This is a genomic window from Colwellia sp. 12G3 (genome assembly GCF_002836775.1).
Taxonomy (GTDB): Bacteria; Pseudomonadota; Gammaproteobacteria; order Enterobacterales; family Alteromonadaceae; genus Colwellia.
The window spans coordinates 1-115,343 of record NZ_PJAQ01000017.1; the positions used below are offsets into that span (position 1 = coordinate 1).

A 115,343-nucleotide genomic window follows, 5' to 3' on the forward strand; every position below is an offset into this window, starting at 1 on the left:
TCCTTGTTATTGAACATCGAGCAGAACTCTGAGTTGGGAAGAAATTTAATCAAATTGGTATAAAGGTAATTTTAACACGGTAGGTAGAAAGCTAATTACCGTGTTAAGTTATTTAACACTTGAGGAACCGACTTAAAGAATGAATAGGAAACACTCTTTTAAAGAGCAATACTTTACTACTGCTCTTTAAAAAATCTATCTCTTATAAGCCGTATATTTTAAGAGAATAAAGTATTATGCAATTTTTCAACAACAAAATTAGCGTCACGTTCATCAACTAAAAAACATAAGTTATTGGCACTAGCACCATGACAAATCATACGAATATTAATATCATTAATCGTTTCAAAAATACTTTGTCCAATACCTTTTGCACTCGTTAAGCCATTGCCAATAACCGCAACTAACGATAATCCATTCTCAACAGTCACTTCACAAAGCTGCTCTAATTCAGCAACAACGGTGTTAGTAATTAATGATTGTGTTGTGCCACTTGGGTTATCAAAAGTTAGGGCAACACTTATTTCACTCGTAGTGATCAAATCAACACTTAATTCATGTTTAGCTAACACGCCAAAAACTTTTGCTAAAAAGCCACTAGCATGCAGCATGGCAGGACTTTTTACCGTGACTAACGTTTGCTCTCGCCTTAAAGCAATTGAGCGATAGGTTGGGTTAGACTCAACTTCTTTCTTAATTTGTGTGCCGCCTTTTTCTGGCTCTTTACTTGAACCAACAAAAACAGGGATATTACATCGCATAGCTGGAATTAGAGTCGCAGGGTGTAATATTTTAGCGCCAAATGTAGCCATTTCAGCCGCTTCGCCAAAACTAATTTCTTTAATCGCTCGTGCTTGATCAGTAATACGTGGGTCGGTAGTAAAAATACCTACAACATCAGTCCAAATAGATAAATTCTGACCATTTAACGCTTCAGCCAGTAACGCTGCCGAATAATCAGAGCCACCTCGCCCGAGCGTCGTGGTATGACCGAGACTATCTTGGCCAATAAATCCCTGAGTAACCACTACTTTATCAACAAGTTTAGGTGCAAGAAGCAGTGTGCTTTGCTTACTTAGTTCATTGATGTCCACTACCGCTTTACCATGTAAACTGTTGGTTTTCATCACTTGTTGTACATTGAAATACTCACCAGGCACATCAATAGATTGTAAAACTTGTGCAAAAATACGTGAGCTAAATTGCTCACCAAAGGCAAGGATAGCATCGGTGGTTTTAGTCGAGTATTGCAGTGATTGCGTTAACGCATGCTGCGTTAATTCATCAAGTAAGCTATTTATTTCTTGATTTAGCTCAGCTTCAATGTAGCTGGATAAATGCTGAGTAATATTGACTTGAATTGCACGGATATTTTCAACAATATCCTTTTGCTCATTGACGGGAATATTTTTCTGACTTAAACGCACTAAATAATTGGTCACACCGGCACTTGCTGAAACAACAATTAAGCGGTTATTTGTATCGTTTTTTATAATGTGCGCGCATCGTAACATTGCTTGAAAATCGGCAACACTGGTGCCGCCAAACTTGGCTACGGTTAATGATGATGTTGATTGTACTGAATTCACAAATTTCTCCCATAAAAAAACTAGTCATTTACTGGGTTTTATACCGAGTAAAATAACTATTGGAAGAGCATGACTGAGTAGTTAACGAATGATATATTTTGCATGTTTAGGGAAATCATTAAACAGCAAATAAACGAAAATTTTTCAGCCAGAAGCTCTCCACCTTTTGTTTGATACCTAATTAAGCAGGCATAATTAACAAATACGTCAGGTGACAGCCATAAGGATTCAACCTTAGTGACCGAATACATAAGTCCACACTTAAATACTCTCGGCGATAACTTCCCTCAAAAACGGTCATTGGAAATGTGGTTCCTCACGTTTTCTACCTTAGCTTCGCACCTCTTCTGGTGTATTGAGTTTTAGAGTATTGACCCTAAACCACAATGCGAAATCATTAGACCCGATTTTGCATAATATTGCAACAGACTTTAAACGACAATTTAAAACATTGTTTGAGCAAGCACTTTAGCAAAATAATTGTTATAGTTAATAAATATCAATGTTGTGGGTAACTTAGCTTAATCATATGGATTTATTTCTCCTTAAAAAAATCATCACTGTCTTGATCATGCCTATTAATATAGTGCTGCTGCTGCTTATTTTTTCGCTTATTGTCCATAATAAAAAGCCAAAACAAAGCATTAAAGGTATATCGCTAGCCCTAATTATTCTCCTTATCAGTGCCTTTCCGCCTTTTTCAGATACGGTGATGACCGCCATTGAAAATGATTACCCTCCTTATGTTAAAACCAATGTGCCAGTCGATTATATTGTTGTACTTGGTTGTGGTCATAATACCAATGCCGAATTACCGGTAACTAGCCAACTAAAAACATGTTCATTACAACGCATGGTTGAAGCTTTACGTATTTATCAATTACACCCGGAAGCAAGAATAATCACCTCAGGTTATGGTGGACATAATTTGGTATCTAATGCTGATACCGTAAAACAGTCATTGGTACTTTTAGGCGTTCCTGAACAAAAGATTATTACCGAAAATTTCCCCAAAGATACTGAAGAAGAAGCAGAGCTAATTGCTCCACGAGTACAAGGCACTCAAGTGATACTAGTAACTAATGCTGACCATATGCCTCGCTCTATGAATTACTTTCACGAAGAAGGAATATTCCCTATTGCAGCACCAACAGGTTACTGGGTCAAAAATCCAGAGAGTAGTAAGAGTTGGCCTTACTATGTACCCAGCAGTAAAAAATTGGATCAAAGCACTATTGCCTGGTATGAGAGTTTAGGCATGATAGTGCAATGGTTTAAATCACTCCTTAACTAAGTTTATTGTAAGCAATGTTTAGGTTCAGGTTCAGGGCGCTACTTAAGCCTTAAACTGGATTATCAATATCCACAAAAACAACTTCAAGCCCATGTTTTTCGGCTAAATGTTCACCTAAGGCTTTTATACCATAACGCTCAGTCGCATGGTGACCCGCAGCAAAAAAATGAATATCCATTTCATGAGCAATATGAGTGGTTTGCTCTGACACTTCTCCTGTTAAAAAGGCATCTATGCCCTGCTCTGCCGCCAATTCAATGTAACCTTGACCACCGCCAGAGCACCAAGCGATTGTTTTTATTGGCTTATCACTAGGGGCCGCTATATGTAAACATTCTCGTTCAAGGGTGTTATTAATTAACTGCGAGAATTCTTCCCCACTACACGCTTGCTTAAAACACCCTTGCATAGCAACACTTAACGGATTACCAAGCTCTAGCGGTTCAACGGCTTCAATATTAAATAATTTAGCCAATTGGGCGTTGTTACCTAACGTTGGGTGTATATCTAATGGTAAATGATACGCAAATAAATTGATGTCATTGACCAATAGCGCCTTGATGCGATCATGTTTCATGCCACGAATAGCATAAGATTCATTTTTCCAGAAATAGCCATGGTGTACCAATATAGCATCAGCTTTTTCACTTATCGCCCGTTCAATAAGTGCTTTAGACGCAGTAACCCCAGTGACGACTTTATTAATCGTTTCACATCCTTGAACTTGCAGGCCATTAGTAGTGAAATCTTTTATTTGTTGTGGCTTTAACAGCTCCGTTAAATAATGCTCTAGTTCATTTGTACGCATAGGTATTGAGTTCGAAAATAAATTTTAATTATCATACGACATCCCCTCTTTTTTTGACACCGTAACACATACTTCACTTCACTTTAAATTTTGATCTACCGTACTTATTTACAATCATATTTATTGAATGCTTAATATACAATATACAAATAAACCATTGAAAATGTGTCAAAATATTTTTGTTCCAAGTCGTGAAAGTTTTTGCTATAACTTTCACATCAGCTGTTACTCCTATTCACAACCTGTTATCAATTTGTTGTGTTTGGTAAGTATTGATATTTAAAAATAATAATTATATAAATCAAAAGGAACAGGTTATGAGATCTACAATGAGGAAGAAGCATTTACTTGCGCTAAGTATTTCAACAGCATTATTGGCATCACAAAGCTTTAACGTATTTGCCGCGGAAGAAGAGGAAGTTGAACGAATAGAAATAACCGGTTCGCATATAAAGCGTACCAATATGGAGGGTCCTTCTCCTGTTACAAGCCTATCACAAGAAGACATTCAAAAATCAGGGGTTACTGACCTTATTAGTCTTTTTACTAAATTACCTATTTCTGGGCAAGGCACCTTTTCAACACAAGCTAACAGTAGTGATGATACCGCCAATGGTGGTTCTTCAGTTTCTCTACGTGGCTTAGGTGCTGATTCAACCCTCATTTTAATCAATGGACGTCGCGTTTCTGTATCGCCTTTTGCTAAAGGGATAGATACCGCTTTTGTTGATATTAATAACATTCCCCTTTCGGCCATTAAACGTGTCGACATTTTAAAAGATGGAGCTTCGGCTACTTACGGTTCTGATGCCGTAGCTGGTGTAATTAATATTGTATTAAGAGACGATGTTGAAGGCGCTGAAATAACAGCAAAAATCGGTGCAACAGCAGATGGTGGTGGTGAAGAGCAAAGCGTTAACTTGGTTTTTGGTAATAGTACCGAAAATTCTAGCCACACCTTTATTTTAGAATACATGAACCGCGAAGAAGTCCTTTATGCTGACAGAAGTTATTCTGCCACATCAAACCAAGCAGCTCGTACTGGCGATCCTGATGCCACTGACTTTAGAAGTTCTGCTGGTATTCCTGGTACCATCGCTTTAAAAGACGATCCTTCAAATAGACTTATCGATCTATACGGTAATGATAAATGTGCTGCTGAAGATATCGATTTAGCCAACAACTTATGTCGTTATGATTACGCCCCACCAATGAGTATGATTCCTGCTGCAGAGCGTTTTAGCTGGAATTATATGGGTAAGTATGAAATTAATGACAACATCAGAGGTTTTGCTGAATTAAATGGCCAGAATTCTAAATCAACAGTACGCGGTGCAGGTAGCCCAAGCTTTAACGAATTATTCATGGATGGTGATAATGTTAACCATCCATTCGCAGAAATGCCAACTCATGAATTTTATCAACAAGACTTAACCATGCGCCGCCGTACAGTAGATATTGGTAATCGTGAAAAGCGTGTCGACTCTACTTATTATCGTGCCATTTTAGGTTTACAAGGTGACATTGAAGAATGGAGCTGGGAAACAGCATATAGCTACATTAAAAGTGCTTCGACAGAACGTGGCGTAAATGGTTTTCCAAACTCTCGTCGTACTCAAGAAGCAATTGATAGTGGTTTATGGAACCCATTTGAGCCATCAAGTAATTCTCAAGAATCTTTAGATTACATAGAAACAACAACCACGCGATTTGGTAAATCTACGATGGAGTCGCTAGATTTTAAAATTTCTGGCCCCTTATTAGATATGCCAAGTGGTGAGTTAATGATGGCTGTTGGCGCTGAGTATCGTGAAGAGACAATCAGCGATAATCCTGATGACCAATTTTTACGCGGTGAAGTCTTTGGTACTGAAGCGACGCAAGCAAATGGCTCTCGCGATAACTTAGCCTTTTTCGGTGAGTTGGCTATTCCAGTAATAGATAACCTAGAAATACAATTAGCTGTTCGTTATGAAGACTATAGTGATTTTGGTACGACTACCGATCCTAAAATTTCATTTTTATGGTCACCTTTAGATGATTTTAGCCTGCGTGGTTCATATGGTACTGCTTTTAGAGCACCGTCACTTCACCAACTAGGTTTGGGCCGAACGGATGAATCTCCAAACCTTGTAGATACCTTACGTTGTGATGCAATAGGTAACCAAGACAGAGCCTGTGAGCCACAAGAATACACTGCTGTCTTTGAAGGTAACCCTAACTTAGGTCCTGAAGAGTCTGAAAGCTATAACCTCGGCATAATCTACAATATTACCGAAGATTTAAACTTCAGTGTTGATTATTACAATTATGACATTAGCAATATTATCGATTCTGATACCCAGCTTGTTATGGACCTTTATGGTTTAGATAACACTATTGTCGAGCGTCGTCCAACCTCAATACCTAATGATCCGGGTGAAGTTATCCAAGTAAATGATAGCTTTCAAAATATTGGTGATTTGCAAACGTCAGGTATTGATTTAGATGTTAGATATAATCTAGACACAGATGCAGGTACCTTTAAATTTGGCTACGTAATGAATTACGTGCTCAGTTTTGAAGATTATAAAAACACCAAAGAAGGCGGGTTTGAACAGCCTCAAATGCGCTGGACAACTTCTATTGATTGGGTATTAGATGATGTTAGCGCTAGAGCCGCCATTAACTATATTGATTCTTTTGAGCAAGAAGCTTCATTAAAACTGAGTCAGAAAGTTGATGCTATGGTTACCCTTGATGCATCGATCAATTACTTTGGCTTTGAAGACGTAGTACTAACGGTTGGAGCAACTAACTTAACAAATGAAGAGCCTCCATTCGCTTACCATGATTTTATGGGCTTTGCTGTAAACGTGCATAGTGGTCAAGGTCGATTTGCCTACGCACAGGCGACTTATAAGTTCTAAAATAACGCTTCAGCCAAAGGACCAGTTGCAAAATAGCTGTTGTTCCTTACTGTTGTCATAAAAAAGGCAAAATCGATTTTCACGGTTTTGCCTTTTTTTATGAGCTTTTACTCATTAGGTAAAAGCTACTCACCCGTTTTAGATTGATGAGACCGTAAACTCGTTGCTTTTACTGGTTGAAAACCGTGTCTTATTTGCCATTTAGGTTTAATCGGTGTTAATGGCAGTACCCGTTTTTTTGCAACAATCACATAAACAGAGCCTAAAGCAGGTAAGTAGCTTTTAGCAAAATGATGCCACGTGTTATGTAAGTCATCTTCGCTCATTTTCCCCGTTAAACTGGTATATAAACAACGTTGGTCGGCTAATATTTCAAACCCCATTAAATGTAACCAATCTTTGACTCGCATTGGTGAGAAAAAATGTTCATTCCAAGGTGTTTTAGTGCGTCTATAAGGTAACAAACGATTCAGACCGACAAGGCTTAGTGGGTTAAAACCTGTTAAAACTAAATAACCATTTGGGATCAACACCCTATTTGCTTCACGGACCACATGGTGTGGGTCAAGAGAGAATTCTAGTGCATGACTTAACAAACAAACATCAACACTATGCTCTTGCAAAGGCAAATCATCTATATCACCCACCACATTAGCTAAGCTATATTGACTACTGATATTTATTTGATGGTTTATAGTGCAATCGGGTATTTCAATTTCACTACTTAATGCGCCAACTTTAATTAAATGGTAACCAAAAAATTTTTGCCACCAAGGTGCAAGCTCTTGCTCTATTGCCTTTTTGATGATCTCACCATTAGGTAATGCATGCCATGAATTAGGGTAATAAGGTTGTCGAAAAGCTAACGCTGGTTTCATAGAGGCTTCTTTTAGGCGTATAATAAAAATGATTATTAGGTCGATAGCGCATACATTACTCATGCTAAACGTCAGCGACAAACAAAATACATCACTAATTTAATCTATAATTAACTAAGTATGTATTTTATTCAGTATATAACGAACTACAGGTAAAATCTTATATGGCTAACTCACAACATAGTGTTACTGCAATTAAGGCATTTAGCGATAATTACATTTGGGCAATTTCCGGTCCAGACAATGATAAAATTGCACTTGTCGACCCCGGTGATGCTGTTGTGTGTATAGATTACTTACAAAATAACAATCTAGTCTTAGCTGCCATATTGATTACCCATCATCACAGCGATCATGTTGGCGGTATTAAAAAACTACTTGAATACGCTAAAGCTAAAGCATGGTCTGTAACCGTTTACGGGCCTGCTAGCGAAAACATTGCTCAACTTGACGTAACACTCAAAGAACACGATACCGTCAACCTAACTGAGCTTGATTGTCACTTTAATATCCTCGATTTACCTGGCCATACTAAAGGTCACATTGCTTATCATAATGACAAAATTCTTTTTTGTGGCGACACTTTATTTTCGGGTGGCTGTGGTCGATTATTTGAAGGTACGCCACAGCAGATGCATCACTCGCTAACTAAGTTGGCTAATTTACCCGAAGAGACCTTAATCTACTGCGCACATGAATATACTCAGGCAAATTTAGCCTTTGCCTTAGCTGTTGAGCCAAATAATAGTGTCTTGCATAACTATGTTATGCAAGTAAATGAAAAGCGCCAACAAAACCAAGCAACTATTCCAAGTAATATAGCGCTAGAACGACAAATAAACCCCTTTTTACGTTGTCATGAACAGTCGATTAAACTAGCAGCACAAGCCTATAGTAATCAAAATCAAAGCAGTAATAGTGATGTTTTTTCGGTGATTAGGTCATGGAAAGATAACTTTTAGTACCTGCGTTTTCAAACCATTAATAGCGGGAACTATTTTTAACTAGTGATTAAATATGCTAATCTGCTTAATCATTTTTAATTCCCGCTGATGTTACTGGTTATTCATGAAGTATTTATTATTACCTGTTGTAGTTCTTTTAGCTGGCTGTCAAAGCCTATCCCAAAGTGATGGTGATATCGTAACTGATAATCACATTGCTGATCCTATTGAAATAAATCAAGCACTGTTAGCTGATGAAAGCATTGATGTTATCCACCCTGTTGCCGATATTGACTTTTCTGTAAATAACACGTTAAAAGATCAAAAATCCATTGATGATAATAATATTTGGCCACGTATTCGTAGCCAATTAAGCTTTGATATTCCAGAACAGAAACGTCTTGTCTCACAGCGTAACTGGTACGTACAGCACCCAAGTTACCTTAAACGTGTAGCAAAACGGGCGGAGCCATTTCTTCACTATATTGTTGAAGAGTTAGAAAAAAATGATATGCCTATCGAGTTAGCCCTTTTACCTATTGTAGAAAGTGCTTTTGACCCTTTTGCTTATTCGCACGGTCGCGCTTCAGGCATGTGGCAATTTGTACCAGGTACGGGTGAACGCTTTGGTATGAAACAGAACTGGTGGTATGACGGCAGACGCGATGTCGTAGCTTCAACCGAAGGTGCTATTCAATACCTTAAATATTTAAATAAGTTTTTTGATGGCGATTGGATGCTAGCATTAGCGGCATATAACTCCGGCGAAGGTCGCGTTAGAAATGCGGTAAGGAAGAATAAACGCTTAGGTAAACCTATCGATTTCTGGTCGCTTGATTTACCAAAAGAAACACGTGCCTATGTACCAAAATTATTAGCATTAGCTGATATTATAAAACGTCCTGAAGATTTTAATTTATCACTTTACTCAATAGACAATAAAAGTGTATTAAGCCAAGTTGATATTAAGTCACAACTCGATTTAGCCAAGGCCGCCACGCTTGCTGGTTTATCTCTAGCTGAATTACAACGTCTAAATCCTGGATTTAATCGTTGGGCAACAGATCCTGATGGCCCTCATCGGTTATTATTACCTTCTCATACCGTCGAAAAATTTGAGCTAGGCCTAAATAAGCTAAGTAAAAAAGATCGACTAGCTTGGCAGCGTTATAAAATTAAAAGCGGTGACAACTTAGGGCTTATTGCTAATAAATTTAATACGCGCGTAGATTTGATACAACAAGTCAATAACATCAAGGGTAATCAAATCCGTGCTGGCAAACATTTGCTTATTCCTGTTGCCGCTAAATCACTAGATAGTTATGTTTTTTCTCAAGGACAGCGCATAGCCAAAAAGCAAAGTAAACCTCAAAAAGGTCGTAAGATTGTTCACACCGTTAAATCTGGTGATAATTTATGGGATATTGGTCGTAAATATAAAGTAGATGGCAAAAGTATTGCAAAATGGAACGGTTTTGCTCCTAGAGATACCTTAAAACTAGGGCAAAAGTTAGTGGTTTGGCAAAAAGAGTCAAGTAACGCGAATTATGCCAACAGTAAAGCCGGGAACAATGTCGAAAATGCCATTATGCGAAATATAACGTATAAAGTACGCCGAGGGGATTCTTTCGCGCGCATAGCCGATAAATTTAATGTTCGAATTAGCGATATTGAGCGCTGGAACAATATAGATAGAAATAAATATTTGCAACCGGGCCAGCGAATAAAGCTTGCTGTTGATGTAACGAATAACATTTAACCGATAATTTATTAAAAATATCAAATAAAAAAACGAGCAGCATTGCTCGTTTTTTTTGCCATTTCATATTTATTGAAACTACACATCTATACCCAAACGACTTGAAGATGCAGGATTCAGCTGGAATTATAAATCTCTTTAGGCAAGGCATTTATTGAAGATAATGGTTATTCCTTTATCGAAATCAATAACGCAGTATAAAGTTTTTATAAACCAGCCCTACGGGGACGTCTGAGCAAAACATGTTCTTCGTTGCCTCATTTTTTAAGGGAATAACCCTTAATAAAAGGAGTCGACTTGAGCATGCATCGCTCAGTCGTCCTGAAACGAGCATCTTCAAGTCGCTTGGGTATAGTTATAAACGCTGACTGTTGAAATCGACAAAAAATGTTTGTGTCTGTTCACCCACTTCCGCTGTTACCCACAAACGCCAAATCATCTGCTCTTCACTACAGCTTGCTAATAAGCTTTGCGCTAAATAAATGTTATTTTTACCTGTTTGTTGAAAAAATACGGGTACCTTGCCCATGAACATATCTTTACCTTCGAGATAGGCCGATATTTTAGTCGTATTTTCTTCAGTACTTTGCTGAGAGTTTTCTTGCACATTATCTTGAGTCTTTATTTGGGGAAGTTTAATTAACTCAATAGTAAAAGGTAGCTCGGTTTTAACGTTATCCGCTAATTGATATTGAGAGAACTTGATACTGAAACTAGCTAGTTCAGTACTCACTTCACATTGACTCTGACTATCAATACATTGTGGTACTAATGCAATAGCAATGCTTGCAGAGCCTTTTTCACTTACTGGCTTACAGGCACTAATGAATAATAACAAACTGATAACGAATAGCTGTTTGAACACGTTATAAAACCTTTTATGACACACAGCAAAACCTAGCATTCACTGCAAAGTTGTTATTATCCACTAACGCCAGTAAACTAGCTAGCTTAAGTCTTAACGCCCTAAAATACTTGTTGTAAGTAAATGACCCTAACCAGTAAAGCGCAAAACCACGCTTATTCAGAACATAAAACGTCACGTTACGTTGACTGCGAAAACTGCTCAATGCAACCCGTTTGCCTGCCCATAGGCTCTGAAAATCAAGCCATTGATTTAACCAGTAACTATCTAACTAGGCGTGTTGAAGTTAGCGCTGAAAAAAATTCATCAAGCCTGCTCAGTCAAGCAACTGGCGTAAAATTGTTCGATCAAGCAAAACCGCTAACAGCAATATTCGCGGTATGCTCAGGCACGTTTAAATTATCTCAGCAAAACGAAGAAGGTATCGAAACTATAGTAGGTTTTCGCTTTCCCGGTGAGGTAATGGGGGAAGACGCTTTATTTTTAAACGTTTATAACTATAGCGCAATTGCCTTAGGCGATAACTCAGTTTGTCAGGTTTTTGTCGCGCCACTTTCTGCTTGTTCAAAAGTAGCACCTGAGTTACAACAAAATTTAATTCAATTACTGACCAAACAGAGCTACGAGCAACAACTTAATAATCAAGCCCTTATTGGTAAAAAGTCTGCTGATTGTTTGCTGGCCGCATTTTTACTCAACATTTGTCAACGTAATGCTAAACATTCAGGCAATGCCACTGAGATTGAGTTATCAATTAGTCGTCATGACATGGCTAACTTCCTAGGTATACGGCGAGAAACATTAAGTCGATTACTATCAAAATTCCAACAAGAACAATTAATTAGCTTCAAAGAAAAACAACTATCATTGTTGTCTTTAGAACATTTAAAACGGCTTGCTAACAACTAGCTAGACCCTGACTAAAAAATAAAGCAATCGACCCTTTTATTTTGCTAAAAAACGTCTATAAATAAGGTTACTTCTATGTTTCGTGGATTTATGGTGGTTAAGAAGTGAACGGTGATATGTATTTGCTAATTTTTTGACCTTTTTATTGCCTTTTTAATATTCCGTAAATATCCATGTTAAAACTAGGGGTAATTATCTTTTGTTGATCTACATCAAATATAAACACGCATAGTTGTTGATTTATATCCTCCCCAAAGGGTAAAATTGCTTGGATTTTGAAACATTTACTTACACGGATGTGACATATCTCACAGCTCAATGAGCAAACACATAGAGTTAGTATAAATTTTGTCCTATATCTAAGGCTACGTTACGTTTAGGTATTACATCAACAGATACTTTCTGATTAATAATAACACTGCGGAATCTTTAACATGACCACAAGTAATACGTCAGCAGTAGACTACAACTTTGATGTTGTACGTCAGTTTACTGTAATGACTGTAATCTGGGGAATCGTTGGTACACTTGTAGGTGTACTTATCGCGGCACAATTAATTTGGCCTGCGTTAAACTTCGATACACCTTGGTTAACCTACTCCCGTCTTCGTCCACTTCATACTAATGCTGTAATTTTTGCTTTTGGTACAAGTGCTCTATTTGCCACGTCTTATTACGTTGTGCAACGTACCTGTCAAACGCGACTATTTGGTGGCAAGTTAGCATCGTTTACCTTTTGGGGTTGGCAAGCTGTTATTGTTGCAGCGGCTATCTCTTTACCGTTAGGTTACACCTCTTCAAAAGAATACGCAGAGCTAGAATGGCCAATCGACATTCTGATTGCTGTAGTCTGGGTTTCGTACGCTATCGTCTTTTTTGGTACCTTAGTTAAACGTAAAACATCGCATATTTACGTTGCTAACTGGTTCTTTGGTGGTTTTATTATTACCGTTGCGGTATTACACATTGGTAACTCAATGGTGATTCCTGTATCAGCTATGAAGTCATACTCAATCTACTCTGGTGCTATCGATGCCATGATGCAGTGGTGGTATGGACATAATGCCGTTGGTTTCTTATTAACTGCTGGTTTCTTAGGTATGATGTATTACTTCGTACCGAAACAAGCTGAACGTCCAGTTTATTCTTACCGTTTATCTATTGTTCATTTTTGGGCATTAGTCTCTTTATATATTTGGGCTGGCCCTCATCACTTACATTACACTGCACTTCCTGATTGGGCTCAGTCAGTAGGTATGGTTATGTCTATCGTTTTATTCCTTCCTTCATGGGGTGGTATGATTAACGGTATTATGACGCTTTCTGGCGCATGGCATAAACTTCGTCATGATCCTATTTTACGTTTCTTAATTGTTTCATTATCTTTCTACGGTATGTCTACCTTTGAAGGCCCAATGATGGCAATTAAATCAGTTAATGCATTATCTCATTATACTGATTGGACTGTTGGTCACGTACATTCTGGTGCGCTAGGTTGGGTTGCTATGGTATCAATTGGTGCTATGTATCACTTAATCCCTATCTTGTTTAACCAAGGTCGTATGTACAGTATCCGTTTAATTAACGTTCACTTCTGGTTACACACTGCCGGTATCGTGCTTTATATCGTAGCTATGTGGATTTCTGGTGTTATGCAAGGGTTAATGTGGAGAGCTGTAAACAGTGACGGTACGTTAACTTATAGTTTTGTTGAGAGCTTAACTGCTTCTTACCCATTCTATTTCATCCGCTTTGTCGGTGGTGTTCTCGTTGTCATTGGTTTCTTATTAATGGCTTACAACATGTTCAAAACTATCGGTGCTAAAGACAATAGTCTTAAGCCTGTAGAAATAGCTTAAGGAGAGCCCTATGAAAAATTCACATGAAAAAGTTGAAAAGAACGTTGGCTTGTTCTTCTTATTTACTGTTTTTGCTATCAGCATTGGTGGTTTAGTTGAAATCACGCCGTTGTTCTTTCAAAAAGAATTAGCGACGCCGGTTGATAACTTAAAGCCATATACGGCATTACAAATGGAAGGTCGTGATATTTACATCCGTGAAGGTTGTAGTAACTGTCATAGCCAGATGATTCGTCCATTTCGTGCTGAAACAGAGCGTTACGGTCACTACAGTGTTGCTGGTGAGCACGTTTGGGAACATCCATTTTTATGGGGTTCTAAACGTACTGGTCCTGATTTAGCACGTGTTGGCGGTCGTTATAGTGATGATTGGCATATTGCTCATTTAACGGATCCTCGTTCAGTGGTGCCAGAGTCAAACATGCCTGCTTATAATTGGTTAAACACCAATACCCTTGATGGGGAAATAACAGGTAAGAAGCTAGAAACATTCAACTTCTTAACTCGTAACCGTAGCCATAAAGATGAAAATGGCAAGGCAATTCCGCTTTATACACAAGCAGAAATTGACGGCGCTAAAGATGCGGTAAAAGGTAAAACTGAAATGAGTGCCTTGATTGCATACTTGCAATCACTTGGCCACGCGTTGAAGTAGCCCTGATGGATTACGGTACTCTCAGAGGGTTTGTAGCCCTCCTTATATTGGCTTTATTTATAATTATTGTTGTTTGGTCTTATTCAAAAAAACGTAAGTCATCTTTTGATGATATTGCAAATTCAATTTTTGAAGAAGATAAAATAGCCGCTAAAAATAAACAAGGCCATCTCGATAAAGATAGCAAACAGGAGACGAATAATAATGTCTAGCTTCTGGAATATATGGGTTTGGGTTCTTACCCTTGGCTCGCTAGTAGGTTGTTTTTTAATACTACGTATGTGCTTAAAGAACTTTGCTGGCGTTGAAGAAGGCGAATCAATGGGTCATACATTTGACGGCATTGAAGAGTTAAATAACCCTTTACCTAAATGGTGGAGCACGTTTTTCTTATTAACTATTGTTTGGGCATTTGGTTATATTGCACTTTATGGTTTAGGTAACTGGACTGGTCTTTTAGGCTGGAAAAGCTCTAACCAAGGCATTTTAAACCTTGCGGAATCAAAAGCTAAAACGTTAGAGTATTTAAGTAAAGACTCTGGTGTATTAGTTCAATATGACCGTGAAGTTGCCGCTGCTGATGCTAAATTTGGTCCAATCTTTGAAGCTTACGCTGCGCGTAGTATTGAAGACTTGGCTACTGATGGCGAAGCATTAAAAGTGGGTCAACGCTTGTTCATTCAAAACTGTTCACAATGTCATGGCTCTGATGCTCATGGTACTACTGGCTTCCCTAACCTAGCTGATAAAGACTGGTTATATGGCGGTACACCTGAAGTAATTAAAGAGACGATAATGAATGGTCGTATTGCTGCTGGCATGATGGCTTGGGAAGGCGCTTTAGGCGGCGACCAAGGTGTTAAAGAAGTTGCGGCTTACGTAATTAGCTTAAGTGGTCGCTCTGTTGACCCTGATTTAGCCAAAGCGGGTAAAGCTAAGTTTGCCTTATGTGCTGGTTGTCATGGTCCAGACGGTCAAGGCAGTTTAGCCTTGGGTCTGCCTATGGGCGCACCAAACCTTACGGATAACATTTGGTTATACGGTGGTTCAAAACGTGTCATTGAAGAGTCAATTCGTAATGGTCGTGCTGGTGTTATGCCACCATGGAAAGACATTCTAGGTGAAGAGAAAGTTCACCTAATTAGTGCTTATGTTTATAGTCTTTCTCAAGATTAACTTATAGTACTGCGCGGTTGAAAACACGCCTACTAAAAAACCCTTGTTACACTTTGTAACCAAGGGTTTTTTTATATCTTTTAAAGTGTACAAAACTAGATGCTACTTGATAAAAAATGTATAATCCTGCCCATATTCTACTGTCAACGTAAGTACTTTTTTATGAAAGATTCTTGGTACCGTGAGCCTTGGGCTTGGTTAGTTTTTATTCTTCCTTTTACCGCTGTTGTAGCTGGTATTTCTACGTATATCATTGCTAATACTAATCCTGATACGTTAGTCGTTGGTGATTATTATAAAAAAGGTAAGTCTATCAATTTAGAAGTGGGTAAAGTAAAAATGGCCCAGAAATTAGGCATGCGTTTTGCGCTTCAATTAAAGGATAATGAGTTAATCATTAAACCAACGGGTATTGAAAAAGTTTTCCCATTACTTAATGTCAGCTTTTTTCACCCTACCCTTGAAGAAAGAGACTTTTATTTAGCGTTAACTCAGGATGGTAATGGCTATTTCAGACATCACTTTGACCAAAGTATAAGTGGCAAATGGAAGCTTACCTTGACCTCTTTTGAAAACACTTGGAAAATCCAAGATACCATTAGCTTACCGCAAAGTAATTTTATCGATTTAATACCTGATCCGATAAAAGCTCAATAAGTTAATTAGCTCTGCATGAGTCAAGTTAATACTGTTTTAATCACTGTGCTGAGATCCATAAATCTCATCATAGTGTCTTCCATTTCCTAAGAAAGTAAGCCATGAACAGCAAATGTTTTCACTGTAATGAAGCGGTTCCTACTGGAATTAACCTGTCGGTTGAAATCAACCAAATTCAGCAACCTATGTGCTGCATTGGTTGCCAAGCGATAGCACAAACAATCGTTGATAATGGACTTACTCAATATTATTCAGTAAGAACAGAGCCGGCTCATAAAGGCCAAACTCTTGTACCAGAGCAATTACAAAAAAATAAATTACTGGATGAAGCGGTCTTACAGAGCGAATTTGTTTTTCAAGGTGATGCTCAAGACGATGATTGTAAAGAAGCAATATTAACCATTGACGGTATAAGTTGTGCAGCCTGTGCTTGGCTGATCGAAATGCAGTTAGATAAGCTGGCCGGGTTACTTAGTATAAACGTGAATTCGACTAGCCAAAGAGCGACTGTTAAATGGCAAGATGATGCGTTAAAGCTAAGTGATATATTGCTTGCCATTGAAAATATTGGTTATCAAGCAATGCCCTTTAAAGCCAATGACGCAGAAATAAGAAATAAAAAACAAAGTAAAGAATTTATCAAACGCTTAGGTATTAGTGGCATCTTAATGATGCAAGTCATGATGATTGCCGTTGGTCTTTATTTTGGTGCTTTCGCTGATATGTCTGAGCACAATAAAGTATATCTGCGCTGGGTGAGTTTTATTCTAACAATCCCGATAATATTCTATGGCGCCCTGCCGTTTTATACAGGCGCCATAACGGCGATTAAAGCAAAACGTTTATCCATGGATGTTCCCGTCTCAATTGCTATTCTTTTAGCCTTTTGCGCGAGTGCTTGGGCAACAATGACCCAACAAGGTGAAGTCTATTTTGAATCAGTCTCCATGTTCACCTTTTTACTACTTATTGGTAAGTTCCTAGAATTTAGAGCCCGTTCACACGCAGCACAAGTCTCTGCTAACTTATTAAAGTTAATGCCAATGACAGCGACTAAAGTGATTACCTCTAACAATGCCGTTGGTACTCAAGAAAAACACAAAGAAGTATTGGTTGCGGCTAAGCAACTCATTCAAGGTGATGTCGTTATTATCAAACCTGGCGAAGTTGTTCCTGCTGATGGCATCATTACTTCCGGACTAAGCCAATTAAATGAAGCGATGCTTTCAGGTGAGCAATTACCTATTAGTAAAACAGTCAATGATAAGGTTTTCGCTGGGACTATTAATGGTGATGGTAATATTACTGTACTGGTCAAACAGGCATCAAATCAATCCTTTCTAAGCCAACTTATTCGTTTAAGCGAACAATCCCAAGCGCACAAGCCAAAAATAGCAAAGTTGTCGGATAAAATTGCGCAATACTTTGTCGCCCTGATATTGTTAACCTCTATTGGGACAGCAATATATTGGCAGCAACACCTGCCAGAAGAAGCGTTTTGGATCACCCTTTCTGTCCTAGTAGCCACCTGCCCTTGCGCACTTTCATTAGCAACGCCTACCGGCTTGACCTGTGCAACCACACGTTTAAATCGAGCTGGTATTATGATCAAAGGTGGTCATGTAATGGAAACCATGCCGCAAATAAATTGTTTCGCTTTTGACAAAACAGGTACGTTAACGACGGGTGAATTTACCATTAGCAAGGTTGAGTTACTCGATAAAAACTCACACTATAGTCAAGAGCAGATACTCGCTATTGCCGCTTCATTAGAGGCTCATTCTGAACACCCTATCGCCAAACCATTTACCGAACATCGAGATTACAACTTAACGGCTAATCACGTTAAAGTTCATTCTGGTCAAGGTGTCAGTGGCACTATAAATAATATTGATTATGCCATTGGTAAACACTCTTGGTTAGAAAAAGACCTTGCTATTGATAATATGACTACACTGCCACTTAAGGTTGATGTAAACGCAGCTAGCTGTATTTTAATGGCAGATAATAAACTTATTGCCGCTTTTTATTTAGTTGATAAAATTCGTGATGACGCCTTGGAAACCTTATCTATCCTCAATAAACAAAACATGACGCTATTGTTATCTGGAGATAGCCAAGTAGCGTGTAGCACACTTGCACAAACACTCCCTGTGAATACTGTATTTGGTGGTCTCAGTGCCCAAGATAAAATGCAGCATATTAAAGACGCCCAAGCGCAAGGTTATAAAGTGGCAATGACAGGTGATGGTGTTAACGATTCTCCGGTATTTGGCGCTGCCCATATATCTATTGCGATGGGTTGTGGTGCAGATATTACTAAAAGTGGCGCCGATGTTATTTTGCTCAATAATAAACTGAGCAGCATCAATACCTTGATAACGGTATCTCACCGAACTCGTCGGATAATTTTACAAAATTACTTATGGGCCTTTGGTTATAATGCTATTGTATTACCGTTAGCCGTAGCCGGTTACATCACGCCTTACATGGCTGTTATTGGCATGTCAGCTAGCTCCATTTTAGTGATAACCAATTCATTACGCTTACTTAAAAAATAAGCTAAAGAGTAAAATATGAGTATTATTTATATATTAATCCCTATCGCCATCTTACTAACCTCTTTGGGTATTTACCTATTTTTTTGGGCTGTTAAAACAGAGCAATTTGAAGACTTAGAAAAACAAGGTATGAGCATTCTTTTTGATGATGATCAAAAAATTAATACTACCGAGGATATAACAGAGCAAGAAATAGATAGCGTTAAAAAAAGCTCTGATAATCAATGACCATAGATGTATTTTCTGCCTTTATCATTGGATTACTTGGCTCTGGCCATTGTTTAGCTATGTGTGGAGGCATAACAACTATGCTTACCTCAGCTATTGATAAACCCTCCAATCAGTCAATAACTAACGACAGCTCGCAAGGCGGCATACCTATAAAGGTAATCTCAGAACAGTCAATCTGCTCACCGCCATCAGCTTTTAATTTAGTCTTTTTTTATCATCTTGGACGGATTGCCAGTTATTCTTTAATTGGAGCAATTGTTGGTTTCACTGGTTCAATTGCCGCTAAGAATATCGGCTTACCTATTGCTGGATTGCGTATTTTTGCTGCATTTTTCCTTATTCTATTGGGTTTATATATCGGCCAGTGGCTTTTCTGGTTAAATCGAATCGAGTCTTTAGGTAAAGGTCTTTGGCGCTATTTATCGCCTATGGCTAAACACGTAATCCCCGTGAATAACCGTAAGAAAGCGCTTGGTTTAGGTGCTTTGTGGGGTTGGTTACCTTGTGGTTTAGTTTATTCAACCCTAACTTGGGCACTCGCCAGTGGCAGTAGCTTAACAGGGGCAACCATCATGCTCTTCTTTGGCTTAGGTACCTTACCAGCACTTCTGACATTATCTTTAGGCATCGATAGCATAAAAAAACTACTCGTCAATCACACTTTTCGAAAAACTATGGCAATTACATTGATTTGCTATGGTATCTATAGTTTTATTGTTGCATATCAACTACTGTTCTAATACCATACACTAGTCTTAAAGTTAGAGTAAATACTTATCATGTCAAATAAAAGCTGTCCTACTTCTCAACATATTAACTGTCAAAACTGTAGTATCAGTGAGTTATGTTTGCCTTTTTCTTTAAATGATAAAGAGCTCGACAGTCTCGATAATATTATTGACCGTAAGCGTCCTATTCATAAAGGCGACAAGATATTTTCTGACGGTCAAGCACTCAATGCTTTATTTGCTATTCGTTCAGGCACCTTTAAGACCTTTACTGTGAATGAACAAGGTGAAGAGCAAATAACCGGTTTTCATTTAGCAGGTGATTTACTTGGTTTTGATGCCATTGCTGAAAGTGAACACCCTAGCTTTGCACAGGCGCTTGAAACATCAATGGTTTGTGAAATTCCCTATGATAATCTAGATCAATTATCTAATACTATGCCTAAGCTTAAAAAGCAGGTATTACGTTTAATGAGTCACGAAATAAAAACTGACCAAGAAATGTTAACATTACTTAATAGAAAGAATGCCGAACAGCGTGTCGCAACTTTCATCGTAAGTTTGAGTGAACGTTACCATGCCCGTGGATTATCAGCTTCTGAGTTTCGTCTTACGATGACACGTAGCGATATAGGCAACTATATTGGTTTAACTGTTGAAACGATTAGTCGTTTATTAAATCGTTTTCATAAAAGTGGCTTAATTAAAGTTGATGGAAAATTAATTTCAATTATTGATATCGATAGCCTTTGCGATACAGCTGCGCTATAACTCCCGCCTATATTCTTGTTATAAATTTATTACCTCCCAAAATAATAAATTTATAACAAAACAAACTTGATTTAAAACAAGCATTAATTTGTCAACTTTGCTATAAATAATATAACGTTATTATTTAGTTTGCCAGAGGTTGCCATGGACATGTATCAAAATATCCTCGTTGTTATTGACCCTACAACAGATGAACAAAAAGCACTTAACAGGGCTATTGATCTCGCTACGAGAATTAATATTGCCGCCCCAGATCAGCAAATTAATATTACTGCTTTTTTTAGCATCTTTGATTTTTCTTATGAGATGACCACTATTTTATCGAGTGGCGAACGCGACTCCATGCGCCAGATGGTCATTAATGAAAAACAACAATGGCTAGATGACATTATTTCTGTCACTAATTCCCCGATAAATATTACCAGTAAAGTTGTTTGGCATAACCGCCCTTTTGAAGCGATTATTCAGCAGGTCATAGAGCATAACTTTGATCTAGTAGTCAAAGGCACCCACCAACATGATAAATTTAAATCGGTCGTGTTTACGCCAACCGATTGGCATATTTTAAGAAAGTGCCCTTGCCCTGTCTTACTTGTTAAAGAACATGAATGGCCTCTACAGGGCAACATACTAGCAGCACTTAATGTCGGCAGTGATGAAGTTGAGCACCTCTCTTTAAATAAGAGGATCACTCAGCAAGCAAAAAATATTGCCCAGTTAATAACGGCTAATGTGCATTTAGTAAATTCTTACCCGGGTACACCGGTAAATATTGCCATTGAAATCCCTGAGTTTGACGCCAGCGAATATAACAGTGCGATGCAAACTCATCATAAAGAAGCAATGAGCAAGCATGCTAATAGCTTTGATATTCCGTTAACTAACACTTATGTTGAAGAAGGCTTACCCGAAACGGTTATTGAACATGCCGCCCGAAAAATTGATGCCGAGTTGGTTATCCTAGGCACGGTTGGTCGTACCGGCATTTCTGCAGCACTTATTGGAAACACCGCAGAGCACGTCATTGACCAATTAAATTGTGATGTATTAGCGTTGAAACCTGAGGGCTATATATCTCCTATGGCTGAGTAGTTTCCAATCTAGCTTAGAGATACATGCTTGTGTAAAACAGAGTGCTCTGACACGTTAAGAACCTGTTTTACTGTGATATAAAGAAAAGGCAACTTCATAAAGGGTTGCCTTTTTTGTGACTGCTGCTTAATTCAATACGGCTTAAGTAGCATTGAGTTTAACTAACCTGAACTAGGGATAATGGGTGCTTGATGCTTTAGTAAAATCAATTACGTTTATGAATAGCGGGCTATTTATCGACGTTTTAACGATGAGAACCACAAAAATGGGAATGTTGAGTAGGTAGTGCTGATCCAGAGTTCAGATTAACTACAAACAGTAATACCAATTTGATTAAATTTCTTCCCAACTCAGAGCTCTGCTCGATGTTCAATAACAAGGAAAATTTGTTTCGGTTTAGTCATTCTAAATAAAATAAACTTAACGATGTTAGTGAACATCGAGAAAGCTCCCAGAGGGCGAGTTTAAAAGGTTTACATGCTGCGTTATTGATTTTGATAAGGACGCTGCATGGATGCAGCTTATTTGAGAATGCAGGAGCTTATTCTCCTGAATAACCATTCTCTTCAATCAATGCCTTGCCTCTAAGCCTTTTAATTCTCGCTGAGTGGGAAAGAACTTAATCAACTTGGTATAAGCTGGGTTTGATTAAAACGACTTAAATTGAGGTGAAATAAGTTATCCGCTTGTGACATAGAAATTGGCTCAAAATGTACTTTATCTCCTTGACGCAATTGTGATAGCTTCGCACAATCTTGCGAAATAACCGCACCGATTTTGGGATAACCACCAATAGTTTGTCTGTCATTAAGTAAAACGATAGGCTGCCCGTCTGCTGGTATTTGTACTGCGCCATAACAAATTCCCTCCGATAGAATACCAGTAACATCAGCCTTTATTTCACGACCTTGTAGACGATATCCCATACGATCCCAATGCTTACTCACCTGATATTCACTTGAGAAAAATAGCCTTTTATCAATCTGGGAAAAATGTTGGTGTTGATAACTCAATACAGTGCGTAAAAGCACTTCTTTCGAATATTTTGGCTGTTCATGCTCAGGTAACATAAGTTGCTTTAGTTCATTAGCCGATTTAGACACTGCTTGGCAAGGTAATACATCATCAGCGACGAGCTTACCGCCAGTGATGCCACCTATCGACTCTCGACATACTGTTGCAGTGCTACCGAAAATTGGCTTTATATCAAAGCCACCAGCTACAGCTAAATAACAACGAACGCCAAACGGCGTAAAACCTAAATGAATTGTATCTCCTGCTTTAACTAAAAAACTTCGCCAAAGTGCTTTGGCCTGACCGTTAACTGTCAGCGGCATAGGTGCGCCTGTAATTGCAATAACACAATCGACTTGTGCTGTTAGCTGCAAGCCACCCAAATTAATTTCAATAGCTGTCGAATTAAGCTCATTACCACATAATCTGTTTGCCCAATAAAAAGCCAGAGAATCTGCTGGGCCGCCATTGGTCAGTCCTAAATTAAATGCGCCATAACGCCCGGCATCCTGGATTAAACTTAATACACCACCATTAGTAACGTTCAAGCCTAAGCCCTTCTTATTTATAGTCATTTAAACTCACTTTATTGGAAAAATGACCATCTAATTCAAGGTACTGCTGTTTATCTATCGGGACAAATTTAACTCGATCACCGACTTCAATAGGCATCGTTGGCTCTGCGAGTGGATTAAACATATCAATAGGACATAAACCTATGATATGCCAACCACCAGGTGACTCTGCTGGGTAAACGGCAGTTTGTCTATCAGCAATAGCGATAGCTCCTTTAGGGACTTTTAGCCTAGGTGTCGTTAACCTTGGCATAGCAATACGCTCATCAACTTCACCTAGATAAGCAAAACCCGGTGCAAACCCTATGGCATAAACACGATATTCTTGTGCTTGATGTAAGTTAATGACTTGCTTAATACTCAATTTTGCATGTTTGGCAATACGTGATAAATCCATTCCTGATTCGAGCGAGTAATATGCCGGTAACTCAATTAGTCGACCCTCTTTGCTACTTTCGCGACTACCTTGCTGCAAAAGTTTTTTAAGTTTATTTCGTAGATGATGGTGGTCTATTTCAAGTAAATTAAATACTACTAAAATAGAGGCGTATGAAGGTATAAGATCAATAATTTCAACGCTGAAGTGCCTACGTATAAGCTGAACCGCTTGGTGAACATCATGACTAATAACAGGAGAAAAATCGGGTGTAATTGCCGAAGCTTTTTGCTCATTTGAAAGGCTCTTTTTTGAAGAAAAATAAAGCATCAAGGCGTTTTCACCGGCAACTTCAAGACGTATACAGTCATTTATTTGTGTTGACATTAGCTCAGTAAATCTTTGATTTCACGAATAGCCTGCACACCAGAAATATTATCACCATGAACGCATATACTATCTACGTTAAGCGTAAGTATCTTACCTGAGAGGGTAGTGACAGTGCCTTGCGCTGATAATTGCTTAACTTGGGCAAGCATAGCTTCTTTACTTAAAACAGCCCCCATTTGGTTACGTGGTAGTAATCTGCCATCATCGTCATAACAACGATCCGCAAAAGCTTCACTATAAATAACCAGCCCTACTTTACTCGCTTGCTTTTTATAGCCAGCAATATCTGGAGTTGCTTGTAACATCAAGGCTAGTTTTTTAGGATATTGAGCCAGAGCAGTTAAAATAGCTGTAAATACCTCAGGTTTACGCATCATGTCGTTATAAAGTGCACCGTGGGGTTTTACATAATCGATTGAGATCCCTTGAGCATTTGCCATACCGTCTAGCGCAGCGACTTGATAATGTATCAGCGCTATTATTTCTTCTGATGAGCAAACCAATGAACGACGACCAAAGCCAACTAAATCGGGGTAACTTGGATGCGCACCAACGCTCACTTGAAATTTCTTTGCTAACGCCAACGTTTGTTGCATCACTAAAGGGTCGCCCGCATGAAAACCACAGGCAATATTTGCTTGATCAATATGAGGCATAACCTCATTATCGAGTCCCATGGTCCAAGCTCCAAAACTCTCACCTAAATCACAGTTTAACTTCATTGCCATTATTACTCACCAGTGTCTTATTTAATGAATTTTTTAATCTGTCGAACATATTGTTATAAAAGATTATATACCCAAAGTTAGTGGTTAAAATAGTAACTTATTAAACCGACTATTTTTAAACTAAAAAAGCCGACAAGTGCTTCACACAAGTCGGCTTAATTAATTATTTCAATAAATTAACTCTTTAGGCTAAACCTTAACGCCTAGCTCACGTAAACGTTCGAGTAAATAACTCGCTTGGGTGTGTTTATCTGATAGCACCACTTCACTGCGTGGATGTAAAAATAAAGGTAGAGAAATACGAGACTTATCACTTCCCTTACCTGTAGGGTTGATAACTCGATGACTTGTCGATGGAAAATAGCCATCTGACGCTTCTTGCAACATATCGCCAATATTAATAATTAGATTGCCAAAATCTGAAGGTACATCAATCCATTCGCCATCTTGGCGTTGAACTTGTAAACCAGGTTCATTGGCTGCAGGCAAGATAGTCAATAAATTAATATCTTCATGCGCAGCTGCTCTTACAGCGCCAGCTTCTTCATCACCCGTAAGCGGAGGGTAATGTAAGATGCGTAATAAGGTATTTGGCGTATCTTTAATCATATTAGATAACGCTTCAGAGTACTTATCCGCAACGTCAACTGGGCTGTGTACTTCTACCCAATCAAGTAACTCCGCCGCAAGCTTAGAGGTTTGCTGGTAATACTCAAGAATTTCATCTTTAAGCTGTAAAGGAATACGGCCCCAAGGGTAAACATGATAATACTCTTTAATATCTTTTTTACTATGCCCCTTCGCAGTTTCAGATATCTCAGGAGAGAAATAACCATCTTGCTTTGCTGGATCAAAAGCGAATGCATGTTTCTCGTCGCTTAAAAAAAATGCCTGCCAATTTTTGTAAATAGATTCAACCAAACTTTGTTTTATTGGGTGATTGATAAGCACGCCAAAACCTGTTTTATGTAAACTTTGAACAAATTTTTCTGCCGCGTCTTTTGCAGTGTAATCGACAACTTGTACTTGCATAATTTAAATTCTCTTTAAAGATAATGATGATATTTTACTCTTTTCGCTGTTTTGTTCAAGAGTAAGCGACAATAACCTGACCAAATGGTTTGTTTATATTATAAAACTAACTTGCATAAAATAGCATCCTTCGTTAGGTTAGCTTTTATTTTATCTCTATTTAAAGGGCGACTGATGACTCTTGGTATTTATTCATGGCAAAAACGTTGTTTACAACTAACGTTTTTATTATTCACCACCACTAGCTCAATACTTTGTGCGCAAACAGTAGTTGTATTGGCCGATACACCATACAGCGATAAAGAGAAACATATGCTGCAAGGGCCTAATGGCATACTCTACCGCCTCATCAATGAAGCTAAACCTACTGTAGTTATGCACCTTGGCGATTTTAAAAGTGGCGTTAAGTCATGTACTGATGAGCTATTAAAGGAGCATAAAGCACTATTAGCTCAAACCTATCCAGGGAAAATCATCTACACTCCTGGGGACAATGATTGGACTGATTGTGACAGAATTTCATTACTGCCCAGTTTTGATGAATTAGAGCGACACGATTTTTTAATTAAATTAATGTTTGAGACTTCACCATTATTAACCCAAAATTTACCTTCAATTATTACCCAAGAAAAACAAATCGAAAATAAATTATGGATTAACGACCGCTTAGCAATAAGTACTCTACATATAGTAGGCACCAGTAATGGTCGAGTTAATATTGGTAAGTCAAACCAAGTAGACGCCATTAAAAAAGTTAATAAACGAGACGAAGCAAACCTTGCTTGGTTAAAGAATATTGAAGATAAAGCCAAGAACTTTGATGCTTTAATTATCGGTTTTCAAGCGGATATGTATCAAAAATCGGTATTAGAAAGTGGCGTTTGTGACGATACATCATTAAATAAATGCGATGTATTTTCTTTTTATCGTCAAGCGTTTTCAGACCTAGCGAAACGAATCAATAAACCAGTATTAATTAGTCATGGTGATACCGGAGCGTTTTGCTTTGAGCGCTTAGACAATAATCTATGGCACTTAAATGCTGCTGGTGATTTTCAATATCTTGATGCAACAAAAGTAATATTTAATAAACAATCAACAGAAAACCCCTTTATTGTAAGCGGTCTGATTAATCCAGACTTACCAAATATTGGTTGTGAAAACTAATATTTATCCGCTAGATTTTTACTTAAATAATGAAGCCCTGCCCTGCAATACTTTTTTATTTATACGGGTTGTTTCTTACTGTAGAAATAGTGTAATGTTGCGAAACAATAATTTTCTTGACTGAATGGTTAAGTAAAGACAAAAAACGATACCTTTTCTTCCTTAAATCCGTTGCAGATATCAGTAGGCACTGTTGATGCATTAGAAAGTTAGGTGAAAAATATAAATAGGCTAATAAACATTTAACAGCATGTTTATATTAAGCGCAAAATTCAAAAGAGACGTCTTGATGAAAAATACTATGTTAACAATATTAGGTCTGCTATTTATTCTATTTAGCAGTTTTATAACGCAGGCAGATGAGATTAAACTTGCCTCATGGAATATAGCTTGGCTCGGTTCCCATGAGTATAATCAACGTACTGACGCTGATTATAAACAACTAGCGCTTTATGCTAAACAATTGGATGCTGATGTTATCGCTTTGCAAGAAGTTGAAAGTGAATATTGGGCACGTAAAGTTTTTGGCAATGATTATGATTATTATTTTTCTACCAAAGATTGGGTACAACGTGTTGGCGTAGCGGTTAAGAAGTCTCGAGGTTTTACCGTTGAAGCTGAAGAATATAAAGCTTTAGATGTTGGTAAAGTTCGCCATGGCATGGATATTACTCTCACTAAAAATGATAAAACGCTACACTTGTTAGCCGTGCATTTAAAATCTGGCTGCTTTACTGCACCATTAGATAATAAGAGTGTTACGGCAATGCCGAGCACATCGGTTAAGGAAGAAAAACAAAAAGAAGCCTGTACCAAACTTAGTAAACAAATAAAGCCGTTAGAGCAATGGATTGATTTACATGCCGAGCAAGATGCTGCCTATATTGTGCTGGGTGACTTTAATCGTCGTTTTTCTCAAGACATTGCCTTAAAATATTCTGAAGATAAAGGTTTATGGCAAGCATTAAATGATGAAGGGCAAGAAGCACTGTGGACGCCAACAGCTACAGCAAATTCAGACTGCTGGGGCGGTTATTATAAAGACTATATAGATCATGTTATTTTTAGCCCTAAAGCTAAAGCAAACTATGTTGACGCTTCGTTTGAACAACTCATATTCAAACCTAAATATACTAAAGAACTATCTCGAAGCTTAAGTGACCATTGCCCAATATCAGTAAAGCTTAAGCTTTAACAACAGGCTAATGAAGCCTATAATTAATAATAATGCATAAAGGGTAATCTTCAGGATTTATAAATGAATTTTACCTGCTATATTCTCACTGCTAGGACAACCTTTTATCATGTTTAATGACCAACTTCCCCTTGTTGATTTACATCGTCATCTAGATGGCAATATTCGCCCAAAAACCATCTGGCAGCTCGCCCAACAAAACAATATTAAATTGCCCGAAGATAATTTCGAAGCATTTTTGCCTCACGTGCAAATTACCGACAGTGAAGCAGATTTAATGGCTTTTTTGAAAAAGCTTGATTGGGGGGTTGGCGTCATTAAAACCCTTGATGACGTAGTGCGAATAGGTTTTGAGAATGTCGAAGATGCCAGTATCGCTAACATTGATTATGCTGAGTTACGTTTTTCTCCTTATTACATTGCCATGAGTCACAACTTGCCTATTGAAGGTGTCGTTGAAGCCATTATTGAAGGTGTTAATTTGGGACGAGAAAAATTCGCTACCAAGATTAATTTAATGGGTATTTTAAGTCGTACTTTTGGTGTTGATCATTGTCAAAGTGAACTCAATGCCCTACTCGCTTTTAAAAATGATTTAGTTGCGATAGACCTCGCTGGTGATGAATACAATTTCCCAGGTAGCCTTTTTGAAAGCCACTTTAAGCAAGTTAATGATGCTGGGCTTAATGTCAGCGTACATGCCGGTGAAGCCGCTGGTCCTGAAAGTGTTTGGCATGCCATTAAGACATTAGGCGCTACGCGCATTGGTCACGGTGTGGCTTGTGCAAGCGATCAAGGGTTAATGGATTACATGCGAGAGAATGAGATAAGCATAGAGTCTTGCCTTACATCAAACTACCAAACAGGTACGATTAAAGACCTAGCTTTACACCCTCTGAAAACATTTTTGGCAAATGGACTTACGGTTTGTTTAAACACTGATGATCCTGCCGTTGAAAATATTGAGCTCGCTGGTGAATTTAAGGTAGCAAGAGAAGTACTTGGTCTGAATTCAGATCACATCACTCAATTGCAACGTAATGCAGTGAAAATGAGCTTTTTATCTGAACAAGAAAAAACAGCACTTATCAATATTAAGCAAAATACGCCAAAGTAAGCATAAAATAATAGTGTCTACTTGAACGATACTTAACTGTGCATTATTATTAACCGTACATTATTCATTGTGTATTGTTTATTTTTAAATAAACAATACACGGTACAGAAATCTAGTAAATAAAGTACGCATTAAGGTACTTAATAAAACACATATCAACGTAAAATTAACATCAACTTTTCAGTAAAAAATCCTTGATAGCCGCATGAATGATTCTGTTCTGGCTAGAAACTTACTGAGTTACACTTAACGTAAAAAGGATAACTCTTATGCCTACACCACATATTGAAGCACAAGCCGGCGAATTTGCAGAAACAGTCTTAATGCCAGGCGATCCCCTTAGAGCAAAATTTATTGCCGACAACTTCTTAGATGATGCTAAGTGCATCACCCAAGTACGTAACATGCTCGGATACACTGGCACTTATAAAGGTAAACGTGTCTCTGTTATGGGCTCAGGTATGGGTATACCAAGCATATCAATTTATGCTACTGAACTATATAAAGATTATGGCGTTGAAAAAATCATTCGTATTGGCTCTTGTGGCGCGGTACGTGATGATATAAAGATCCGTGATATTGTTATTGGTATGGCTGCTAGTACAGACTCAAACGTTAACAGACAACGTTTTCATAGTGTAGATTTTGCTGCGTGTGCCGACTTCTCTTTATTGAAAAGTGTTGTTGATACCGCTGAAAAATTGGGTAAACCTGTACATGTAGGTAATATTTTTACTGCTGACTTGTTTTATACGCCGCAACCTGAAATGTTTGCGACTATGGAGAAATATGGTATTTTAGCCGTAGAAATGGAAGCTGCTGGCCTTTATGGTGTTGCTGCTGAATACGGTAAAAAAGCATTGACCGTATTAACGGTTAGTGACCATATTAAAACGGGTGAGAAAACCACCTCAGAAGAACGAGAAACAACGTTCAAAGATATGATGGAACTTACACTAGAAAGCCTACTATAAGCTTTTAAATAACGTTTTATAGAACATAAAGAAAAGGGTTAGCACATTGTGCTAACCCTTTTTTATTTGTACCGTTAATTTTTTTCTATTTAGAAGAAATTAACTTTAAATTCAACGCCATAAAAACGCTCTTCATTGACGATCGCGGTATTGTTAGTAAAATCAACTGCACCAATGGCTTGTTGTTCATCGGTAATATTTCGGACAAATAAAGCGACTTCAAAGTCCTTGTCATCACCATCCCACAGATAACCAGTACGAACACCACCTTCTAATAATGATTCGCCAGTAAACTCGACAGAATTATATAAGAAGAAACTAATTTCATCACGATACGACCAATCAGTGTAAGCATAGAACTCACCATGACCTACTTCTACTGCATAACGAGCAGTAAAGTTGTAAATCCATTCAGGCGCATGAGGTAAGCTATTGCCGTCAATAATCGCTCGGCCATCAGTATTTAATGGATCGGTTACTGTACAAGATGCACAAATAGGTACAGTCAACGTACTATCATTCATCTGAGTATTGTTATAACTCACATTGGCAGTAACGAGTAAATTATCAGTAACAACAAATTGTGAATCGATTTCAAAACCATAACCAACAGTTTCATCAGCATTAAGTAGTTGTGCAGTATTGCTACCATCACCGCCAACAGAAGTGACCTGTTGATCATTCATGGTGTAATAAAAAACTGAGGCGTTTATACGACCCATATTATCCATAATGTCAGACTTGATACCTGCTTCATATGAAATAATAGTTTCTGCATCTGCAACCGAAATACCATCTCCAGGAGAAAATAATGAACGCCCCTGAATACTTGGTGCTCTAAAGGTATCAGCTACACGCGCGTATAAATTAATATCGTCAGTATATTTATGTGAAAGACTAACATCCCAACTAACATGGCTTTCACTTGTCTTTATGGCACCTTCTACATGATCAGGAAACCCTAAAAAGGCAAGAGGAGATTGTGTTCTTTCGTTACTATAATCTTTGTCGTCGTCTGAATAACGTAAACCTACAGTGATAGATGTTTTATCGGTTAAATCATAATCAACTGAGCCAAAAACTGCTAACGCGGTAGTTTCTTGATTTTGAACAACATAACCATTTTCAAGACCTTTTGGCCCGCCAAAAGCGGCTAATGCATCATATGAAAAACTTTCAATGGTCAAATCTTCATTAAAATAGAAAAGACCTATTTGATAATTTAAATTCCCATCAAAGTTACTGGTTAATCTTAACTCTTGCGTAATTTGTGAATGGTCTGGAATAGCATCTGCCGTTTCAGAGCTAACATTGATAACGCCAGGACCACTTATGAGTGGAACGGGTGGACAACCAAAACCATTACAGCCATAGCCACCATCAACATCAGCACGAGAGAATAACTCGGCGCTTTCATAACCCGTTATTGAAGTTACTGTGTGTTGGTCTAATTCAAACTCTAATTTTAAACTAGCACCTTCAGTTTCAACCTGTTGAGTAGCACGAGACGCTGAGTCATGATAAACAGTATCACGACTGAAATTATCAACTAATTTATTACTACCTGTCTTAATTCCATTGGCATAAAATGCCACGGGCTTGCCATCAAGATCACGCATGTGATAATTAAATAATGCATTAAAGCCATTATCTTCATACAAAAATTGTAGTCGAAGGGCTTGATCGGTATAACCACCTAAAACATCATCTTGCTCAAAGTCCGGTGCCATATTGTCAATATAATTATCACGGTCTTGGCGTAGAACAGAAACACGAGCAGAGAGTTTATCTGTTAAACCACCACCAACAGCCACCCTAAGATCAGATGTATTTTTACTACCATAGGATAATGATGCGAAACCATCAAAATCTTGAGAAGGTTTTGCTGAATCAATTTTTACTAAGCCAGCAGGGGTATTTCTGCCGAACAAGGTACCTTGTGGACCAGCTAGTACTTCAATTCTTTCCAAATCGAAAACAGGAAAGCCTTTTAAAATAGGGTTTTCTTGTACGACATTATCGACAACTAAAGAAACAGGTTGAGAAGCATTTAAATCGAAATCAGAGTTACCTAAACCACGCATGTAAAAGCGAGGAAAAGTTCGTCCAAAAGAAGACTCAACTGACAGGCTAGGGATTTTTGCATTTAAAAAGCGTATATCCATTGCCGCTGAACTATAGGCATCAAGGTTATCCCCTTGTAATGCCGTAACAGCAATTGGCACTTCTTGCGCATTTTCAACACGTTTACGAGCAGTTACATTGATAACCTCAATGCCGACGATTTTTTCTTTTACTACGACTTCATCTGCAGCTAAGGCACTGGTAGAAATACCAGCAACACTCGCAATTAATGACGCTTGTACACAGAGTGATAGTGCGTTTTTTTTAAACATTTTCATTCGTTTACTCCCAAGGACTGTTTTTATTTTATATTCAGTTTAATGCTTTTATTTTATCGTTATGTTTTTGTTATGATTTGTTGTTTTTATAGTGTAGTAGAAATTATTCGTATCACTGTAATTTTTACTACACTACTTACTGTATAAGTCAGACAAAAAGCTCGTGCCATAATCCATCGCTTCGACTTTAAAAAGTTCTGCAATAGTTTGTCCTAAATCAGCAAAGGTTTTACGGTTACCTATATTAACAGATCCGATCAGTTCGTGGTAAGCAATAATGGGTACATATTCCCTTGTATGCTCACTACCTGGCCAAGTAGGATCACAACCGTGATCTGCGGTAAAGAATAGTAAATCATCTGTAGACATCGCTTGGAAAAGCTCAGGAATGCGAACATCAAGTGCTTCAAGCTCTCTTGCATAACCAACAGCATCACGTCGATGGCCAAAGTCCTGGTCAAAATTAACTAAGTTAGTGAAAATGAGTGAATTGTCTTGCGCTGTATTGATATGGTCTAAGGTTGCATCAAAAAGTGCATCAAGCCCAGTCGCTTTTGTTTTTTCATCAATGCCTTGATGAGCAAAAATATCAGCAATTTTACCAACACTGATAACATGCGTACCTGCCTGTGATACTTTATCAAGTACCGTAGGTGCTGGTGGTAAGACTGAATAATCTCTCCGATTACCTGTTCTAGCAAAGTTATCGGCACTATCACCTACAAATGGTCTCGCAATAACACGTCCTATATTTAAATCACCGAGTAACTCTCGAACCGTCTCACAGTATTTATAGAGGTTATCTAAACCAAAGTGTTCTTCATGTGCAGCAATTTGAAAAACGCTATCAGCCGAGGTATAACAAATAGGTAAACCTGTTTTAATATGCTCTTGCCCTAAACGTTTCAGGATTTCAGTACCCGAGGCATGACAATTACCTAACATACCTTCAAAGCCCGTTGCACGATTAATATCCTCAATTAACGAGGTTGGAAAGCTATTCTTTTTGTCGGTGAAATATCCCCAATCAAATAGCACGGGCACGCCTGCCATTTCCCAATGACCGCTAGGCGTATCTTTACCTGTACTGATTTCTTGGGCAAAACCATAAGCACCTTTGCTTGGCTCTTGGCCCTGATAAGGAAATGTTTGATTAGATGCCTGCTCACAGGCTTTTATGAGTCCCAGTGCAGATAAATTTGGCAAGGCAATTTTTTTACCTGTTTCTTCATAAAAAGCACGAGATAAGTTAGCAAAAGTATTCGCACCAACATCGCCGAAATCAATAGCATCAGGAGAATAACCGATACCAAAACTATCAATAACCATAATTATTGCACGCGCCATGATCTTTCCTTTTTTACTTTTCTAATTACAAATATCAACAAAGGTTAAAATAATTTGTCAAAAATTATGACCAAGTGGTCAAGTTGTGTTAATTTACCACCTTTACAATTAAGGGTAAATAAAGCTTTTTCAACTTGCTGCTTATTTATCTAAAGTATAGAGAACATCTTGCGACTATCATTAACAAAGCTCAAGATAGAAACTCTTATTTAATTATTGATATTTGCTTTGACTACAGGCTAAACATTGAAACCTATTAAACCAACCATTATTGTTATCGCTGGCCCATCAGCATCCGGTAAAACACTTTTTGCCAAAACTATTCATGATGAACTTATTGAAGAGCTTGGTGAAAATGGTATTTCTATTATATATGAAGATGCTTATTACCGTGATCAATCGCATTTATCTATGCAAGAACGTGAGCAAACAAATTATGACCACCCCAATGCATTTGAGCATGAGCTGCTTTCAAAGCACTTAAAAGAACTCACTAGCAACCAGATCATTCATAGCCCTGTTTATTGCTATAAAACACATACCCGTATCAATGAAACAAAAAAATTTTTACCCACTAAAATAATTCTAGTAGAAGGTATATTACTGCTATCTAATAAAGAACTAAGAGAGTGTTTTGATATTAAAGTCTATATGGATACGCCATTAGATATTTGCCTAATAAGAAGAATTAAACGAGATTTAATTGAGCGTAGCCGTAGTATTGAATCTGTTACTAACCAGTATTTAGCAACGGTTAGACCTATGTATCATCAATATATTGAACCATCCAAAGCTTGGGCTGATATAGTTATCACCCGAGGTGGAAAAAATAGAATGGCAATTGAGGTGATCAAAGCAAAAATCCGTCAACTTTCACAATTCCCCCCACAACAATAATAATTAAATAAAAAGAGGTATTCATGGAATTAGGTGCTCTAAGAGGTGTGCTAGGCATTGTCGTTTTATTAGGTATCGCCTACGCCTTATCAAGCGGGAAAAAATCTATAAACATTCGCACAGTCGGTTTAGCTTTTGCACTGCAAATTTTGCTTGGCGCTTTTGTATTATATGTTCCCTTTGGCAAAGATGTTTTGTTGTCTATGACCAATGGCGTGCAAAGTGTTATTGATAGCGCAAAAGTAGGCATCAATTTTCTTTTTGGTGGCTTAGGTACTGATGCCATGTTTGAAAATGGTGTGGGCTTTGTTTTTGCTATCAGAGTTTTACCTAACATTATTTTCTTTTCATCTTTAATTGCGGTGCTTTATTACCTTGGCATAATGCAATGGGTGATTAAAATTATTGGCGGCGCATTACAAAAACTTTTAAAAACAAGTAAACCAGAATCACTTTCAGCAACGGCTAATATTTTTGTTGGTCAAACTGAAGCACCGCTTATTATCCGCCCTTATATTGCAAAGATGACTCAATCAGAGCTTTTTGCCATCATGGTGGGTGGATTGGCCTCTGTAGCGGGTTCAATTTTAGCAGGTTATGCTGGTCTTGGTATTGAACTAAAATATCTGATTGCCGCATCATTTATGGCTGCCCCTGGTGGTTTGTTAATGGCAAAAATCATTTGCCCTGAAACTGAACATGATAAAATAGTTACCGAAGCTGTCGATTATGATGACGAAAACGATAGACCAACCAATGTTATTGATGCTGCTGCTTCTGGTGCGGCTTCAGGCCTTAAATTGGCGGTTAATGTTGGCGCTATGTTACTTGCGTTCATTGCCCTAATAGCATTGCTAAATACCATAGTCGGAGGTCTATTTGGCTTATTGGGTTATGAAGATATCACCATAGAATTTTTCTTAGGCTATGTATTCGCACCTTTTGCTTATGTTATAGGTGTACCTGCCAATGAGATGTTGCAAGCAGGTAGTTTTATTGGTCAAAAAATTATCGTTAATGAATTCTTTGCCTATGTTAATTTTGTTGAGATTAAAGACTCCTTAAGCCCTGCGACGCAAGCTATTGTTACCTTTGCATTATGTGGATTTGCCAATTTATCATCAATCGCCATTTTACTTGGTGGCATTGGGTCTATGGCACCAAGTCGCCGTCATGATATTGCCAGATTAGGTTTGCGAGCCATGCTTGCTGCTACGTTAGCCAATCTCATGAGCGCGGCAATTGCCGGCATATTCATTTCTTTATAGAAATAATCAATAAGTATAAAAATAGGAGCATATAATTATGTCTGATATTAAAGCAATCGCTCAACGAGCATTGTCATTGATGGATTTAACTAGCCTGACCAACACAGAGACTGACCAAGATATTATTGACCTGTGTAGTCAAGCCAAATCACCTGCAGGTGAAACAGCCGCTATATGTATTTTTCCGCGCTTTATCCCTGTCGCCAAAAAAGCACTGAAAGCGCAACAAACCCCGCACGTAAAAATTGCCACTGTCACTAACTTTCCCCATGGAAATGACGATATTGATATTGCCTTAGCCGAAACAAAAGCGGCTGTTGCTTATGGTGCTGATGAAGTCGATTTAGTGTTCCCTTACCGCGCGTTAATGCAAGGTAACGAGACCATAGGTTTTGACATGGTTAAGGTTTGTAAAAAAGCCTGTGCTAATTCAGCAAAGCTGAAAGTCATTATTGAAACCGGCGAGCTTAAATCAGAAGAATTAATACGAAAAGCCAGTGAAATTGCTATCAACGCGGGTGCCGATTTTATTAAAACATCAACCGGTAAAGTAGCTGTTAATGCGACGCCAACTGCTGCACAAATCATGTTAGAAGTGATAAAGCAAAAAAACACATCAGTAGGTTTTAAACCTGCGGGTGGCGTAAGAAATGCAGAAGATGCGGCTATTTATCTTGATTTAGCCGATAGTATTTTAGGCAATGACTGGGCAGATGCTAATCACTTTAGATTTGGTGCCAGCAGCTTACTTATCAGCTTATTAGATACCCTAGGACATAAAAGTAATATTAAACCATCAAGTAATTACTAAGTCACACCTAAATCCCATTACAACAATACCTGAACGTTGAAACATTAACTTTCAATGCTCAGGTATTTATTACCTAAAAAGAAATAAGTAAACAATGGCACAACTTTATTTTTATTACTCATCGATGAACGCAGGAAAATCTACTCACCTGTTACAATCTTCTTATAACTATCAAGAGCGTGGTTTAGCAACCGCGATTTATACCGCACAAATTGATGATAGATTTGCCAAAGGTAAAGTTGCTTCACGTTTAGGCATTGATGCCGATGCCTTTTTATTTGATGAAAAAATCAACCTATTTAAAGACGTAGATCAGAAACATCAAGCTGAAAAAATTGATTGCGTACTTATCGACGAAGCACAGTTTTTGTCAACACAGCAAGTTAAACAGCTTACTGATATTGTCGATCTATTGCATATTCCTGTGCTGGCTTATGGTATACGCACTGACTTTTTAGGACAAACCTTCTCAGGTAGTGCAGCACTGCTCGCTTGGGCTGACAAATTGGTTGAATTAAAAACGATATGTCACTGTGGGCGAAAAGCTAATTTTGTCATCAGACAAGATGCTAACGGTAAAGCAGTAAAAGATGGTGAGCAAGTTGAAGTAGGTGGTAATGAACGATATGAGCCGCTTTGTCGTGCTCACTTTAAAAAGCTTGTCTGGCAATAAATAAGATTTTCTTAACCATAGAGAAACAAACAGACGCATTGATGACAATTTAACGAGTATCGTGAATAACCTTAGTAAACAATTATTGCCTACTAAGGGTATTCTGTCAGGGTTCGCTAGTATATTACTGGCGGCAACTCAGGGCTCTCTTCAGAGTAGCTAAGGGCATTATTAAACTGCTCAATAGCCCTATTTGCAGAGTCTGCATCTTTAGCATGAACTCGCGCAATCACTTCGCCACGATTTACTTGTACACCCAGTGGTAATATCCGATCAAAACCAACACTGTGATCAACCTGTTGTGTCGGTGCAGTCCTACCGCCACCTAAGCCCACTACTGACATGCCAACAGCGCGGGTGTCCATTTGTGCGATATAACCATGCTGTGATGCTCTCACCTCAGTGATAACGTTTGCCTTGTGCATAGAATCCCAAGGCTTTTCTATAAAGTTTTTAGGACCACCTAACGCTGATACCATACGGTCAAAGATTTCAGCCGCTAAGCCTGAGCTCAACACTTTATCAATTTTTTGATGTGCATCTTTTTCACTACTAGCCAGGTTGGTATTAATAAGCATTGCACTGGCAAGGGCTTGTACAATTTTATGTAAACGTGGCTCTCGTTGTTTACCTGTTAAGTATTTAACTGTTTCATACATTTCTATGGCGTTACCGGCACTGGTACCTAACACTTGATTCATATCAGTAATAATTGCCTGTGTTTTAACGCCTGCTCCGTTAGCAACACTGGTAATGCTCTGTGCAAGAGCTTTAGCATCATCTAAATTAGTCATCATGGCACCATTGCCCACTTTGACATCCATCACTAAGACATCAAGCCCTGCGGCCAGTTTTTTCGATAAGATAGAAGCTGTGATCAACGGAATAGATTCTACCGTTGCGGTAACATCGCGAATAGAATACAAACGTTTATCCGCTGGTGCCAAATTATCGGTTTGCGAAATAATAGCAACACCAACCTCCTTAACAATACGTTTAAATTCGCTAATACTCGGTTGTACATTAAAACCGGCTATGCTTTCAAGTTTATCAGCGGTACCACCAGTATGGCCCAAACCACGCCCTGAAATCATAGGAACATAACCACCACAGGCAGCAACAATAGCAGCCAGCATAAAGCTTACTTTATCACCAACACCACCCGTAGAATGTTTATCAACAATCGGCCCATCAAAGCCTTCCCAACTAAGTACTTCACCGGAGTTCATCATAGCCTTGGTAAAGTTGACCCTTTCATCAATCGTCATACCCTGTTGAAAAATAGCCATCGCCATAGCGCCAACTTGGCTATCTGAAAAATTGCCATCAACAAGACCGGAAACAAAACCATTTATCGCTTGTTCATCTAATATTTTACCATCACGTTTCAATCGAATAATTTCTTGCGGGATAATTTTAGCGGTTACAGACATGAGTTAAATCCTTATAAGTCTAATAAATCTTTTGGAGTAAATGCATCTGGTAGTAATTCCTGTACTGTCCAGACTTGTTGCTCATTTTTATGGTTAACTGCAATCACAGGTGCTGATTGCTCAAAAAACTCAGCTATTACCTGTCTACAAGCCCCACAAGGCGGCGTTAATTTATCTTGCTCGGTATAAATAACAATCACCTCAAATTGCTGTTCGCCATTAACAACAGCATGACTAATGCAGTTACGCTCTGCACAAATAGTCAAACCATAAGAGGCATTTTCCACATTGCAGCCGTTAACGACATTACCATTCGTTGTTAATGCTGCCGCGCCGACATGAAATTTACTATAGGGTGCATAAGCCAATTGGTAAGCAGCATTAGCCGCTGCGATTACTTCATCGAGTAATTCTTTTTTTATTTCGTTCATAGTGTTCCATAGTTTCGAGCGTTGTTTATAGATCCAGCATACCATTGCTGACCATGCGGTCAAGTTATTTAGCTTGGTAATAATACAAATATATCTACTAAAAAATGTCTACAAATCCATTTAAAGGAAAGTTAAAAAAGGTCAAAAAAAAGGCTGCAAAAATGCAACCTTTTTTTGTCAAATAAACTACTTATAGCAAGTAGTTTTAGTGTTTACTTAGAAAGTATAACGAACACCAATTTTAACACCCCATGCAGAGCTCTTAGCATCAACGGTATCAGCTGTTGCTGCGTCGAAACCACCAAACGGTTCTGAGTAAACATATTGACCTTGATCATTAATTCCGTAATCAGCAATAATTTTATTACCGAATTGGCTACGTTTTTTCTGACCTTTAGCATCGTTTACAAGGTTAAGTAAGTTACGGACGTTTAAGAATAACTCACCTTTATGACCATCCATAAAGCCAGGTATTTCTTGAGCAATACGTAAATCTAATGTGGTTTGCCAAGGTTGATTACTCGAGCCTTTTTCTGCATAACCACCGGCATATTTACTTAAACCCGCTTGGTCTAAATAACCTTTAAACTCTTCATAGTTCAAACCATTATCGTAAGCTACGTTTGGATCATCAGCACCCGATGGAATGTAAGGCAAATAAGCATCTGAATCATCAAAAGCGTATTGGTCACCTAAATCACCATTACGGAATGAGCCCATAACCCAGCTAAGTGGCTGGCCAGAGCGGCGTTCAAAGAATAAATTAAATTTAGTCGCATAGTTAGAAACAAACTCTGCACGGTAATCTACATTAATTTTTAAACTATGCTCAACTTCAAAAGCAGCACGACCCACTTCAGCACGACCACGATCTAAAGTAATTGGATACTGGAAATTTGAAGTAGCTGTTGAAGAGGTACCAGGTGTACCTTCCGTAATGTCTTGATTAGTGTAAGACATATTAAAAGAAAGACCCATATCAAAAGACTTGCTTAAGCTGGTAGTAAAAATATTACTTTCACCATTATCATCCGCATTAGTAAGCATTAAGTCATAACGACGCTTATCATCAGCTTCATAAATTGGACGACCGCCCGCAGTTGTTTCGCCAGTATTACTACGGCTAACATCTTGCCAAAATGGGTCATTTTCTTTCTCAATATGGATGAATTCTGCTGACCACATCCAGTCATTACCCATTGAAGGAATATCGAAACGGTAATCTACCGCAATATTTGTGCGCCAATCTGAAGGTGTTTTGAAATTAGGGTCGGTGAAGTTTACGCTACCATCACCCGCAGCCATTCCATTAAGCACACCTTGTGGAATTTGAGTAATATCCACATCAGTTAAATAATCACCAGCGTTATTAGAATTTACAAAGGTCACACCATCATTACTGTATGAATTTGACAACCATACATTAGGTCGACCACCACTAAAGCGACCAATACCACCACTTACAACGATATCATCCGTTGCATCCCAAGTAATACCAAGGCGTGGAAGGAAGATACTTTCGCCATCCATGTTAGATGAATTTGAGTAACCGTATCTTTCTTGGAAGTTGGCATTATGAGTCGGTTCATCTGATGAACCAGTCATTTCATAACGAACACCTGCTGTTAACAAAACTGACTCAGTAATGTTGAATGCATCTTCGATAAAGAATGTTGTTGTCGAAAATTTAAAGCTCGCGGCGGCATCATCAACATTGTTGGTATATGCATTAGAATATTCAAAATCACCAGCAAGGCGGTTTTCAAAATCCGTAATACTATCAAATTCCCATACACCTAGAGAGTTAGGTGCATATAAATTGGTTACATCTATTGTTTCATATTCAGCACCAAAAGTAATTTCATGGTCGTTATATAAATATTCACCGAGGAAACGTAAAGACAATGTTTGGTTTTCTAACGAATTACCATGACGAGACTTATCTGGGCCAAAAGCGATGCTACCATCTTCACCACGTACAGTGATATCACCCATCATTTTATTTTGAGGAACTTGAGATGTTTCAACGTCTTTATAGGCAACTTTAATTTCAGTCGAAAAATCCGCATTCCAATCTGAATATAAGTGACCTGATAATGCCGTTAAGTTTTCATTTTTATCATACCAGTGCGTAGACGTTTTCAGCTCGTAGGAAGCAGAAGTCATGTTGCGAGTTGAGTTACCTTCCGTATTTTGGTAAGTAAAAGCAGCGCGATGATCTTCATTAATGTTCCAATCAAGTTTAACTAATATTTTTTCGTCTTTTTCTTCAGGTGATGCATTGTATGTACCAATATCTACACCGTATATACGATCAGCAATTTCTTTAACTTGGTTATATTCTACTTCAGTAAACCTTGTATCATTACCTTGACCAGCACCTGCAGGTCCCCACTCAACACTCGTTGGTTGATCATATTTCTCATATGAAGCAAAGAAAAATAATTTATCTTTGATAATTGGACCACCAAGTGTACCCGCAAAGGTAGTTGATTCGAATTCTAAAGCGATGTCTTCACCGTCTAAATTCTTAGGCGTACCGGCCCAATCATCAGATTCTTTTTCATAGAAAAAACTTCCACTAAAATCATTTGTACCTGATTTAGTTACAACGTTAATTTGACCACCAGAAAAACCGCCATTTTTAACAGAGTAAGGGGTTGTTTCTACACTCACTTGCTCGACAGCATCAATCGAAATTGGCGAACGTTGTGTTGGGTAACCATTACCATTCAAACCAAAGTCATCATTTTGACGAACACCATCAACAGAAAAACTATTGAAACGAGGATTCGAACCCGCGATTGACATAGGTGAACCTTCACCACTACCAATAGAAACTAATGGGTTAAAACGTAACACCCCTTTAAGATCACGTTCACCACCAGCAGAATCAGCGATTTCATTGGCACCAAAAGAACTTGAAGAACCGCTATTGACATAGCCAATTACACGACTTCCTACAACAGAAATAACTTCTCTATCTTCATCTTCTAATTCAATCGATAAACGTTGAAGCTTACCAGCTTGTAAGTAAAAATCTGAAAACTCCTGATCTTTATAGACTTCAGAATCAATTACTATTTTATAAGGACCACCGACACGAAGCCCTTTCAGACTGTAATTACCTGTGCTATTGGCCTGAATTGTTTTAACGCTACCTGTTGGGATATGAGTGACAATAATCGTTGTATTAGCTGCCGCTTCACCTTTAGGGGTTAGAATCTGTCCAGTTATACCCGAAGAAGTCTCGTTTGCTAATGCTGAAGTTGATAATCCAAGCGCAAGGACTAAAGCACTCGTTATATGTGATAGACGATAATTTTGCATCTGCTATTCCTATATTTTGTTTTGTTGTGTTTTTGTTTTTGTTTGAAATCGTATTTATTCTTATTATGGATAAGCAACTGATACAAAAGTTAACCATTTGCTCTGTTTTTTATTTCGATCGAAATTAAAGCAGAATTTTATGACAGTTTCATTACATATTTTTACATATTCATCAAAGTACTAAAAGAATAGATGTCAGACCAGTAACCATTAGAGCAAACAAATACAAACAACATACATAAATATCAAGTAGATACAGCATTATTTACATTGAATAATTCACATGTAAAATTTAAAAATTTATCTATATAAGATATTGTTATGATAAGAGGTGGTTTTAACTACATTTGATTATAAAAACTTTCCATATGGTCAGCAAAACAACAAAAAATACACCTATTACCCCAAAAATAGGGGCTTAAGAGCAATCAAAAGATTGTCCTCACGGATAAGATTTAAAATAATATATTATATATTGTTAATACCTTTACAAAACATTGAGTTTTAGCGACTTCGTAATAAAAATTTAATCAAACAACGATATGATGTACTTTTTCAGTTTAATAAATTACATTTACAGGAGATATAATGAATAAATATAAAATTATTTTCTAACCAAGCTGAAAATTAACCTAATAACGATTTAAAAAAATAGTGTGACTTCTACCGATTCGACTGGTAAAAAGTCGCATAAAAACAATCATGACTATGAGAATAATCATGAAAATAGTAACGAACCCCGAGCCTAAAGAATGACTAGTGCTAATCTAATAAAAAAAACAGGTAATATTCGAGCTAAGAGCCGAGTTAAAATTCTCGCGGCCGCCAGAACAGAGTTTGTACTGCAAGGTTATAAAGGAGCTACAGTGCAGTCTATTGCGGATAGGGCTGAACTCCCCAAAGCTAATGTCCTTTATTATTTCAAAAACAAAGAAAACATTTATCATGCCGTGCTTGAAGACACACTTGAAATGTGGGACCAAGGCATCGGAGATATTGAGCCGAATGAAGGTCCTAAAATTGCAATAGAAAAGTTTATTGCTGCCAAAGTAAGAATGTCATTCAATCAGCCTGAAGCGTCAAAAATATACGCCATGGAGATAATTCAAGGCGCGCAACATTTAAAAGATTATGCACGAACTTATCAACGCCAATGGGTAAGAGAAAAAGCTAAGCTATTTCAACAATGGATAGACAACGGCGAAATGGCCAATGTTGATCCCGTTCACCTCATTTTTCTTATTTGGTCTGCTACCCAACATTATGCTGATTTTGATACGCAAATATTAACCATAATGAATCAAGCTGATTTCGAAGATAATGATGTTGAACAAGTTATCGCATTTCTAACTGACATGATTTTACGAGGCTGCGGCTTAATTTAACTCATTTACGCAAAGAAAAAATACATTATGAACAAATATTCAATCATTGCCTTACTTGCCTGGATGTTCTCTACTATGACTATTGCACAAGACACGACATTAAAAGTTGCGACCTTTAATGTCAGTATGGAGGCGCTAAACTACGTTGAGCATAAGCGTGGTGAGTCGCCCAACGTCTCAGGAAAAACACTTAGTCAGGCTTTAGCGAGTGATCATCAACAGATAAAAAACATTGCCGAGATAATTCAAAAGGTTAACCCTGATATTATTTTACTCAATGAATTTGATAATCAAAACAATGATAGTCAACAAGGTAAAAATCAAGCCTTAAAAACGTTTATTAACCACTATTTAAATAAGAGTCAAAATGGTCAACGTGCCATTGATTTTCCTTACTTTTACCAAGGTCCCGTTAATACCGGTGTAAACTCGGGTCTGGACATCGACGGTAACGGTAAAAAAGGGGTGTTACCTGGCGATGGTTATGGTTTTGGTTATTTTCCGGGCCATTTTGGTATGGCGCTGTTATCAAAATATCCCATCAATGTTGAGAAAATTAGAAGCTTCCAACACTTTAAATGGCATGACATGCCAAATGCTTTAAAGCCAAAAGATCCTGAAACAAATAAACCATGGTACAGCCAAGACGTTTGGCAAGAATTGAGACTTTCATCAAAGTCTCATTGGGACGTACCTGTAGAGGTTAATGGTAAAACACTCCATATACTAGCAAGCCATCCAACACCACCGGTGTTTGATGGTCCTGAAGATAGAAACGGTAAACGTAACCATGATGAAATCCGTTTTTGGCACGATTATATATCGCCAGATAAAGCGAGCTATATCTATGATGACAAGGGCAATAAAGGTGGCATTAAAGCCAAACAAGCATTTGTTATTTTGGGTGATTTAAACGCTTCAACTGTCGATGGTGATGCCGTTAAAGCAGGGATATCTTCCTTAATCCATAATAAACAAATTCAAGATGCTATGCCGCAAAGTCAAGGCGGAAAAACACATACACCAGACAATAGTAACGCTAAACATCACACGGCATTTTGGCGTATGAGAGCTGACTATGTATTACCTTCTGTTACAGGATTAACCCTTAATGATTCTGGAATATTTTGGCCCTCTGAAACCGACGACAGCTATCGATTAATAAAAGATAGAAAGGCGTCATCGGATCACCGTTTGGTCTGGCTTGAATTAACAACAAAAAATTAATCATTTTTATATTTAAAAATTAACCACCAAGAATTAACCACAAAGAACCAATATCATGAAAAAATTACTTTCTGCCGTTTTTGTCACTCTTGCATTGAGTGCTTGTACAACTCCTGAACATTCATCAAATACCTCTGTCGGCTCAAATTCACTGAACAGTCCTAAAAATATAATCATGATTGTTGGCGATGGTATGGGACCCGCTTATACCACGGCTTATCGTTATTTTAATGATGACCCGACAACAGTTGAAATTGAGCAAAGTGTCTTTGATAAACATTATGTAGGTTCGAGTAGTACTTACCCAGCAAAAGTGTCTGGATACATCACAGATTCAGCTGCAGCTGCCACAGCACTAGCTACAGGGGTAAAAACTTATAATGATGCAATATCTGTTGATACTAATAAAAAGCCACTTTTGACTGTTTTAGAATGGGCCAAACAACAAGGTAAAAAAACCGGTGTGGTTGTTACTTCTCAGATCAACCATGCAACCCCAGCTTCTTATCTTTCTCATAATGAAAACAGAAATAATTATAATGCTATTGCTGATAGTTATATCGATAATGGCATAAAAGCCGATGTTTATTTTGGTGGTGGCTGGAACTACTTTATCCGAGAAGACCGAAATTTAGTCAATGAATTTAAAGCTGCTGGTTTTCAATATATAGATGATTATAACCAATTATCAACACTAGTTTTAAATAAACCCGTACTCGGTCTTTTTGGCGATAAAGGTTTACCTTGGGCCTTAGACGATAAGGAAAAGCATCGTTTGTCGTTAATGACAAAGGCGGCCACAAAACAGCTTGAAAACCCCAATGGCTATTTTATGTTAGTTGAAGCCAGTCAAATTGATTGGGGTGGACATGGACGAGATATTGGCGCAGCAATGGCTGAAATGGATGATCTAGCAAAAACAATAGTGTTTCTAGAAGAGTATGTCGCTAAAAACCCAGACACCTTAGTTATACTTACGGCAGACCACAGTACTGGTGGCCTCAGTATAGGAAGAAAAACAGCTAAATCTAACAAAGACATACACAGTAAATACTTATGGCAACCTGAGATATTAAGAACACTATCGATTTCTCCTGAAGAGTTTGCCAAGACCTTTGCTAACAACAACCTTACTCTGCAACAAGTCAATGAAACATTAAATTTTGAGGTGTCTTCTGATGATATGGCTTTGTTATTAGAGTCAAAACATGAAGGCATTAAAATATTTGAAATATACCAACAGTTATCAGAAGAACAAAGACAAACGAAAAAAAAATGGATACCTAAAGTTGAGGGACCTATTTTGATAGCAATTAAAAAAATTATAGACATAAAGACAAACACTGGCTGGGGTTCAATTAGTCATTCAGGTACACATACCGCAGTAGATGTACCGGTATATGCCTTTGGTAAAGGTAGTGAGCAATTTAAGGGGCAAATAGATAATACCGATATTGCCAAAAACATATTTACCTTATTGGGTAAAAAGTAGGACATAAAAATAGGGTGTAAAAAAGCCGACAAGTGGCCACACGAGTCGGCTGAGCTTACATTAGTAAGCAAAACTAGTTAATACGTTTATAAATATTATCCCTCTAAAAATTTAGCTATTGTCCTAAGTATTAATTTACTTAGTATTTTAGCTCTTTATCCTGTGATTAATTGACCTTGGCAATAACCTCTCCTTTTTTATCATCAATGAATCGGACTTTCTCACCACTTTGTAAGCGCTCACCACCTCGAACGACCACACTATCATTTATCGATAAATCGCCCGTTACCGAAACCCAACGATTAACGCCCTGACCAATAAGTACAGAAACTTTTTGTGCTTGCTGATCATCATCAATGGTTAACACATAAGTTTCATTTTCTCGTAACATCAATGCATCACGTGGTACTAATATGGCTTCTTTGGGGGCTTGTTTAGGTAAAGAAACAGTCACAGCACTCCCTGCTAACATCGCTATGCCATCAGCAGAAATCCTTACATCGAAAGTACGTGAAGCTTGATCGCCCGCCTGACTCCAAGTACGTACAGGTAGCTCAAGTAAGGTTTGATTCCACTTAACCATCACCTTACTGCCCTGTTTTAAAAAGGGTGCGATTGAAATAGGCGCGGCAATTTTAATATCAAGATTTTTAGTATCAATGAGTTGCACTAACGGGCGACCAATAGAGATCAGCTCACCAACATGAGCAAATCGTTGGCTGATGTTTCCAGAAAAAGGCGCTTTAATGGACGTTTTCTCTAAAGCAAGTAAGGTTTGTTCAACTGCAATATTCAAAGTAACAACTTCGTTAACAGCAATGGTTAAGTCTTTATTAACACGTTCAAATTCACTTAATGCTGAGTTGTTTTTTTCTCTTAATTTTAGAAAGCGTGCTTTTTGTCCAGTGAGGTAATCCACATCCGCTTGGTGTTGCTTCACTTGTGCTTGTTGACCCGTTAATTGCAACGTTAAATGACGGTCATCTATTTTCGCTAATAACTGTCCTTTTTCAACTTGGCTACCTACATCTTCAATCCACAGTAATTGACCTGTTTGTTCGGCTGAAATTGGCGAATTTTTTCTGCTAATAACATTAGCAGGTAGCCAAATACTTGGTTTTACCTGCTCTTTTTTAACGGCCTCAACACTAACCAAGTGTGCCGGCTTTTCAGGTTTAGCCGCAGTCGCATTTTCACTAAAACTCAGTAAGCCAATAACTGAGATGAAAGAAAAAATGATTAGCGCAGAGCTGTAAAGTTCACTTTTATTTGACTTTTTCTTTACCTTTCTATTTGAAAAGGTAATTTTTGGTGGAGTAACATTTGTTAGCATTAAGTTATTCATGATTTGTTCCTTAATTTCTAGAATTGTCATTACGCTTTAACGCGAGCGACTGGTAACTGTTGTACTGCATCTTGTTTACTACTATTTGGTAAAAAATCGTACTTAGATAGCCTTAACAAACACGGCAGTAGCACTATGGTAAATAGGGTACTAAAGGCTAAGCCACCGACAATTACTGCCGCTAAACCGCGATAGATAACACTGCCCGCCCCAGGCATGAGTAATAACGGTAACATGCCAAAAAAGCTTGTTGCTGTACTCATAAAGATAGGACGTAAGCGTAAGCTTAAAGCCTGCTCAATGGCTTCTGAACGCGCAAGACCATCTTGTTGTCCTATTCGGGTTTGATGAACTAACAAAATCGCGTTATTAACCACTAAGCCCAGTAAAATAATAAAGCCAATCATGGTCAGTAAATCAAGCGGCTGAAAAACACTCAGGTTAAGTAATTGCAAAGCTAATATCCCCCCAACCGTTGCTAATGGAATGGTAATAACGACCAATAAACTGTCTTTAATTGATTTAAATAATGCCGCCATCAGTAGGAATAAAATCACTAAAGCAAAGGCAAAGTTTTCTGCCATCACTGTAATCGCTTTTTCTAGCTGATCGGCACTGCCACCATATTGAATATTGCCACCTGCAGGCATGATATCGCGTAGTTTTGGCTCCACCTCTGCCTTTAATACCGAGATAGTTTCTTCTAATGACCAGCCTTTTGGAGGGTTAACATTCAAACTAATGGTACGCTGACCATCAATACGTGTTAATCGGCTCGGACCAACAGTACGCTGTATATTGACTAGGTTAGATAATTGTGTGACGTTACCATTACCGGTAACAACCGGAACATCACCTAAGTTATCGGGATCATCCCAACCATCAGCACGCAAAATCATATTCAAGCGCTTGCTACCGTTAAAATACTCACCAACATACAGCCCATCACCTAACGTTCTAACGACACGACCCACATCGCGACGATTCCAACCTTGCTCTAAAATACTACGGTCATTAGGGCTTAAATTAATTTCAGGCTCTGACATCGCAAGACCAGGGTTAGCATTTACGTTAGCCCCTTCAATGGCTTCTTTTATCCAATCCATGCCTTGACGTGCCACTTCTTGCAAAGCTTGGGTGTCTTTAGATTGCAAATGCACTTGTACGCTTCTACCACCACCGAAACCACCGAACAAATTACCTTGTCTGGCAAATACCTGGGTATCGGGTAGATCTATCAATATTTCATTACGAACGATTTCAAGTAGTTCATCAACTCGGTCTTGATCTTTAACTCGCACGCCCAAGCTACCGCCAAACGAGCCACCAAAAATATAATAGTTTTTCAATGCTGGCTCTTTAGTGCCGTCCATATAAGGTTTCAATCGTTCGACAATAGGTTGAATAACTTCTTTTTCAATGGTTTTAACGTTTGCACCGGGAGGAAACTGTAAATTTGCGTCTATTGCATCGCGTTTTACCGGAGGTAAATAGTCAAGCTTTGGCATGGCAATAATCGTGATGACAACCGGTAATATTAAAAGCGTGGTCGCAAGTGATAATCGCTTAGTACGACTACCGGTAATTTTCATCACAAAGTGGGTAATTCTCTGCCAAAGTTTTTTATTGGGATCGTTTACCTCTTGCTGTTTTAGAAAGTATTTTGATAAAACAGGTAACAACACCACAGCAACGATAAGTGATACAGAGACCGCAATAGCGATAGTTAACGCTAAATCACCAAAGAGTTGTCCTTCGATATCCTTTAAGAAAAATACTGGCAGGAATATAGCAACAGTTGTTGCTGTTGAGGCAAGTAAAGCACCCCATACCTGCTCTGCCCCTTGCTCAGCGCTATCATGTTCATTTAGCCCTTTATCGCGCATACGTAAAATATTTTCTAACACCACAATGGCTGCATCAAGCACCATGCCCACGGCAAAAGCTAAACCGGCTAATGAGATAACATTAAGTGAACGACCGGTGATCTCTAAGACAATAAACGTACTTAACAAGCTCACCGGAATGGCCGTTGCAATGATCAACGTAGCGCGTACTCGGCGAATAAAGAACCATAAAACCGATAACGACAAAATAATTCCAGCAAATAAATTACTAGTGACAAGGTTAATAGCACGATAAATAAATACTGATGCATCAAAAGACTGCACCATGACTAATTTCTTCTCCGCCAATAGCTCTGTATTAAGTAAATCTACTTCAGTCTTTACCCTATTTAACGTTTCTAAAACATTAGCGCCATTGGCTCTATTAATGCGCATTGAAAAAGCAGGGTTACCATTTTGAACAGCTAGGCCTTGTCTATCGTTGCGGCGCACTTCAACAGTGGCAATATCACTTAAGCGAATATTGCGACCACCGCGAGATTCAAGCATTAGCTGTGATAACTCATCAACACTATACTTACCGCTATAACGCAAAGTATATTGACGTCTGCCAACATCAACAAAGCCGCCAGAGATATCGTCACTGCCCGAAACTAAGGAGATTAATCTCGGTATTTCAATACCATATTCAGCCGCTTTAATGGGATCATAGCGAATTTGTAACTCTTCTCGGTTTTGCTCAGAAAACGTTTCGACACTCGCAACGCCTTCAATAGCTTCAAGGCGCGGTCTGATAACATCATTGGTAAAATCGATATATTGGCTAATATCTTGGCCGTTACCGGGTAGTGCTTGTAGAAAGAAAAAAGTCAGTGCTGGAGTATTACCTCGCCCCCCACCTAACATGACTCGTGGCGGTCTTGCATCTTGTGGTAAATTAGCGACACGTGTCATGCGGCTAATCACTTCAATTAACGTTTGATCCATATTAGTGCCAACACCAAAAGACAAATTAATATAAGCGCCGCCTCTATTAGCAAACGCATTCATCGACTCTAACCCCGGAATCCCACGCAGAACTTGCTCTTGTGGTTCAACAATCTCAGATTCAATCTCTTTAGGTGATGCCGCTCGCCAAGTCGTTTGTATTCCAATTTGCGGGCGTTCAATATCCGGAAACAACTGTACTGGTAATTTAAATAAACTGAGCATGCCGACAAGTAGAGTTAAGGCAACAACGACAGCAACGGCTGCTGGACTAGTTAAAGCGCTCTTGGTGAGTTTCATTGTGATTCCAATGGTGGGTTACATTATTTAACAATTAAGATACAAGCCCTCGATAATAAAGATAGCGAACTTGCGGTTAATCGAGACAAAAACAAGACCAACGACCAAAGGGAAATGCTTTGAAATGCGCAGACATAATTAGACATATGTTAGCAATGGATTTACATACTTTTTATAAAAAACGTACCAGATAATTTTAGTTAAATAACACGCTATATTTGTCACTATAGTTCTATAACGCTATGCGTTATAATCGCCAAAAACTTTAGCGATAAAAACAGAATAACCATGACTAAAACATTTCCTAAAGGGCTCTTTTCCTTTTTACTTTTCCTGTATTTTTCCTCGCAAGTAAGCGCAAATGACACTGAAATAACAGTGAATCCTTCACAGCATGCTATTTTTGAACAATGTTTATTCAAAGCAATCAAAAGCGCAGATAAACAAACAACCCTAGCGCAAATAGAAACAGCTTGTGAAAACAATATTGCCAGAGAAATTTTAAACAACAATAGTGGTCAAAGTATTGAGTTAGGTGCCATGGCGAATCGAATGATTAGAGAAAAAAGAACTGCCGCCGACCCTTATGTGCTTACGCCACACAAAATGAATTACATTTTACCTTTTTCCATCGTTGATGATATCAATCGTGCTGCCTATCAAGGATTTTCTACTTGGGCTGAGGATTTAAAAGATGCAGAGGCAAAGTTTCAAGTTAGCTTAAAGATTCCGCTACTAACAGGGCATTGGTTGAATGAAGGTGACCAATTATTTTTTGGTTTTACCTTGAAGTCATGGTGGCAGATTTACGCAGATGAGATTTCAAAACCTTTTAGAGAAACCAACTATCAGCCTGAATTCTTTTATTTTACGCCAATAAATTACCACCCTTGGGGCGGTAATTCAGCCTTCGTAGTAGGATTCGAACATCAATCAAATGGCCAATCACAACTACTATCAAGAGGCTGGAACCGTGTTTATGTAAACTACCTTTATGAAAAGCGAAATTTTGCCTTTTCATTACGTCCTTGGTATCGCGTTCCTGAAGGTGAGAAGTCTTCCCCGACAAGTGGTCAAGGTGATGACAATCCCGATATTTTAGATTATATGGGTCACTTTGAATTAGCCATGGCGTACAAACACAGTACCGATTTTGAACTTTCATTTAAGGGACGTGATAATTTTTCCACCCACAAAGGCTTTGTTGAGTTTGGTATAACCTTTCCTTTATGGGGAAAGCTAAAAGGCTACGCACAAGTTAGCAGTGGTTATGGCGAAAGTTTAATAGACTACAACGTTAACCAGAAACGTTTTGGTATTGGTATCGCGCTAACGAACTTACTCTAAGATAGCAAAGCCAACATCATATATGCCCGTTACCCATTGAATGATTATTTGATTGGTAAAGGGCATAAAGACCGTCAATAAAACACAACAAATATACTGTTATAGACATAGTAAAGCTATGCTATATACATAGGCCTCTAATTTGATTTTTTCATCTTAGAATTGTAGAGTAACAATTACTTTACCATTGTCAGCTATCGAGATTTTGTAATTATTAACATACACCGTTGTACGATGGTTAATGTCTAAGTTTCACCAACGTTATAAACTTGAGAGGACGAAGCATGTTTTTTTGGAAGTCTCAAACTAAACAACTACTTTTTCTAACAAAGTCGGTAACCTTATACTTCTATTTGTTAACTTCCAGCTACGCTAATGCAACGACTTATGATGAATTAGTCAAAATTGAACGTATTTGTGAAAGTTCATCTAATCAATGTTTATTAGTACTCGATGATGCGCTAGCGTCTTCAACATCAAAAAGCAGACAATGGTACCGTATTAAACTTCTTCAATTAGATGCATTATTTACCCTGCAACACTTTGAAAAGCTTTCCTCAGAAATCGAGACTTTACTTAGCTATAGCGCCTTGCCGATGAATTTTTCAGTGTACGTTTATATTTATCATGCAAAACTAAGTTACTCAAACAAAGATATAAAGCCTGCAAAATATTACCTAGATAAAGCCTTAAATTTACTAACACAAATTAATGATAAATATCCCGATCCCATCAGGTTAATTGAAGTCGCCAATCTGCAAATAGCGATGAAAGAGCATGAAAAAGCAAAAATAACCTTATTACAATTGGAGCAAAAATTTAAAGATAGATATCACCCTGTTTTCAAACGTGAACTTTATGCTAATTTAGGACATATCGCTTCCTTTCAAGACGATAAACTACTGCATATAGAATATCGAATAAGCTCATTAAAGTGGGCTAAGGCTGCCAAGAACCAACAACAAATTGGCATTGCTTATAATAATCTTGCTTTTGCCTATCTAAAAGCGGGGGAATATGAAAATGCTGAGACAAACTATACTCAAGCCATTAATATTGCCCAAGAAGAGCAAGATATTATTAATGGCTCTATTAGCCAGATAAGATTAATCAAAGTAATATTTCTTCAAGGGAAAGTAGACAACGCATTGATTCTTTTCAATGAATTACCAACTAATATTGGGGGAGACAAGGAATCTGCGTATTATAATAAACTCTACAGTGCTTTAAAGTTAACGCTAAAACAGTAACTTATTAGCAAGATTTTTTATGACTCTGTCCTTCCCCACCTCCTCCAAGTATCAGGATTCTTATCTTCTATTTATTTTATATATCAGCTATCAGTGTTAAGCCACGAAAGTCATTTAACAACAAGATTAGTACTGTTCTAAATAATTAAGCGTTAACGTTAACAGTCGCTGTTTTTCCTGTTCTGAAATAAAGCTGGCTTTAATGGCATTGAGGGTGAATTGCGCTATTTCAGCTTTCTCCATTGGGTGAACGTCAGCGACCGCATTAAAGTTATCGGTCATGTAACCACCAAAATAGGCGGGGTCATCAGAGTTTATCGTCACGCAAACCCCCTGACGTAATAGCTCAACAATATTGTGCTGAGCCATTTGTTCAAACACTTTTAATTTAGTGTTCGATAAAGGGCAAACAGTAAGCGGAGTTCCCTGTTCTATCAGTTGTGCTAACAAAACCTTGTCTTCGGTGCAACGCACACCATGATCTACTCGATCAACTAGAAGTAACTCTAGGGCATCACGAATATTACTTGCTGGGCCCTCCTCCCCGGCATGAGCGACAGATTTAAAGCCATGTTTGATTGCCTTTTTAAAAACCCGTTCAAACTTACCTACCGGATTACCCAACTCTGATGAGTCTAATCCTACTGCGATAATTTTATCTTGGTGAGCTAGCGCCTGATTGAGCGTTACAAAAGCATCCTCTTCATCTAAGTGCCGTAAGAAACACATGATCAACTGGCTACTGATACCTAACTCTTCTTTTCCTTTAGTCAAGGCCTTGTGAATGCCATTCGTTACCGTTTCAAACGCAATACCTCTTACCGTGTGTGTTTGAGGGTCGAAGAATATCTCAGTGTGTAATACATTATCAGCTTTACAGCGTAATAAGTAAGCCCAAGTTAAGTCATAGAAGTCTTGTTCATGAATAAGAACATTCGCCCCTTGGTAGTAAATATCTAAAAATGATTGCAAGTTATGAAAGTCATAAGCCGCGCTAACTTCTTCATAAGAGTTAAAAGGTATGTCAATATTATTTCTTTTAGCTAATTCGAACATGAGCTCAGGCTCAAGTGTGCCTTCAATATGTAGGTGAAGTTCAACTTTGGGTAAATACTGAATGAATTTTTTCATAATTTATCTCTTAAGCGGAGTTCTAGATAAATAAACAAAATAGTTAAATGCTACTTTGAATACTGAGGAAAATGAAAAACCAAAACATTAAGTGCTAAAGCACAAAACGTTTCGTTAACAAAGGAGAATAACCAAGCAGGTATTGAAAAATCTAGACAATGATAGATAACCTTCAGCGATTAAACCCTATAAATTATCTAATACCTACCCTACTACAAAATTCAAGAGTTTAACGTTTCATGAAATAAAAATTAAGCCATTATGACTAAATAAACGCTACTGTTTAATAATAGAGTATAATTGAATGTTTTATTTTACTTATACCAGTTCCATCAAGTTTATGATCTTGTTGTGCGAAGGAAAAATAACTTAAGGGTAGGCACTTGGTTGACCAATAGCGAGCAATTGGGATTGGGCGCAACGCCGCATTGGAGTATTTTACCTGCACAAATGGGCAATAATTAAATGGCATTGGTATTACACTACCGTATATTGACAACTCCTCTTAAAATGATTATTTCTCTGACTTAAAGCCTCCCCAAGAAAGCTAAACATAAAATAGCTCCTTTAAAACTAAACTATATTAATGTAGAAACTGAACATCATTATTGAAACTATGCTACCTCTGCAGGTAGGCAATTAAATCAAGTCAATTCAAAGCCAACTGTTTTATTAAAACGGAAACATCTATCGGTTTCTTCAAACACGTCTCGGCACCAACTGCTTGAATTTTATCAATCTTGCTTGAGGTGACATCTCCAGAAATAGCAATCACGCGAATATGATTTTGAAGGGGGTTATTCTTTACACGTTGACATATTTGAAAGCCATCTAGCCCCGGCATTTTAAGATCTAACAACATAATACTCGGTGTAAAATCATATAACTTATTCGCCGCATCAAACCCATCTAAACTTATTTCAACGTCAACGTTGCTTATTTCTATTTTTAGAAGAGTCTTGAGGTATTCAGCAAAATCAATATCATCATCAACAATCAATATTTTAGGATTATCACTCGTTTTTGTATTCAGTTGAATATTTTTATTGGCAGCGAATGTTTTTATATCATCAAGTTTAAAACGACGATGCCCACCAGCAGTGACTCTTGCTTTTAAGTGACCACTTTCTGCCCACAAACGAACAGCAGCGGTAGAAACCATAAGCAATTCTGCAACCTCTTTAGGTGTTAAATAGCTTTTCACTGACTTTTTCGCTGACATTTAGAACCCATCGTTGTTAATTTAGCGCCCGAATTATCCGATAACATATAAGAAGCGCTGTAAATTTCAAATAACTTTGCATTATTTAATTGATTAGAAACGATCCAGATCAAACGACTTTGATGTTTGTTGCGAATTTTGCGAATTTCATTGTATTCATATTTTTATTCAGTAAAATTCACCTTCATAAATAACTTAATTATTTCATGGAAGAACCCAATGCGACTTATCGACATCTCTTTTAATAAGAAAATATTTGTTTTATTACTTTTCCCTCTATTGGGTTTTTTAGGCATTGGAATAAATGCCATTATGTCTTCCATCTCTACCAACAATGAAATGGAAAGGCTTGGCAAGTACGCTAAACTGTCATCAGTTTATAGTGAACTCGTGCATGAGTTACAAAAAGAGCGAGGAATGACCGCGGGTTACCTTGGTTCAAAAGGGGATAAATTTTCCGATGAATTACCAAGACAAAGAAATAAAACAGCGAGCAAAATGGATAAAAAATCAACTTATTGGCATAAAAATCAATTTAATAATAAGCAAATTCAACAATTAAATGAAAAGATTAATCAGCGCATAAATATGCTAACTCAAATTAGAAGTAATGTTGATACCTTTTCCATCCCTTTATCTGATGCACTCGCCTTCTACACTACAACCAACGAATTATTGTTAAGTGTTTCAACTATCCTTGCTAAAATCTCTACTAATGCAGAAATAACTAAAGAGGCGGTTGCCTATTATAACTTTCTTCAAGGTAAAGAAAGAGCCGGTATTGAGAGAGCAGTATTAACGGGTACCTTTGCATCTGATAAATTTAATCCTGGCATGTATCAAAAGTTCATTCGATTACTTTCAGAGCAAAACACCTATTTTTATAGTTTTAATGCTATCGCAAATGATGAAAATAAAAGTTACTTCACACAAAAACAAAATGATCCATCAATCAAAGAAGTGACAAAATTACGAAAAATAGCGATAGATAATGCTACCTCTGGCAGTTTTAATGTCGATGCTACTTATTGGTTTGAGCAATCAACCAATAGAATTGGCGTATTAAAAAATATTGAAGATAACTTAAGTCAATCATTATTAACACTGACCAAAGAAACTCAAGAAAAAGCATTTAATACATTACTGTATCTCGTCATATCTTCACTGGTTATTCTGTTATTAGTTGGAGTTATTAGTTTTTATATTATTAAAGAACTACACAGCCAAGTGTCAGATCTGACGTCTGTAATGTCACAAGTCAGTAATGAAAATAACCTAACAGTCAGAGCAAAATTTACCGGCAATAGCGAGTTAGGCCAAATTTCTACTGCGTTAAATTTAACACTTGAAAAATTTTCGGGTGCTATGGACGAAATTTCAACTTCAAGTATAGCGCTGGCAACAGCAGCAGAAGAAACCTCTCAAACGTGTGAACATAACTCACGCTCTTTAGTTGAACAGCAAGACGAAATTACCCTTATTGCCGCAGCAATAGAGGAGTTATCAGCTACAGTGAAGGAAGTTGCTGGCAATACTCAATTAGCCGCTGATTCAGCAAAAGAAGCTGATGAGCAAGCACAAAAAGGCACGGGGGTTGTACAAGAGTCTTACCATTCAATTGAAAGCCTTGCGGCAGAAATAAATAATTTAGCACAAAGGATAACAAGTTTGCATGAGAGTAGTAACAATATCACTAAGGTGGTTGATGTTATTAAATCAGTGGCTGAGCAAACAAATTTACTTGCCTTAAATGCAGCTATTGAAGCGGCAAGAGCTGGTGAACAAGGTCGTGGATTTGCGGTTGTTGCTGATGAAGTGAGAACCTTAGCTCAAAGAACTCAACAATCGACCAGTGAGATTGAAAGCTTTATTTCAGCCCTTCAGTCAGATGCTAACTCAGCATTTAGTGTCATAGAAAACAGTAAAAAGATGGCAGATAAAGCTGTAGAAAACTCAAAAAATGTTGAGAAAACGTTAGGGGATATCACCCATTCCGTCAGTAATATTTTTGCTATGACCGAACAGGTTGCCGTTGCTGTAGAAGAGCAAGCAATGGTTACCCTAGATGTTGCTAAAAATGTGGTTAATATTGAACATAAGTCAATGGAATCGACCACAGGTTCAACACAAATAACGGCGACCGCAAAAGAACAAGCGATGCTTGCGGTAACATTGCAAGATATAACGACGATGTTCAAAATATCCTAGAGACAGTTAAACAGATAGGATATAGCATAGCTATGGATGAACTAGATCAATTAGCTATCATACAGAAAAGGTGAAAGTGTGAGAAGGTATTGATTGTCATCACCAAGGCCACTCAAAAGATATTGATTAGCCTTGGTTTAAAGAAGTGTCGGATAACGGGGATGTTATTAGCCGCAACACTTTTTATATTTTTTGCCACTGTTGCATGAACAAGGATCATTACGGTTCGGCGTTTTGTCGAACGTTGTAGTGGTTATCTTGTTTAGGATCGCGGTAAGTTCAATGATATTTTCATCGATAGCACTATCTACTGTAATGTCAGCAAATAGTTCATTATCAGCAACTAACTTTTCTACTTCTACTTTTCTTTCATCGCTGGTAACTGATAGCGTTAATGGATATTTTTCAGTGCCTAGCTTAGCGGAACGCTTAGTATTATAACCTGTTGTTACATGGTTTTTTCTAGTGTGGATACGCCCTTTGTAATACAGATCGTGCATAATATAACTCCGCTAATTAAATACTTGGTTTGAGCGCGGCAGTATACCGTAAAACGGTAAATAGTCGACGGTTGAATTAAGTAAATTGCCCTTGTTTAGCTTTTATTTTGTTTTTTGCCAACAAACACCTCGTTATCGACAACAACACTGCTTTTTCCTTCTGTTTTTAATAATTAGTGCGTTGTTGTTAAAAACAGAGCTGATATAAAAAGTATCAATGCTCTTTACCCATAAATTCCTCCCATGATAAAAGCACCACCTTCCGTTTAACCTTTAGCAATATCCTGCGATAGTCAGTTTAGGTAAATACCAAGACAATAATGGCATAGTATTAATCGGTTAACTGATGCTCTGAGATAAAATAATACACGCGACATTCATCTTCTATTCATCTTACTACGCGCAGGCCCAAAAGATTACCATGTACTTCTGTTACCACTGTATGTTGTCCTTCTTGATGATTTTTGTCATAGAAAAAATAATCATCCAATCGTAAACTCGATTAAATTTATAAGCGCATTCTGTATTTGAACTCACCCACCAAAGTGAACAATAGAGAGACCTTTTATGTTTAGCTGAATAAACCGATAACCTGGGGAGTGCAGACCAAATTGAACGATAAGTCACTCGGTCATAAAACAGTTCATGCTAACTTTATGGTAGAAATTACCGCTTCAAGATTAATTGTCAACAGCAGCAATGAGCTTGCAGCACTCATAAATATTGTTCTCATTCTATAATTGTATTTTCACTTGTTATCATGAAATTAGTCTCAAAATCGATGTTGTGAACGTCTGCTATCGACTGCTCAAGTCAACTAACCAGCGTACTTTTGACCTCGATAAATACTACAATGTAAAAATAATACTGATTCTCTCTGCTCTAGGGTATTATTTATATTGCTCAATCCACTAATATTTCTTAGTATGTCTGTGATAACAATAATTAAGGAAGAATAATAATGAACAAAAGTGAATTGATAGCAAAAATCGCTGAAGGCGCAGACCTTACAAAAGCGTCTGCTGGTCGTGCGTTAGATAGTTTAATTGCCTCTGTAACAACTGAACTAGCTAGTGGTGGTGATGTAGCATTAGTGGGTTTTGGTACTTACAAAGTAAATGATCGTGCTGCGCGCACTGGTCGTAATCCTCAAACCGGCGCAGAAATTCAAATATCTGCAGCAAAAGTACCAGCTTTTAAAGCGGGCAAAGCATTAAAAGACGCTGTTAACGGTTAATTTTGCTATATTGTTTCAGACACAAAAAAGCCCAACTTTAATTAAGCTGGGCTTTTTTATATTCACTAATCCATCATTAAGGTTAACTTAAACCAAGCAAAGTAAAACAAAGTAAAAGCAATATTAATCTTCTACTCTACTCACAAAAACATCACGTTCAATGGTATGAATTATTTCCAGCCAAATTTTGACATCTGGCTTGGCATATAAATTAACAGGTTAGATTTAAAACTTTAAGCTTTTATTCATAAAAGACGTACTAAAAATATAAACGTAATACGGTTTCAGCCACACAAGCTAAACGCTTACTGTTTTCAACTTCAATACTTACTTCATTAACAACTTCGATACTACGCTTCATAGGAACTAAGTTGACTAATTTAATACTGGCCCTAACTCGCGTACCCGCTTTAACCGGATAAGGAAAGCGTACCTGATTCAAACCAAAGTTAATAACCATCTTGGCTTCTGGATATGGATTATTATCCAAATCAACAGAATTAGTTAATTTGGGAATTAAGGATAAAGTTAAAAAACCGTGAGCTATTGTTGCTTTAAAGGGCGACTCTTTCGCTGCACGAATAGGGTCGGTATGAATCCACTGTTTATCACCGGTGACTTCTGCAAATTGATCAATACACTCTTGCTCTACCGAGTGCCATTCGCCAACAAAGGTTACCGTGTCTATTTTTTCAAGCAGGCTCTTATAGGTTTTTTCTGCTTCTGGTATTTGTTTCAATACCTCCTCTGGTTTGCTTTCTTCTGCATCAACAGGGCTAAATTGAGAGAACCAAGGGTTATTCAGCGTATTTCTAAAAGGCATGGTAATTTTGTTATTGAATAAATCTGATAAGTTCTTAAATTTAGGCTCTAATTTGGCGATAAACTGATCATTTTGGTGTTGTAAATTTCTTCTTTTTTCTCTAATAAACGCTATAACTTTCATATAGTAGCCTTATCAATGCATTGATATCTAAATTTATGTTCTGTTAGTGATTTAAAGTAACTATACCACTACAACATCAGTAAATTATTTAAATGAAGGTTTGTATCAATACCAAATCAGGCTATAGAGTATTTCAACAAGCAAAAGCGGGTAATAATAGTTAGGCTTAATCTGAATCGTTAAGCCTAACTTAAAACTATTAATCCTCTACGCGAACGCCCCAAACATCATGTTCATCGGCATGAATAATTTGCACCCAAATCAGATCGCCAGGCTCAGCATCAAAATCGTCTGACAAATACACTTTGCCATCAACTTCTGGTGCATCCATGTAAGAACGCCCAACAATACCTAGCCCATTAATTTCATCAACAAGAATAAGGTATTCTTGACCAATACGCGCTTGTAATTTATCCGCACTGATTTTCGCTTGTACTGCCATAAAACGTTGTAAGCGTTCTTCCATTACTTCATCTGAAACATGGTCAGGTAACGCATTAGCGGTAGCGCCTTCAACTGGTGAGTATTTAAAACAACCCACACGGTCTAATTGCGCTTCTTCTAAAAATTCTAATAACTCTTCAAACTCTGCTTCAGTTTCACCAGGGAAACCAACAATAAACGTAGAACGAATCACTAATTCTGGACAAATTTCACGCCATTTAGCAATGCGCTCTAATACACGGTCTGAGCTACCAGGACGTTTCATTAATTTTAAAATACGTTTATTGGCATGCTGAAAAGGAATATCTAAATACGGTAATATTTTACCTTCCGCCATAAGAGGAATTATTTTATCAACATGCGGATACGGGTAAACATAATGAAGACGGATCCAAACGCCCTGCTTCGCTAATTCTTCACATAACTGCTGCATATGTGTTTTAACCGGCATGCCATCCCAAAAATCTGTTTTGTGCTTAACATCAACACCGTAAGCAGAAGTATCTTGAGAGATTACCAATAACTCTTTCACCCCAGCTTTTACTAAACGTTGTGCTTCACCTAATACATCACCCACTGGACGTGAGTCTAAATCACCACGCATTGATGGGATAATGCAGAAAGTACAACGGTGATTACAGCCTTCAGATATTTTTAAATAAGCATAATGCTTAGGCGTTAGCTTAACGCCTTGTGGTGGTACTAAATCAATAAAAGGATTATGTTGGGGTTTAGCAACATGCTTATGCACTTGGCTTAAAACTTCATCGTATGCATGAGGCCCAGTAACCCCTAATACATTAGGGTGAAGTTCAATTATTTCGTCTTTCTTAACACCTAAACAACCAGTAACCAACACTTTACCATTGGCGGCTAATGCTTCACCGATAGTATCTAAAGATTCTTGCACTGCCGAATCAATAAAACCACAAGTATTTACAATCACTAATTCAGCATCATCATAGCTATTAGTTACATCGTAACCTTCGGTGCGCAGCTGGGTAAGAATACGCTCAGAATCAACTAAATTTTTTGGACAGCCGAGACTTACGAAGCCTACCTTGGGAGCGCGATTTGACTCTAGATGCGATTTAACAACTTCTTGATGTTGTGCTTCAATCATTTTAGAGGGAATGTCTAACGTCGTTGTTTGGCTTTCGGCAGAGTTACTGCTTTTCTTTGGTGTTTGCGGGTCGAATTGTTCTACGGTCATATGTGTCTCAACTTACTCTTATCGTGTAACTGGTGCTTTTACTAATGAAGAGCAGCGTCATAAATGGTGGTTTAACTGCCTTTATCGCAAATTCAATATTACTAGGAATTAGCGCTTAGGTAGTTGTTTAATGCGTGGGATTATACAGGAATGTTGAGACAGGATGAATAAATGTTTTACTCATCATTTTGTTAGCCAAACATAGACTTTAACTCTTGTGAATAATTAAACATAGTCAGCTTATTAATAGTATCTGTTATAGAGACTATTAATATTTATTGATTAAAGGGTAATCCTTCCAAGCAATCTTAATTGCAACAATAGGTTCAAGACCGTTCGTCACACAACAAGCGACCTTTAAAGCTCTGTGGATTGTTCTTTCATTTTGCTCATGGAATTCTACCCCGTCACAATGTTCAACAAAAGCACTTAATGTCAATGGATTATTTGTATACTGACGAGAACTAAAATGATGAATTTCAACAAACCAGTTATCGATTCCTAATTTAGTCCACTTTTTATGCATTACTTGTAATAACACTGGCTTAATCCAACTTTATTTAACCTATCGTCATGCGACCACGAAAGTTTAAAATATTGATACCTAACAGTGTCTCTTTGTGATTTTTTACTTAGTAACATTAAAAATTTCTTCCAGCTTATCGATGTAAACCTTAGGTACTGTTTTTTTTGACTCTAAATTTTGTTGAATCTTGGTAAGTTCAATTTTAGTTTGAAATGCAAAAACTGATGTTTGAATATGATTTGCTCTTAATAGGCGCTTAAATGCTGGACCCGTAATACTATGTGTATGTTTAATCATTGAATTAAGATCCCCTTATTTTACAACCACATCTAACAGCTAATATTAAATATTGCCGTATGAAGCGCTTGCTACTATCGCAGTTAAAGCACAATCGTTTGAATTGTTTAAGACTTTATGGACGGTGATTTTTCGCTTATTAACTTTCGTTAATGTTTACCATCCGAAATATGCGGCGCATTGTAATCAAGTGTAACCAAGAAGTCTGTTACCTTTTTGTAACGGCGCCATGTTGACTACTCATTCGGCAGCTTCTAATACTAGGTGTTTTTGGATTTTGCATTGCGAAATGACTTAGCGTTTAACTTGGATGAATTAAGGACTATTAAAGCGTCATAAGTGGTGGTTTAACTGTCTTAAATGCAAAATCAGGGGCTTTGCTAAGGCAGTTGTTAATGCGTGGGATTATTCGGGAATGCCTGTTAGTGTGGAATAACTAACGGTATTGAATAAAAATCAACGATTCTATGACCGTTTAATGGGTTATCTTAAAATGGAATAATTAAAAAAACAGTACGAAATGTTTCAAAACACTTAGCATTTTTTATAATACAGTCTCAGCGGGCCTGATTTATACTTAACTCTGATTAGCTTTGCCACTCTGGATGTTAGCAACAACTCTATAGTCTATAGTCTATAGCTTGACTTACTGCTTTTTGATTAGATCTAACCTTCATTATATCTCTTATAGAAACCATCCTAGGTTGGGTTAATATCATAATATCTATAGAGATTAGTTTTAGGTTACGTCTCCATCACGCTTACATTTACGCTTACATTTACATTTACGTTTACGTTTACGTTTATAACATTGGGGACATCCAATTTCACCAACAGACCTACTAAACGGAATAGCTTGCCATTCGTGATTCTTATAGGGCTTCCACCAATATTTTTTCCGTGAACCATGTGTAACATCAAACACACTGATGTTATTTTTTTAATATGCCACTTACTTACTAACTCAGGATTTTTTACTCCTAAGTTATATTCATTAGAAACTTTTTTCTGCGAGCAATAAGGGGATTCTATGGTTATATTACAAACATTATGAACTCCTCTCTGCCAAGAGTGCCCTTGAGGGCATAACCACCATTGCTGCAAGTCACTTTTGAATTATTAACGATCACTTTATACCATTGATGAGCCGACGGGTTACTTGTCATGATAATGCGGTAGTAGAAAATTTTCGCCACCATTAAAAAGGGAGATATACTCGACCCGCAATGAAGCGTATGGTGAGACATTTAATTTTATAGAAATGTTCTACACTCTAAAAAATCGTCACTGACATATAGACGGTGTTTCACCTATTTAAGTTCGGCATCTCAATTCCACACTATTACCTTCAGGGTCTTGTATATAAATTGAATTTCCTTCTCCTTGTGCCCCATACCGACTTTCAAATTCACCCACGTCTATCCCACTTTTTTGAAGGAAATTAATAATATCTTGTTCTGGAACTGACCTAATTTGTAAGCAAAAATGATCGACATTTCTTTCTGTTTTGCTTGGCGGACCGCCACCAACAGCGCCAAGCCGGCTATTAACGACAACTAAATCGATAAGTGCGCTACCCGCTCGAAGTTGAGTAAGGCCGGTCTCTACGGGTGTCTCTCGCTCAATGGTACAGCTTAATACGTTTGTATAGAAATCTATCATTTCCTTCAGTTTGGTTGTTCTTAATACGATGTGGTCTATTGCTAGGACTTCCAACATTACTATCTCCTTTAAATACTTACTAACAGAGTCAACCATTATATAACGCTTTACTCTCGAGTTATGTTTAATGTACGTTATTAAAGTTCGTCAACATCCCACAAAGGCGTACTTAAATAACGTTCTCCGCCAGATGGAAACAAGGTAATAATATTTTTACCTTCATTTTCAGGTCGCTTGGCTAGCTCAATGGCACCGTAAAGTGATGCGCCTGTTGAAATTCCACCAAAAACGCCTTCTTCACGAAGTAAAAAACGTGACATGGTAAACGCATCTTGGTCTTGAATAATAATGGCTTCATCAATTAACGAAACGTCAGTCGTTTTAGCAATAAAGCCAGCATTTAACCCTTGAATTTTATGAAGGCCAGGTTCGCCACCTGATAATAAAGCACAATTTTCAGGCTCTACAGCGACAATTTTGATAAGAGGATTTTGTTCTTTTAGATATCGCCCTACGCCAGAAATGGTACCACCTGTTCCCAGCCCGGTAACAAACATATCTACATCACCTTCCATATCTCGCCAAATTTCCATACCTGTCGTTTCATAATGAGCTTGAGGATTAGCCATATTATCAAATTGCATTGGAGACCAAGCATTCGGTATTATTTCTAGTAATTCTTTTACTTTTGCTATAACCGCGGCGAAGCCTTCAGTTCCTGGCGTTCTAACTACTTCAACGCCCTGAGCTTTGAGCACTTTAACGCGTTCAATGCTCATCGTATCAGCGAGCACTACTATGGTTCGGTACCCCATTTGCTTCGCAACGAGACCTAAGCCAATACCCGTATTACCAGAGGTAGCTTCTATAATTACCGATTTACCTGGTTCAATGAGCCCATCTCTTTCTGCATTTTCTATCATTGATAATGCAACACGATCTTTAACGCTAGACATCGGGTTATACATTTCTAATTTGGCGTAAATATTTCCAGGTAAATGATTAGAAATTTTATTCAATTTAATCATTGGTGTATTACCAATTAACTCGATAATATTATTATAAATTTTTGTCATTTTTTTCTCTTAATCACTGCCAAAGTTGCTTGGCTAATAGTTAATTTTATAAGCGCTAACTATGAACTAACTATACGCTTCTAAGTTGAATCCAACTGCGCTATTATTTCATTTTATAAATGATATATGTAACGTTACTATTTAATACAATAGCTTACACTCTAATAATTACTAATATTTTAGCTAAGGGCAAAACTCAATGAATGATTACCTGTTAAAAGAAACTATCTTAGATAGCCAAACAGTCATACAATTACGCTCTTCGGTTGGTTGGGATAGCTTAAGCGAGCCAACGTTAACCAAAGCGCTTTCTAATTCAATTTTCTTTGCCAGTATTTGGCATCAAGGCCAAGCTGTTGCTATGGGTCGCATTGTTGGTGATGGCCATCAATATTTTTATCTCCAAGATATGATTGTTGACCCTGCCCATCAAAAAATGGGATTGTGTCAACGTATCACAGAACATTTAGTCTACAAGGTAAAAAGCATTGCGGAACCTGGCGCCTTTTTTGGTTTAATGGCTGCTGCAAATGTTGCAGGTGTTTATCAAAAATATGGTTTTGTTGAACGCCCTGCCAATATGCCTGGCATGGTGATGCCCATCAATTAATTTTTGCGACAGCTTAAACACTTGATTAATAATCAGGTTTTTTAATTAAGGTATCTTTTCGCCCGACAATTTCTGGAATGTACACTTGCTCATTCCACATATCTGGTTCTACTGGCTCTACTGCAATTGAGATGACACTTTCATCACAACCAACGACTTTAGTGACAGCTTCTGTGATACTTTTAGCCAAAGCAATATGTTGTTCTTCAGTGAGTGAAGGGAAATGTTTAATATTTATATGTGGCATTATTATTCCTTTAAATCAAAATGATTAACTATAAAACAGCGACAAGTTGGTCAATATTTGTTTTAAGCATGGTGTAATGGTTTGCTTCAATTTGTTCTATAACTGGCTCAATAGTAGAAAACACATCATTATTTTCAATAAATGAATAGTCGTCTCCCGTCGCTTTTATGATTTTAATAGGCGCCTTCAATTGTCGCTGCTTAAGTTCGTTAAACGAGTAGGTAAATTCGAAAGTCATCGTAACTATATCGATAATCCGCATAACTAAACCTGTGTCTAATTGGTTATTCAACCCACAAATAAAGTGAATAAACTTTTCTTTAGTATCAACAACCGCTAAACACTCGACTAATGAATTACCCTTTATTGTCCCCATAAATACCGAATACAATATAGTTAGAAATTTTTTGTTCGTAAAGGTTGCTTCGTTATCTTTAATTGAGTGTTGTTCGTCTGCTACTGTGGGTGATCCTGGAGCAATTAAGTATAAGTTTTCAACGATATCACCGGCTTGCTCTAATTGATAACAAGCCTCAAAAGCAACACGCGCACCAAATGAATACCCCCATAAGGTATAAGGACCATCCCCCTGATGTTGCTTTATCATAGCAACATCTTTGGCAGCCATTTCACTTATCGTTTTATAAGGGGTTTCTCCGGTATTAATACCGTATGCTTGCACACCAAAAAAATCTCGCTCGGTACCCAATTTTTCAGATAATAAGCGTAAATTCATACAATAACCTCCTAATCCTGGCCAGCAGTATATGGGGTTGCGCTTTCCTTGATTCTGAAAAGGGATTAAACGCGATGTTAAATTATTATCTTCTTTACTAATAACTTGTGCTAATTTTTGAATGGTAGGGGACGAAAAAACTATTTGTAACGGTAAGTCGCAATATAACGTTGTATTAATTTTATTGATAACACTAACAGCGATGAGTGAATTTCCACCAAGCTCAAAGAAGTCAGCATTCACTGAAATTGAGTCTCTTTTCAGTCCTTTTTTCCAAATGTCTAACACTGCACGCTCAACCTCATTAGAAGGTTCTATATGTTCCTCACGGATACAATCCATCTCCAACATAAGCAACGCATTTATATCTATTTTTCCATTAACCGTTAAGGGCATTTTATCGATAACTTTAATGCTATTTGGCATCATATAGCTGGGTAGAAACTTGACCAAATCATCTTGAATTATTTCTGATGGTCCTTTCATATGCACTAAATCTTCATTCATTCCATCACTTTGTATTTGTATATCGCTAATACGACCGCCAATGAAGAAATATGACGGTCCTACATCTTTATTGAGAATATACTTAATTCGCGTAGCTGATGGTAAGTTATTACCCGTTTTTGAGCTGTAGCCAGAAGACATGAAACCAATATTTAAATCGTTCATTTGCAGTGACTGTAACTTACGACCTAAGTTGATGTATCCCAACCAGTCTTCATCCGATGTACTTATAACGGAAATACCAAATGAAGCTCTTTCATAAACAGATTGATTTATAGCAATCACATGCTTTTTTAAAATTATCTCACTCGAGATGAAGGATAACTGACCCTTTTCATACAAATACTTACCCGCTTTAAGATCAGATACTTGTCCTGGATGTGCTTGTAAATACAAACTGACATCATCATTCATAACGTCTTTTGTACCAGATACAATAGTAAAGCTTCCAAGGTAATAATCGTGCTGATCAACGTCAAAAAACTGCATTGTTTCAGGCAAATAATCACTCGATTTAATACTTAAACCATAAGTTGGTAAGATATTTTCGAAATAACCAACCATATGGCCAGCTTCCATTTCTAATACTTCTACAATGTTATGTTTATAAATAGGTTCAATGGCCGATTTTTTACCGACAAAATGTATTTTACATTGTATTGTGCCACTGTCTTCTTTCTCAGCAACCAATACCAGTTGGTGATGTACTGGATGGTAATAGTAATAACCAGGGGCAAGATTACCAATACCATTTATTTCAAAATACATTTGAGTTGCATACAAGGCACCTGGTGACGCATAACCATATTTAGGTAATAACCTTTTCTCTGAAAGGTACTGTCCAAAATATCGTAGAATTTCACCAAAATCAGCATAAGTAATGTCAGATAACTGACTATAATATTCGTAGTTTATTTTACGATTAAGAGCGTTAAGGATATCTTGCTTAGTGATCTTTCCACCATCAAAAAAACGATAACTCTTACGTGAAAAAACTAGCTTACGCTGTTTTTCTAAAGGTATTTTACCTGGTAAATTAATTGTCGATTTATTTAGATTTTCAGTATCTTGGCGACAACCTATATTGGTTAGCTGCATTTTCACTTGGCTACGACTTTGCTTAGATTGATGATGGGAATCATGGTTGCCTTGATCCATCAACGCCGCTTCTCTCGGATTTAATTCAATCATAGAGATAAGGTTTTGGTAACCGGTATACTGGTCTTTCTTTAGAAATACCGCCGCGTTATTTACCCAATTGTGCGTTTCTATTATGGATTTAATTTCGTCTAGTTCAACACGATATCCTCGAAGCTTGACCTGATTATCAACTCGTCCTGAATATTGCACTGTTCCATTTACATTCCAATACGCTAGATCACCTGTTTTGTATAGGGTTTGGGCTATTTCTTCGCCATCAAAAAAATGCGTAATAAAACGTTCAGCAGTTAAATCTTCACGATGCAAGTAACCTCTAGCTAAGCCTACACCGGCAATATAAAGCTCACCTATATCTCCAACAGCTACCGATTTCTTGTCTTTATCAAGAATATAATACTGTGTATTTTGTATCGGTGTACCAATAGAAATAGTATCTGCGCTATTTTTAATGTCTTTACTATCAAAAATATGAGCCGAACTGTTGATAGTACACTCAGTAGGTCCATATAAATTAATAATACGACAATTAGGTAATTGCTCTGATAGTTCAATGGCAAGGTGTTTTGACAACGCTTCACCACCACTAAATATTTGATTGAGGGTAAAACATTGCGTAAACTTTTCAACGTCAAGTAATGCCAGCAGCAAAGTAGGCACGCCTTGCAACATTGATACGCCATGACGGATCATAGTATCTACCAGTTTCTCTGGATTCTTATAGATACCAGGGTCACCCATTACAACAAGTGCTCCACAACATGAAGCTAAAATCTCCCACTGAGCGGCATCAAAACTCATTGGTGTTTTCTGTAAAATGACACTTTTATAATCTAATGAAAATTTAGTCGATAACCAATCCATTTGGTTGGCAATACTTCTATGCTCAATCATAACCCCTTTGGGTTGACCAGTACTGCCCGAAGTATAAATTACATACGCTAAGTTATGAGATGAAGCATGCTGTGTCAGCATATAATATTGAGGTTTTTGATTCGTTCTATAAAAGTAATTGATCTGTGAAAATGATATTAAGACTACGTCATCTAAAAAATCATCTGAAACCAAGCTAGCCAAGCGTTCAATCAACCCATCTTGCACGACAATAATTTTACACTGACTGTTTTCAAGCATGTACCTTAATCGGTCATCAGGATATTCTGGTGACAAAGGTAAATAGGCCGCGCCTGATTCTAAAATCCCCCATACTCCAACCATTAGTTCAATAGAGGGCTCTACAAATAAACCAACGCATTCATCTAGCCGCACGCCCTGCTGCTGTAAATATAATGCAAGCGTTAAACTTTTTTCACCAAGCTGTTGATAAGTGATGTCGCTACCTTGGAAGGAAACCGCGGTATTTGGTCCGTGTTGCTCTATTTGGCGGCGAAATAAGTCAACAATATTATCGTTATTGTGGAAAATAGGTTTTAACTGCGTCACGTATTTTATATCCTAATTTTGTATTGATAAGCCCACTAATCTCATTCGTAGTGTCAGAGAGTATTCCTTTTGGTGTGTCCAAATATTGACTAATACCATCAATATTAAGTTGTTATCCGTACTATTTAAACAAGCAAGCGAGATAAATAAACTATTTATCTATTCAAATGCCTTTAGTTAACATAAACACTATTTATAGCTCAAATGGCTTATTAAAAGCTATATATAGTAATCTAATACGTTACTTTTAAAAAAATGGATCACAATTTATAGGTATAAAAAAACGAAACTTGATGGGTGATGTGATTATATTTGAAAGACTTTTCTTGCTGATATTGTAAGGTTTTAAGACTTGATTTTTCCTCGGTAGTTGAGCTATACCGGCCCCCGATAATTAGTAAATAGTAGTCACAGTAATCGATAATTCGTTTTATGAACTCCCATTGCTACTCAATCAATAGGCATTAGATAAAATCAACAGCATTAAGCAAAGTTCACAATGCGAACCATTCACTCAAAGCATTTTTCAAAGTTATATTGTCGAATTTGTGGCCGAGTTAGATTGATGTCAGTATTAGCCACAACTCACAGCAACATTCACGGGTTTATGCCCTCAACTATAACTAAATGCTATAGCTACATAAAATGGTCAAGCGATAAACAAGCCAAAGGCACTACTCTTGAGCGTCAGTTGAAAACAGCACAAGAAATTGCTGATGATAACAGTCTTGAGTTAGTTGAGATTATTGACAGTGGCATTAGTGCATTTAAAGGTAAAAATACTAAAGATGGGGAGTTAGGTCACTTTATTGATGCTGTGCACAATGGGCTAATACCTTGTGAAAGTTGGCTTGTTGTGGAGAATATTGACCGTTTGTCGCGTCAGGCAATTATAAGTGCGCAACGACTGTTTATGACGTTCTTAGAGCTTGGTTTGACTGTGGTTACAGGTATGGATAAAAAGATTTATACCGAACAATCTGTGACCGATAACCCAATGGAATTAATGTATAGCATTATGCTGTTTAGTCGCGCGCACGATGAATCTGCTAAAAAATCTAAACGTACCTATGGTAATGCTTTAAGTATTATCGACAAATACAATAACGGCGAGCGTAGTGATGATGGTTATGCCATAGCTATTAAATCTGTCGGCACTGATATGTGGTGGTCTGATTGCTCTGAATCATTCATATCTACAAATAGAGTTTATTATTAAAATTTTTTGTCATACGTTCTAACACCTGTAGAGTAACTAGCTAACTACAGCGGCTTTTCCATTCAGTCCACTAAGAGCTTTACGCATTCACACTATATTGTTGAATTACTGATTTTTTTGGTGTTTTCGGGTCGCAATTGTTCTACGGTCATAGGTGTCTTAACTTACTATTAATAGAATAAAGGTGTATCGATGATTTAGCTATAGGTTACATTTTTTGAGATAAAAATTGTAACCTATAGTATGAGGAGATAATCAATAGAATCACCTCCTCAAAAAATTCTAATTATTACCTTTTTGGAAAGGCTGGTAAAAGTTAGTTCTTTCGGTAATATAAAAATCATTGAGGTCACTACTAGGTGCCCCTCTATCCCATAGTTGATTATCAATACTGAGTGTCTCTTTGACATAAGAACGCTGACCGTGTTTAAGTATCACTTCCCATGTTCTATATTCATAAAAATAGCAGTTTGCGTCCACTTTAAAATCACAATTAGACCAATCAACACCGTTAATATCATCCCAGGTGTAGGTAACAGTCATAATTATTTTATCACCTTCATCGTACCACCTTGTCGGTATACTGCGAGTAACCGTTAAACCATCGACAGATGTTCTATTTTTACCACCGGTACCATCTTCATTAAGTTCAAAGTAAAAACCATCAAAAAATGCATTGTATTTCGGTTGGCTAACGCTAAAGCCGTGATCCAATTTACCAATAAAGCCTTCTATTTTCCCTGTGGGTCTATTGACCGTTACCGCCATATCTTGATATTGATAAAAGGTTGCATCTTTATTATAAAGCGCAAAAACAGATGCCCCACCCATTCGATCAGAACGGTCATCGTACATTTTTAACCAACTGATGGTATAACCAGAATTAAAGGTCATTTGTAATAGGCCGTCATTATCAATAACCCAAGTAAACGCAGCATTATTATCTTCAACAACTGTACCTGTGCCATTGTCTGAAAATTGATATTCCATAGCACGTGTTAATGAGTCTAAATTTTTGTAATCAGCAATTGCAGATTCAGAATAATGTTCAAATACGATCGATTTGTTCGCTAAGTCTTGTTCTTGCCAAGCTTCTAAATCATCGGCATTGAAAAGTGTTAAGTGGGTGTCTTCATCTCCACCGAAGCCTTCGACCTCAACACCGTTTAATGTACATATTGAATCCCTTGAACTTGTCTTGATAACTTTTTTAGCGCCATTTTTCCAGCTAGAGACTATATCGAATTGATCGCTAATGGGTTCGAAGTCGCAATTAACTATCTCATTGCCAAACCAAAAGCTTTGGCTATACCCTTCCGAGTCTGAAGTATCGACCACAATTTTTTTATCGACGACTTCCCAATGAGAAATTTTTGTTTCTGTTTGGTTAGTAAAAGTAAAGACTCCATCTTCGCCAAATACATATGACTGTTGGAAAGGTATACCTTTACGTATTGTGCCTTGGGTAGCGGCTAATGTGCCATAATACGTTGTACCTATATCTAAGAATTTTTCCACTTCTTTATTATTGTTTGCTTTTTGTTCTGCTAACAACTGGTCGAATATCGCTTTACCATCTTCGTCAGCAAAAATATTAGCGAGGTATTGAGTAATACTGATCAAGCCATTTTCCGTTTCAACTTGCTGATTGTTTTGCGCGGCATAATTTAATGCTGTAGCAATTTCTAACAGTAACTCAGCATCAATACTTTTATATTTTTTCTGGAATTCTTTTGAGTCGATATAATCAATAGAAATGAAGTCTTCTTCACCAAATAAAGAAATTAAATATTCAGATTCTGACGTCGTTAGCCCATCAATATTTGCAGATGCCGTAGCTACGGCATCATTATTACTATCGCTTTCAGCTAATAAACGCTTAGACATCACAGTATTCGATTTAGAATTCTGTGGCAGTAGATCAATATCTTGAGTAGGTAATAATATTTCATTAAATAAAGCGGTACGAGACAAGTTGATGTGACTTTGCGAATCAGTGCCACTTGCCTTTATTTGGTAAGCATAGTTCTCATTCCTCAGTGCAACAGCTAACTCAAGGGTATAATCACCATTTGCATCTGCCGAGGTATTAAAAATTTGATCATTAATTTCAAAAGCAATTGCCGAGTTAACAAGCGCTGCACCGTTGAGGTTGGCATTACCAGAAAGTGAAATGTTGTGATGAGTGTTAACTAAATCAAAATTAACCAACTGCTCGACTTCTTCACCATCATCATCCGTTGCTATTAAACGTAATTGACCGACTTCATCTTGACCAATCTTCGGTGTATCAATTGATACGGTTGCTTTATCACTATCTGCAAGCGTAATAGCTTTACCTGAAACTTGCTCCCAACGAATACTGGCAATTTCACCATCTTCATCAGCAATAACTGCATCAATGTTAAACTCACCGTTTTCAGTAAAGCTTTGAGCTGATATGGACTCAATGGTAGGTAAGCGATTATTTAATAAGTTAACGGTAACATTGGTGCTTGCTGTAGCCCCATCATCATCAGTCGATGTTACTTTAAGTATAATTGACGCATCTTCATTTAATTCAGGGGCTGAAAAACTAACGGTAGCTGCATCTACATTTGACAACTCAACACTTGTACCATCAGTTTGAGTCCATGCGTAACTTGAAATTGAACCGTCAGAATCAGTTGCACTAGCTGTAATTGTTAGTGACTTACCTTCTTTAATTGACCGAGTATCAATATTAGCAATTTGTGGAGCAAGGTTTGCAAGTTCTTTCGGGATAGATTCGCTTTCATCGCTCCCACAAGCTGATAAAGCAAGCGAAGTAGCTATTGCGACTGAAGATTTAAAGATGTGAGACATTTATACCTCTTTTTTTAGGTAAAATGATCTACATAGGTGTGATTAAAATATGTCCGTATACTTTGTAACCCCACGACCGTATGTAAAACACTTAGGCTGGTAGTTTTGCGCACATTAACTTTTGCTAATGGTTGCCCTTAAATATATAGCTAGCAGTGTAACAGAATGTAATTGAGATATTTGTTATTACTTTGTAAATAACCTCGACCATACATCCATTCATTTCGGTTGTCCTTTCATCCGAGTCGACACTACAATACGAAATAACAGTAGTATTAGGGAAGCCCTTACTTTAGGTACTCGTAGTTTCAGAGCTCTTACCTTGAGATAGAGCCCTCTTTGCTTTCTCCATCAGCTTTAAATGCTTTTCTATTGCACGGATTTTAAGCTGAGAAAGTGTTAATTCTTTTTGGGTAGTAGTCATGATATCGCCTCAGTTGTTATGTTTAGCCCTAAATCACTTTATGGCAAAGGACAAGGGTTAGCGCATTTAATGAAAGTACTTAACTTAGAATCGGTACTGCATTTTATTGCCATACTGTAATGTATTATGTATTTCAAATTATTAGAGAAGTTCATTTATAGCTTATCCACATTTTAACCACCGAGTAACAACAAGCAGTTAAACGCCATCGCCACTCAGAAACTATATATACATAAGACCGTAAACAAATGTAGTAATTCGTTACTACGAAGCAATAGTAAGCCCTGTCGTTTACCCAGTCCAATTACATAAAATCATCACGGATATGCACCAGTTGCATATCCCTGTCAAATAAAGACATGCTGGTAGTTTCGGTTGATTAAACCTCTAATCCGAAAATAACTTGCGCTTATTGCTACTCAATCAATAGGCATTAGATGAAATCAACAGCATTAAGCAAAGTTCACAATGCGAACCATTCACTCAAAGCATTTTTCAAAGTTATATTGTTGAATTTGTGGCCAATGTTGATGGCTATACCATAGCGATTAAGTCTGTGGGCACTAAAATGTGGTTTTCTGTTTGTTCAGATGGTAGCGTTAAAAAGCATCCTATTTACTTACCTATCGCACAACAGATTAATTTGGCAAGCTTAGGCTTTTCTTATATTAATGTAACATTACTTTAGATAGTACAGGTCTTGTATATTAGTGTTCCACTCATGATTGAGCTAGTTGTAGCAATTGATGAATTTTATCCCGCTGATCTAAGGCAAACAACAAAACCACATCGCCGGCTTGTATTTTTGTCAACGTATGCTCAGCACCTGCTAGAGGACTATCACAGAGTGTTATGTGATTTTCAGCAACATGATTATTCAAAAGATGAGTTTTAACTAGTGCAGGTATTTCACCTAGCTCGCGACCTCGTAAATAAATTTCCAATTCCGCTATAACATATTCATCCGCTTCAAATTTTAGGACTTCCTCATTTAACTCAAACATATCCTGATCACTTCTGTCGCCAGCATGACTAAACATGACTAACCGGCGCTTAGCGGGGATATTTTTAGCCATTTCAATTACTGCGCTCATACTGTGCTGATTATGCGCAAAATCGACAATCACTTCAGCGCCATTGTACTGGTAACGATTACCTCGGCCAGGATTGTCAAATGGATCGCTGCCAAACTCTTTTAGTCCTTTTAATATTGCTTTGTGCTCTATTTTTAGCGCACAGCACAAACCTATAACTCCCATAGCGTTGCGAATGTTATAAGTGGCGGTACCGTTAAAAGTCATCACAATATCGTTAACCGCGACCGAAAAAGTATATTCAGCCTTAACGAAATGAATGTGCTGGTCATGGAAAAAAACCACGGCGAGCCCTTTATTCATGTTAGCTTGAATAAGCGAATTATCTTTGTCCATACTAAACCAGCAAATGCTATGAATCGTATTGGCACTTAACCGGACAAGTTCATCGTCATCTGCATTCAAAATCAATACACCTGTATCGATCAATCCTTTATCAACTATAAATTTAACTTCCGCTAGTTCAGGTACAGTATTGATACCATATTGGCCTAAATGATCTGCCGCTATATTGGTAATCAAGGCCGCTTGATTATCGCAAACCGGTAAACCTCTTCTTAATAATCCTCCACGGGCCACTTCTAGAAAGGCAATTTCAGTTTCACAATGGCGTAATAATATGCGAGCGCCACCTGGGCCTGAATAATCACCTGTATCTAATATCGTTTCCCCTACTCTAATAAAGTCGGTAGAAGTAACACCCGCTTGTAAACCTGCATTCTTAGCTATTGTTGATGCTAAGCGGACACTAGTTGATTTACCATTGGTGCCGGTAATAAAAGCCGCCGGAATTTTTTTAAAGCCCGCCCATTGAATACTACTGGCTTGGGGTAATTCGGTGACAGGCCATACTTGGCAAGTTACCCCAGTCCCTAGAGAAAAAAAGTCATCGTCAACCAAGTAACTAACGCCCTTTTCAATCGCCAATGCTATTAATGCTAGCAGCGTGGGATTCACTTCACCCGCAAGACTGATCATTAATTCATTGAGTTTCAATTCTTTATCAGTAAAAACCGTTGATTGTAATTGTGACTCACATAAAAGCCACGCTAATTCAGCAGCCTGACATGCTGTATATAAAGCATCTATTGGAGCAGAAATTGACAGGCTGATACCGCCGTCATATTTTCTATGATAAAGGTTTTCGTTTTGCCAACCGAGCAAGTTGAGTATTTCAGAGATATTTTTCTGCCAACACTGCCAAACGTCTTCGTGACTAATACCATCGATAGAAACATCGATTAGCGCACCGGGCTGCTGAGATAATAAATTAGGACCCGTAATGCGACGTGCTTCTTCAAACTTTAGTGTTATCATAAAATTATTCTTACTATCGTTATAACAAAATAAAAAGTAAAATGTCGTTGTTGAACATTGTCTAGTTGCGACATTTTACTTTAGTCGAATTAGCGATTAATCACTGTCTTCATCCTGCTCAACGACTATGCGTACACCTCGTTCATCTTTCACTAATGTTTGCCCTTGCTCTAATTGGAAAGCATATTCAACGGGTTCAAATAATTTTTCAACATATTCAGATGATGGTTTTTTAGTAATGTCCCCCTCTTGACCACTCTCACCAAAATGCACAATTTGTTTCCAACAACGGGTAATGTTGTCACCTAAAACGATCACTAAATCGTCAGGTTCGCTAATACTAAGGGCATATTCTACCGCATCAGCTTCACTTGGAATGATATTGATTTTATCCGGTGCAATACCTGAGGCGAGTAACGTATTTTCTAGCATTTTTGGCACTTCGTCAAAACCACGTGTTCGACGATCATCATCCGCTTTACAAATAAATTCATCGAAGCCTTTAGCACTAATTTTTGCTGCTTCAATAATGTCTTCATCTCGGCGATCGCCTGGCATCGCAAGAACAATGCGGCGCTTACCTTTAACATCAAGTCGCATTGCAAGGTCTGTAATCGCTTGTATCGCTGCTGGGTTATGCGCATAATCTAAGATAACTTTAAATGGATGCTCATCAAAAACATTCATTCGCCCAGGCGCTTGGTAGAATGAACTAGCAAAGGTACGTAATCCTTGGTTAATGTGCTCTAGTGAAATATCAAATGCATAGGCCATAGCTGCTGCAAACATTGCATTTTGAACATTATGCAATGCTTTGCCTTCCAGCGTCGCGGGAATCAAATGAGTCCAAAGCACAGGAATATGCGCGCCATTATCATAAAAAGTGATCATATCACCGTTAATGCCTTTTTCTAAAACCGCCGCTTTACCACCATTTCTGATATGTTCGCGCACTAACCCGTGACCAGGATCCATGGTGACATAGCAGATGTACTTGGCCTTACAATGGTCTGCCATTTCCAAACAATATTTATCATCCGCGTTTAAAACAACAGTATTCTTAGCCACTTCAACTACAATTCTTTTCACTTCTGCAAGTTGTTGAACCGTATCAACACCGCGAGAGCCAAGATGATCAGCCGTTACATTGATACAACAAGATACGTCTGACTCATGATAACCTAGCCCTCGTTTGACAATGCCGCCACGAGCTGTTTCTAACACCGCAAAATCAACACTAGGATCACGCAATACAATTTGCGCTGATTTAGGGCCGGTCATGTCACCTTTTACACTCAAACTACCATCAATGTAAACACCATCTGTTGAAGTCATCCCTGTTGTATAACCAGCGACTTTAGCAATGTTGGCAAGCATACGAGAGGTGGTGGTTTTACCATTAGTGCCTGTAATTGCTGCAACGGGGATACGAGATCTTTGCCCCGCAGGAAACAACATATCCATCACTTTTCCAGAAACATCACGCGGTTTTCCTTCACTTGGCGCCACATGCATTCTAAAACCTGGCGCGGCATTACATTCAACAATGGCCCCACCAATATCTTTATACGACTTACTGATATCATCAGTTAAAAAATCAACACCACCCACGTCTAAACCAATAGCTTTAATTGCTCTAACTGCCATATCGCGATTATCCGGATGAACAATATCCGTTACATCTATCGCTGTGCCGCCTGTAGATAAATTTGCAGTAGAGCGTAAGTAAAATAGTTGGTCATTTTCTAAGATGCTGTCTGGCGTATAACCAGACTTTTCAATTAATCTAAGTGCTTGTGTATCAAGCTCTAGTCGTGTCAGCATTTTTTCATGGCCAATGCCACGTTGAGGGTCTTCATTTACCTGTTCAATTAACTCGCTAATGGTTAATTCACCATCGCCTTTGATATGACCAGGCACACGTTTGGCAACTGCGACTAATTCATTGTTAACCACTAGCATTCGGTGATCAAAACCAGTAACAAAGCTTTCAACTAAAACCGCTCGGCTGGTTCCATGGTCTTTCGCATGGTCAAAGCCCCTCTCTACTTCGGTTTCACTGTTTAAATTTATACTAACACCACGACCATGATTAGCATTAAGTGGTTTTAATACCACGGGATAACCCATGCGTTTTGCCGCTTTTACCGCCTGCCCTTTACTATAGATCATCGTTTGCTGAGGTACCGGCAAACCCAAATCGTTTAATAAATTGTGGGTGTCTTCTTTGTCACAAGATAATTCAACCGAAATATGTTTAGTTTCACTGGTTATTGTGGCCTGAATACGTTTTTGATACTTACCATGTCCTAATTGTACTAAGCTATATTGATTTAATCGTAACCATGGGATATCACGTTCTTCGGCGGCTTTTATTAACGAAGCTGTGCTAGGTCCAAATTCTTTTCGTTGAGCCATTCTGACAAAGGACTCCAATTCTTCTGCAAAATTGAAGTCAGGCTCTATGGGTACTATTAATTCGTTTTGTAATGATTCGGGTAACAAAGACATCAATAGATTATTTGCAAGGTTACCTGCTTCTAAACCAACATCCTTTTGTTTATATTCATACACCACCCAATAATTACCTGCCTCGAGTAATGATCTTGTTTTACCAAAACTGACATCAGAGCCCGCTAAGTTTTGTAACTCAATCGCGACGTGTTCCCATATATGTCCCATCCACGTACCGTCATCTTCTCTCAAGCGACGAATAAAGCCCCCTTCTTCTCCGTAAGAACATCCATGAGATTGTAATGAAGGGATAGCTTCTAACAATGCAGATATAAAGGCTTCACCCAATTTCATTGATGGCCAATATTCTAAAATACCTAAATTTAGTTCATATCGTATAACAGGAAAATTGGCATACACATTGGGACCGACAAAAATATTCGTGGTAGATATTTTCATTTTTACTTCCTAAATCAAAAAAGAGGTATGGAGAATTTTTTTTCATTATCCTACTCGGTATATTATTAACCTTATTGAAGATAATAAAAACGGACCTGTAAATTTACAGTCCTTTCATATGAATATTAAATTAACTCAGAAAAGTATATTTGCAAACAACTAATTCTATTGTCGCAAATATAAAGAGTGGATTATTATGTGAGGAGGTGAAGAATTTTTTAAAAGAAAATAAGCTAATAAATGACTTCAAAAGCTTATTACGTTGATTAATTTAAGTGAGCAATTTTATTATTGATATCAAAATGTGAACCCGAAGATAAAATATGTAATTTAACATTTACAATGGTAATAGCATCTCCTCTGCTCGCTTCGGCCATAGAACTATGATCACAATCTGAAGGGTCTATTACCGTGATAGAACCACTACCAACAACCTCAAAAACATTGTCTTCATTGATAAATGCCGCAGTGTCTTCATCTAAGCCAATGCCAATTAAAAAAGGATTATATGACACAGCAGTTAGCAGGCGTGACAATCTATTTCTTTGATTAAAATGTTGGTCGATGACTAATTGATTGTTCAAGCCTAATCCTGGTGCGAGATTAACGCCGTCTTCCGTTGGTACAATACCTGTGCTGCCGCCAATGATCATATGCTGAGAAATTATTGCCGCTCCCGCAGAAGTTCCTGCGATATGGGTACCCTTAGCATTTTGCTTACGTATTGCTTGAGCAACAGGCGTTCCACCAAGAATAGTTGATAATCTTAATTGATTTCCTCCGGTAATAAAAATACCTGTCGCCTCTTCCAAATGTTGAAGTAGGTCTTCATTTTTTGCATCAGTTCTTTTTGAGATTGGTAATGAATAGGTATAGCCTGCACCTAACTCTGCAAAGATTTTTTCATATCGCTCACCCGTATCTTCTAACTTAGAAGCGGTTGGGATAATCACAATATTGGCTTCTTTACCGCCACAGAGTTCAACAAACTTTTTTAGTATATCTGGGTTGTTGATTTTTTCTTCGGCGCCGCCGATCGGTATTACATAGCCACGACAATGACCGTCAAGAATTGGAGAAGGACACATAGTTATATTATTCTCTATCGCTGTTCACGTTTATTGGTAACCTTTTTCTTGGTTACCGGAATTAAATCACATCTAAATATTATTCAAATGTACCTTTTCGACACAGTTGTGTTTCAAAAACATGCCAATTTCCCATTGCCATTACATGGCTAATTGACAGGTCATCATTAAACACTACTATATCTGCATCCATACCTTGTGCAAGCACTCCCTTATTTTTGAACTGTAATAGTTGTGCAACATTGGTTGTAAAAAATGGCAATATTTTTTCTGGTGAATAACCGGTAGTTAATAGGGTTCTAAAAACATCTGTCATTGCAGACGATTTGCCAAAATCTAACTTAACTAAATGACCATGACAATCAAAGTCAGGTAAACAACCCCCACCATCTGAGCTGATGGTAAGTTTGTCTTGTGGGAAATCACTTTCTATATAATGCGTTAAAGCAACTTCAGGCTCATAGCCAGCCTCGCCAGCCTCAAATGCAGTAACGTCAATCCAACAGCCTTTTGTTGTCAATTCGCATGCCTCATCAAAGAGTTCTCGCTTGCGGTTTACATGTGTTGGATTAAAAGTGCGAGCAGGTATTTCGGATTCTGTTAATGCATCTCGCACAAGAGACAAACCCCGTTCGCCATCACCTAAATGCAAATGCAATACTCCGGCTTTATGGGTCATTAGTCTTGCAACATGAGCATCAGCAGCGACCTTCAATAACTCGTTCAATGTAGGTTGGCTTGAACGATGGTCACTAATAGCAAGTTCTCCCACACCTATAACCGGTTCAATGTAAACGATATCTGACTTTACAGAGCCAGTTAACGTAGTTGGCGGTATATGGTATCCCCCTGTATAACAAAATGCTGAAAGCCCTTCTTCTCTCAACCCATAAACTTGCGAGACTAACGACTCCGTAGAACGGCTAAGATCATCTGTACCTAATAACCCAACCACTGTAGTTACCCCTGCCAAGGTAAATTCTGACAAAGGCACAGGTGGCACACGAGTAGAAAAACCTGATTCACCTCCACCACCACAAATATGTGCATGACCATCAATAAAGCCAGGGACTAGCATCCTACCTTGTAAATCGACCTCACTAACACCCAAATATTGACTTAAAACCGGTATCTCTTTACCCATATATAGAATACGATTTCCACCAATAAGTAAGCACATTATTCCTTGCGGTTTTGGCGTGTAAACATTAGCATTTTTAATCAGTATGAAGGGTGTCTGCTCAATAGTAGAAGTCATAAAATCATTTAGAAAATAGAAGTAAGTTAATAATGCGAAGAATAACATATTAACAATGTAAACTTATAATAAATTGGTATTATCGGTTAAGTTATAATGGTCTAATAAAACGTGAGTAGTTAACTTAAAATAATCAAAATGATGGATGCCTGTTAAGGCGTTGGAGGCTAGTGTAGGAAAACTATAACAGTACTTATGGCTAACGGGTAGACGTCAACTTGTGTCAACTTAGGCATACATTTTGAAATAGAATGATAATAAGCTATATCAGCCAAGTTAATGAGTCTATTTAAGCGCAAATATCACCATAAAGTTGTTCCGCTAATTGCTCTAATACTTTCGCTTCAGGATGGGTATGAGCGAAGGTTCTTAAACCATATATGCCCATTAAAAAGTAACGTGCTAAATGATCACTATCTTTTTGCTCGCATAGCGCTTTTTCATTTTTTGCCTGCTCAAACTTTTCAGCTAATGCTTGTTGTAACATAGACAAGTTGTCACTAATAATCTGTTGTATTTCTGTGTCTTGTTCGGCAATTTCATTTAATGCTTTAGTTAGTAGGCAAGCTTGTGAACTATCACAACTGACACATTCCTTAACGACGTTATCAAGATAGGCTTTTAAATTAATTAACGTCGGTTGGGTACCCGAAAAATACTGTTCGAACTCGGTTTTTCGGTCTAAACGATATTGCTCAAGAGCTGCGAGTAATAGACCACGTTTGTTTTCAAAAGCACAATAAATAGATCCTGGGTGTAATCCCGTTGCTTTTTTAAGATCTTGCATACTGGTTTTAGCATAACCTTTATGCATAAACGCATTCATTGCCGATCTTAGTACTTTTTCTTTATCAAACTCTGCACTACGCATAAATTCTTGGTCTTAATATATCAGATACATTGATTGTACTCTTTATTGAACGAACATTCAAAAAAGTTATTGAATGATCATTCAAACAAGAGTATCTTGAACGGACATTCAAGAAGAGAAACATCCACCATGACTGACAATTTATTTACTCCTTATGCACTAAATAGCACTATTAATCTAAACAACCGTATATTAATGGCGCCACTAACACGCTGCATGGCAGACGATGATTTAGTACCAACCCAAGCTATGGTGGAATATTATGCCCGTAGAGCTGAGGCTGGACTCATTATTTCAGAGGCTGTAATTATACGTCCTGATGGTCAGGGGTATCCCAATACTCCAGGGTTATTTAGTCAAGCACAAATAGAGGGTTGGCAAAAAGTTACAACAGCAGTACATGAAAATGGTGGCAAAATATTTGCCCAACTCTGGCATACCGGTCGTGTTGCTCACCCTTATTTCTATGGTAACGGTGATGATAATGCTCCCGTAATGGCGCCTTCGGCTATTGGCGTTGAAGGCAGCGTACCGAGAATGCGCGAACTAACCTATAAAACGCCAAAAGCGGTAACGATTGATGACATCAACACCTTAATTACTGATTATGGCCAAGCTGCCGCCAACGCGATTAAGGCAGGTTTTGATGGTGTTGAGATCCACGGTGCTAACGGATATTTGATTGACCAATTTCTGCATCACGATAGTAACCGCCGTAATGATGAATACGGTGGTAGTAATGAAAACATGGCCCGTTTTGCATTAGAAGTTATTGATGCCATTACTAGTCGAATTGGCAATGACAGAACCGCCATAAGAATAACACCAGGTGCCTATTTTAATATGGAAGGTGATAGTAGAGACCGTGATGTATTCGACTACTTCTTACCTGAATTAGAAAAGCGTAATTTAGCCTTTCTTCATATTGGTATATTTGACGATAGTATGGAGTTTGACTACTTAGGTGGGCGTGCATCAAGTTATGTCCGAGCTAATTATAACAACACCTTAGTAGGCGTAGGTAGTTACAGCGCAGAAACTGCGAGCACTGCCATTGATGCTAACAAGTTTGACCTTATCGCTATTGGTAGACCATTCATTGCCAACCCTGATTATGTTAGCAAAGTACGAAATAATGAGCCATTAGTCAGCTATTCTGATGAAATGTTAACAAGCTTAATTTAACGTCAAGTAATGAATAAAAAGTACGTTGCAATACAGTAAACTAAACATTTACGCTTCAATAAAATATAAAGCATCATTTATACGGTGCTTTTTTATTGTCTGGATTTTAGCAAAATAAGCTAACGGTCTATAACAACAGCATAAAGTAATATAAAAATCCCTTATAATGGTGTTATAGGTCATTATAACTAGAGCATGCTTTAACGCTTTTCTTTGAGCAGTTTTGGCGCAAATGGATTATTGATTATTATGCTCTTTCCTTCTCTCTCTTTATCAATAAACGGCATGTTAATACCTATCATCCTAGTCAAACCACGACACAGGTCGCGTTTAGTGCGATAAAGGCTAACCCCAACGCTATTATGGTCTACGTTATTAACGGCTAATCTAAAACTCTTTGCGGTAGTACAGCCATTAGACTTAACTTGAAACCATAAGGACTCTGCATTGACATCAAATTCGTAAATGGTCTCTAAAGTGCCTGTGCCACTTTGAGATACCACCTTGACCTCTTCAACTTCCTTAGAAACGACAGCACAAGATGTAGTTAACATTACAAACAAAATTAAAAGTGTGCTCTGGGCAGTTTTAAGTGATTTTTTCATAATTTCTCTTAGTCATTTATCTTAATTATTTATGATAGTTATTTATGTTCGTTATTTATGATAATAATGAAATGGATGGGCAGCTACTAACTGCCCAAAAGCATGATTAATATTTGTTACGTTTCAAAGATAAAAGAAGCAATGAGAGAATAAATATAACCCCTCCAGCTCCACCACTCTTTGTCTTCTCTACAGCAACAGCAACAACATCCTCAGTGATGGTTACCGTTCCAGTGACATTGGATGATGCACCTTCGAGGTCCGTTGTCGTTACTTTAAAGGTGACTTTACCTGCTTTATCACCCGCAATAAAGGTAGCTTTATTTAATGTGATGTTATTAATCGTTGAGCCTAAACTATCACCGATAATCTCCCACTTATAACTTATAACATCACCATCGGCATCGGCACTTTGAGAGGCGTCTAAGGTCGACTCGCTTTTCACTTTTACTTGGTAATCAGTTTTAGTCAGTTTAGCTGTTGGTGCGCTATTCCCAGAGTTTAGGTTAACCAGGTCAATGTAAGCTTTATCAAGGCCGACCGGATCTTCATCGGTCTCATCTTTTGAAAAAATAAAAGCGATGCGGTCAATGCCGTCTTGTAGTTTTATTATTTTTTCTTTGAATTCTGTTTGAGTAGTACCTGTAGCAAAGAAAGCCGTCTGGTGACCGTTAGCCGTAATTTTTAAACCATCGAAACCCTCTTCGGCTTGTACTAAATAGTTAAATAAAAGGTCCGTTACCTCCGGGTTTTTAATAACTGCGAGAAGAACAGAGGCTTGTGAGTCCTTAATATCTCCTGATGCAATGGCATTATTACCCTTTAGTGTTTTAGTCGTTTGCGCTTCCCATATTGCATCGCCACCAGAGTACCATTGGGTATCATCATTATTCATATCCACTAGGGTTTTCATATCTAAGCTCGATTTTTCAAGCGCATTAATCGAAAAATATTGTCTAGCTAAGTTATTTTCAGGATGTGTGGTGTGAATTTTTAAATCAAAACCACCTTGACCTAACGCGGTACTTGTCACTTTAACGGTAAACTCACAACTTTCATGCTGTTTTATTGCAGCACCATTACAACTATTTGATTCTATAATGGGTTGCGCTACTTTATTTAAGTCGGAGAATTCAATCTTGGTAATGCCGTATTCTGTTGAGCTTAAGTTCTTAAAGGTAAAACTAGCCGTATCCTCATAGCCGTTTTCAACGTAACCTGGTGTTAGCTTTTGTTTATATGAAACACCCGCTTTCTTTTGCTTTACCCAATCAATAAATTTAGAAACACGAGCATAAACGCCTGGAACACCTGCGACAGCGCAACCGTCTCCAAAACTAACTACGCCGGCTTGGTACCACTCATTGTTTTTCTTTACAACCAAAGGTCCACCACTGTCGCCTTGGCACGAGTCTTTACCGCCCGCTTCGAAACCAGCACACAGCATAACATCAGTAATTCCACCATTATATGCGGTATTACATTTCTCTTGATCATAAAGGGCAACGTCTACTTCTTGCAACACGTTAGGATACGATGGTTCGTCAGTAACAGACATGTTCCCCCACCCCATCACTGTCATTAAATCCCCTACTTTTAACGAGGCTTCTAACTCTGGAGTCAATGGTTTAATTACCGAAACGTTGGTAATTGCTGTTTCTAATTCAAGAATCGCAATATCATTATTTGTTGCAACAGAATCATACTCTTCATGCATATAAATCTGTGCAACCTTGTAACGTACGCCACTGGTACTGTCTTTAAGATTGTGTTCACCTACAACAACGTCAATATCGGCAGCAATAGAGCCATCAACACAATGCGACGCAGTTAAAATATAATGACTGCCAATAAACGATGCGCCACAAAAAGGAGATATCTCACCTCCTTCTTCTGTCGATGAAGCAATTAACCCAACAATAAATGGGTAGTCATCTTTTTTAGCTTCAACCCCATTGATAATTCGCTGTGACACTTTTCTATTTTTTTGCTGTTCAAGGTCAGATGAGACTGCCCCAAAGCTCGATTGACTATAAAATGCGATTGCTGAGCTAACAAACGTGATAACAAGATTATTAAATTTCATTAAATTTACTCCAAAACGGATTACTGATTAAGTAAAAAGACGACTTATGAAGACTACCAGTTAGAAGATGCTTACTAAGTAAGGCCATGTAAGAAGAACGAGGGATTTGTAAGCGGTTGTAGCATATAGTTAAAAAGTAGCTTTTAGTTAATTTTCTAGCAAATTTTTAGTCATACAAAACACTGCTGATTTAATCCTAGCTCAACCAAATTAACAACATATTAACCGTTAAGATACATTTATTCTACTTGTTAATCGGATATTTTGTTAACTCATCTATCTATATATAGTTTTTAGTCCCTAAAGTACCATTGACTAGTGCTTTAGTGCCTAACACTTTAACTGTGCTGTTACCTGATTCAAAGAATGATTCAAAGAATGATTCATTTAACACTAAACGTATACTAAACAACCCCTGTGTAGTTCTATCTTCTACGCTACCTGAATAAATAAAATTATCACTTTGCTCTGTTATTTCAATCTTGCTGGATTCAGCTGGCATTAGAAACGTATTTAGGCAAGCCTCTTAATTCTCGCTGAGTGGTAAATAACTTAATGGACTTGGTATCACTCTTTATTGCGGATATTGCTGCCAAAATTTCATCGATAACTCGTGTATGAAAACCTTCTATATCTAGATACATCGCCGTTAAATGCGATATTGCTGCGTCATCTTCGACAATAAGAACTTTTGCTTTTTCATCATGTTTCCTGTAACCGTTAAACTTAGGCATGATAGGTTTTATTAACTGGCACCAAAGTAGTCACACCATTAATACCTTGTTTTTATATTCACTACCCTTTTTACTTATTGTTACTCGTGGGAAATTTCCTAGCAACAACCCAATCTTTATGACCAATAGTTATTATCCTAAAATCTGAGGGAAATAGGGTAAGCACGCGTAAGCATTTATAAGCGGGCGTAGGCTTAGATGCCCATTTATTTTCAGAGCGTTGGGGGGGGAATTACAACACACTCACAGGGATGATATTAATCAAAAAAATTGATTGTTATCCCGAAAATATTTCACTTTCCTTTATAGCGATTTAAGAACAAAATCTAGATCAGCCCAATGACTGACTTTCATTACAAGATAGTTTCATTGAATGCCTACGATTGAGTACGTTAATATTGCAAGGAACAAAAGTGAAAGATTTATCATTACTGGTAATTATTATTATAATTTTAATTTGTATTAGTTTAAATATTGACATGAATTCCTCTGAAAAAATTTTTGATGGAAGTAATATCACCACAGACGTGCTTTGCCAAGAAGTAAACATGAATACAAAGGTAGATGAAAAAATCAACTGTAAACAGCCTTAGATGAATAGAATAACACTTTATCTTGTATGGCTTTTATAAAATACTAAAGTGTTAACATTGGACATTTTTATGAACTTTAACGTAGATCCATTATTAAACAGCATCGACTCACAGTTACATAGTTTAGTAAAGAATATTGATATTATCGAAGCGGTTAAACCCTTAAATTACTTACAAGAAAAAGAGCGTTTTTTTACCAACCATTTTTCTAATGAGCCGGCGTTTATTTATAAAGAAAATAATATTAACCCTTTTGAGCTAAAACGTAGCTTATTCAATTTACCCTTAGAGCAAATTCAAGATGAAGATCTCTACACGCTATATTTAGCAGTAATTGATTCATATATAGACAAAATAGACCAATATAAATCAATTGGTACAAATGAATTTTTATATGATTCGTTACGCTATTATGGTGAGCCTAGCGAAAAGGATATTCATAATGCTCAGTTCATTTTACATATACCTGAAAAACAAAACGATAACTTAGGAAAAATGTATTTGGCGCCAGAAATCATCGCCATTATGACAAAAATGGCTGAACAAGAAAAATATTCGTGGCAGGTAGAACTTGATAACACTATGGTTGCCAATGCGTTAGTTTCAGGGACAACGGTGCGTATCAATAGTGCGGCCAAATTATCTAAAAAAGAGGCCTATGCTTTAGCTCATCACGAGCTAGGGGTTCACCTATCTACCTCGCTAAATGCACAAAAACAGCCATTAAATATTTTATCTTTAGGCTGTCCATTAAACACTATGACTCAAGAAGGTTTAGCTATATTAAGTGAATATCTTTCAGGCAATCTTACACTCCGTCGATTGAGAATATTAGCGCTGCGTGTGCTTGCCGTAAAATCGTTAATAGAAGATAAAAATTTCCGTACCACCTTTTTACTTCTCAAAGAAACCTATCATGTTGAAGATGAACTCGCTTACACCATTACTGCACGCGTATACCGAGGCGGTGGTTACACCAAAGACTACCTTTACCTAAAAGGCTTTAGTTTAATTCTCAATGCTTATGAGCATGAAAAAAACTTTGAACATTTGCTCATAGGTAAAACATCTTTAAGTTATTTACCGCTGATCACGCGTTTAATTGAAAAACAACAATTTGTTGAAGCACACTTTCTTCCTCCTGCCTACAAAGAACCAGTAAAAAATGATCCTGAAAATACTTTTATTATTCATGGAATTCGTTAAATGGAAAGCTCACCTGTGTAAGGATAGTAGCCACCTAAATTAATTTTATAAATAAATAAATAGGGAGGGTAAGTTAAACTTTGTGACTTATCAAAGGTATTCAAGCAAGTTTCAATAACTCAATTTATGTTAAGAATAGAGTAAATTAACAAGGTTTAATAAGGAAATGTATCCCGAACAACCGTTAGAACAAAAGGCAATGAACGTCAGCCTTATCGGCAATACCAATAAAGCTGACGCTATTAACAATTAACGCAATAGATGTAAGAAGTGTAAATGTTTGTGGTATTGGTCAATAATATTATTGATCACCGCAGTTTTTGACCAGCCCATAATGTCATAATCCTGCCCCCCCTCAACCAAATGAACTTCTGCTCGATAGTAACTTTGCTCGTCGTCACTTTCTTCATTAACATAATCAGGTTGTGAATATTTACGAGCAAGTATTCTATATACAAAGGCTTGGTCATCACCGTGATCGACAATTAAGCTCAGGCCATTTTCATCTGAAATGGACACATTGATTTGATTTTCTCTTAGCTCTTTAGCCACTGAATCAAGTGCTGGTTCAACTGTTTGACTAATGAATTTATTGACATTTATCTTGTTTGGAAAATCAACCACGTTCTTTAATCTTATTTGCCAACTGTCATTATTCTCAGACCCTGAATGAGGTATGGCAGTTATTAACTGACTTTCTTGCTTAACGCCTTCAACTCTTAAGGCTTTAATCAGGCCAACAATAGCAAGTAGTAATACGATAGTAAAAGGTAAAGCACTCGCAATAGTCATGGTTTGCAGTGCACTAAGACCTCCCACCAACAATAATACTGCCGCAACTACGCCAATACCCACAGCCCAATAAACACGTTGCCATAACGGTGTGTCATTTCTGCCGTGTGAACAAAGCATATCAACCACCATAGCCCCTGAATCACACGATGTGACAAAAAATATCACTATCATTAATACGCTAAAGAATGAAAGTACTGTGGATAATGGAAAATTTTCAAGAAAGACAAATAATGCAACGGAAGAATCTTTGCTCACCATCTCACCTAAAGCAACCACCCCTTGGTTATGAACCAAATCAATGGCACTATTACCAAAAATAGTCATCCACAATAAAGTAAAAACTGTGGGTATCAGCATTACGCCTATGATGAATTCTCTAATGGTACGACCACGAGATATTCTAGCAATAAACAAACCCACAAAAGGTGCCCAAGCAAGCCACCATCCCCAATAAAATATTGTCCAACCACCTATCCAATCGGTTTTCTTGTAAGCAAATAAATTAAAGGTGTTATGGACTATATCGGCTAAGTAATCACCAATGTTTTGCAAGTAGGCCTGTAGTAAGAATACCGTTGGACCAAGCACAAAAATCAATAGTAATAAGATAACGGCTAGTACCATATTCGTTTCAGATAAGATTTTAATGCCTTTGTCCAACCCCGTCGCAACCGATATAACCGCAAGTGAAGTTATCACACACATAATAATTATTTGATTGGTGGTAGACACATCGATATCAAACAAGTAACCGAACCCAGCATTAACCTGTGAAGCACCTAAACCAAGAGAAGTAGCGACACCAAAAACGGTACTAACTACAGCAAAAACATCGACCAAATGCCCTGGCCATTTGTAAATCCGGTCACCAATTAATGGATATAAAGCAGAACGTAAAGTCAGGGGTAAATTGTGTCGATAACTAAAATACGCTAAGACTAAAGCAACTATGGCATAAATAGCCCAAGCATGAAGACCCCAGTGGAAAAATGTCATCTTCATCGCTTCTTGAACTGCAGCAACCGTACCTGTTTCCACTGTTGGAGGTGACAAATAGTGCATTAAAGGCTCTGCCACACCAAAGAACATTAAACCAATGCCCATACCTGCAGCAAATAGCATAGAAATCCAAGAGACTAATGAATAATCGGGCGTTGAATGATCTGGCCCTAAACGGATTTCTCCGTAGCGAGAGACGCCTAAGAAAATCACAAAGAAGAAAATAAATGCAACGGTAAGTACATAAAACCAGCTGCCATTCTCAATAATACTTGCCTGAACTACGCTAAACAACCCTTGTGCCTGTTTAGGTAATGCCGCGGTATAAAGTAAAAGCGCTATAATAATGGATGAGGCGCTAAAGAATACCTTTTTATTTAATTGACTCTTAACCGGTAAAGACAAATCATTCCCCTAAATTTAATTTCAGTTGATATTATATCTACTAAAACGATCCTACAAATAATAACACATTCCAATTAAATCTTCGATAAACACCACAATTTAATAAGGTTTTGATTAAAAAAGGATCTATTGTTAAGCTATGGCGAACAATAAAAACAATTAGAGTACTAATAATATCAATTCGAAACATAATTATAAATCCAAGGGATAAACAATATGAAATTCAATAAGCTGCATTTTGCTGTATTAACAGCTATAGCGGCATCAGGCTCTGCCTATGCCGAGGAAGCAAAAAAGCAAGAAAAAGCAAAAATAGAAATCATTGAAGTTACCGCAACTAAACGTAGTGAATCGATTCAAGAAGTTCCGGTTACCGTCACAGCAATAACAGGTGATAACTTAGAAACTCTTGGCGTTTCTAATTTTGACCAGTATGTCGAGTTTTTACCTAACGTTACTTTTCAGGGCACAGGTCCAGGTCAAAATGAAATTTATATTCGAGGCGCGGCTACTACACAAACCAGTATTGCCGTTTCATCGGTTCAAGCATTACAGCCCTCTGTGGCATTTTATTTAGACGAACAACCTGTATCAATGCAAGGGCGTAACTTAGATATTTACGCTACCGATGTTGAGCGTATTGAGGTTTTACCTGGACCACAAGGTACACTTTTTGGTGCTAGCTCTCAATCAGGTACGGTGCGCTTAATCACCAATAAACCACACCATGATGGATTCTCTGCCGGTTTTGATACCAGCACTAGTTCCACAACAGGCGGCGATATGAGTAATTCTGTTGAAGCTTATTTCAATATGTCTTTAACTGATTCTCTTGCCGTACGTGTTACTACCTACAACGACCATCAAGGCGGCTGGATAGATAATATATTAAATGTCCCCGGTGAAGGTGGTTACACCGGTAGTGCCGAAGTTATCAGTCGAATTTCTGGAGGTGCCTTAACAAATCCTGAAGATGTTCCTGTTACCGTGCCAAAAAATGATGCCTTAGTTGAGGATAATTTTAATACCGCCAACTATGCCGGTGCACGCTTTGGCTTAGCTTATATAATCAATAATGAATGGGATCTTTTAGTTCAACATACCCAACAATCTCTCGATACCGAGGGTGTGTTTGCTTATGATCCAAATCTTGAAGGTGAGTCATCAACCAATCGCTTTACACCAGAAAGCAACAATGATGATTTTGGTTTAACCACCTGGACATTAGAGGGTAGGCTTGAACATCTCGATATCGTTTATACCGGTGGCTATCTTGACAGAGACATCAATTCAACCATTGATTACACCGGTTACACTAATGGTGGTTTATATTCTGCTTATTATGTTTGTAACTATTCCGGTATTCCTGAAGCTGATCAAGAGTGTCTTGACCCAACTAAGTTTTATAAAGAACAGACCGACACATCACGAATGACCCATGAGTTTCGAGTAAACACTTCGGCTGAAAATCGCTGGCGCGTCACCGCCGGTGTTTTTTATGATTCGCAAGAATTATCAACCGTTGGGCAATTCAAAATAGCCAATACAGAAAAGTTCCCTGATTTACAAACAACCCTTAAAGGTAGTGAAGGTATTAACAGTAATGGGGGACCATTTCCATCTGAAGTGAGTTTCGTTAATGATGTTACCCATACCATTGATCAAATTGCCGTATTTGGTCAATTAGAGTTTGATATTACCGACACTGTCACCGCAAGTTTTGGTGCGCGTTGGTATCAAATTGATGATATTTATAAAGGCTCTACTTCAACAGTAGATGTTAGCGGTAGGTTAAGAGCCTTTGGTGATGGTAGTGATGCTGCCTTAACAGAATTCTTTGGTGCTGAAGAAGCAACGGCTATTCAAGCGGCTATTGCCAGTGGACAGTTAGAAACCAGCTTACTTGATAGTAATGGTACGCTCACTGTAGATGACACGATTATCAAAGCGTCGATTGATTGGCAAGTATCAAACGATATAATGCTATTCACCTCTTACTCTGAAGGTTTCAGGCCCCCAGTTACCAACCGGGTAGGCGGTGGCTCGGCGACAAACCAAGAAGGTGCCTTTGATGGGTTTCGTATCCCAGTGTACTCAACAACAGATAGTTTAGATAACGTTGAATTCGGATTTAAATCAACACTACTTGATCAAACCCTACGCTTAAATGCAACAGCCTATTATTCAAAAATATCAGATCTACAAACATCAAGATTTGATCCAACCAATATCAGTTTCTTAGTATTTACCGATAACGTTGGTGATGCTGAAATCAAAGGTATTGATGGTGATTTTACTTGGGTAGCAACTGACAATCTAATAATCTCGGGTGCATTTAGTTTTATTGATACTGAGTTAACCTCTGTCAATGACGAGCTTGCTGGCATTGCACCAACTATAGGTAGTCGCCTACCTTATTCAGCGGAGTTTTCCGGTAATTTACAAGCACAATATTTTCATCCTATTAGTAAAGATATGATCGGTTATATTAATGGCTCAATAAGTTATACCGGGGAAAGACTCGCTGGTATGACCATGGATGCTTATGTAGTTGAAGATGCCACTAATTTAATCTATGGCACAGGATCGGGTTTAAGTATTCAAAAAGAAGCTGACACTTATTCTGGGGTCAATTATCAAGACAGTAATGGACAAACATTTGCTGGTGGCCGTTATGTGCAAGATAGTTATATTTTGGCAAACTTAAGCTTTGGTGTGACTAACGAAGAATGGAAAGCCGAGATATTCATCGACAACTTAACTGATGAAAGCGCAATATTATATATTGATACTCAACAGTTTACGCCAAAAGTTGTTTCCAACAGACCACGCACCATTGGTTTTAGGTTCTCGTATGACTTTTACTAAGCACCTGTAAATTAGCAAAACCAAATAATGCCGTTTGATGTGTTTATCAAGCGGTATTTAATTGATAAGCTAAAACTGAATAATACTAATAACTCGCTATTTATCCATGGAGTCAAGTCATTGGACACAACACCCTTCCCTTCAATTGAAAAGCAATTAAAATCAATTCAACAGTTGATTCAAACGACAAAATTCAATGACGCTATTAAACAAAGTAAGCAACTATTAAAGAAGGTTTCCGAGCAGCAACATCAAATTGAACTCTGGTATTTACTCGCCGTTGCTCAACGTTATGCCAAAGACTATGCCAATGCCTTGAGCAGCATTAATGAATTACTTAAACTTGATCCGTCACACAGCCGAGCCAATCAAGAAAGCGGTTATATTAACCTTGCATTACAGAATCTTAAACAGTCAAAAATATCCTTCGAAAAAGCAGTAGCACTCAATCCAATTTTAGTCGCGAGTTGGCAAGAGCTCATTGAACTTTATCGACAAAAAAAACAAATGGCTGATGTGCAAAAATGTGCAAACCAATTGGCTAAACTCAAGAAATTACCTCCGGCTCTTCTGGCTGTAACTGAGTTACTGCATGAAGGTAAATTATTAAAGGCTGAACAAATTTGTCGCCACTTTTTACAAAATAATAAACGCCATGTCGATGGCATGTGTTTACTCGCTGAAATAGGTATTGAACTAAAAATTTATGACGATGCTGAATTTTTACTTGCCAGCGCCCTTGAGTTATCGCCTAACCATGTTCATGCACGCTCCCTGTATCTCAACCTACTTATCCGTTTAGGTAAATACAAAGCAGCAGAAGTGCAGGTTGACATATTACTTGTTGAACAACCCAACAATCTAAGCTTTAAAGTAGCCAAAGCCAATGTTTTAACCGGTTTAGGAGAAATAGATCAAGCCATTACTTTATTTGAGCAAGCTATTGCAAAAGATAGCCAAATTGCTGGTTTCCATCTACAGCTAGGACATGCACTTAAAACTAAAGGTGACATAGCGCAAGCGGTTGCAGCTTATCAAAAAGCCTATCAAATAAGCCCAAGTTTTGGTGATGCTTTTTGGAGTTTAGCTAATACTAAGACTTATCGTTTTAGCGATGCAGAAATAGCCAAAATGCAAGTACAGCAAGCTGATAAAGACTTAGCCTTAGTTGATAAAGTTCAGCTACATTTTGCTACTGGCAAAGCCTTTGAAGACAGACAAGAATATCACCAAGCCTTTCAAGCTTACCAACAAGGAAATGCATTACAGCATGCTCATAATGGTTTTGATATTAATAAAATCGAACAACAGATAACAGAACAAATTAGCTACTGTACACGAGAGTTGTTTGAAAACCGTGGACATTTAGGACTTAATTCGCCAGATCCTATTTTTATTGTCGGCCTGCCTAGAGCGGGCTCTACTTTGCTTGAGCAAATACTTGCCTCTCACAGTCAAGTTGACGGCACGATGGAATTGCATAATATTTTGGGTTTAGCCGCTCGATTACGAGGGAATAGTAACAATCAAAGTAATGATAAAAGTAATAAAGCAGGCCAATACCCCAAAAATTTAAATGAGATTAATCCCGATTATTTTAAACGTTTTGGTCAACAGTTTATTGATGACACTCAGGTATACCGAGAGCAAGCACCACTATTTATTGATAAAATGCCCAACAACTTCCTCCACATAGGTTTGATCCGGTTAATCCTGCCAAATGCTAAGATTATTGATGCAAGGCGCTCACCTATGGCTTGTTGCTTTAGTGGTTTTAAACAGTTGTTTGCCGAAGGACAAGATTTTAGCTACAACCTTGAAGACATTGGCCACTATTACCAAGCTTATTTAAAGTTAATGTCGCATTGGGATGATGTTTTACCGGGTTATGTTTTAACCGTCAACCATGAAGATGTTGTTGATGACTTGGAAACACAGGTGCGAAGAATACTTGATTTTTGTGGTTTAGAATTTGAACAATCGTGTCTTGATTTTCATAAAACTAAACGTAATATTAAAACACCCAGTTCAGAGCAAGTTAGGCAACCAATTTATAAAAGCGCCACTGAACAATGGCGCCACTTTGAACAGTATTTAGCCCCATTGAAAAAGTGTGTAAACATAGATTAAGCTAATACCTAAAGAACTAACTATTGAATCCAACTAAAACGAAGTTGGATTCAAATTAATAAAAAGCAGTATTTAATGACTAGGTGCCTATTGCAAAAGGCCCAGGGACGTTAACTACACTGGCATGATAGATATTGGTTCGCTTATTTTACGTTAATAGCATCAGCCATTGATTGCTCAGCAACTTGCTCCAACCACTTAAGATCGACTGTTTGATGAGCTTCACAGATAAACCAAGGTTCACGCGAATCTGGCTCTAACATCACACCATTATCGATTAAGTTAAGAGCGAATTGCGTGTAAAGATCACTATTGGTCTGTTTCCAGTCACGATAATTCTGCGGTACTTTACTACCAAAGTGCACACCAAACATTGCATCAGGGCCAGCAAAACAATGTTCAACACCAAATTTAGTAAAAACACGGGAAAGCACTACTTGAATTTCTTTACCCACACGGGCAATAGTTTCCAGGGCATCAGTTTCTTTAAGTACTGTTAACGTGGCTTTGGCTGCACTTAAGGCAACCATGTTAGCCGTATAAGTACCGCCGTGGGTAACGCCGTCTTTAGCAAAAGAAATAGTGTCCATCACTTCTGCTCTGCCGCCAAAAGCAGCAACAGGGTAACCGTTCCCCATGGCCTTAGCATACGTTGTTAAATCGGCATAAATGCCATACAGCGATTGTGCGCCGCCTTTAGCGACACGAAAACCAGTTTTTACTTCATCCATGATCAACAATGCCCCCTTGTTATCACAAACGTCACGTAATTTTTGCATATAGGCTTGGGTTGAGGCAATTGAGCCACAGTTGCCCATAATTGGCTCTATTAATATGGCGGCAATATCATCGCCATACTTTGCAAATACAGCATCTATCGCATCTAAATCATTCAGTGGTACGCTAACTTGATGTTCGCGCGTACTTTCTGGGATCCCGCCACCAAAAGGCACTATTTCAGGGTCTTCTTGCGTGCTAGCATCCCAGTTATCAACATCTGATTTCCACATAACTTCATCGTGCAAGCCATGAAAACCACCTTCAACAACAACAATTTTATTGCGTTTGGTAAAACCACGTGCCGTGCGCACTGCGCCAATAACCGCTTCAGTACCTGAATTGGAGAAGCGCATTTTGTCGATATTAGGACAGAGTGATTTGACCAATTCAACCACATCAGAATCTAGACCGGTCGAAAAACCAGAAATACTACCCACCTGAGTTATCGCGTTAATCACTTCGTTATCAACACGCTCATCACGATAGCCCAAAATAATAGGGCCATAAGCTAAACGAAAATCAACAAATGTTTGCTCGTCACAGTCGGTGATAGTGCAGCCTTTCATGCTGCTTAAAAAAACGGTATTTTCTTCACCCCAGTAACGATAGCTATCAGCCACGCCTAACGGCATATTATTAACAGCTCTTTTAAACAGTGCGTTGCTATTTGGTTTGTTTTTCTTCGTCATGAGGGATCCTATATCTTAATAAATTATTTTTAATCATAGCTGTAAATTTAAGTGCCGTGACTTAATTGCGGCGATAATACAGCGCTAATGCGATGACAGGAAGCGCTATGCGCATTTTTTGCAGGTAGGATGGCTAAAATAGCCAATCCTCTATTAATTAGCACAAAAATTCACCACCGGTGAATTGTTATAATAGAAAGATGTCGACAGTTACCCTGCTTATAGCAGCTAATTACTGTCCTTCTTGGATCTGTCCAACAATAAGTACTGGCGCAGCATCTAGCTCTTCAGCATCCATCATAGAAGCAATACGTTCAACTGATGATAATAGCTGACTTTGATCCCAAGATTCTAGTGCCTGATAACGCTTGATAAAATGTTCTTGCAGCGGTTTAGGCGCACCTTGCAGTAAAACGACTCCAGTAGCAGAGAGATATAGCTCAACTTTGCGTTTATCTAACTGACTTCGCTTTCGTATTACTAATTCTTTTGCTTCCAAGCGGTCTATGATACTGGTAACTGTCGCTGGGCTAAGGGTAATTTCTTGAGCTACTTGCTTTGCCATTGGCGCATCTAACTGAGCAATTTTGGTCATGACCATCAGCTGAGGACCCGTTAATCCTGACATTTTATTGAGCTGTTTAGAATGTATATCTATTGCGCGGATCACTTGACGTAATGAAATTAAAAGCTGATCGTATTTTTCCATATTTATCTACTCATTTAGTCCCTGAAAATTCAGCGACTATTTATATTTACCCATTACCAATCAAGATACATGTTTCAGAATGCTTGAGCAATTTCAAATCAAGGCGCTGTGATGAAATAATGGTTATTCCATTGTAAATCACAGCAACGAAGAAGTGATTTTATACCAATTACATTAATTAAGTGACCTATTTTATACGTAGGAAAAAGTGATAAGTACAAGGCATTTTTTTAACTAACTAGTTGTTCTAATTATTAAATAAATAACGCAGTAATTATTACTTTTAACAAGTAGAAATGATCACTTAGTTTGTGTGATTGGTATTACTCAAGAACTTCTGCGATGGGTTTAAAAGCTCTTTATACAGCGTTAATGAATCAAAGCATAGAATAACTATGCTTAAATTAATTAACTTGCCTAAAGTGATTTTAATTCCCACTGAAATCATGCACTTTTAATGGTAACGGGTATCAGTAGATTAAAAACTAAATGTATGAGATACCGATAGCACTACACGAGCATCAGCCGCATCAAAATCCATAGTCGTGTTTTCAAAGGCAAGATCAAAATCAAAGCTTTTCCAACTGGTCATGTATTCAACACGATAATGGTTATAGGCATCTTTACCATCCCACGCCCATTTATTTTCATCTGCTGAAGTTGAACGATCGAAAGTCACTTTAATGTTGTGCCCTGGTGATACTTCTACAGTATGCGCAATCATGGCAATGTAATGATTTACATCTAAACCAAAATAATCCCAGCTGTACCAGAAGTTTACTTCACTATCACCCAGTGATGAACTGTAACCAAATTTGGCATAAGCTTCAGGGTAGTTGTAAGTATCAGAAGCAGAATCACCATGATAGGTATAGTAGGCGATACCTGCATCTAGACCGATTTTTTCATTCAACTGAAAATATTGACCTACATAAGCATCCCACTCTATATTGGTGTCTTCACCTGAGCCAAAATCAACATTAGAAGCCCAAGTTCCGGCATAAAATCCGCTATCTGCCGCATAATCCAAGCTCCCTTGTAGCGCGGGATCATTACCTGTTTGGCTAACACCGTTGAAGGTGTAGTCAGAAGCTACGTTAACCGTTGCCGATACATCCGCTAAAGCACCAGTAGAAAGTGTTAGTAAACAAGTTGTTGCTACTGCAATTATAGTTTTATTCATTATTTGTGTACTCATTAAATTCTTTATGTATTAGTTTAGTTTATTAGTTCAATTTTGTTAAAATCGATTTTATTTTCTTTTGGTGAGCACTCTATCTCACTGACTTCTTTAAACTTTGTCAATAATATATAACCAAAACAAGTAAAAAACAGTCCGATAACTACGGCGCCAACCCATTGGATCTGTAAGAAATCCAATTTAAATAACAGTGTAAGTAAGCTCAATGCAATGATATTGCCCAAAAAGTATTTAACTTTTCCAACGCGATCTACACTTAAATTTAAGTTATCCGTGTATAAGCGAATCAATGAATCAAGCGAGTTGATCACAAAGGTAACACCAACAATAGCCATCATTATATTATAAAAACCAGCCGTTTCCAGACCGTTAACACTGTAGTAATACAACACCGTAAACCATATTGCGATGGGGATTGATGGGAATATCAACATAGCCGCCAACACCTGATAAGTCCGTAAACCACCAACAAAACGGGCCGTAAACTGACCAATCATAATACTCCAAGCAAACCACCAGTATAGGTAGAACTCATGGTAATCATTTAACGGTAGAACGAATTCGTGGATATTTCCAAAATAACCGCCAAGTAACGAAAGCGTACTGGCAAATTCACCGATACTTGATCCTTCGACAAGAAAAGCACCACTCCACATCACCGCAATCAAACCAATAAACAACCAAGTAGTCGCTAGGCTAAGCAAACGTACATAACGTATGCTAGTACTTGAATAGACAGCAGCGGCAATAACTACAAAAACAATCAGATAGAAACTACCAATAATTGATTCACCATCGCCAAGCTCAGGTATATACCACGGCAAATTGGTAAGCAATAAATACGCGGTAAAGGCGCAAGTTCCTATGATAACCACATTGTTAATCAACTTAATCAAAGGTATTTGAAAAAACTGTACACGTGGCTCAATAACGCAGAAGTAAAAACACGTTAGAAAATAGAATCCCCAAATAAGAAAAGCCCAGAAGCCAAACTCAATAGATAACGCATTAGTGAAGCCATACTCAGGACTTGCCACTAAATCGGCATAACCGGCAAATTCAGTTAACGGAAACATGATAAGTCCTACATCAAGGCCTGATGTGAACAAAATAGCAATAAAGGTAAATGTTTTAACGGGTGTTACACCCACACAGCGAATATTTCCCCAGCGATATAACACAAAGGCAATGGCAGCAAAGGTAAATAAAATCCCTGCAGATAACCAAGCGGTCATAACTGACCCCCAGTGATGGTTTTAATAAATGTAAACACGTATTACTCCTCTTTCTTTATTGTATACCCGTTACCATTCAAGATGCATGCTTCAGACTGCACTTTGAATGGTAACCGGTATTGTTAGAGCACTCGGTATTACCTCAAGTATTAGTGAATTAATTCACTGATACTTGAGGCTTCAAATTTTGATTATCGTCACCATATAACTTGGTTGATAACGATAATTAACGCCTGAAAGAGTACTCACGATTAAACAGTTGGTAGCTAATTTTTATATTTTTCTTTTTGGCTCATTCGCACGTTGTTGCAGCTGCCAGTTAGGCGAAATCTTAACGTCAGCTTGAGATGGTGCCAGTGTTTCACGACCTAAAATAAGATCAGACGCTCGTTCAGCAACCATTATCGTCGGCGCATTAAGATTACCATTAGGAATGGTTGGGAAAATAGACGAGTCGACAACTCGTAATCCCTCAATGCCATGTACTTTAGTGTCCGAGTCAACAACAGCCATTTCATCGGTGCCCATTTTGCATGAGCAAGATGGATGATAAGCACTCTCAACAGATTGGCGAACAAAGGCATCAATTTCTTCATCACTTTGTACATCAATACCTGGCTGAATTTCTTCGCCTCGATAATCATCAAGTGCACTTTGGTGAATAATTTCTCGAGTTAAACGCACACAAGCACGGAAACCTTCTCTGTCTGCTTCGTGCTCAAGATAATTAAACCGAATTTGTGGGTGTGCTTTAGGATCGCTTGATATAGCTTTAACAAAACCGCGACTTTTAGGTTTATTGTGGCCAATATGCACCTGAAAACCATGACCAGCAAAGGCCTCTTTACCATCGTAACGCATTGCTGCTGGTAAAAAATGGTATTGTAAATCTGGCCATTCAACATTTGCTTTAGAGCGAATAAAACCACAAGATTCAAAGTGATTGGTCGCGCCCAAGCCTTTTTTAGTAAAGAACCAGCGACTGCCAATCAAAAATTTGTTCCACAAGCCTAGCTGACCATTGAGTGATATGGGTTGTTTACATTTAAACTGGAAGTAAAATTCTAAATGGTCTTGTAAGTTTTGACCTACGCCAGCCAAATCATGTTTAACCTCAATACCCGCCTCTTCAAGCTCCTTTTTAGGACCTATACCTGATAGCTGTAAAAGATGAGGTGAGCCAATAGGCCCTGCCGATAAAACAACTTCTTTCTCAACACTTACGTCAAAAATTTTACCTTTGCGTTCATAACGTATACCAACAGTTTTTTTACCTTCTAGCAGTACTTTATGAACCAAAGCATGGGTTATTACCGTTAAATTGCTACGCGTCATTGCTGGGCGAAGATAGGCATTCGCCGTAGAGCAACGCACACCGTTTTTAACGGTCATATGCATAGGGCCAAAACCTTCTTGTGCGGCAGCATTATAATCATCAGTGGCAAAATAACCGGCTTCAACACCTGCATCAACAAACGCTTGATACAATGGGTTTTGCATTTCATTGCCGTTATTTACCCCTAATGGCCCGCTTTTACCTCGGTATTCATTACCGTCGAAAGCCCAGGTTTCTGCTTTTTTAAAGTAGGGTAAGCAATGAGCGTAATCCCAGTTTTTAGCGCCATGTTGCTGCCATTCATCAAAATCTCTCGCATGACCACGGACATAAACCATGCCATTAATCGATGAAGACCCGCCTAAAACTTTGCCTCTAGGACAATGCATACGACGTTCATCAAGATGCGGTTCAGGTTGGGTTTCAAACTGCCAAGCATACTTCTTGGTATTCATCGGAATTGACAGTGCCGTTGGCATTTGTATAAAAATACTTTTATCACTGCCGCCAGTTTCAAGTAACAATACGCTATTATTACTGTCTTCACTTAAACGGTTAGCTAGTACACAGCCTGCAGAGCCGGCACCAACAATAATGTAATCAAATTTTTTATTTTTCATGTAAAACTCTTATCTGTTACTTTTCTTGCTGCATTTATTAGGAGAAGTTCACACGTTATAAACTATTCACAGCATAGTTTATGGGGAACACCCATTATTACAGACCTTTAAAAAGGGCTTTCAAGTGGCTGTAGACCAACATATACGGATTTAATTTGAGTGTAATGGTTAAGGGTGACAAGACCATTTTCACGACCGATACCTGATTGCTTATAACCGCCAACAGGCATTTGCGCAGGTGATGCGCCAAAGCTGTTTATCCAGCAAATCCCGGCTTCCATCTGATGAATAACACGATGAGCACGGGTAATGTCTTGGGTAAATACACCCGCTGCTAAGCCAAATTCAGTAGCATTGGCTCTAGTCACCACTTCCTCTTCATTGTTAAATGTTAGCACCGACATAACAGGACCGAAAATTTCTTCACGGCAAATGGTCATATCATCAGTACAATCTGAAAAAATAGTTGGCGCGACAAAATAGCCATTAGCTGCATTTTCAGGTTGCAGCGCTGTACCACCATGAAGCAGTGTAGCGCCCTCGTTAATGCCAATATTGATATAATCTAATACCAGATTAAAGTGTTTTAACGAAATGAGTGCACCAAAATTAGTCTCTGGATCCATAGGATCTCCAACAATAATATTTTGACGAGTACGCTCGAGTAATTTATCAATAAATAGTGGATAGACAGATTCTTGCACGAATACACGTGTGCCATTGGTACAAACCTCACCCTGAGTATAAAAATTACCTAACATGGCGGCAGAAACAGCATTGTCGATATCGGCATCATCAAAAATTATAAGTGGTGATTTTCCGCCAAGCTCCATGGTGACATCTTTAAGCGTAGTGGCAGCACCTGCCATTACTTTTTTACCAGTACCCACTTCACCAGTAAAAGACACTTTAGCAATTTCGGTATGATGAGTTAACCAAGACCCCACTTCGCCTGCACCCTGAACAACATTAAATACGCCATCAGGAATACCTGCTTCGGTAAAAATCTCAGCGAGTTTTAATGCCCCTAACGGTGTTTCTTCTGAGGGTTTGAAAATCATTGAGTTACCACACGCTAACGCTGGTGCTGCTTTCCAACAGGCTATCTGCAGTGGATAATTCCAAGCACCAATACCTGCGCAAATACCTAGCGCTTCACGACGAGTATAGTAAAAGTCACCATCAACTTGCTGTTGATTACCTTCGATACCAGGCGCTAAACCCGCAAAAAACTCGATAGAATCAGCGCCCGACTCTACATCAACTACTGAGGCTTCTTGCCATGGTTTACCCGTATCAAGTACCTCAATTTTTGCCAGTTCATCATTGCGTTCGCGCAACAAGGTTACTGCTTTAAGTAAAATTCGGCTGCGCTGTGTGGCGCTCATTGCAGACCAAGTAGCAAAACCACGATGGGCACTTGCTATCGTCTCTTGTTTAATTTTTTCATCGGCAACTTCTACTTGATAGATTACTTTGCCCGTTGCTGGATTAATCACATCGAATGTTTCACCACTGCCATTCGCCATGTAGGCGCCATCGACAAAGTTTTTATAACGTATTAACGACAATTGAACTCTCCGAACTGCTTAAGTAGATCATTTATAAATTTTTTACATAATTGTTCGGCCTGCTCAAATTCTTCCTCAGGCCTTGGACTCAATGCACTACGTAACCAAAAACCATCAATCATCGCAGCGGTTTGCTTAGACGCTATAACGGCTAAATCTTCCGTTAATAATTGACGAAATGAAAACAGTAAGTTGCTGTATAAACGTTTGCTGTTGATATGTTGCAACCTCGCTAATCCGGGTTGGTGCATAGATTGCGCCCAGAAGCTAAGCCAAGTTTTTGTTGCTGGCGCTGAACGTTGTAATTGTGTGAAGTTTGCCTCAATGATCATTTCAAGTCGTTCAGTCGAACTCAAGTTGCTCTGACTGATACGCTCAAGTAGTGCTGCTTTCAATTGATCCAGTAAATGTTTAACCGTCGCTTCAACTAACTCCTGTTTACCACCAAAATAATGACTAATGATGCCTGACGATAATCCAGCAATCCTGCTAATGGTAATAATGGTGGTGTTTTGTAAACCGTATTGCGCCACAGATTCTAAAGTAGCGTTAATTAATTGTTGTTTGCGTAGGGGTTTCATTCCAACTTTTGGCATTAACTTCTCAAATTCTTTTTTAATTGAACGTTCAATTAATTATAATACTAACTATTTTCACTAAAAATATCAAGTCACAAAAATTAGTAGAAGATCCAATAGTGTCTAAAAACAGCTACAAGGAACGTAAAACCATGTATTGACGACGCAATAAAAATACACAGCCCAAAACATAAGATTCGTATTCAAACTATCTTTATTAGGTTTTATTGATGTATTAAATAATGAATAAACCAGTGAAAACAATTAGGTATAAATGAGGATTTATAAAATTAAAATGAGGTAATCACTGCAGTTTCAAATACCATCAGGCAACACAGCGTTGGTGCTTTTTTATTGTCTGAAACTAACCTAAGTTAATTAAATAATTTTACAAAAACCACTTGATAGTAAGTTATGCTTTGGTTAAACGACAAGAGCTAGCGATAGCTAAATACGCTAGTCAAGTAAGAGCCAAGCAGTATATAAAGGCTTTATTGGTATCGGGGTTATTCGCGGATCACTGAATAAAAATAATCTTTTAAAGCATCAAAAAATGAAAGAGTGCGCTGTGTAATGAACTTTCGATTAGGGTAAATAACCTGAACTTCGGATAAGCGAATTTGCCCAATAACGCTATTTAATCGCCTATCAGCGTTATTTTTACTCCCAATAACCAGTTATTGGTTTGTAAAAATATCTTAATAGACACTTAAATTTCGTCACTGGAACTTTAAGTTAATTTGTTCACCTAACTTCAATAAGTTACAAAACTCTTATCCAAACCTCAGGTTAAATAACATAAAGATTAGCCCTCGGACTGGTTCAATCACCAATAGATACTTGCTTAATTGACGTTATTGTTTTGACGAAAGTTCTTAGTTACCCGTGGTTATACCGGCTATCCCAATTATTCAGAGCAGATTTTTCTTGAAGCAGAAAACAATAAAACACATGTAAGTAGGGGATCTTTCGATCCCCTACTTACATGCTAGATGAGATTAATTTTAGTGGGGAACAATCAAATACCATTGTGATAATAAGCTTTTATAAAGAGCAAACTTACAGCTTTATATGTTGCTTAAATATTGGCAGGTACTCATCTTTACGGTGACTAACAAGTAACATAGTACTATGTTTTTGTTCGGATAAGTGTTCTAAAAAATTAAGCACTCTATGACGATTAAGTTCATCTAAACCTTGTGTCGGCTCATCTAAAATCAATAAATAGGGAGATTTAACTAAGGCTCTAGCGATTAAAGCTAAACGTTGTTCTCCATAACTTAAACTTCGAAAAGAACTATGTTGTTGCGCCAATAAACCTATTTTGTCTAGCCATTGTCGAGCTATTTCTATTTTATGCTGTTCTGGTTGTTGATACAGCCCAATAGAGTCATAAAAACCAGAAAGTACTACCGTTAACAAGTCACCGTTTACTCGGTATTGTCGGTGTAATTCAGCACTGACAATACCCATGTCTTTCTTAAGTTCCCAAATGCTTTCACCTGAACCTCTTTTATAGCCTAAAACATGAATGTCATTGCTATAACATTGAGTGCAATCCCCGGTAATTAACTGCATTAACGTCGACTTGCCACTGCCATTTGGACCGGTAATCAGGGTGTGCTGCAAGGGTTTGATGTAAACATCTAAATCTTCAAAAACGTTCACGCCCTTGTACTGAACTTTACCCTTAATCAGCTTTACTAAATAAGGGTGCTTATAGTCACACAACTCTTGCAGGTTAGTGGGCCAACTAACCTCATCAAGCACGGGTGCTAATAATGCATCAAGTTGTCGCTTAGTTTCATCATTGTCTAGCTTACCGACAACATCAAGCTGTCCTCGTTCAATCAAGGCAATATTGTTGCACCATGCGGGGATATCTTGTCGATTATTTAGCATCAGTAACACATTAATACCTGTTTTCGATAACCGCTCTAGGGCATTTGACAAGGCTAAACAAGACGCTTCATCTAAGCTATCAAACGGGTTGTCGCATACCAAAAGCTCTACGCCATTAAATATTGCTTGTAAGATTAAGAGCTTTCTTCCCTCACCTGTACTTAACTGTCGATAACCACTTTCAAGCCGATGGCTTAAACCAAACTCGCTTATCAGAATATCATTGAGCTTACCTTTGGGTAAAAAGTCTTTAGCTTTAGTCCCACTATCATTGTCATTACTATTACCGGAAGCATCAATTTTTAATTCATTTTCATAAACGTCTTGTTGGCTTTCAAAAGAAACCATCCCAACGTTATCTACGTGAGGTATTTTAAAGTCACCTATTGAGTCTGGCTGTAAAGTTCCGGTTAAAAGCTGATCAAGGTATTGTTTACCAGCACCATTTCGGCCCAAAATACACCAGCTTTCATTTTCAAGTACTTGCCAGTTCTTAATCGCTAACTTGGCATGTTCAAAATTTGTAATGTTTATCATAGAATTGTTTAGCTTCATTGCAGAGGTAAGGAGATTGTTTGATTAATCGCATAAATATAATGAGTTAGGTTATGGTAACCTTGCTTTATATACGCTATCAACAGCTTTATTTTATTCGACCAATGTTTTGTCTACCTAGGATCAACATAGCCATTTAATAACTAAGTCAGCAATAAGCTTCACAGAATTGAAGTCAAAAGCTTGAATTTACATATAAGTAGTACATCATCTTCAATAGTACATAACCGTTACCAATAGTGCTGCATATTTTAGCGTTTGAGAGTCATTTTATTTTAGCTGCTGGAATTACATTGCTGGGTTTTAAGTTATGAGTTATGGAGAAGGTAAGAAGTGAAATAAAGTGGCACCCACTGTAATTTTTATGTTTACTCTAATTAATACAGTGAACTTGTCGCACGACGACAAATCCACTGATATTAATTTAATCTATTCAGTTGCTGTTTTATTTGAATCAGCTGTGTTGCTTTGTTTTAACAATTTAACTTGTTGATCTTTCATATACATAGGATGATATGGCCCAACAGGCATACTACCGATAAATCGACCATTTGCTTGTTTAGCATAGGTAGTATAATCCGCTGCTGCGGTATTAATTGCTGTTGCTATTGCACTAACGAGTAGACCAGCTAATCCTCCACCACCATTTACGGACAAATCTACGACAACCGTACCATTGTATTGCCATAAAACTTCAGAGGTTTTGGTTGATTTTATCTCTGCACTGATCGAAACAGTTAGTGTTGAGGCTAAAACAGTATATGACGTATCCCAACTAACGATTTTTGTAAATAGTACGGCATCAGCACCAAAATAGTCATGAAACTTATTTAGCGGTACATCATACACTAGCTCACTATCATAAATGCCTTGCTGTCTTAATACATCAGCAGTTAGTTGATAAGGAAAGGTATAATAACCATGCAGAGCAATAGGCATTTCCACAGTCGTTGAATAATAATCTTTTGCTTCAGCATCGGTACTTAAGTTAATTGGTGGCATAACAAGTAATGAACGAGGCTTTTCTTGGTACATTTTAGGGAATTCTTCACCCTTTGTTACGTACGTTGGTGCAACACAACCGCTAAGAATCAGTATAGATAGAGTTAATAGTAAAGTTTTTGTTTTTTTAATGACATTCATTTTTATTATCCCTTCACTTTTGCTTTTTGAATTAAGTTTTCCATAAATCGACTTGATTCAGGATAAATGCTTTTTTCTTGTTCAAAAAACTCAATCGCCTTTGGATAATTATTAGATTTTAAATGAATATAACCTAAGTTTGCATAAATCCCGGGAGGAACTCTTACCGATTTCGCATTAGATTTTGTAATGATTTTTTCTAATGAACTCTGCCATTGCACATCGCTTTCATGACCGCTTTCTTTTTTCAGGGTATAAAAGCTTTCAGAGTAATTCTCATACATATACATTGGTGGTGTTGATTTACAGCCACTAAGAATAGCGGTAAGTAACAGAAGTGTTAATACTAATTTCATGTTGATCCTATGATGATTTTAATTATTGTTATGGCTATTTTTATTGGGGAATGTTTATTTCTTTCTCATTATCATCGCCGAGTAATACGTCGCGCTGAACAACTACTTGCCCCTGTTTGGTAACTATAATTGTATGCTTACCGGGTGTTACTTTATATTGTTGTTTCGGGCCAGCTTTGGTGACCAAAAATGCTGGAGCACCATCAATAGAAACTTCAGCGTCTGTAATATTTCCTGAGAAATAAAGATAAGATACTGGTTCAGTGGTCATTTGACCTGAACTATAAGTGTTGTAACTGCTACAAGCTGATGTAATAGCGAGTAGTGAAAATATAAATAATGTCCGAATAATATTCATTTTAATGTCCTTATATTGTTATTTAATAATTTCTTGAATAAACAGTTCTTTATAATCATTTTCTTTGATATAAGTATCCAAGTTGCCTTCTATGATTTGGCTAAATGAAACTTCTGATTCTGGTGTTTCACCAAATGAGCTTATCACTTTAACTTTAGCAATCGTTTTACCTGGTAAGGTGATAAACATACCTGTTTGAGGATTCTTAACTTTTTTACCTGACTTGACCACTTCAAAAGTTGCACCTTGTTTAATATTCTGAGACTTACCACCAGATATTATTAAATTGCCTTCATCATAAGAAAGAACATAAGATCGCCATGCTTTACCTAACATATTTTCAACAATATTTGAGGCTAAATCGGTAATAGCAACATCTATAACCTTGTCATTTAACGAGCTATCATAAGCAGCTTTATCACCCACTCCAAGTACAGTACCAGCTTCTGAATAAGCGATGCCTTTACCCTTTTCTGAGTAGATGATTTGACCTGTAGAGACATCAATAATACGAATATTTACTGTCGCATTGGCTTCTTGACGTTTAACACGTGAAAAAACGCCTACATCGCTAACTTCTTTGCGTCCAAACTCAGTAATTGAACCAACAATTATAAAATCAGCGGCGTTATTTAGTGCCGAACTGCCTGACATAGAAAGTTCTTTTTCAATTTTGGTTAAGTCAGCACGCTCAAGCATGATGAACTTACCCGTTTCAAATAATTTTGATGACAGAATATCCATCGCTTGTTTACCAATCCGATTATTATCGTTATCAATAAAAAAGCTTTGTCCGTAGGTTGTTTCGTTGGTGAAACGACCAATAGCAACTTTTCTTTTTAGATATTTAGTTTGATCTGCTGTGGCTGCGATTGTTTTACTTATAGCGGGAGATTTAACTGGAGTGTTGTGAATTTCTTTTTTTTCAACCGTTGCGCAACCGGTGAATAGTAGACTAACTGACATAGTTAGCATTAGTGTTTTATGATTCATCTTATTCCTTGATAACATTAATTATTAAAAAGATATTAACATAAATAAAACAGAATCTTATATTGTTTTCTTAGTGTGCTTTATTATATGTGACCTTAAACAATTGAATCGATTAGATCTTGGACTTTATTGTTAGTCTGTCGTTAAGTTAAAGGTAGACTTTCAGTGTTAAAGCTGACATTTACTAGCAGAAATGTATTATCGTCGCTTTGAACATCTTATTATCTTAATAGAGTTACCCATTGATGCTTTAATTGCTCACTTAGTGTTTAGTGTTCAAGACATACTTTGTTTAACGAGGAGTGCTGCCGTTTCCTGTTGCGCATGAACGAAACATTTAATCTTAATATCTGCTAATGCCTCCTTTTCTTCAAGGGTGTTCACTTTAACGACTAAATTTGCATCGGGATAATAATCCAATACAGACTCACAAATTATTTGTTTATTTCTTAATGTGTTAACTGTAATAATAATACTGCTCGTCTGCTCTACATTGAGTGACTCTAATACAGGGCGTTTATCTAAGTGACCAAAGTAGGCATCATATCCGCGCTTTCTAGCGAGTAAGACATGTTGTAAGTTGTCAGAAATAATTAAAAAGGTTACCTCGCGCTTTGTTAGTTCTTTGGCGACAATTCGCCCTAATATAGCAAAGCCACAAACAATGGTGTGATTGGTTTTTTTTACCGTGGTAATGTTGTCAGCTTCAAAAAATTCGACCACAAAAATTGATGCTATTTTATAAATATTGTTCACCATAAAAGGTGTTAAAATCATTGATAATACGGTGATCAATATAAGGAAACTGCCTAATTCGTCTGCAATAATATGCTGATTTAGCGCCAGTGCAAAAATAGCGAATGAAAACTCCCCTACTTGGCATAAAGCAATTGCAGATTTTATTGAGTCACTTTTATTCGATTGATTTTTCATTAACATATAAATGATGATTGCTTTTACTGTCATGACCAGCACTAAAATACCCAGTACCCAATGTAAGTGATTCACAAAGTAATCAATATTTATTTTTGTGCCGATTGAAAAGAAGAATGCGCCTAAAAATAAGTCTTTATATGACGAGATATCCGACTCGACTTTAATATGAAATTTAGTTTCCGCAATGATCATACCGGCGATAAATGCACCTAAAGAATAGGTAAACCCCATTTCATGGGCAAGTAACGACGCACCTAATACAATGGTAAATACGGAACTTAAAAACAGCTCTTCCATTCTGGCCTTTGACGAAAAATGAAGTAACCAAGCAATAATTTTTTTACCTAAGGTAAACATAAAAATAATAATGCCACTGGCATACAACAATGTTTTTAATAAAACATCTGTTAGTGATAATTCATTATTTGATAAGAAGCTCATCAGTAATAAAATAGGGATCACGGCTAAATCTTGAAACACTAAAATAGCGACAGATTTTTCACCATAAGGGGTAACAATATCTTTCGATTTTTTAAGGTAAGGTAATACGATAGCTGTTGAAGACAAACTAAATGAAAGCGCAATAACTACTGACGATATGGCATCAAGACTAAAGGCATAAAATGCCATGATAAAAATAATTAAAGCGCTAAATGCCACTTGTATAAAACCATTATAAAATATCAGTTTTTTCATTTTACCCAATTTAGCAAAAGACATTTCCAAACCGATAGTAAACATTAGAAAAACAATACCGAACTCACCAATAAGCTCTAGCGAATCAAGGTTTTCACTTCCATTAAAGTCAAAAAGCGTACTCACTATTGTGCCGGTAATAATGTAGCCAATAATATGAGAAATAGAGAGTTTGGTTAACAAAATATTTATGACGCTAGCAATGGCCAACGATATGGCAATGATTACAAGAATGGAATCCATAATGTCTCCTAAAGGGACCTGAAAAGTTACACCAATAATTTATAAAGGCTTATGTGGGCAATGAAAAAATTGATGAAATAAATTAACTTCTTACTCTTATGCACATTACAGACCAGTAAAAGTGAAAAAAGCACTCACAAACAACAATAAATAAACATTAAAATACAATAACTTAAAAAACATAAATCATTATCAAAAAAAAACTTTTAATGTTCTGTTAGTTCGCTGTTTTTTTTGATGCAAAAGCACCTTTGTGGTGCAACGTTACGGTCTTGGTTGATTAGTCTATTTGCTTGATAAATGACGGTAAATTCACCTACTAAACAGCAAATAAGCCTTAACTTTGTGCCGCTATTTAAAATGCCACCGTCCTAGGTAAATAACATCGTAGATGAATGACTAGTAGGTTAACTAAATATATCATCGTGATTGTTTCGTAACTTATTAAGTAACGACTAAGTAATAATTTATACTTATGCATATTTTTTGCACATTGTTTTGTTATGCTATTTAACAATCTAACCTTGTTACACTGTGGCTAAATATGATCTTTAAAAATTTTTCTTTAAAGATTTTTTTTCACTGATTATCTAAAGATAAATAGCACTTTTCATCACAAGTTTATGCGCTAACAATTTAACATTACAGTACTTAGGATTATTAATTTTTCAATGAGAATTCAAAATAAATTGTTTATTTTCTTGTTTGGCTTTAGCCTAATATTAGTTACCGTTTTGGTATTACTGATGCAGTGGAGCATTGGTAAAGGCATGGTTGAATATGTAGCCTCTAAAGAAATTGAAACCCTCCAACCTGTAATATCTAAGCTGTCACAAGTTTATGAAACAGAAAACAATTGGCAATCAATGGAAGAAAATCATGCTAAATTTCGCCGCTTAATATCACAGCAACTTGATGGTAGTGACTTTGAAGGCTCTCAAAGACAACGCCCACCTGAGCACAGACGACTTAGGAAACCAAGCAGTATGCCTGCAAAACAAAACAGACCACCATTGCGTCGTAAAAATTTCAACCCTAGACTACCCTTTCCCCCCGAACATGAGTCGCATTACGCCCTACTTGATATTGATGAACAACTTATTGTCGGAAATTACCTTGATACCTTGGAGTATGTAAAAACGCCGATCAAGGTTAACAATCGTATCGTTGGCTTTTTTGCGATTTCTAAACGTAACCAACTAACCCAAGGTTACGAAGTCGATTTTATAGAACAACAACAGCACTATTTATGGCTTATTGCCCTGTTTGTTATGGGCCTGGTGGCTTTAGTGACATTTCCCCTCGCCCGACATGTCGTTGAGCCAATAAAATTGATAACACGAGGCATGCATAAATTAACACAGGGTGATTACCAGCAAACGATAGATCTAAAGCGACAGGATGAGTTAGGGCAATTGAGTCGAGATTACAATGAACTGGCACTAACGCTGACAGAAAATGAATCAGCGAGGAAACGCTGGTTGGCCAATATATCTCATGAATTACGCACACCCGTTGCTATTTTACGTGGCGAGTTAGAGGCAATGCTTGATAAAGTGCGACCACTGACTTTGAGCAATATTACCTCAGCAAATGATGAAGTAAAACACCTGCAACGCT

At 37.7% G+C, this 115,343-nt stretch carries 93 protein-coding genes, 1 pseudogene and 2 riboswitches (1 of these 96 running past the window's edge); of the genes and pseudogenes, 41 read left to right on the forward strand and 53 right to left on the reverse strand.

The features are described 5' to 3' along the window. Nucleotides 1-218: 218 nt before the first annotated feature. On the reverse strand, nt 219-1,589 hold the full coding sequence (lysC, locus tag CXF71_RS05490; protein WP_101231968.1) for a lysine-sensitive aspartokinase 3: 1,371 nt from the start codon (nt 1,587-1,589) through the stop codon (nt 219-221). Nucleotides 1,590-1,733: 144 nt separating this feature from the next. After that, nucleotides 1,734-1,944: riboswitch (Lysine riboswitch) on the reverse strand. A gap of 174 nt (nt 1,945-2,118) precedes the next feature. Between lysC and CXF71_RS05495 the strand changes: the two genes are divergently transcribed. Further along, a complete protein-coding gene (locus CXF71_RS05495) occupies nt 2,119-2,883 on the forward strand; it encodes an ElyC/SanA/YdcF family protein (protein WP_101231969.1) in 765 nt (254 codons plus the stop codon). Nucleotides 2,884-2,932: 49 nt separating this feature from the next. On the opposite strand, the gene CXF71_RS05500 is transcribed toward CXF71_RS05495, so the two are convergent. After that, a complete protein-coding gene (locus CXF71_RS05500; RefSeq protein WP_101231970.1) occupies nt 2,933-3,691 on the reverse strand; it encodes a Nif3-like dinuclear metal center hexameric protein in 759 nt (252 codons plus the stop codon). A 329-nt stretch (nt 3,692-4,020) separates the two neighbouring features. On the opposite strand from CXF71_RS05500, the gene CXF71_RS05505 reads away from it, so the two are divergent. Further along, a complete protein-coding gene (locus tag CXF71_RS05505; protein WP_101232397.1) occupies nt 4,021-6,600 on the forward strand; it encodes a TonB-dependent receptor plug domain-containing protein in 2,580 nt (859 codons plus the stop codon). Between the two features lie 125 nt (nt 6,601-6,725). Here the strand turns inward: CXF71_RS05505 and CXF71_RS05510 are convergent, their stop codons facing one another. After that, nucleotides 6,726-7,478, reverse strand: a complete 753-nt coding sequence (locus CXF71_RS05510) for a class I SAM-dependent methyltransferase (RefSeq protein WP_101231971.1) — start codon at nt 7,476-7,478, stop codon at nt 6,726-6,728. A 164-nt stretch (nt 7,479-7,642) separates the two neighbouring features. Here CXF71_RS05510 and gloB point away from each other — a divergent pair, with 164 nt between their 5' ends. Then, nucleotides 7,643-8,440 carry a hydroxyacylglutathione hydrolase gene (gene gloB, locus CXF71_RS05515; protein ID WP_101231972.1) on the forward strand — a complete coding sequence of 266 codons (798 nt, stop codon included), beginning with the start codon at nt 7,643-7,645 and terminating at the stop codon, nt 8,438-8,440. A 106-nt stretch (nt 8,441-8,546) separates the two neighbouring features. Beyond that, nucleotides 8,547-10,181, forward strand: coding sequence for a lytic transglycosylase (locus tag CXF71_RS05520; RefSeq protein ID WP_101231973.1), 1,635 nt, complete (start codon nt 8,547-8,549; stop codon nt 10,179-10,181). A 355-nt stretch (nt 10,182-10,536) separates the two neighbouring features. Here CXF71_RS05520 and CXF71_RS05530 read toward each other — a convergent pair whose 3' ends face one another. Then, a complete protein-coding gene (locus tag CXF71_RS05530; RefSeq protein WP_101231974.1) occupies nt 10,537-11,046 on the reverse strand; it encodes a hypothetical protein in 510 nt (169 codons plus the stop codon). A 123-nt stretch (nt 11,047-11,169) separates the two neighbouring features. On the opposite strand from CXF71_RS05530, the gene CXF71_RS05535 reads away from it, so the two are divergent. The 11 genes from CXF71_RS05535 (at nt 11,170) to uspE (ending at nt 21,685) form a co-directional block, all read left to right on the forward strand. Next, a complete protein-coding gene (locus tag CXF71_RS05535; protein ID WP_101231975.1) occupies nt 11,170-11,955 on the forward strand; it encodes a Crp/Fnr family transcriptional regulator in 786 nt (261 codons plus the stop codon). Between the two features lie 434 nt (nt 11,956-12,389). Beyond that, nucleotides 12,390-13,814 (forward strand): cytochrome-c oxidase, cbb3-type subunit I, encoded by a 1,425-nt coding sequence (ccoN, locus tag CXF71_RS05540; protein ID WP_101231976.1) that lies wholly within the window; start codon nt 12,390-12,392, stop codon nt 13,812-13,814. A 10-nt stretch (nt 13,815-13,824) separates the two neighbouring features. Beyond that, a complete protein-coding gene (gene ccoO / locus CXF71_RS05545; protein ID WP_033083707.1) occupies nt 13,825-14,469 on the forward strand; it encodes a cytochrome-c oxidase, cbb3-type subunit II in 645 nt (214 codons plus the stop codon). A 5-nt stretch (nt 14,470-14,474) separates the two neighbouring features. Next, complete coding sequence (locus CXF71_RS05550; RefSeq protein WP_101231977.1) at nt 14,475-14,681, forward strand: cbb3-type cytochrome oxidase subunit 3; 207 nt, start codon at nt 14,475-14,477, stop codon at nt 14,679-14,681. Then, nucleotides 14,674-15,645, forward strand: a complete 972-nt coding sequence (gene ccoP / locus CXF71_RS05555) for a cytochrome-c oxidase, cbb3-type subunit III (protein WP_101231978.1) — start codon at nt 14,674-14,676, stop codon at nt 15,643-15,645. The genes CXF71_RS05550 and ccoP overlap by 8 nt, the downstream gene beginning before the upstream one ends. Nucleotides 15,646-15,807: 162 nt before the next feature. After that, nucleotides 15,808-16,302 (forward strand): FixH family protein, encoded by a 495-nt coding sequence (locus CXF71_RS05560; protein WP_101231979.1) that lies wholly within the window; start codon nt 15,808-15,810, stop codon nt 16,300-16,302. 101 nt (nt 16,303-16,403) lie between these two features. After that, the gene (locus CXF71_RS05565; protein ID WP_101231980.1) at nt 16,404-18,863 is read left to right on the forward strand and encodes a heavy metal translocating P-type ATPase; all 2,460 of its coding nucleotides are present in this window, start codon (nt 16,404-16,406) and stop codon (nt 18,861-18,863) included. 15 nt (nt 18,864-18,878) lie between these two features. After that, the gene (ccoS, locus tag CXF71_RS05570) at nt 18,879-19,091 is read left to right on the forward strand and encodes a cbb3-type cytochrome oxidase assembly protein CcoS (protein ID WP_101231981.1); all 213 of its coding nucleotides are present in this window, start codon (nt 18,879-18,881) and stop codon (nt 19,089-19,091) included. Beyond that, complete coding sequence (locus CXF71_RS05575) at nt 19,088-19,834, forward strand: sulfite exporter TauE/SafE family protein (RefSeq protein WP_101231982.1); 747 nt, start codon at nt 19,088-19,090, stop codon at nt 19,832-19,834. Before ccoS ends, CXF71_RS05575 begins: the two co-directional genes overlap by 4 nt. Nucleotides 19,835-19,873: 39 nt before the next feature. Further along, nucleotides 19,874-20,593 carry a fumarate/nitrate reduction transcriptional regulator Fnr gene (gene fnr, locus CXF71_RS05580; RefSeq protein ID WP_101231983.1) on the forward strand — a complete coding sequence of 240 codons (720 nt, stop codon included), beginning with the start codon at nt 19,874-19,876 and terminating at the stop codon, nt 20,591-20,593. Nucleotides 20,594-20,737: 144 nt separating this feature from the next. Beyond that, nucleotides 20,738-21,685 carry a universal stress protein UspE gene (gene uspE, locus CXF71_RS05585; RefSeq protein ID WP_101231984.1) on the forward strand — a complete coding sequence of 316 codons (948 nt, stop codon included), beginning with the start codon at nt 20,738-20,740 and terminating at the stop codon, nt 21,683-21,685. A 623-nt stretch (nt 21,686-22,308) separates the two neighbouring features. Here the strand turns inward: uspE and CXF71_RS05590 are convergent. From CXF71_RS05590 to CXF71_RS05605, 4 genes are all read right to left on the reverse strand, one after another. Then, entirely contained in the window at nt 22,309-23,274 is a 966-nt protein-coding gene (locus CXF71_RS05590) for a biotin-dependent carboxyltransferase family protein (protein WP_101231985.1), read from the reverse strand. After that, nucleotides 23,261-24,037 carry a 5-oxoprolinase subunit PxpB gene (pxpB, locus tag CXF71_RS05595; protein WP_101231986.1) on the reverse strand — a complete coding sequence of 259 codons (777 nt, stop codon included), beginning with the start codon at nt 24,035-24,037 and terminating at the stop codon, nt 23,261-23,263. Before pxpB ends, CXF71_RS05590 begins: the two co-directional genes overlap by 14 nt. Beyond that, nucleotides 24,037-24,762, reverse strand: coding sequence for a 5-oxoprolinase subunit PxpA (locus CXF71_RS05600; RefSeq protein ID WP_101232398.1), 726 nt, complete (start codon nt 24,760-24,762; stop codon nt 24,037-24,039). The genes pxpB and CXF71_RS05600 overlap by 1 nt, the downstream gene beginning before the upstream one ends. Before the next feature lie 195 nt (nt 24,763-24,957). Further along, complete coding sequence (locus CXF71_RS05605; protein WP_101231987.1) at nt 24,958-25,800, reverse strand: isopenicillin N synthase family dioxygenase; 843 nt, start codon at nt 25,798-25,800, stop codon at nt 24,958-24,960. Between the two features lie 174 nt (nt 25,801-25,974). On the opposite strand from CXF71_RS05605, the gene CXF71_RS05610 reads away from it, so the two are divergent. From CXF71_RS05610 to deoD, 4 genes are all read left to right on the forward strand, one after another. Further along, nucleotides 25,975-26,967 (forward strand): hypothetical protein, encoded by a 993-nt coding sequence (locus tag CXF71_RS05610; protein WP_232771394.1) that lies wholly within the window; start codon nt 25,975-25,977, stop codon nt 26,965-26,967. Nucleotides 26,968-27,256: 289 nt separating this feature from the next. Continuing rightward, on the forward strand, nt 27,257-28,162 hold the full coding sequence (locus CXF71_RS05615) for an endonuclease/exonuclease/phosphatase family protein (RefSeq protein ID WP_101231988.1): 906 nt from the start codon (nt 27,257-27,259) through the stop codon (nt 28,160-28,162). 109 nt (nt 28,163-28,271) lie between these two features. Further along, nucleotides 28,272-29,279, forward strand: coding sequence for an adenosine deaminase (gene add / locus CXF71_RS05620; protein WP_101231989.1), 1,008 nt, complete (start codon nt 28,272-28,274; stop codon nt 29,277-29,279). 269 nt (nt 29,280-29,548) lie between these two features. Then, complete coding sequence (gene deoD / locus CXF71_RS05625; RefSeq protein WP_101231990.1) at nt 29,549-30,253, forward strand: purine-nucleoside phosphorylase; 705 nt, start codon at nt 29,549-29,551, stop codon at nt 30,251-30,253. 89 nt (nt 30,254-30,342) lie between these two features. On the opposite strand, the gene CXF71_RS05630 is transcribed toward deoD, so the two are convergent. Both CXF71_RS05630 and CXF71_RS05635 read right to left on the reverse strand, forming a co-directional pair. After that, nucleotides 30,343-32,655 (reverse strand): TonB-dependent receptor, encoded by a 2,313-nt coding sequence (locus CXF71_RS05630; RefSeq protein ID WP_101231991.1) that lies wholly within the window; start codon nt 32,653-32,655, stop codon nt 30,343-30,345. Between the two features lie 132 nt (nt 32,656-32,787). Next, nucleotides 32,788-34,002, reverse strand: a complete 1,215-nt coding sequence (locus tag CXF71_RS05635) for a phosphopentomutase (RefSeq protein WP_101231992.1) — start codon at nt 34,000-34,002, stop codon at nt 32,788-32,790. 246 nt (nt 34,003-34,248) lie between these two features. On the opposite strand from CXF71_RS05635, the gene udk reads away from it, so the two are divergent. From udk to CXF71_RS05655, 4 genes are all read left to right on the forward strand, one after another. Further along, nucleotides 34,249-34,899, forward strand: coding sequence for a uridine kinase (udk, locus tag CXF71_RS05640; protein WP_442871919.1), 651 nt, complete (start codon nt 34,249-34,251; stop codon nt 34,897-34,899). Between the two features lie 23 nt (nt 34,900-34,922). Next, complete coding sequence (locus tag CXF71_RS05645; protein WP_101231993.1) at nt 34,923-36,167, forward strand: NupC/NupG family nucleoside CNT transporter; 1,245 nt, start codon at nt 34,923-34,925, stop codon at nt 36,165-36,167. Nucleotides 36,168-36,204: 37 nt separating this feature from the next. Next, entirely contained in the window at nt 36,205-36,978 is a 774-nt protein-coding gene (deoC, locus tag CXF71_RS05650) for a deoxyribose-phosphate aldolase (RefSeq protein WP_101231994.1), read from the forward strand. A 94-nt stretch (nt 36,979-37,072) separates the two neighbouring features. After that, the gene (locus CXF71_RS05655; protein WP_101231995.1) at nt 37,073-37,651 is read left to right on the forward strand and encodes a thymidine kinase; all 579 of its coding nucleotides are present in this window, start codon (nt 37,073-37,075) and stop codon (nt 37,649-37,651) included. A gap of 116 nt (nt 37,652-37,767) precedes the next feature. Here CXF71_RS05655 and deoA read toward each other — a convergent pair whose 3' ends face one another. The 3 genes from deoA to CXF71_RS05670 all read right to left on the reverse strand — a co-directional run bounded on the left by deoA (nt 37,768) and on the right by CXF71_RS05670 (nt 42,845). After that, complete coding sequence (deoA, locus tag CXF71_RS05660; RefSeq protein ID WP_101231996.1) at nt 37,768-39,084, reverse strand: thymidine phosphorylase; 1,317 nt, start codon at nt 39,082-39,084, stop codon at nt 37,768-37,770. An 11-nt stretch (nt 39,085-39,095) separates the two neighbouring features. Further along, nucleotides 39,096-39,515 (reverse strand): cytidine deaminase, encoded by a 420-nt coding sequence (cdd, locus tag CXF71_RS05665; RefSeq protein WP_101231997.1) that lies wholly within the window; start codon nt 39,513-39,515, stop codon nt 39,096-39,098. Nucleotides 39,516-39,731: 216 nt separating this feature from the next. Next, complete coding sequence (locus CXF71_RS05670; RefSeq protein ID WP_101231998.1) at nt 39,732-42,845, reverse strand: TonB-dependent receptor; 3,114 nt, start codon at nt 42,843-42,845, stop codon at nt 39,732-39,734. Nucleotides 42,846-43,597: 752 nt separating this feature from the next. On the opposite strand from CXF71_RS05670, the gene CXF71_RS05675 reads away from it, so the two are divergent. The 3 genes from CXF71_RS05675 to CXF71_RS05685 are packed head-to-tail and all read left to right on the forward strand — an operon-like array spanning nt 43,598 to nt 46,949. Then, complete coding sequence (locus CXF71_RS05675) at nt 43,598-44,230, forward strand: TetR/AcrR family transcriptional regulator (protein ID WP_101231999.1); 633 nt, start codon at nt 43,598-43,600, stop codon at nt 44,228-44,230. A 27-nt stretch (nt 44,231-44,257) separates the two neighbouring features. Further along, the gene (locus tag CXF71_RS05680; RefSeq protein WP_101232000.1) at nt 44,258-45,457 is read left to right on the forward strand and encodes an endonuclease/exonuclease/phosphatase family protein; all 1,200 of its coding nucleotides are present in this window, start codon (nt 44,258-44,260) and stop codon (nt 45,455-45,457) included. Nucleotides 45,458-45,512: 55 nt separating this feature from the next. Further along, complete coding sequence (locus tag CXF71_RS05685; RefSeq protein ID WP_198559841.1) at nt 45,513-46,949, forward strand: alkaline phosphatase; 1,437 nt, start codon at nt 45,513-45,515, stop codon at nt 46,947-46,949. Between the two features lie 166 nt (nt 46,950-47,115). Here CXF71_RS05685 and CXF71_RS05690 read toward each other — a convergent pair whose 3' ends face one another. Both CXF71_RS05690 and CXF71_RS05695 read right to left on the reverse strand, forming a co-directional pair. Continuing rightward, the gene (locus CXF71_RS05690) at nt 47,116-48,294 is read right to left on the reverse strand and encodes an efflux RND transporter periplasmic adaptor subunit (protein WP_101232001.1); all 1,179 of its coding nucleotides are present in this window, start codon (nt 48,292-48,294) and stop codon (nt 47,116-47,118) included. 29 nt (nt 48,295-48,323) lie between these two features. Further along, complete coding sequence (locus CXF71_RS05695; RefSeq protein WP_101232002.1) at nt 48,324-51,428, reverse strand: efflux RND transporter permease subunit; 3,105 nt, start codon at nt 51,426-51,428, stop codon at nt 48,324-48,326. Between the two features lie 288 nt (nt 51,429-51,716). Here CXF71_RS05695 and CXF71_RS05700 point away from each other — a divergent pair, with 288 nt between their 5' ends. Together CXF71_RS05700 and CXF71_RS05705 are read left to right on the forward strand one after the other, a co-directional pair. Continuing rightward, on the forward strand, nt 51,717-52,775 hold the full coding sequence (locus tag CXF71_RS05700; RefSeq protein WP_101232003.1) for a phospholipase A: 1,059 nt from the start codon (nt 51,717-51,719) through the stop codon (nt 52,773-52,775). Between the two features lie 284 nt (nt 52,776-53,059). After that, nucleotides 53,060-54,025, forward strand: a complete 966-nt coding sequence (locus CXF71_RS05705; RefSeq protein WP_101232004.1) for a tetratricopeptide repeat protein — start codon at nt 53,060-53,062, stop codon at nt 54,023-54,025. Between the two features lie 126 nt (nt 54,026-54,151). Here the strand turns inward: CXF71_RS05705 and CXF71_RS05710 are convergent, their stop codons facing one another. Beyond that, nucleotides 54,152-55,156, reverse strand: coding sequence for an adenosine deaminase (locus tag CXF71_RS05710; RefSeq protein ID WP_101232005.1), 1,005 nt, complete (start codon nt 55,154-55,156; stop codon nt 54,152-54,154). A gap of 300 nt (nt 55,157-55,456) precedes the next feature. Here CXF71_RS05710 and CXF71_RS21410 point away from each other — a divergent pair, with 300 nt between their 5' ends. After that, nucleotides 55,457-55,621, forward strand: a complete 165-nt coding sequence (locus tag CXF71_RS21410; RefSeq protein ID WP_157826698.1) for a hypothetical protein — start codon at nt 55,457-55,459, stop codon at nt 55,619-55,621. A gap of 184 nt (nt 55,622-55,805) precedes the next feature. Here CXF71_RS21410 and CXF71_RS05715 read toward each other — a convergent pair whose 3' ends face one another. Continuing rightward, nucleotides 55,806-56,378, reverse strand: coding sequence for a response regulator (locus CXF71_RS05715; protein ID WP_101232006.1), 573 nt, complete (start codon nt 56,376-56,378; stop codon nt 55,806-55,808). A 219-nt stretch (nt 56,379-56,597) separates the two neighbouring features. Here CXF71_RS05715 and CXF71_RS05720 point away from each other — a divergent pair, with 219 nt between their 5' ends. Continuing rightward, nucleotides 56,598-58,586 carry a methyl-accepting chemotaxis protein gene (locus CXF71_RS05720; protein ID WP_101232007.1) on the forward strand — a complete coding sequence of 663 codons (1,989 nt, stop codon included), beginning with the start codon at nt 56,598-56,600 and terminating at the stop codon, nt 58,584-58,586. A gap of 167 nt (nt 58,587-58,753) precedes the next feature. Here CXF71_RS05720 and CXF71_RS05725 read toward each other — a convergent pair whose 3' ends face one another. After that, on the reverse strand, nt 58,754-59,086 hold the full coding sequence (locus CXF71_RS05725; RefSeq protein WP_101232008.1) for a PBPRA1643 family SWIM/SEC-C metal-binding motif protein: 333 nt from the start codon (nt 59,084-59,086) through the stop codon (nt 58,754-58,756). 961 nt (nt 59,087-60,047) lie between these two features. On the opposite strand from CXF71_RS05725, the gene CXF71_RS05730 reads away from it, so the two are divergent. Then, nucleotides 60,048-60,323 (forward strand): HU family DNA-binding protein, encoded by a 276-nt coding sequence (locus CXF71_RS05730; protein ID WP_101232009.1) that lies wholly within the window; start codon nt 60,048-60,050, stop codon nt 60,321-60,323. Nucleotides 60,324-60,582: 259 nt separating this feature from the next. Here CXF71_RS05730 and CXF71_RS05735 read toward each other — a convergent pair whose 3' ends face one another. From CXF71_RS05735 to CXF71_RS21930, 5 genes are all read right to left on the reverse strand, one after another. Continuing rightward, nucleotides 60,583-61,269: a MaoC family dehydratase gene (locus CXF71_RS05735; RefSeq protein WP_101232010.1), complete on the reverse strand. Its 687-nt coding sequence runs from the start codon at nt 61,267-61,269 to the stop codon at nt 60,583-60,585. A 199-nt stretch (nt 61,270-61,468) separates the two neighbouring features. After that, the gene (gene rimO / locus CXF71_RS05740; protein WP_101232011.1) at nt 61,469-62,926 is read right to left on the reverse strand and encodes a 30S ribosomal protein S12 methylthiotransferase RimO; all 1,458 of its coding nucleotides are present in this window, start codon (nt 62,924-62,926) and stop codon (nt 61,469-61,471) included. 268 nt (nt 62,927-63,194) lie between these two features. After that, nucleotides 63,195-63,467 carry a hypothetical protein gene (locus tag CXF71_RS05745; RefSeq protein ID WP_101232012.1) on the reverse strand — a complete coding sequence of 91 codons (273 nt, stop codon included), beginning with the start codon at nt 63,465-63,467 and terminating at the stop codon, nt 63,195-63,197. An 87-nt stretch (nt 63,468-63,554) separates the two neighbouring features. Further along, nucleotides 63,555-63,749, reverse strand: coding sequence for a hypothetical protein (locus CXF71_RS05750; protein ID WP_101232013.1), 195 nt, complete (start codon nt 63,747-63,749; stop codon nt 63,555-63,557). Nucleotides 63,750-64,488: 739 nt separating this feature from the next. Continuing rightward, nucleotides 64,489-64,674: a zinc-ribbon domain-containing protein gene (locus CXF71_RS21930; RefSeq protein ID WP_157826699.1), complete on the reverse strand. Its 186-nt coding sequence runs from the start codon at nt 64,672-64,674 to the stop codon at nt 64,489-64,491. Nucleotides 64,675-64,891: 217 nt separating this feature from the next. Here CXF71_RS21930 and CXF71_RS21935 point away from each other — a divergent pair. Then, nucleotides 64,892-65,037: pseudogene (locus CXF71_RS21935) on the forward strand (IS3 family transposase); the annotation flags it as partial. Between the two features lie 26 nt (nt 65,038-65,063). On the opposite strand, the gene CXF71_RS05760 reads toward CXF71_RS21935, so the two are convergent. Both CXF71_RS05760 and cysK read right to left on the reverse strand, forming a co-directional pair. Next, the gene (locus tag CXF71_RS05760) at nt 65,064-65,468 is read right to left on the reverse strand and encodes a VOC family protein (RefSeq protein WP_101232015.1); all 405 of its coding nucleotides are present in this window, start codon (nt 65,466-65,468) and stop codon (nt 65,064-65,066) included. Nucleotides 65,469-65,548: 80 nt separating this feature from the next. Further along, nucleotides 65,549-66,487, reverse strand: coding sequence for a cysteine synthase A (gene cysK, locus CXF71_RS05765; protein WP_101232016.1), 939 nt, complete (start codon nt 66,485-66,487; stop codon nt 65,549-65,551). Nucleotides 66,488-66,686: 199 nt separating this feature from the next. Here cysK and CXF71_RS05770 point away from each other — a divergent pair, with 199 nt between their 5' ends. Next, nucleotides 66,687-67,097: a GNAT family N-acetyltransferase gene (locus CXF71_RS05770; RefSeq protein ID WP_101232017.1), complete on the forward strand. Its 411-nt coding sequence runs from the start codon at nt 66,687-66,689 to the stop codon at nt 67,095-67,097. Nucleotides 67,098-67,122: 25 nt separating this feature from the next. Here the strand turns inward: CXF71_RS05770 and pptA are convergent, their stop codons facing one another. From pptA to CXF71_RS21940, 3 genes are all read right to left on the reverse strand, one after another. Continuing rightward, nucleotides 67,123-67,344 carry a tautomerase PptA gene (gene pptA, locus CXF71_RS05775; RefSeq protein ID WP_101232018.1) on the reverse strand — a complete coding sequence of 74 codons (222 nt, stop codon included), beginning with the start codon at nt 67,342-67,344 and terminating at the stop codon, nt 67,123-67,125. A 28-nt stretch (nt 67,345-67,372) separates the two neighbouring features. After that, entirely contained in the window at nt 67,373-71,188 is a 3,816-nt protein-coding gene (locus tag CXF71_RS05780) for an amino acid adenylation domain-containing protein (protein WP_101232019.1), read from the reverse strand. A 260-nt stretch (nt 71,189-71,448) separates the two neighbouring features. After that, on the reverse strand, nt 71,449-71,622 hold the full coding sequence (locus CXF71_RS21940; protein ID WP_442871922.1) for a hypothetical protein: 174 nt from the start codon (nt 71,620-71,622) through the stop codon (nt 71,449-71,451). A gap of 131 nt (nt 71,623-71,753) precedes the next feature. On the opposite strand from CXF71_RS21940, the gene CXF71_RS05785 reads away from it, so the two are divergent. Further along, nucleotides 71,754-72,407 carry a recombinase family protein gene (locus CXF71_RS05785; RefSeq protein ID WP_157826700.1) on the forward strand — a complete coding sequence of 218 codons (654 nt, stop codon included), beginning with the start codon at nt 71,754-71,756 and terminating at the stop codon, nt 72,405-72,407. A gap of 282 nt (nt 72,408-72,689) precedes the next feature. Here the strand turns inward: CXF71_RS05785 and CXF71_RS05790 are convergent, their stop codons facing one another. Both CXF71_RS05790 and CXF71_RS21810 read right to left on the reverse strand, forming a co-directional pair. After that, a complete protein-coding gene (locus tag CXF71_RS05790; protein ID WP_101232021.1) occupies nt 72,690-75,251 on the reverse strand; it encodes a PKD domain-containing protein in 2,562 nt (853 codons plus the stop codon). Nucleotides 75,252-75,311: 60 nt separating this feature from the next. Then, nucleotides 75,312-75,397, reverse strand: a riboswitch (cyclic di-GMP riboswitch). A gap of 146 nt (nt 75,398-75,543) precedes the next feature. Further along, nucleotides 75,544-75,675, reverse strand: coding sequence for a hypothetical protein (locus CXF71_RS21810; RefSeq protein WP_269800798.1), 132 nt, complete (start codon nt 75,673-75,675; stop codon nt 75,544-75,546). Between the two features lie 517 nt (nt 75,676-76,192). On the opposite strand from CXF71_RS21810, the gene CXF71_RS21415 reads away from it, so the two are divergent. Beyond that, complete coding sequence (locus tag CXF71_RS21415) at nt 76,193-76,363, forward strand: hypothetical protein (RefSeq protein ID WP_157826701.1); 171 nt, start codon at nt 76,193-76,195, stop codon at nt 76,361-76,363. A gap of 31 nt (nt 76,364-76,394) precedes the next feature. Here CXF71_RS21415 and CXF71_RS05795 read toward each other — a convergent pair whose 3' ends face one another. The 5 genes from CXF71_RS05795 to CXF71_RS05815 form a co-directional block, all read right to left on the reverse strand. Next, nucleotides 76,395-78,086 carry a Mur ligase family protein gene (locus CXF71_RS05795; RefSeq protein WP_232771395.1) on the reverse strand — a complete coding sequence of 564 codons (1,692 nt, stop codon included), beginning with the start codon at nt 78,084-78,086 and terminating at the stop codon, nt 76,395-76,397. Between the two features lie 96 nt (nt 78,087-78,182). Next, nucleotides 78,183-80,999, reverse strand: a complete 2,817-nt coding sequence (gene cphA, locus CXF71_RS05800; RefSeq protein ID WP_101232022.1) for a cyanophycin synthetase — start codon at nt 80,997-80,999, stop codon at nt 78,183-78,185. A gap of 266 nt (nt 81,000-81,265) precedes the next feature. Next, complete coding sequence (locus CXF71_RS05805) at nt 81,266-82,087, reverse strand: cyanophycinase (RefSeq protein ID WP_101232023.1); 822 nt, start codon at nt 82,085-82,087, stop codon at nt 81,266-81,268. Between the two features lie 79 nt (nt 82,088-82,166). Beyond that, nucleotides 82,167-83,345: a beta-aspartyl-peptidase gene (gene iadA / locus CXF71_RS05810; RefSeq protein WP_101232403.1), complete on the reverse strand. Its 1,179-nt coding sequence runs from the start codon at nt 83,343-83,345 to the stop codon at nt 82,167-82,169. 289 nt (nt 83,346-83,634) lie between these two features. Beyond that, complete coding sequence (locus CXF71_RS05815) at nt 83,635-84,216, reverse strand: TetR/AcrR family transcriptional regulator (RefSeq protein ID WP_101232024.1); 582 nt, start codon at nt 84,214-84,216, stop codon at nt 83,635-83,637. 129 nt (nt 84,217-84,345) lie between these two features. On the opposite strand from CXF71_RS05815, the gene CXF71_RS05820 reads away from it, so the two are divergent. Continuing rightward, nucleotides 84,346-85,401: an alkene reductase gene (locus tag CXF71_RS05820; RefSeq protein ID WP_101232025.1), complete on the forward strand. Its 1,056-nt coding sequence runs from the start codon at nt 84,346-84,348 to the stop codon at nt 85,399-85,401. A gap of 200 nt (nt 85,402-85,601) precedes the next feature. On the opposite strand, the gene CXF71_RS05825 is transcribed toward CXF71_RS05820, so the two are convergent. The 4 genes from CXF71_RS05825 to CXF71_RS05840 form a co-directional block, all read right to left on the reverse strand. Continuing rightward, entirely contained in the window at nt 85,602-86,006 is a 405-nt protein-coding gene (locus CXF71_RS05825) for a hypothetical protein (protein WP_101232026.1), read from the reverse strand. A gap of 106 nt (nt 86,007-86,112) precedes the next feature. Then, nucleotides 86,113-88,092 (reverse strand): serine protease, encoded by a 1,980-nt coding sequence (locus CXF71_RS05830; protein WP_101232027.1) that lies wholly within the window; start codon nt 88,090-88,092, stop codon nt 86,113-86,115. A 280-nt stretch (nt 88,093-88,372) separates the two neighbouring features. Beyond that, nucleotides 88,373-88,594 (reverse strand): hypothetical protein, encoded by a 222-nt coding sequence (locus CXF71_RS05835; RefSeq protein WP_101232028.1) that lies wholly within the window; start codon nt 88,592-88,594, stop codon nt 88,373-88,375. Continuing rightward, the gene (locus CXF71_RS05840; RefSeq protein WP_101232029.1) at nt 88,584-88,826 is read right to left on the reverse strand and encodes a response regulator transcription factor; all 243 of its coding nucleotides are present in this window, start codon (nt 88,824-88,826) and stop codon (nt 88,584-88,586) included. The genes CXF71_RS05835 and CXF71_RS05840 overlap by 11 nt, the downstream gene beginning before the upstream one ends. 413 nt (nt 88,827-89,239) lie before the next feature. On the opposite strand from CXF71_RS05840, the gene CXF71_RS05845 reads away from it, so the two are divergent. Next, complete coding sequence (locus tag CXF71_RS05845; RefSeq protein ID WP_101232030.1) at nt 89,240-89,419, forward strand: hypothetical protein; 180 nt, start codon at nt 89,240-89,242, stop codon at nt 89,417-89,419. Between the two features lie 69 nt (nt 89,420-89,488). Next, nucleotides 89,489-90,625, forward strand: coding sequence for a flavohemoglobin expression-modulating QEGLA motif protein (locus CXF71_RS05850; protein ID WP_101232031.1), 1,137 nt, complete (start codon nt 89,489-89,491; stop codon nt 90,623-90,625). A gap of 249 nt (nt 90,626-90,874) precedes the next feature. Here CXF71_RS05850 and CXF71_RS05855 read toward each other — a convergent pair whose 3' ends face one another. Further along, a complete protein-coding gene (locus tag CXF71_RS05855) occupies nt 90,875-92,824 on the reverse strand; it encodes a BCCT family transporter (RefSeq protein WP_101232032.1) in 1,950 nt (649 codons plus the stop codon). A 216-nt stretch (nt 92,825-93,040) separates the two neighbouring features. On the opposite strand from CXF71_RS05855, the gene CXF71_RS05860 reads away from it, so the two are divergent. Both CXF71_RS05860 and CXF71_RS05865 read left to right on the forward strand, forming a co-directional pair. Further along, nucleotides 93,041-95,692, forward strand: a complete 2,652-nt coding sequence (locus CXF71_RS05860) for a TonB-dependent receptor (RefSeq protein ID WP_101232033.1) — start codon at nt 93,041-93,043, stop codon at nt 95,690-95,692. A 120-nt stretch (nt 95,693-95,812) separates the two neighbouring features. Beyond that, nucleotides 95,813-97,822 (forward strand): tetratricopeptide repeat-containing sulfotransferase family protein, encoded by a 2,010-nt coding sequence (locus tag CXF71_RS05865; protein WP_232771396.1) that lies wholly within the window; start codon nt 95,813-95,815, stop codon nt 97,820-97,822. A gap of 143 nt (nt 97,823-97,965) precedes the next feature. Here CXF71_RS05865 and CXF71_RS05870 read toward each other — a convergent pair whose 3' ends face one another. The 13 genes from CXF71_RS05870 to CXF71_RS05930 form a co-directional block, all read right to left on the reverse strand. Continuing rightward, nucleotides 97,966-99,291 carry an aspartate aminotransferase family protein gene (locus CXF71_RS05870; RefSeq protein WP_101232035.1) on the reverse strand — a complete coding sequence of 442 codons (1,326 nt, stop codon included), beginning with the start codon at nt 99,289-99,291 and terminating at the stop codon, nt 97,966-97,968. A gap of 232 nt (nt 99,292-99,523) precedes the next feature. Then, nucleotides 99,524-100,000 (reverse strand): MarR family winged helix-turn-helix transcriptional regulator, encoded by a 477-nt coding sequence (locus CXF71_RS05875; RefSeq protein WP_101232036.1) that lies wholly within the window; start codon nt 99,998-100,000, stop codon nt 99,524-99,526. A gap of 478 nt (nt 100,001-100,478) precedes the next feature. Then, complete coding sequence (locus tag CXF71_RS05880) at nt 100,479-101,183, reverse strand: TorF family putative porin (protein ID WP_101232404.1); 705 nt, start codon at nt 101,181-101,183, stop codon at nt 100,479-100,481. A 35-nt stretch (nt 101,184-101,218) separates the two neighbouring features. Next, the gene (locus tag CXF71_RS05885) at nt 101,219-102,436 is read right to left on the reverse strand and encodes a choline transporter (RefSeq protein ID WP_101232037.1); all 1,218 of its coding nucleotides are present in this window, start codon (nt 102,434-102,436) and stop codon (nt 101,219-101,221) included. A gap of 273 nt (nt 102,437-102,709) precedes the next feature. Further along, on the reverse strand, nt 102,710-104,392 hold the full coding sequence (gene betA / locus CXF71_RS05890; protein WP_101232038.1) for a choline dehydrogenase: 1,683 nt from the start codon (nt 104,390-104,392) through the stop codon (nt 102,710-102,712). A 107-nt stretch (nt 104,393-104,499) separates the two neighbouring features. Continuing rightward, entirely contained in the window at nt 104,500-105,963 is a 1,464-nt protein-coding gene (gene betB / locus CXF71_RS05895) for a betaine-aldehyde dehydrogenase (RefSeq protein ID WP_101232039.1), read from the reverse strand. Continuing rightward, on the reverse strand, nt 105,954-106,559 hold the full coding sequence (gene betI / locus CXF71_RS05900) for a transcriptional regulator BetI (RefSeq protein WP_101232040.1): 606 nt from the start codon (nt 106,557-106,559) through the stop codon (nt 105,954-105,956). Before betI ends, betB begins: the two co-directional genes overlap by 10 nt. A gap of 1,041 nt (nt 106,560-107,600) precedes the next feature. Further along, a complete protein-coding gene (locus CXF71_RS05905; protein ID WP_101232041.1) occupies nt 107,601-108,980 on the reverse strand; it encodes an ATP-binding cassette domain-containing protein in 1,380 nt (459 codons plus the stop codon). A gap of 447 nt (nt 108,981-109,427) precedes the next feature. Beyond that, a complete protein-coding gene (locus CXF71_RS05910; RefSeq protein WP_101232042.1) occupies nt 109,428-110,141 on the reverse strand; it encodes a GNA1162 family protein in 714 nt (237 codons plus the stop codon). Between the two features lie 5 nt (nt 110,142-110,146). Further along, nucleotides 110,147-110,497, reverse strand: coding sequence for a DUF4810 domain-containing protein (locus tag CXF71_RS05915; RefSeq protein WP_101232043.1), 351 nt, complete (start codon nt 110,495-110,497; stop codon nt 110,147-110,149). Between the two features lie 40 nt (nt 110,498-110,537). Continuing rightward, on the reverse strand, nt 110,538-110,855 hold the full coding sequence (locus CXF71_RS05920; RefSeq protein WP_101232044.1) for a hypothetical protein: 318 nt from the start codon (nt 110,853-110,855) through the stop codon (nt 110,538-110,540). An 18-nt stretch (nt 110,856-110,873) separates the two neighbouring features. Continuing rightward, entirely contained in the window at nt 110,874-111,848 is a 975-nt protein-coding gene (locus tag CXF71_RS05925) for a CsgG/HfaB family protein (protein WP_101232045.1), read from the reverse strand. A gap of 276 nt (nt 111,849-112,124) precedes the next feature. Beyond that, nucleotides 112,125-113,723, reverse strand: a complete 1,599-nt coding sequence (locus CXF71_RS05930) for a cation:proton antiporter domain-containing protein (RefSeq protein WP_101232046.1) — start codon at nt 113,721-113,723, stop codon at nt 112,125-112,127. 671 nt (nt 113,724-114,394) lie between these two features. Between CXF71_RS05930 and CXF71_RS05935 the strand changes: the two genes are divergently transcribed. Beyond that, on the forward strand, nt 114,395-115,343 hold the 5' portion of the coding sequence (locus CXF71_RS05935) for an ATP-binding protein (RefSeq protein WP_101232047.1). Its footprint extends 521 nt past the window's final position; 949 of the gene's 1,470 nt are visible here — the first part of the coding sequence; its start codon is at nt 114,395-114,397; its stop codon lies off the right edge, out of view.

Bases quoted from the DNA above. Each gene is read 5' to 3' on its own strand.
- CXF71_RS05700 (WP_101232003.1), top strand. From the start codon at position 51,717: ATGACTAAAACATTTCCTAAAGGGCTCTTTTCCTTTTTACTTTTCCTG.
- betI (WP_101232040.1), bottom strand. From the start codon at position 106,559: ATGCCAAAAGTTGGAATGAAACCCCTACGCAAACAACAATTAATTAAC.
- CXF71_RS05655 (WP_101231995.1), top strand. From the start codon at position 37,073: ATGGCACAACTTTATTTTTATTACTCATCGATGAACGCAGGAAAATCT.
- CXF71_RS05710 (WP_101232005.1), bottom strand. From the start codon at position 55,156: ATGAAAAAATTCATTCAGTATTTACCCAAAGTTGAACTTCACCTACAT.
- CXF71_RS05920 (WP_101232044.1), bottom strand. From the start codon at position 110,855: ATGAATATTATTCGGACATTATTTATATTTTCACTACTCGCTATTACA.
- CXF71_RS05670 (WP_101231998.1), bottom strand. From the start codon at position 42,845: ATGCAAAATTATCGTCTATCACATATAACGAGTGCTTTAGTCCTTGCG.
- CXF71_RS05860 (WP_101232033.1), top strand. From the start codon at position 93,041: ATGAAATTCAATAAGCTGCATTTTGCTGTATTAACAGCTATAGCGGCA.
- CXF71_RS21810 (WP_269800798.1), bottom strand. From the start codon at position 75,675: ATGACTACTACCCAAAAAGAATTAACACTTTCTCAGCTTAAAATCCGT.
- CXF71_RS05925 (WP_101232045.1), bottom strand. From the start codon at position 111,848: ATGAATCATAAAACACTAATGCTAACTATGTCAGTTAGTCTACTATTC.
- CXF71_RS05880 (WP_101232404.1), bottom strand. From the start codon at position 101,183: ATGAATAAAACTATAATTGCAGTAGCAACAACTTGTTTACTAACACTT.
- CXF71_RS05635 (WP_101231992.1), bottom strand. From the start codon at position 34,002: ATGGCGCGTGCAATAATTATGGTTATTGATAGTTTTGGTATCGGTTAT.
- uspE (WP_101231984.1), top strand. From the start codon at position 20,738: ATGGACATGTATCAAAATATCCTCGTTGTTATTGACCCTACAACAGAT.
- CXF71_RS05785 (WP_157826700.1), top strand. From the start codon at position 71,754: ATGTCAGTATTAGCCACAACTCACAGCAACATTCACGGGTTTATGCCC.
- CXF71_RS05840 (WP_101232029.1), bottom strand. From the start codon at position 88,826: ATGCCTAAGTTTAACGGTTACAGGAAACATGATGAAAAAGCAAAAGTT.
- CXF71_RS05870 (WP_101232035.1), bottom strand. From the start codon at position 99,291: ATGACGAAGAAAAACAAACCAAATAGCAACGCACTGTTTAAAAGAGCT.
- CXF71_RS05560 (WP_101231979.1), top strand. From the start codon at position 15,808: ATGAAAGATTCTTGGTACCGTGAGCCTTGGGCTTGGTTAGTTTTTATT.
- add (WP_101231989.1), top strand. From the start codon at position 28,272: ATGTTTAATGACCAACTTCCCCTTGTTGATTTACATCGTCATCTAGAT.
- pptA (WP_101232018.1), bottom strand. From the start codon at position 67,344: ATGCCACATATAAATATTAAACATTTCCCTTCACTCACTGAAGAACAA.
- CXF71_RS05565 (WP_101231980.1), top strand. From the start codon at position 16,404: ATGAACAGCAAATGTTTTCACTGTAATGAAGCGGTTCCTACTGGAATT.
- fnr (WP_101231983.1), top strand. From the start codon at position 19,874: ATGTCAAATAAAAGCTGTCCTACTTCTCAACATATTAACTGTCAAAAC.
- cphA (WP_101232022.1), bottom strand. From the start codon at position 80,999: ATGAAAATATCTACCACGAATATTTTTGTCGGTCCCAATGTGTATGCC.
- CXF71_RS05875 (WP_101232036.1), bottom strand. From the start codon at position 100,000: ATGGAAAAATACGATCAGCTTTTAATTTCATTACGTCAAGTGATCCGC.
- CXF71_RS05720 (WP_101232007.1), top strand. From the start codon at position 56,598: ATGCGACTTATCGACATCTCTTTTAATAAGAAAATATTTGTTTTATTA.
- CXF71_RS05825 (WP_101232026.1), bottom strand. From the start codon at position 86,006: ATGAAAAAATCACTTAAAACTGCCCAGAGCACACTTTTAATTTTGTTT.
- CXF71_RS05610 (WP_232771394.1), top strand. From the start codon at position 25,975: ATGACTCTTGGTATTTATTCATGGCAAAAACGTTGTTTACAACTAACG.
- CXF71_RS05600 (WP_101232398.1), bottom strand. From the start codon at position 24,762: ATGAAGTTAAACTGTGATTTAGGTGAGAGTTTTGGAGCTTGGACCATG.
- CXF71_RS05725 (WP_101232008.1), bottom strand. From the start codon at position 59,086: ATGCACGATCTGTATTACAAAGGGCGTATCCACACTAGAAAAAACCAT.
- CXF71_RS05835 (WP_101232028.1), bottom strand. From the start codon at position 88,594: ATGCCAGCTGAATCCAGCAAGATTGAAATAACAGAGCAAAGTGATAAT.
- CXF71_RS05760 (WP_101232015.1), bottom strand. From the start codon at position 65,468: ATGTTGGAAGTCCTAGCAATAGACCACATCGTATTAAGAACAACCAAA.
- CXF71_RS05735 (WP_101232010.1), bottom strand. From the start codon at position 61,269: ATGAAAGTTATAGCGTTTATTAGAGAAAAAAGAAGAAATTTACAACAC.
- betA (WP_101232038.1), bottom strand. From the start codon at position 104,392: ATGAAAAATAAAAAATTTGATTACATTATTGTTGGTGCCGGCTCTGCA.
- CXF71_RS05495 (WP_101231969.1), top strand. From the start codon at position 2,119: ATGGATTTATTTCTCCTTAAAAAAATCATCACTGTCTTGATCATGCCT.
- CXF71_RS05615 (WP_101231988.1), top strand. From the start codon at position 27,257: ATGAAAAATACTATGTTAACAATATTAGGTCTGCTATTTATTCTATTT.
- CXF71_RS05520 (WP_101231973.1), top strand. From the start codon at position 8,547: ATGAAGTATTTATTATTACCTGTTGTAGTTCTTTTAGCTGGCTGTCAA.
- cysK (WP_101232016.1), bottom strand. From the start codon at position 66,487: ATGACAAAAATTTATAATAATATTATCGAGTTAATTGGTAATACACCA.
- CXF71_RS05715 (WP_101232006.1), bottom strand. From the start codon at position 56,378: ATGTCAGCGAAAAAGTCAGTGAAAAGCTATTTAACACCTAAAGAGGTT.
- CXF71_RS05695 (WP_101232002.1), bottom strand. From the start codon at position 51,428: ATGAAACTCACCAAGAGCGCTTTAACTAGTCCAGCAGCCGTTGCTGTC.
- cdd (WP_101231997.1), bottom strand. From the start codon at position 39,515: ATGAACGAAATAAAAAAAGAATTACTCGATGAAGTAATCGCAGCGGCT.
- CXF71_RS05690 (WP_101232001.1), bottom strand. From the start codon at position 48,294: ATGAATAACTTAATGCTAACAAATGTTACTCCACCAAAAATTACCTTT.
- pxpB (WP_101231986.1), bottom strand. From the start codon at position 24,037: ATGTCAACACAAATAAATGACTGTATACGTCTTGAAGTTGCCGGTGAA.
- rimO (WP_101232011.1), bottom strand. From the start codon at position 62,926: ATGACCGTAGAACAATTCGACCCGCAAACACCAAAGAAAAGCAGTAAC.
- CXF71_RS05795 (WP_232771395.1), bottom strand. From the start codon at position 78,086: ATGATAACACTAAAGTTTGAAGAAGCACGTCGCATTACGGGTCCTAAT.
- deoA (WP_101231996.1), bottom strand. From the start codon at position 39,084: ATGTCTGTAACCGCTAAAATTATCCCGCAAGAAATTATTCGATTGAAA.
- gloB (WP_101231972.1), top strand. From the start codon at position 7,643: ATGGCTAACTCACAACATAGTGTTACTGCAATTAAGGCATTTAGCGAT.
- CXF71_RS05805 (WP_101232023.1), bottom strand. From the start codon at position 82,087: ATGTGTCCTTCTCCAATTCTTGACGGTCATTGTCGTGGCTATGTAATA.
- CXF71_RS05750 (WP_101232013.1), bottom strand. From the start codon at position 63,749: ATGATTAAACATACACATAGTATTACGGGTCCAGCATTTAAGCGCCTA.
- ccoN (WP_101231976.1), top strand. From the start codon at position 12,390: ATGACCACAAGTAATACGTCAGCAGTAGACTACAACTTTGATGTTGTA.
- CXF71_RS05645 (WP_101231993.1), top strand. From the start codon at position 34,923: ATGGAATTAGGTGCTCTAAGAGGTGTGCTAGGCATTGTCGTTTTATTA.
- CXF71_RS05820 (WP_101232025.1), top strand. From the start codon at position 84,346: ATGACTGACAATTTATTTACTCCTTATGCACTAAATAGCACTATTAAT.
- CXF71_RS05535 (WP_101231975.1), top strand. From the start codon at position 11,170: ATGACCCTAACCAGTAAAGCGCAAAACCACGCTTATTCAGAACATAAA.
- iadA (WP_101232403.1), bottom strand. From the start codon at position 83,345: ATGACTTCTACTATTGAGCAGACACCCTTCATACTGATTAAAAATGCT.
- CXF71_RS05575 (WP_101231982.1), top strand. From the start codon at position 19,088: ATGACCATAGATGTATTTTCTGCCTTTATCATTGGATTACTTGGCTCT.
- ccoP (WP_101231978.1), top strand. From the start codon at position 14,674: ATGTCTAGCTTCTGGAATATATGGGTTTGGGTTCTTACCCTTGGCTCG.
- CXF71_RS05915 (WP_101232043.1), bottom strand. From the start codon at position 110,497: ATGAAATTAGTATTAACACTTCTGTTACTTACCGCTATTCTTAGTGGC.
- CXF71_RS05770 (WP_101232017.1), top strand. From the start codon at position 66,687: ATGAATGATTACCTGTTAAAAGAAACTATCTTAGATAGCCAAACAGTC.
- CXF71_RS05630 (WP_101231991.1), bottom strand. From the start codon at position 32,655: ATGAAAATGTTTAAAAAAAACGCACTATCACTCTGTGTACAAGCGTCA.
- CXF71_RS05930 (WP_101232046.1), bottom strand. From the start codon at position 113,723: ATGGATTCCATTCTTGTAATCATTGCCATATCGTTGGCCATTGCTAGC.
- CXF71_RS05675 (WP_101231999.1), top strand. From the start codon at position 43,598: ATGACTAGTGCTAATCTAATAAAAAAAACAGGTAATATTCGAGCTAAG.
- CXF71_RS05680 (WP_101232000.1), top strand. From the start codon at position 44,258: ATGAACAAATATTCAATCATTGCCTTACTTGCCTGGATGTTCTCTACT.
- CXF71_RS05510 (WP_101231971.1), bottom strand. From the start codon at position 7,478: ATGAAACCAGCGTTAGCTTTTCGACAACCTTATTACCCTAATTCATGG.
- CXF71_RS05705 (WP_101232004.1), top strand. From the start codon at position 53,060: ATGTTTTTTTGGAAGTCTCAAACTAAACAACTACTTTTTCTAACAAAG.
- CXF71_RS05605 (WP_101231987.1), bottom strand. From the start codon at position 25,800: ATGCAAGTACAAGTTGTCGATTACACTGCAAAAGACGCGGCAGAAAAA.
- ccoO (WP_033083707.1), top strand. From the start codon at position 13,825: ATGAAAAATTCACATGAAAAAGTTGAAAAGAACGTTGGCTTGTTCTTC.
- deoC (WP_101231994.1), top strand. From the start codon at position 36,205: ATGTCTGATATTAAAGCAATCGCTCAACGAGCATTGTCATTGATGGAT.
- CXF71_RS05905 (WP_101232041.1), bottom strand. From the start codon at position 108,980: ATGATAAACATTACAAATTTTGAACATGCCAAGTTAGCGATTAAGAAC.
- CXF71_RS05850 (WP_101232031.1), top strand. From the start codon at position 89,489: ATGAACTTTAACGTAGATCCATTATTAAACAGCATCGACTCACAGTTA.
- CXF71_RS05500 (WP_101231970.1), bottom strand. From the start codon at position 3,691: ATGCGTACAAATGAACTAGAGCATTATTTAACGGAGCTGTTAAAGCCA.
- CXF71_RS05790 (WP_101232021.1), bottom strand. From the start codon at position 75,251: ATGTCTCACATCTTTAAATCTTCAGTCGCAATAGCTACTTCGCTTGCT.
- CXF71_RS05830 (WP_101232027.1), bottom strand. From the start codon at position 88,092: ATGAAATTTAATAATCTTGTTATCACGTTTGTTAGCTCAGCAATCGCA.
- CXF71_RS05885 (WP_101232037.1), bottom strand. From the start codon at position 102,436: ATGACCGCTTGGTTATCTGCAGGGATTTTATTTACCTTTGCTGCCATT.
- ccoS (WP_101231981.1), top strand. From the start codon at position 18,879: ATGAGTATTATTTATATATTAATCCCTATCGCCATCTTACTAACCTCT.
- CXF71_RS05685 (WP_198559841.1), top strand. From the start codon at position 45,513: ATGAAAAAATTACTTTCTGCCGTTTTTGTCACTCTTGCATTGAGTGCT.
- CXF71_RS05505 (WP_101232397.1), top strand. From the start codon at position 4,021: ATGAGGAAGAAGCATTTACTTGCGCTAAGTATTTCAACAGCATTATTG.
- CXF71_RS05550 (WP_101231977.1), top strand. From the start codon at position 14,475: ATGGATTACGGTACTCTCAGAGGGTTTGTAGCCCTCCTTATATTGGCT.
- CXF71_RS05910 (WP_101232042.1), bottom strand. From the start codon at position 110,141: ATGAATGTCATTAAAAAAACAAAAACTTTACTATTAACTCTATCTATA.
- CXF71_RS05590 (WP_101231985.1), bottom strand. From the start codon at position 23,274: ATGACTATAAATAAGAAGGGCTTAGGCTTGAACGTTACTAATGGTGGT.
- CXF71_RS05815 (WP_101232024.1), bottom strand. From the start codon at position 84,216: ATGCGTAGTGCAGAGTTTGATAAAGAAAAAGTACTAAGATCGGCAATG.
- deoD (WP_101231990.1), top strand. From the start codon at position 29,549: ATGCCTACACCACATATTGAAGCACAAGCCGGCGAATTTGCAGAAACA.
- CXF71_RS05730 (WP_101232009.1), top strand. From the start codon at position 60,048: ATGAACAAAAGTGAATTGATAGCAAAAATCGCTGAAGGCGCAGACCTT.